We start from the raw sequence: 113,424 nt of genomic DNA, 5'->3' as shown, positions 1-113,424 counted from the left end.
CTGCTTCGCTTCGATATCAAAGCCGGTGAACCTCTTCCCCACTATCTGCTCTCCAGGCGCGCGGCACTTCAGGCGATCCATCTGCTTGCCATCGATCGCGATGGCGCGATCCGCCAGAACACCATTCCCGCCGCAGCCCTCCAAAGCTCGATGGCCGGCGGTTACTTCAAGGCGCCCCTGCCCGAGGTGACCAGCGAAACGCGGCAGGTGATCGCCGCGATCGACCTCCCAAGCCATCGGATGACGCTGGAGCGCGCCTATCTGGCGCCAACGGACGCCGCCGGCGGCATCGGCGACATGCGATTGATGCTTGTGCTGGCAGGCCTTGCCGGCATGCTCGTCATGCCCCTGATCTTCAATGCAGCCTTCTACCGGGCGCTGCGCGAACCCTTCGTCCTCTGGCACTCGGCGCTGACATTCTCGCTGCTGATGACCATTCTGGTAACGTCAGGCTTGGCAGTCATGCTCTTCGATCCGCCGGCCATGACCCTGAGCTGGATGACGACGGTGATCTTCGGCATGACCATCGCGTCGGGAGCGATGTTCACCTATAGCTTCGTCGAGCCCGGCCTGATGCATCCGCTGCTGCGCCGCGTACTCCCCTGTTGCGCGGCATGGGCGATAGCGCTGAGCATCCTTCACGCCGCCTTCCCCTTCGTCGCCCGCCCCATCCAGTCGAGCGCTTACACGGCCGCCTTCGCGCCGATCCTTGCCGTCTTCATCCTGTCGATGATCGATGCGCTGAGACGCGGAAGCCGCGCCGCGCGGTTTCAGGCGTTCGGTTACGCGCCGATGGTCGTTGTCGGCCTCACCCGCCTGGTGACCGGTATCGTGCCATGGCTGCACAGCACCGACGCCACGCTGCTCTTCTATATCGGCTGCATGTGCGAGGTCGTGTTCACGACACTCGGCGTGGCCGAACGCTTCGTCACCATGAAACGCGAGCGCGACGGCGCCCGCAACGAAGCCGAACTGCTCGAACGTCTGTCCGAAACGGACCCGCTGACGGGATTGCTGAACCGCCGGGCAATCGAGCTGCAATTCGAGCAGCTTCGAACAGAAGGATTCCTGGCCCTTGCCGTTATCGACATCGATCATTTCAAGGCGATCAACGATGTCAGCGGCCACAGCGTTGGTGACGAGGTGTTGAAGGCGGTGGCCAATGCGCTCCAGTCCGGCACGAGCGTCCGCGCCTATCGCCTCGGCGGCGAGGAATTCGTGCTTCTCCTGCGCGGCGACGACGCCGACACCCAGGCCGAGCTCCGCCGCCAGGCCATTCCCGCCATCGTCGCCCGCACGGTGCCCGGCCTCAAACGGCCGGTAACGGCAAGCATGGGCGTGACTGGCATCGTTGGCGATGAGGATTTCGCCACCCTCTACGAACGGGCCGACAAGCTGCTCTACGAAGCCAAGAGCGCCGGCCGCAATCGAACCCGGGGCGTGATCAACAAGATGCCGGCGCTGATATCCTGTCCCGATGACCGGGCGAAGATCGCCTAAGGCGGACCAAAATATCAGGTCACAAACGGCATGATGTCGACGCCGTCTCCGGGAAAGACGGTAATGTGGGGATGATCGAGGAAAAGCCGTGCCGCGGCCTCGGCATTCTCCGCCTCGACGACAAGATAGCCGCAGAGCGCATTGGAAGCCTCGGCGATACCATCCTTATTGACCCGCGTCGTCTTCCCCACCATGCCTCCGCGATCGACGATAGCAGCAGCATTCCGCTCCTCCCAGGCCATCCACTGCGGCACACCTTCGGCATCGATGGCGTCTTGCTCGGCTTTCGGAAGACGCCGGAAAGCGTCGAAGTCCTCGTGTTTCATGGTGTAGACGGCAAGAAATCGGGGCATGGGGCACCTCTGTGATGACGCGTCGTGTGCTGAAACATAGCACACGGCTGTGAGGTGCCTAAAGAGAGGTTTTGCCGTGGGATACCCCCCTCTGCCCTGCCGGGCATCTCCCCCACAAGTGGGGAGATTGGCTGGGAGCACCCGCTCGCTCCACTCTCATTGTTTGGCTGAGAGCAGGCTACGAGTCGATCTCCCCCCTTGTGGGGGAGATGTCCGGCAGGACAGAGGGGGGCGCCACACGGCACAGCGTCCAATCTCCTGCGCCCCACCCAAAGCAACCTAGCGCAACCGCTCCACCAACCGCCCGATCGACATCGCATCCGCATTGGCAAACGCCAACCGCAGATACCGCTCCTGCCCCACCCCGAAATAGCTCCCCGGCAGACAAACCACGCCAGCCTCCTTGGCCAGCCGCTCGGCAACCGCAGACGAACTCACATCCGCAAACGGATGCCGGATAAACGCGAAATACGCGCCAAGCGCACCGATCTCCCAGCCTGGCAGCTCAGCCATCACCTCTCGCAGCGCATCCGCCCGCCGGGCAATCTCCAGCCGGTTCGCAGCCCGCCAGTCAGCCAGAACGGGCATAGCCTCGGCAACCGCCACCTGCGCGGCGCGCGGCGCGCAGATCTGCATATTGTCCATCACCTTGACGATCTCGGAGATGACACCCTCACCGGCCGTGATCGCGCCCAGCCGGTGACCGGGAATGCAGAAGGATTTGGAGAAGCTGTAGAGTAGGATCAGCGTCTCCTCCCAGCCGGGGATAGCAAGCAGCGGATGCGGCGCGCCATACCCCTCCGGCAGGAAGTCGCGGTAGGTCTCGTCGACGATCAGCCACGCCCCATGGGTGCGGCAGAGGTCGAACAGCGCGCGCAAGAGCTCCGGCGGATAGATCGCGCCCGTCGGATTGTTTGGCGTCACGATCGCCAGCGCCTTGGCGCCCGAGGCGAGCGCCTTCTCGGCCGAAGCGATATCGGGCAGGAAGCCGTTATCGGCATCGCATTCGACCAGCACCCTGTTGATGCCAAGCATCGACAGCGTGGTTTCCTGGTTGAAATAGAAGGGATTGGTCAGCGCCACGCTGTCTCCGGCACCCGCGAGCGCGATGGCCGCCGCCATGAAAGCCTGGTTGCAGCCGGCGGTGATCTGGACGTTACGGGCAGCGACCGGCGCACGGTAGACGTCGGACATCTGCCGGGCATAGGCCTCGCGCAACACGCCCTCACCCTCGATCGGCCCGTAGCCTGTCGTGGCGGGCGATGATGCAGCCTCACCCAGCAGCCGCAGCATCTCGGGATGCGCCGGATAGCCCGGCACCGCCTGCGAGAGATCGACCAGCGGCCCCTTGGCTCCATTATATTCGCGTGCCCATGCGAGCACCGAGGGGATGGGTGGCGGAGACAGACGGGAAACGAGGCGATTGGCTTCAGCGGCGGGCATGGAGGCTCTCAAATCGATGATGGAAACCATCACTCCTGCACAGAACACCCCGCCTCGGCAACACGCATTCACAGGGCGCGCCGAAGCGCGCCATCAGGAGCCGCAGCAGGCCTTCAGCTTAGAGAGCTTGGCCACCTCGATATGCCGGTTGGCGACGATGGAAATGACGCCTTCGCTCTTCAGCTTCGACATTTGCCGCGACACCGTCTCGATCGTCAGCCCAAGAAAATCGGCGATGTCGGCGCGCGACAGCGGCAGGTCGAAACGGCGGTTCTCGCCGGTCGCCTCGGGATCCAGATGCGTCGCGATCAGAAACAGGAAGCTCGCCACCTTCTCCGCCGCCGTCTTGCGCCCCAGCGTCACCATCCAGTCGCGCGCCTCGTCGAGCTCGCGCATCGTCTGCTCCATCAACCTCTCGGCAACAGCCGGCGTGCTCTTCACCAGGCGCTCCATGGCGGCCTTCGGAACACGGCAAAGATGCACATCGGACGCGGCCTCGGCCGAGACACCATTTTCGTTGGCATGCAACCTGCCGAGGAAGTCGGGGGCGAACTGCAGGCCGACGATCTGCTGGCGTCCGTCCTCAAGAGTCTTCGTCAATTTCACCACACCGCTGATGACGGTGGCGTAGGATTCGACGGGCATCTTTTCACCGGCCAGCTCGTCACCGGCGTGATGCGTCACCAGCCGCGTATGAGCGGACAGAGACATAAGTTCGTCGCCCGTCAGCGCGCCGCACATACCCTTGTGGCGGACCTCGCAGCTTACGCAACGTATTGGAATATTAGAATTATGTATATCTTTTCGCATACAACCAGCTCCGCCGGAAGCATAGCCAAGGCTGTCGTCGGAGAACAGCGTTTTCTTGATCGAGATCAAGGCATTCATCGAAAACCCCCATTATTTCCGTCCTCGAAAGGACACGCTCATGAACGCCGATCTCATCGCCCGCTACTCTGCCCCCGTACCCCGCTACACCAGTTATCCGACCGCGCCGCACTTCCACGAGGGCGTCGGCGAGGCGGATTACCGGCAGTGGCTCGAAGCAAATTCACAAGGCGCACTATCGCTTTACGTGCATATTCCGTTCTGCGACCGGCTCTGTTTCTACTGCGGTTGCCATACCAAGCAGGTGCGCCGCTACGACCCCATCGCGACCTACCTGGAAGCCTTGAATAGCGAGATCGCGCTCGTTGCAAAATATCTCCCGCTACGACGAAAGGTCGCAGCCACCCATTTCGGCGGCGGTTCGCCGACGATCGTCAGCCCCGACGACCTCCGCCGTCTGCGCGTAACACTTGATGAAAACTTCGACATTGGTCCCGATTGCGAGATCAGCGTCGAAATCGACCCGACTCATGTCGATGCCGAGAAGCTGAGGGCGTGGCGCGATTTCGGCATGACGCGGGCAAGCGTCGGCGTGCAGGATTTCGAGCCGATCGTCCAGACCGCGATCAACCGACCGCAGAGCTTCGAGCAGACGGCCATGGTCGTGAAGACCTTGCGCGAACTCGGCATCGGTTCGATCAATCTCGACATCGTCTACGGCCTGCCGCATCAGGATCGCGACATGTTGCTGCGCACGATCGACCTGTCGCTGTCGATGCAGCCGGATCGCATCGCCATGTTCGGCTATGCCCACGTCCCTTGGGTCAAGAAGCACCAGTCGGTGATCGATACCGCAACCCTTGCCGGCCCCGCAGACCGTTTCGCAATGGCCGCAGCCGGCGCTAGCGCCATACTTGGCGCCGGATATGATGCCGTCGGCATCGACCACTTCGCGAAGCCCGATGACAGCATGGCCCGCCAGCTGCGCGACGGCGCACTGAGGCGCAACTTCCAGGGCTACACGACCGACGGCGCCGATACGCTGATCGGCCTCGGCGCCTCCTCGATCGGCAAGCTGCCTGAGGGCTATGTCCAGGCCATCGTCGCGACGGGACAATATTGCCGCGCGATCTCGGAAGGCCGCCTTCCCGTGGCCCGGGGTTTCGCGCTCTCGGATGCCGACCGCGCCAGCGCGCAGGCGATCGAGGAGCTGATGTGCCAGTACGCCTTCTCGGTCACCGAGTTGCGCGCCCGCTTCGGCAAGGCCGCCGACGACGCCTGCGACGACGCCCTGCATGCGAGCTTCAACGAGGATGGCTTCGTCTCTTTCGATGGCGACCGGTTCGCAATCACGGACGAAGGCCGCCCCTTCGTGCGCACCATTGCCGCCAAGTTCGATCGCTACCTCGCGCAGGGCAAGGCCAAACATTCCTCCGCCATTTGATCTGAATCAATAAACCCGGGCGAAAAGCTGACTATCGTCAAGTCCCGCGCCAATCACAGCAGCCCCGGCTTGCCGATTGTCAGCCACGCACTGCGCGCTGTGATTTCAGAAATTTCTGAAATCACAGTCATAACGGAAACCTGACCATGAACCTTGCGCCGCTCGTCCAATCCTTCGTCCTGCACTTCGGTGAGATGGGCTCGCGCTGGGGCATCAACCGGACGGTGAGCCAGATCTACGCGCTGCTCTACGTCTCCCCGCAGCCGCTCTGCGCCGAGGAGATCGCCGACGCGCTCGGCATCTCGCGCTCCAACGTCTCGATGAGCCTGCGCGAGCTGCAGACCTGGAACCTCGTGCTGCTTAGGCACCGGCCGGACGACCGCCGCGACTTCTTCACCACGCCCGACGATGTCTGGCTGATCCTGCGCACGCTGGCAGAAGAGCGCAAGAAGCGCGAGGTCGATCCGACGCTCTCCGTGCTGCGCGAAATCCTCATGCAGCGGCCGGCGAGCGAGGCCGAGCGCCATGCCCAGGAACGCATGAGCGAAATGCATGCGCTGATTGAACAGCTGACACATTGGTATGACGATGTGAAACAACTTGAAACAGAAAGGCTTGCAACGCTACTCTCGCTAGGCGCGAAAGTGACGAAGCTGCTCGAGGCCAAGGACCGGGTCATCTCGCTCGGCCGTGGCCGCCGTCCCAATCCTGCGAACAAGAGTTAGCGCCATGACCAGTGCCTTTCTCGATGCCAAGCAAGATAAGGCCCGCGACGGACGGCGCAAGCGCGCCCGCCAGCCGTCTGGCCTGCGCAACGCGGCACTGGTCCAGACACTCGCCGCCCTCCTCTGGATCCCGCAGGCCGGCCTGCTATCCGTCGAGGTCGGCCGCATCGCCAATGGCGGCGGGGTCGAGGCCGTCATCTGGCCGGCGATCGTCATCGCCTTGCTCGGCGTCTTAAAAAGCTGTCTCGAAGCGGCAGGAGGCCGCCTCGCCTTTCGCGCCGCCCGCGCCGAACTCACCCTGCGGCGCGCCCGCACCGTCGAGGCCCTTGCGCGCCGGTCGCCGGTCGACAGCACCCGCCACACCTCGGGAGAGGCCGCCAGCATCGTCGGCGAACAGGCCGAACTCATCGTCCCCTATCTCGCACGCTTCCAGCCGGCCCGCTTCAAGGCCAGCGCCGTGCCTCTGGTCATCCTCGCCTGCGTCTTCCCGATCTCCTGGATCGCCGCTCTCGTGTTGCTCTTCGCCATGCCCCTCATCCCAGTCTTCATGGCGCTGATCGGCTGGCGCGCGCAGGCCGCCAGCGAAAAACAGCTGGCAGCGACCGGCGGCCTCAACGGCTTCCTGCTCGATCGCCTGCGCGGCCTTGCCACCATCCGCGCGCTTGATGCCGTCGATGCCACGGCAACGCGCCTTCGCGCCGATGCCGAGGACCTGAAGACCCGCACCATGGCCGTACTGCGCATCGCCTTCCTCTCGTCGGCGGTTYTCGAACTCTTCGCTGCGCTCGGCGTCGCCATGGTCGCCGTCTATGTCGGCTTCTCGCTGCTCGGCGAGATCCGCTTCGGCGCCGGGACAAATGGCCTCGACCTCACATCGGGCCTCTTCGTGCTGCTGCTCGCACCCGCCTTTTTCGAGCCGCTGCGCGAACTCTCGGCCGTCTGGCACGACCGCGCCTCGGGCGAAGCGGCGATGAAAGCCCTCGATGCGCTCAGCGAAGACGGCATGCTGCTACCACAGGGAGAAGCCGCTCGAGGCCCCCTGGCCGCCGACATCCGCTTCGACGCCGTCGCCTTCCGCTATCCCGGCAGCGATACATCAGCCATCGAGCGCTTCGATCTCCATATCCGCGCCGGCGAACATGTCGCACTGCTGGGTCCAAGCGGCTCGGGCAAGTCGACCTTGCTGGCGCTCGCCGCCGGCCTTGCGCCCTGTGAAAGCGGCCGCGTCGTGATCGGCGGGCAACCGGCCGGTCAATCGTCGCGGACGCACATCGCCTGGATCGGCCAGAAGCCGCATATCTTCGCCGGCAGCATCACCCGCAACGTCACGCTCGGCCGCCCGCAAGTCTCCGCGCAACAGGCAGCCGCCGCACTCGACGCCGCCCAACTCGGAAGGCTCGCAAGCGCCTACCGCAAACGTCCGCTCGGCGACGGCGGAGCCGGCCTGTCGGGTGGCGAGGCGCTGCGGCTTGCCATCGCCCGCGCCGCTGTGGCCCCCGAGACGCTGATCGTCCTCGCCGACGAACCGACCGCCCACCTCGACAGCGCAACGGCCGACGACATCACCGAGAGCCTGCTTGCGCTGGCCAAGGGCAAGACCCTGCTCGTCGCCACCCATGACCCCCGCCTCGCCGCCCGCATGGGCAGGACGATCCATCTCGATCCGGAACCCGCACGGGAGGCCGCCGAATGAGCCCGTCGCTGACCGATCTGAAGCCTATCCTCAAGCTCTTCGCCAGGGAGAGGAAACGCGGCCTGCTGCTGGGCGCCGTCATGTCGGCCGCGACTGCTGGTGCCGGCATCGCGCTGCTCGGCCTCTCCGGCTGGTTCATCACGGCAACGGCGATCGCCGGCGCCTCGGCGGCAACCGCCATCACCTTCGATGTCTTCGCGCCTTCGGCAGGCATCCGCCTGCTGGCGATCAGCCGCACCGCCTCGCGCTATGGCGAGCGGCTGACGACACATGACGCAACGCTCGCCGTGCTCGCCGCGCTCCGCGAACGCCTGTTTCGCGGCTGGGCGCAGGCCGGCGCTGCCCGTGATCTCGCAAGACGACCGGCCCGCCTGCTGTTTCGCCTGACCGGCGACATCGATGCGCTCGATTCTCTCTATCTCCGCGTGCTGGTGCCCGCAGGCGTCGCGATCCTTGCCGCCATCGCCACAGGCATCGCGCTCGGCCTGATGCATCCCCTGTTGGGCCTAGCAGCGGCACTGCTCCTCATCGTCGCCGGCCTCGGCATCCCCTTTTGCGCCGGCCGCCTCGCCGCCGCCCATGCCCGGCGCCGCGCCTATGGCATCGAGGCGATGCGGGCCCGTACCATCGACCTCGTCGCCGGCCAGTCGGACCTACTGATGGCCGGCCGGATCGAGGCGCAGACGGCAGCCATAGCCGCCGCCGACCGCTATTCGGTATGCGCCGACGACAGGCTGAACCGCATCGAGAGCGCCGTGACCTTCGCCTTCGGCATCGCCTCGACGCTCCTTCTCAGCGGTGCGCTGCTGGCCGTCGCAGCCCTCGCCGGCGCCGACACCATCACCGCGCCGGTTGCCGCCCTCGGCATCCTGATCGCCTTCGCCGCCGTCGAACCCTTTGGCGCGCTGCGTCGCGGCGCGATGGAACTCGGACGTACGCTGCTGGCGGCAAAGCGCATCGGCCCTCGCCTGGCCAACGAGGCATCCGCACGCCAGCACCCGGCCCCCGCCGCAGGGCTGGCGCTTCAACTCACCGGTGTCAGCGCCGCTTACGATGCAGCCGCAATTTCAGTTCTGGCAGATATCAATCTCACACTGAAACCGGGCGAAAAGCTTGCGCTCATCGGCGCCAGCGGTGCTGGCAAGTCGACACTGCTGGCCCTGCTCGCCGGCGAGATCGAACCGCTCGAAGGCACGGTCGCCAACGACACGGCAACCCTTCTGACCCAGCGCACCGAGCTCTTCCAGGACACGGTCGCAGGCAATCTGCGTCTGGCCTGTCCTGATGCAACGGCAAGCGATCTCAAGGCAGCACTCACCGCCGCCGGCCTGCTCACGGATATCGCCGCCCTGCCCGAAGGCCTCGACACCCGTCTCGGCGAAGGCGGCATGGGTCTCTCGGGCGGCCAGTCGCGCCGCCTGGCGCTCGCCCGCCTCTTCCTGCGCGACACGCCGCTCTGGCTGCTCGACGAGCCGACGGAAGGCCTCGACCGCGCTACCGCGCTCGATGTCATGGCCCGCCTGTCCGAGAGGGCGAACGGACGCTCGCTCGTTATCGCCACCCATATCCGCCGCGAGGCGGAGATCGCTGATGTGATCGCCACGCTCGATGGCGGCCGCATTACCAGCATTTCGCGCCGCGGAGAGACGGCGTTCGAAGAAGCTCTGAATCGGCTAAGACCGGACTGAGCGCGTGCATGACCGCCAGGCAATCCGGCCCGGCGGAAAATCTTCGTACCCCCATGGGGCGTGGGAGAAAGACTATGGAACTGGACATTGTCGACTTATCGCGTTTTCAATTCGCGCTGACAGCGCTCTATCACTTCCTGTTCGTACCGCTGACACTCGGCCTCGCCGTGCTGCTCGCCATCATGGAGACCGTCTACGTCATGACCGGTCGCCAGATCTGGCGGCAGATGACGAAGTTCTGGGGCGTGCTCTTCGGCATCAACTTCGCCATCGGCGTCGCCACCGGCATCGTCATGGAATTCCAGTTCGGCATGAACTGGAGCTACTACAGCTACTACGTCGGCGACATTTTTGGCGCGCCCCTGGCGATCGAAGGGCTGATGGCTTTCTTCCTAGAGGCCACCTTTGTCGGCCTGTTCTTCTTCGGCTGGGACAAGCTCTCCAAGGTCGGTCACCTCGTGGCGACATGGTGCGTGGCACTCGGCTCGAATTTCTCCGCGCTCTGGATCCTCGTCGCCAACGGCTGGATGCAGAACCCTGTGGGATCGGCGCTCAACCCGCAGACCATGCGCATGGAAGTGACCAGCTTCTTCGACGTCGTCTTCAATCCGGTCGCCCAGGCGAAGTTCGTCCACACGGTATCGGCCGGCTACGTCTGTGCCTCCATCTTCGTGCTTGGCGTCTCGGCCTGGTATCTACTCAAGGGCCGGCATATCGAGATCGCCAAGCGCTCGATGACGGTCGCCGCCTCCTTCGGCCTGGCTTCCGCGCTTTCGGTCGTAGTGCTCGGTGACGAAAGCGGCTATCTCGCAACCGAAAACCAGAAGATGAAGCTCGCCGCCATCGAAGCCATGTGGGAAACGGAGCCGGCACCGGCCCCCTTCACCGCCATCGGCTTCCCTGATCAACAGGCGCGCGAAACCCACTTCGCCGTCCATATCCCCTGGGTCATGGGCCTGATCGGCACCCGCTCGCTGGATACCGTCATCCCCGGGATCAACGAGCTCGAGGAACACGCAAAGACCCGCATCCGCGAAGGCATCAAGGCCTATGACGCGCTGATGCAGATCCGCGCCGCCGGCTCGCCCGAAAAGATCACGGCGGAAACCAAGAGCGCCTTCGAGGATCTCGGCCACCAGCTCGGCTATGCTCTTCTCCTGAAGCGCTATGTCGATGATCCCCGCACCGCCACCGATCAGCAGATCGACCAGGCCGCCCGCGACACCATCCCGCATGTACCGACCCTATTCTGGTCGTTCCGCATCATGGTCGGGCTCGGCGTGTTCTTCATCCTGTTGACGGCGACCTTCTTCTGGCTCTCGGCCCGCCGCCGTCTCGACGCCCATCCCTGGCTGCTGCGCGTCGCCGTCCTGGCGATCCCACTGCCCTTCATCGCCATCGAGTTCGGCTGGGTGGTTGCCGAGGTCGGACGCCAGCCCTGGATCATCGAAGGCGTGCTGCCGACAGCCGCCGCCGTCTCCAGTCTCGGCGCCAGCACCGTGCTTCTGACGATCGTCGGCTTCGCGGCGCTCTACACGGTGCTCATCATCATCGAGATGACGCTGATGGTGAAGGCCATCAAGAAAGGCCCGGAACCGGACAACGAGCCGGAAGCCGAACTGATTTCCGAAACCCTCGTTCCTGCCGCGGAGTGATCGATCATGATCCTGCACGAACTCATAGACTATGAAACCCTGCGCCTCATTTGGTGGCTGCTTCTCGGCGTCCTCCTCATCGGCTTCGCCGTCACCGATGGCTTCGATCTCGGCGTCGGCATGCTGCTCCCCTTCGTCGCCAGGACGGATACGGAGCGCCGCGTCGCGATCAACACGATCGGCCCGGTCTGGGAAGGAAACCAGGTCTGGCTGATCCTCGGCGGCGGCGCCGTCTTCGCCGCCTGGCCGCCGCTCTATGCGGTATCCTTCTCCGGCTTCTATCTGGCGATGTTCGCCATCCTGCTGGCGCTCATCCTGCGGCCGGTCGCCTTCAAGTACCGCTCGAAGCGCGAGAGCGCCCGCTGGCGCGGCAATTGGGATCTCGCGCTCTTCATCGGCGGCTTCGTTCCGTCGCTGATCTTCGGCGTCGCCGTCGGCAACGTGCTGCAGGGCGTACCATTCCGCTTCGATCCGGCCGACATGCGCATCTTCTATGAAGGTTCGTTCATCGCCCTGCTCAACCCCTATGCCCTGCTCTGTGGTCTGCTCTCCGTCGCGATGCTCAGCATGCACGGCGCGTCGTGGCTGGTGCTGAAATCGAGCGGTCCCGTGGCGGAGCGCGCGCGTGGCTATGGCAGCATCGCAGCCATCCTCGTCATCGTGCTCTTCGCGCTCGGCGGCGTCTTCCTGGCGCTTGGCGTCAACGGCTACACGATCTCGAGCGCCATCGTCACCGACGGCCCCTCGAACCCGCTTCTGAAGACGGCGGCCCATGAGGGCTCATGGCTCGCCAATTACGGTACCTATCCCTGGATGATGATCGCCCCGGTAGCCGGCTTCGCCGGTGCCGTCGCCACCCTGATCGCCATCCGCGCTAGGCTGGAGATCGGCACGCTGCTCTTCAGCAAGCTGTCGATCTTCGGCATCATCTCGACCGTCGGCGTCTCGATGTTTCCCTTCATCCTGCCCTCCTCGCTCGATCCGAAGTCGAGCCTGACGGTCTGGGATGCATCGTCGAGCCATCTGACGTTGTTCATCATGCTCGTCGTCACCTCGATCTTCCTGCCGATCATCCTCGCCTACACGGCCTGGGTCTACAAAGTGCTCTGGGGCAAGGTCGACGAGAAGCAGATCACCGACAAAAGCGGTCACGCATACTGAAGGAGAAATAGGATGTGGTATTTCGCATGGATCCTTGGCCTGCCGCTCGCGGCCGCCTTCGCCGTCCTCAACGCCATGTGGTACGAACTGATCGACGATGAAGCCAAGAAGAAGAAGTCCTGAGTGACAGGATAAACAAAAGAGGCTGCGCTCTGTCCGGGCGCAGCCTCTTCTCGTTCACTGAATGGAATCGACGTCAGTAACTGGCCGAAACGAAAATCTCGGCCAACGCCTCGATCCCGGCCTGATCGTCCGCATCGAAGCGTGACGTGACAGGGCTGTCGAGATCGATGACGCCGAGGATCTCGCCATTGTGGCTGAGCGGCACGACAAGCTCCGAGCGCGAGGCCGCGTCGCAGGCGATATGGCCGGGAAAGGCGTGCACGTCCTCAACCAGGATCGACTGGCCCTTTTCGACCGCCGTCCCGCAGACCCCGCGCCCGACGGCGATCCGCACGCAGGCGGTGCGCCCCTGGAACGGCCCGAGCACCAGCTCGTCCTTCGACTTCAGGAAATAGAAACCCGCCCAGTTAAGCTCCGGCATCATCTCGAACATCAGCGCCGAGGTATTGGCCGCGTTGGCGATCACATCGCGCTCGCCATGCAGCAGCCCGGTCAGCTGCTGCGCGAGTTCGCGATAGAATTCCTTCTTGTCGGCCTGATCGATCTTCGCCGTTTGAAACATGTCGGTTCACCTTTCAGCAGTGCATGGCACTTGTCGGGCCCTGATATAGCGATCCGCCCGTCACTTGCCAATTCGCAGCCGTGCAGCCTTCGCCCGCAATCAATGAGCGAATTCACGGCGGCTCCTTTTAAATTCACAGCGGATTGAAGGAAGCGATCTTGTCCGGCGGCGATCGGGCCATATGTCCATAATATGTCGATCGGATATCTGACGCTGGCGGCCGCCGGCGTCATCAGGTCGACGAATGCAGACGCGAAAAGGCCGTGCTCTCGCACGTCTGCCTGCCATCGAACCCGAAAGGCGATGGCATCGCGCGACCGTCGGCGCAGTTTTTGGCCGGCAACGATAGAACCATCCATTTTCAGTTTCAGTTCGAGGTAAAGGCAATGACACCGGAAGACAGACAGGCAGTTTTCAGCCACCGCGAGATTGCCGCAGTCATAAAGGGAATAACGCTCGACGATGGTACCGATGCGCCGATCACGGGCAAGTCGCTGGGCGAGGCCATCCTCTTCGTATCGGAGGAAGCGTCGACCAATGCATCGAGCGCGCATGTGATCTACGGCGCCAACGAATCGCTGAGCTACACCGATTGCCTCAGCATCTACCGCGACTACGGGCCGGCGCTCAGACGCGGCACCAACTGATCACCTTAGGCCAACAATACGTGGTGGCGGATCGCCGCCACGCAACACGCAGCGTGGCACGGCTATCACACCCTTCGCTTTAAGATAGGCGGGGCCTTCTCCTCAATTGTGCAGGGCAGCATTCTGAACTATACCGCCTCGTCGGCAACGATGCTCCGGCGCCCGAAGCTCTCTTCAAATTGAAACTGCTCCCATGACTGCTCCCCATTCGCCTGCGCGCGGCGTTCTCATCGCGTTTGCCGCCTATGCCGTATTCGCGTTCAGCGACGCTTCGATCAAGATCCTCCACGGCAGCATCCCGTCCTACGAGATCGCCTTCATCGGCGCCCTGTTCGGCACCGCCGCCCTGCCCTTCATCAAGGCCAAGGACGACTCCTGGCTGGATGTCGTTCGCTCGACCAACCGCGCGCTCTGGCTCGTACGCTTCGTCTGCGGCGCGATCGGCGCGATCGCCTCGATCATCACCTTCACGCTGCTGCCCATGGCGGAAGCCTTCTGCCTGCTCTTCCTGCTGCCCTCCTTCGTGACGATCTTGTCCGTCATCTTCCTCAAGGAAGATGTGCGCTGGCAGCGCTGGGCCGCCGTCATCGTCGGCTTCCTCGGCGTTCTGGTGGTGCTGCGCCCCGGCTTCCGTGAACTCTCGGTCGGCCATCTCGCGGCCGCCATCGGCGGCCTGACGGCGGCGATCTCAATCGTTGTGCTGAGAAAGATGGGTCCGGCCGAAAAGCGCCTGTCGCTTTACGGCGCGGCCCTGCTCGGCACCATCATCGTCAGCGGCATCCTGATGGCCTCGCAATTCGTCATGCCGACACCCCGCCAGTGGCTGTTCATCGCAAGCTACGGCCTGCTCGGCGCCGCCGGCAACGTGCTCCTGATGACCGCAGCACGCATCGCGCCCGCCAACCTCGTGGCGCCACCGCAATACAGCCAGATGCTGTGGGCGATCGCCTTCGGCTACCTTATTTTCGACGACTCAGTCGATCTGCCGATGGCCGGCGGCATCTTGTTGATCATCTGCTCCGGCCTGCTGACGCTGGCGCGCGAACGCAAGCGCGGCACGCCGCTGCCGACATCCGTCGTCTCCTCCGACAGCCAGGCACCGCTTGCAACCTCCGCTGCCGGCGAAGGCGCAAGCGCGCACAAAGCCTGACCGCCGCCAAAGCATAACCCCAAAACGAAAACCACCCCTGTCCGCGTCTCCACGCAGGCAGGGGTGGTTTCACTTCAAACTATCGGAAACCTGCCTGTCAGCGCAGGACCGGGCAACCGCGAACGTTGCCGAAGGTGATCTCGTCGGGTCCACGACGCGTGAAGCCCTGCACGATGACCCGGCGCGGCGTGATATCGACCACGCGGGCACGGCGGAAGCCGTAATCCATCGCCTTGTCTTCAGCCAAACGCGGATCGCAACCACGCGGCCGGCCGCCATACGGGGGTGGCGGTGGGCGGCCATAAACCGGCGGCGGTGGCGGCCGGCCATAGCCTGGAGGCGGTGGTGGGCGTCCGTAGCCTGGAGGCGGTGGCGGACGACCGCCGTCTATATAGATGTCCACCTGAGCGGAGGCCGGAACCGTAGCGCCGGCAAGCGTGCCGGCGCCCAGTACCAGGGCAATCCCCGCCTTGGTCAGAAACTGCATCATCGAAATCTCCATATCACGCGGTTGCGACCGCGCTCCTTTTTCGATTCTCTCGGCCGGTCGGAAGAACGGCCCTCCCGGATAAACGCATTGTTATGCGATTCGCACAAAGCAGGCTGAAAATGGCGCGGCCAAGGCGATGCAGTCCCGAAACGCGGGTCGATCCGACTAGCGGCGGATCTCAGGGCAACCGCGAACATTCGCGAAGAACATCCGGTCCCAATGGCCGCGATAGCCACGGCCGGAAACGACGACGCGGCGCGGGGTGATATCGGTGACGCGCGCGTTGCGCAGACCGGCATAACGTGCCTTCTCGACAGCCCGGATCGGCGAGCATGCGCGCGGCGGAGCGGGGCGATGGTACTGAATCTCGACGACCGACGCACGCTCAGGGCTGGCGGCTGACGCAACCGAGAACGTCGCGGGAATGGACGCAATGGCAAGGATGGCGGCGAACGAAGCTTTGGCGATAAAATGGGTCATGTTCATGCTTTCATTTGTTATCGATGGTCTCCCTCGCGGGATTGGACAAACGATAAACGCCTGAAAATGAACGATGTTCGAACCGGCCGTTCACATTTGGTTCAGTTGCCAAGATGCAGCACGACCTCGCGCCGATGCGGAGTTTCGCGATGTTCGAACAGATAGATCCCCTGCCAGGTGCCGAGAACAAGCCGCCCGTCCATGACGGGGATCCCTATCGAAACCTGCGTCAACGCCGCCTTGATATGGGCAGGCATGTCATCCGGTCCTTCCATCGTGTGGACGATCCAGCGCATCGACGGATCGGACGATGGCGGCACGAGGCGGCGAAAGAAACCGTTGAGATCGGTGCGCACATCCGTATCCGCGTTCTCCTGGATGAGCAGCGAACAGGATGTGTGCCGTACGAAAACGGTAAGCAGTCCGGATTCGATATCGGCCGACCGCACGAAGGCAGCGATCTGATCGGTAAACTCATAAAGGCCCTGCCCGCGGGTCTGCAGGCTGAGGATCTTTTGTGGCATGGGGCACCTCCGGACAATGAAACTCCGTCCAGAGGTCGCGCGCACCCACCGTCATGTCAATGCCGGTGATCGGTTCGCGTCAAAGCCAAAGCAGCGGAACGAAACCGCCATAGATCATCCGCTTGCCATCGAAGATATCAAGGCATCCGGTGACCTGCAGTTCAGGATCCGCCATGACCTTCGCATTGATCTCATCACGCTGCTCGCGCGAATCGTAAGTGATCCACGAGAACACCACGACTTCGTCATCGGTTGCCTGAACCGCACGCGGAAACGACGTCAACTCGCCATAGGGCACGTCGTCCGCGACGCATTCGACATAATCTTTCGCGCCATGTGACTTCCAGACAGCGCCGGCCTTGGCTGAAAGCGCCTTGTATGCCTCGATATTCTTCTTCGGCACGGCAACGATAAAACCGTCGACATAGGACATGATTCTTCTCCCTTGAACGTTGGCATCGCTTCAAGGACGAACGAGGCGCACCCGAACCGACACCTCTTTCAAGATAGGCGCCATGTCTGCTGGACAAGATGAGAAGGACAGACCTACGCTGTACCCGCGCGATCACCCTCGGCGGCAACGTTGAACGTTCGGAAGCGTTCAACAAGGAAATCGACAAGCGTGCGCACCGCCGTCGGCAAACCGCGCGATGCCGTAAACACCAGATAGATGGTGGCCTGGGACATCTGATAGTCGGGCAGCAGGCGCACCAGCGTTCCGTGCCGCAGCCCTTCGGCGCAAACGATATCGGGAAGAAGCCCGACGCCCACGCCAGCATGGATGGCTTCCAGAACGGCAGGCACGCTGCGACAGCTCATGCGCGGTCGATGCTCGTGCCTGTGCAGCGCACCATCGGGGCCGGTGAAATCCCAGACGTCGACCTCGCGCCACTCGGCCATGCCGCTGGTGAACGAAACGGTCGGCACACCTTCAAGCGATTCTATGCCCTCCCCCTTTGGCAGCCGCGCCGCCATATCCTTGTTGGCGACAAGGATGAGGTCGACCTTGCTCAAGACGCGCATCGTCAGTTCGGCGTCGGTCTCTTCGGTCAATTGCGCCCGGATGGCGAGATCGAGTCGGTCGTTGATGATGTCGACCCGCTGGTCGGTGGCGAGAATCTGCAACTGGATCTTTGGATGAAGCAGCAGAAACTCGGGAAAGATGGCGCCGAGCGATCCCTCGAGCAGCCCCGTTGGAACGCTGAGCCTGATCGTCCCCTGCGGTTCACCGTTGACATCGGCAACAGCCTTGGTGGCGCGTTCCGCTTCACGGATCATGTTCTCGCAGTAAACATATAGTGATTGACCAATTTCGGTCACACGGAACCGGTGCACCGTTCTTTCGATCAAACGGACCCCAAGCCGATCTTCCAGCGCGTTGATGTGCCGGCTGAGTTTCGACTTCGGCAAACCCAGTACGCGCCCCGCCGCGGAGAAGCCGCCATAGCGCACAACCGCTGCAAAATAAGCAAAATCGTTCATATCCGGGAAGATGGTTTCGGTCGCCGGCATTAGGGATTCCTTTTACAAAGGGATGCTAAAGTGCGACCCTCAGCAAGTCGCATACGCCCCTTGTTCAAGGATGCCAACCGCCGCCTGAATAGTTTCGTTCCAAATTTGGAACATAGCGTTCCAGCGAACCCTCTTCAATTTGCTGCAGCGCCACATTATCTCGCCGACATTGACGCCAATGTGTCTGCTTGGCGACCGCATCGTGCTCCACGGCACCCGAAATGGCTTTGATATCATGTTGCTCCGCAACCGCCGGGGCACTGTGTCTATATGCCTAAGTATTTGATATTGTGGCAAATTCATCACAATTAAGACATAACAAGTTTCACAAACAACGATTTCCTCACCATCCGAATTGATAGATTTAATGAGTAATGAGAGAAGAGATTCAGCGGTTCGCTGATCCGCGTGCCGAAAGGCTGTTTACCGGAACGGTTGCCTATCACCTCCCAGTGTGTGGCGACGGTCTCTTCTAAAAGGAAATGGATTTCAAATGAACATTCGGATGGTTATGCTGACGTCCGCAGCAGCTCTCGCTGCCGCCGCGTCCCCCGTCTTCGCTGCCGACGCCATCGTCGCAGCTGAGCCTGAAGCAGTAGAATACGTTCGCGTCTGCGACGCTTACGGCACCGGCTACTTCTACATCCCAGGCACCGAAACCTGCCTCAAGGTCGGCGGTTACCTGCGTTTTGAAGTATACGGCGGCCCGAACCAGAAGGGTTCGTCTGACTGGAACGCTCGTACGCGCGCCCAGGTTCAGTTCACTGCCAAGAGCGACACCGAGTACGGCCCGCTCACCGGCGTTATCGTTCTCCGTAACAACGGCGACAACTCCTCGACGAGCTCCACGCTGGACTCTGCTTACATCGACATCGCTGGCCTGCGCGCTGGTCTGTTCTACAGCTGGTGGGATGACGATTTGAGCGGCGAGCCGGACGTTCTGTCCAGCTACCAGACCCTGCACAACTCCATTCGTTACCAGTACGAATCCGGCGACTTCTACGCTGGCATTTCGATCGACGAACTGGAAGACGGCGCTGAAAAGGGCTTTGCTGAACGTAGCGGCAGCAACAACTTCGGCGTAGCTGCTGCAATCGGCGGCAAGGCTGGCGTAGTATCCTACCAGCTCATCGGTTCCTACGACAAGGAAAACGAAGAAGGCGCCATCCGTGGCATGCTCTTCGCTGACATCGGACCTGGCACCCTCGGCCTGGCCGCTGTTTATGCAAGCGGCATCAACAGCTACTACGACGAGTCCGAGTGGACCGTTGCTGCTGAATACGCAGCAAAGGTTACCGACAAGTGGACCATCACCCCGATGGCTCAGTACTTCGGCAATTACGGCCACAACGCAACGAACACCGACTTCTCGTCTAACGACGCTTGGAAGGTCGGCGTAACCGTTGACTACCAGATCGTAGACAACCTCTACGCCAAGGCTACCGTCGACTACACCGACGTTGACCACGAAGACAGCGTAACCAAGGGCTTCTTCCGCCTGCAGCGCGCTTTCTAATCTGACTATCGGCGCCCCGGTTTAGGCCGGGGCACCTTTCACAAGTTTGCCTTTTCTGATCCGATTGACCTCCGATCAGTTACGGGGATTGGTCCGGTTTCCCTGCCGGACCGATCCTTGATTTTTCAGAGACAGGTTTGCAGCGACCGATCGCCGAACCCACGTCTCCCTAAGCCGTCGGCGTCTCGCCTCCCCTAGATCGTCAGTTCCTCGATGGAATCGACGCGATCAGGGTAGAAGGCGACATAGCCTTTGATCTCGCTGACGGCATCCGAGGGATCTTCATAGCTCCAGATCGCGTTTTCCGAGCGCTCGCCGTCCGACGCGATGCTGTAATAGGACGCCTCGCCCTTGTAGGGGCAAAAGCTCTTGTGCGTGCTGTGGGTCAGCAACGGCATATCCACGTCACTGCAAGGGATATAGAAGACGGCGGGGTAGCTCGCCTCTTTCAACGTAAATGCCTTGTGGCTATCGGCAATCACGCGGCCATTCCATTTGACCATCACACGCTTAGGATTGCGCGTAATCTTAATCGGATGATCCGGACCGGGAATCTTCATCGGCTGGGCGGACATTGGCGGCTCCTTGGATGTTCATGACATCGATATGGGGAGCACCGCGCTCATTTGCAGCAAAATCGGCGTAAACTTGCGGTGATCGAACCGCGCCGGCGCCTTCATCGGCCCTGAATCAACTCGTCAGAAGAACTCGTCAAGCATCTGATATCGAAGCAATTTATCAGCATCCAAAGACACGATGCCGTAGTTCTGGCAGAACAACTCGACGAACGCCTCGCCGAAATTCGCGGCGATGCTGCGGCAGGAAAGCGCAATGTCCTGATAGCGATCCGCAACGCCAAGACGGCCACAATCGATATAGCCGGCAAAGGCATCACCCGATGCCACGAAGTTCGGCAGGCAGGCGTCACCGTGGGTGACAACCAAATCCTCTTCGGAGGCAGGCATCTGGCAAAGCTCCGAATAGAGATCGGCGGCGCTGCGCCCAAGCCGCGCCTCGTCGAAATCCTCTTCGTCGACCAGACCGGCCCGCATACGCCGTTCGGCAGTGGCAAGCCGTTTCGACCAGCGGTGATCGAAGGGACATGAGGCGATGTCGAGGGAGTGCAGAGCGCGTAACGCGGAGGCCAGCATGACCACCCTCGCTTCGGCATCAACAGTCGAATCCGAAGCGAGATCACGGCCCGGCAAGGCGCTCATCAGCAGCCAATCATGGTCATCATCGGTGGTGAGAGCGATGATATCGGGACAAGGCATCCCCTGGCCGGAAAGCCACCGCAAGCGCGCAGCCTCATCCGCCAACTCGCTATAGGCGCTTCGTGCCTCGCACTTGAGATAGAGCGCAGGCGCACCTGCGCGTTCCAGGCGAAACACCTCGGATGGCGACCGACCCACGGGATCGCGATCCCAGGAATAGCCCGTGATAAAGCTGTCCAATGCAACGGGATGCGCCAAGCTAGGCCTCAAGCAGTTGCGCCCGCCTCGATCGAGGCGTCAACGATTAGTGTAATGTTTCGGGCTGCATTTCGCCGTGGAGGATGGAAAGCGCGTCTTCGAGCGCGGATACCAGCATGTCGGTCAACTCGTCGCCACGGCTTTCGATGATTGCCACCTTGGTGGCTTCGTCCTGTTGTTCGAAAAAGCGTTCGATTTCGTTCGACATGTCATTGTCCCCTCTTGTGCCGCTAACATCCGGCGATGGGACAAAGCTAGGCGGTCATGCTTGTGTCGGACTGGAGCGGAGAACGATTAACGATTCCGTTTCACTTCGACACAGCCAACTTAGCGCATTTCAAAAACGCTTCCAGACCGTTCAGCAAAACTTCTGTTATTTCCCTAACATCCTGCCTCATCACTTTGTGCAATCACCGACGTCATCCAAGTCGAAAACGCCTCCATCGCGGGCGTCACGGGGCGCGAATGCAGCCGCGTCAGCCAGTAGCTCCCCATCGACACAGTGATCGCGAATGGCTGCACCACCAGACCCGACGCCAGCTGGCGCTCGAACATCTTCGGCGGCGCAAGTCCGACGCCGATCCCCTGCTGGATCGCTTCCATCATCGCCAGCGAGGTGTCGAAGACGATGCTCTTCTGCATCGGCCCCGGATGTGAAACGCCGGCAGCCTCGAACCACCGCGTCCACTCGTCCGGCCGGTAGGAACGGAGGAGAACCTTGCCCGCGAGATCTTCCGGCCGTTTCAGCCCGTCCGCGAGATCGGGCCTGCAGAGCACCGACAAGGGCGCCTCGAAGAGCCGCGTCGCCTCCGTCGCGTGCCACGCCCCACCGCCGAAGCGGATGGCGAGATCGAGCCCTTCGGCGGCCAAGTCCACCCGGTTGTTATTGGTGGAAAGCCTGAGATCGACATAGGGATAGCGCTCCTGAAACGACGGCAAACGCGGCAGCAGCCAGCCGACGGCAAACGTCCCGACAGCGCCGACAGTCAGCACCTCGCGCACATGCCCGTCGCGAAGCCTCTCGACAGCATCAGCCATGCGATCGAAGCTGTCGCGCAGCACCGGCAGCAGACTGTCGCCCTCCGCCGTGATCATCAGCCCGCGCGGCAGCCGCCGAAACAGCGTCACCCCAAGCTGCGCTTCAAGAGCGATCACCTGATGGCTGACGGCCGCCTGCGTGACGTTGAGCTCGATCGCCGCCTTGGTGAAGCTCAGATGCCGCGCAGACGCTTCGAAAGCCCTGAAGGCGTTCAGCGGAAGATATGGCCGAACCATGATGAAGCCCCAATTTTTCTAATGGCTTCATCTAGTATTGGTCCTTTGTCGCGGGGTCAAACGACTGGTAGCTATCCCTAGAAAGCCACCAAGAAAGGGCCATTCCATGCATCTCCGCTCCACCCTGCTTGCCACCGCAGCGATCGCCGCAATGGGCACGACCGCGCAAGCCAAGACTATTTGTACTGTCGTGGCCGACGCCAAGACCGGCGGCACGATTGTCCAGGAGGGCGATTGCGAGGGCCGCGTCACTCCGGCCTCGACCTTCAAGGTGGCGCTCAGCGTCATCGGCTATGACAGCGGCTTCCTGAAGGACGAGCACACCCCGACCCTGAACTTCCGCAAGGGCGACCCCGACTGGGGCGGCGAGAACTGGAAGAAGCCGACGGATGCCGTCCGCTGGCTGAAATACTCCGTCGTCTGGTTCTCGCAGCGCATCACCCACGCGCTCGGCGAAAAGACGCTGCACGACTACGCGACGAAGCTGAATTACGGCAATGCCGATTTCTCCGGCGACAAGGGCAAGAACAACGGCCTCGACCGGGCATGGATCGCCTCGTCGCTGAAGATATCGCCGCTGGAACAGGTGGCCTTCCTGCGCAAGCTTGTGAACCGGCAGCTTCCTGTCAGCGCCCATGCGACGGATATGACGTTGAAGGTCGTCGAGAAGACCGAGCTGCCGGATGGCTGGTCGGTGCTGGGCAAGACAGGCATGGCCTATCCGAGACTACCCGATTACACATTCGACGAAGAGCACCCATGGGGCTGGTTCGTCGGCTGGGCGACTAAGGACGACCGGACCGTGGTCTTCGCCCGCCTGATTCAGGACGACAAGAAGACCGAGGGCACGGCAGGCGTTCGCGCCCGTGAAGCCCTCTTCGCCGAACTGCCGTCACTGATTGCGGGCAGCAGTAAGTAGCTCTCGATCAGGCCTGCGGGCGCTACAACGGCGCCCGCATCCGCCCATCAAAAATCGGGGAACCCGCGGCTGCGCCACTGCGACTTCGGGATAGCGGCGCCCACGTCATAGGCGAAATTTAGCACCTTGGTTCCGTCGGCATCGACCTCGCAGCGGAAGCTCATATCGTACCAGCGCGCACTGGCGCGAAACGCTCCGCGCTTGATCTCCAGCACATTGCCCTGCTGCAGGCGGTAGGACGGCAAGAGCTCCGGCCGGAACCCCTGCGGCGAGTGCCGGAGCTGCTCACGCAGTTCCGTCGTGCAGAGCTCGGCAACGCGCATACCGCGCGGCATGCCGTCGATCGCCGTCCGCGCCACGTCGCCGCCCGTATCGTTTTGCGAATAGAGCTTCTTCACCTTGGTCAACGGATCGGCCGCCGGAGCGGTACTGGCGGCGGGATCAGCCTTGGCGATCTCCTTCGGCTTGGCCTGCGTGATTTCGGTGGTCACCACGCCGGTTGCCTCGGCGGCCGGCCCGTTGTTTTCCTGATGCGCGTCGGCGACATCAACCTGTGGCAGGTTGATGTCATCAGGCATCGGCTTGGCCGGCGGCTTGTCGTCGGCATTGGGTTTTCCAGCCGATGCGGGATCATCCGTGGGCTTTTCCGCATCGGGCGCGCCGGCAGGTTTCCCCGTCTCGGTCGAAGCGTCGCCGTCCTCGGCCTTCCTCGGGCCGCTCGCCTTGTCGCCAAATTCGAAGACGGGGCGCAGCGGCTGGATCGGCTGTGGCTTGCCATCAGGTCCCTTCGGCTGCTGGTCCGCCTTTGCCTGTTCGGCCGGATCCGGCTTCGGTGGCTCCTCAGCCTTCTTCTCCTCGGGCGGCTTTTCTTCCGGAGGCTTTTCAGGCGGCGGCGGCTCAGGCGGCTTTTCTTCAGGTGGTTTGGGCGCTTCCGGCGGCTTCTCCTCCGGTGGCTTTGGCGGCGGCGGTGGCGGTTCGGCCTTGGCCTCTTCCTGCTTGGGCTCCGGTGGCTTTTGCTCGGCCTTCTTTTCTTCCGGCTTCTGTTCGTCGGCAGGCTTTTCGGCCGCAGCCGGCTGCTCGGGTTTCTTCTCCTCGGGCTTCGGCTCTTCCGGCACCTTCAGCGCAGCCTGCTCCTCCGGCTTTTTCTCTTCGGGCTTCTGCTCTTCCGGTGGCGGTACCATCTCGACATTGACCGTCTCCTCCTGGGGAGGCGGCGTCGGCTGTGGCAGCTTGATCAGAAAGCCGGCAACGACGACAATATGAAGCAGCACCGAGGCGATGACGCCCCAGCCGAACAACCCCAATTGCTTTTCCGTTGCCTTGGCCATACCCACGCAATGCTGAACGACAAGTTGTCGATGTGGCCTTTTAAGAAGGCATCATCAAGCCTTAAAGGCAAAAAACACGCACACCTGACAAGGGCGTGAACGCCAGGGTACATAATCCCCAGCTAGACACCGTCAGAAACGAGAAAAGCCGGACCAAGGGCCCGGCTTTTCCAATGACATATCTCCGCGACTTAGCTGTCGAGGAACGAGCGGAGCTTCCTGGAGCGGCTCGGGTGCTTCAGCTTGCGCAGCGCCTTCGCTTCGATCTGACGGATACGTTCGCGGGTAACCGAGAACTGCTGGCCGACTTCTTCGAGCGTATGGTCGGTGTTCATGCCGATGCCGAAACGCATGCGCAGCACGCGCTCTTCGCGCGGCGTGAGCGATGCGAGAACACGCGTCGTCGTCTCGCGCAGGTTCGCCTGGATGGCCGCATCGATCGGCAGAAGCGCGTTCTTGTCCTCGATGAAATCGCCGAGGTGCGAATCTTCTTCGTCACCGACAGGCGTTTCGAGCGAGATAGGCTCCTTGGCGATCTTCAGGACCTTGCGGACCTTTTCGAGCGGCATGGCGAGCTTCTCGGCCAGTTCTTCCGGCGTCGGTTCGCGGCCGATCTCGTGCAGCATCTGGCGCGAGGTACGAACGATCTTGTTGATCGTCTCGATCATATGCACAGGAATACGGATCGTACGAGCCTGGTCGGCGATCGAGCGGGTGATCGCCTGACGGATCCACCATGTCGCATAGGTCGAGAACTTGTAACCACGGCGGTATTCGAACTTGTCGACCGCCTTCATCAGGCCGATGTTGCCTTCCTGAATGAGGTCGAGGAACTGCAGGCCACGGTTCGTGTACTTCTTGGCGATGGAGATAACGAGACGAAGGTTCGCTTCGACCATTTCCTTCTTGGCGATACGCGCTTCGCGCTCGCCCTTCTGCACCATCGACACGATGCGGCGGAATTCGGCGATCGAGATGCCGGTTTCCGTTGCCAGGTTCTGAATCTCCTGGCGGATATCGCGGATCGTGGTGTTTTCGCCCTTGGCGAATTCCTTCCAGCCGCGTGCGGCCAGATTGGCGATCGACTTCATCCAGTTCGGATCGAGCTCGGCGCCCTGGTACTGTTCTAGGAACGAGTCGCGCTTGACTCCGTAGGATTCGGCCAGACGCAGCAGACGGCCTTCGTTCTGCATCAGTCGCTTGGAGATGTCGTAGAGCTGCTCGACGAGGGCGTCGACGCGGTTCTGGTTCAACGACAGAGACTTCACGGCCTTGATGAGCTCATCCTTGAGCTCCTTGTAGCGGCGCTCCTGAGCGGAAGACAGCGTGCCGGTCGCAGCCAGCCGCTGCTCGACCTGCTGGTCCTGCAGCTTGCGCAGCTTCTTGTAGGTCTCGGCGATGATGTCGAGCGTTTCCATGACCTGCGGGCGCAGTTCCGCTTCCATGGCGGCCAGCGACAGGTTGGATTCGTCCTCGTCTTCTTCTTCCTCTTCCGGAGGCAGGCCCTCGCCGCCGACATTGGTGATGTCGTCGTCGCCCGAACGGGTGCGGCGGGTCTTTTCCTTCTCTTCGGCAGCCTTGCGGTCGGCCTCGATCTTCTCGGGGCTCTGGAACTGCGGAGCAGCCTTGGCCTCGGGACCGGAATAGGTCGTTTCGAGATCGATGATCTCTCGCAGCAGTGTCGTGCCTTCGTTGAGTTCGTCGCGCCAGATGATGATCGCCTGGAAGGTCAGCGGGCTCTCACAGAGACCACCGATCATCGTTTCGCGGCCGGCCTCGATGCGCTTTGCAATCGCGATTTCGCCTTCGCGCGACAGAAGCTCCACCGAGCCCATTTCGCGCAGATACATGCGCACGGGGTCGTCGGTGCGGTCGGTCGGCTCTTTCTTCTTGGCGGTCGCAAGTGCGGTACCGCCGGAAGGAGCAAGCTCGCCGCCTTCGCTTTCGTCGTCGGAACCGGAATCGTCGTCGCCGCCGTCGTTGCCGCCGGCTTCTTCGGCTTCTTCATCTTCGATGACGTTGATGCCCATATCCGACAGCATCGACATCGTGTCTTCGATCTGTTCGGATGTCACTTCCTCGGACGGGAGAACGGCATTGAGCTCGTCCATCGTCACATAGCCGCGCTTCTTGGCGGCCTTGATCATTTTCTTGACCGCGTCATCGGAAAGATCGAGAAGAGGGCCGTCGGTACCGCCGTCGCGTTCGACTTCCGCTTCTTCGTTCTCTTTGACCTTCGTTGCCATGTATATCGTCGCCTTCCTGACGCTATTCAAACTCGCTGCGGTAAAACGGCCCTATCAAAGCCGGCGCGCCGCAAACGGCCGTCTCGAATCACCTGATCCCAAATAACGGGATGACATTTAATGCCTGATTAACCACGATTGCCGGCGCCGGACGACAGAGTTCATATGTCACCAAATGTCCGGCCATGGTTGTGCGATCTGCCCTTGACCCAGTTCACCGCTATTCAAGTCGAACGGTGATTCCCACAATTTTAGTTCTCGTCAAGCTTTTCCAGCAAAAAAGCGCGAGAAAACTTGGAAAAGGCCTTATCCACAGGCCACAAGCCGCCGAAGCGGTTGCCAAGCATAGATAGGATGTCACCACGGGAAGACAAGAGCGCGCCGCATTCTTCTGAAACGACCAGTTGTCGCACATATCTCGCACACCTCCCCGCCGCGACCTGCGGTCCACGCCGAGGCTCCAGCCAGTCGGCAGACTAATGCGACTTGCCGTCCCAAGGCTGAATCTCGATCGTCGCCAGATCGACGGCGGGCACGCAGCGCAGATTGATGCAGGCCATCTCCGTCCCATCGGGCATCTTGCCCTCGCTGAACGGGCCGACGCCGCAATTGCTGCAGAAGTGGTGCTGGATCACATGGGTGTTGAACGTATAGGTCGACAATGCCTCGCGCGGCGTCTTCAGGCTGAACTTGTCGCGCGGCACGAAAGCGAGCAACCCGCCGCGGCGCCGGCAGAGAGAACAGTTGCAGTCGATCGCCGATGTAAAATCACCCTCGACATTAAAGGCGATCTGGCCGCAGTGGCAGCTTCCTTCATAGTTCATGTCATTCTCCTCCCATTACCAGTCCATCACCACCTTGCCTGAGTTGCCAGACCGCATCGCCTCGAAGCCCTCGCGGAAATCGTCGATACCGATGCGGTGGGTAATCACAGGCGCAAGGTCCAGCCCGCCCTGCACGAAGGCAATCATCTTGTACCAGGTCTCGAACATCTCGCGCCCGTAGATGCCCTTCAGATTGAGCATCTTGAAGATCACCTTGTTCCAGTCGATCTCGAAACCGGCAGGCGCGATGCCGAGAATGGCGATCTTGCCGCCATTGTTCATCTTGTCGATCATGTCGCGAAAGGCAGGTGCGGCCCCCGACATCTCCAGCCCGACATCGAAGCCCTCGGTCATGCCGATAGAGGTCATCACGTCGGAGAGGTTCTCTTTCGACGCATCGACGACATAATCTATGCCGAGCTTGCGGGCGAGATCGAGCCGGTGCGGATTGATGTCGGTGATCACGACCTTGCGCGCCCCCGACCGCTTGGCGACCAGCGCCCCCATGATGCCGATCGGACCGGCGCCGGTCACCAGCACATCCTCGCCGACGAGATCGAACGACAGTGCCGTATGCACGGCGTTACCAAACGGATCGAAGATCGCCGCGATCTCATCGGGGATATCGTCGGGGATCGGCACGACATTGGCTTCCGGGATGCAGACGAACTCGCCGAAGGAGCCCGGACGATTGACGCCGACCCCTTGCGTATTGCGGCAGAGATGCCCGCGCCCGGCGCGACAGTTGCGGCATTTGCCGCAGACGATATGCCCCTCGCCCGAGACCCGCTCGCCGACATGATACTTGGTGACCGCCGAGCCCACCTCGGCGATCACGCCGCAGAACTCGTGCCCCACCACCATCGGCACCGGAATGGTCTTCTGCGCCCACTGGTCCCAGTTCCAGATATGCACGTCGGTGCCGCAGATCGCCGATTTCCTGACCTTGATCAGCACATCGTTCGGCCCGACCTCGGGCACCGGCACCTGCTCCATCCACAGCCCGACCTCGGCCTTCGATTTCACCAGCGCCTTCATCATGTTCGACATTCAATTCCTCCCAATTGCCAATGCGTGTGCGCGGGCTTCTCAGCTAAATGACACCCAACTCCCGCCCAGCCTCGGCGAACGCCTCAATCGCCCGCTCGACATCCTCGACCGAATGCGCCGCCGACATCTGCGTGCGGATGCGCGCCTGCCCCTTGGGAACCACGGGGAAGGAGAAGCCGATCACATAGACACCCTTCTTCAGCATCAGCGCCGCCATGTCCTGCGCCAGCTTCGCATCACCCAGCATGACGGGAATGATCGGATGCCCCTCGCCCGCAAGCGTGAAGCCGAGCTTCGTCATCTCCGAACGAAACAGATCCGCATTGGCCGACAACCGCGCCCGCAGTGCGTCACCATGATCGATCAGGTCGAAGACCTTCAGTGATGCCGCCGCGATGACAGGCGCCAGCGTATTGGAAAACAGATAGGGCCGCGACCGCTGCCGCAGCCATTCCACCACCTCGGCCTTTGCCGACGTATAGCCGCCCGAAGCCCCGCCCAGCGCCTTGCCGAGCGTGCCGGTGATGATATCGACCCGCCCCTCGACGCCGCAATGTTCGGCCGAACCGCGCCCATGCTTGCCGACGAACCCGACAGCGTGGCTGTCATCGACCATGACCATCGCGCCATACTTCTCCGCGAGATCGCAGACGCCGCCGAGATTGGCGATGATCCCGTCCATGGAAAACACGCCATCGGTAGCAATCAGCTTGAACCGGCTGCCTTCGGCCTTCTTCAACTCCTCCTCGAGCGCCGCCATGTCGTTATTCGCGTAGCGGAAACGCTTGGCCTTGGAGAGACGCACGCCATCGATGATCGAGGCATGGTTCAGCGCATCGGAGATGATCGCATCCTCTTCGCCAAGCAGCGTCTCGAACAAGCCGCCATTGGCATCGAAGCAGGAGGAATAAAGGATCGTGTCTTCCATCCCGAGGAACGACGAAATCCTGGCCTCGAGCTGCTTGTGCTCCTCTTGCGTCCCGCAGATGAAACGCACCGACGCCATGCCATAGCCATAGCGATCGAGCGCTTTCTTGCCGGCTTCGGCGAGTTCCGCGTTGTCGGCAAGGCCGAGATAATTGTTGGCGCAGAAATTCAGCACCCGCTCGCCGGATGAAATCGCGATCTCACCCGCCTGTTTCGAGGTGATGACACGCTCCGCCTTATAAAGCCCGGCCTCCTTGAGGCCGGCAAGCTCGGTGCGCAAATGGGAGAGGAACTGCGAGGTCATTGGTGGCCCTTCTTTGAGACTTCCCGATGCCATCGCACTAGCACATCGGCATCCGTTTGTCTTGGCGAGACCAAAGCCGATCCGTCACCGGATCACCCGTCAAACCCCAAAATCACCTCGAGAAACGCATCTCCATAGCGCTCGAGCTTCGACTGCCCGACACCGGAAATGCCGAGCAGTTCCTTGTGCGTGCGCGGTCGCTCCGTGGCGAAGGCGATGAGCGTCGTGTCGGGGAAGACGACGTAGGGTGGGACGCTGAGCGAGCGGGCGATGGCGGTGCGTTCGGCGCGCAGCGCCTCGAAAAGCGCATCGTCGGAGCCTGACAGAACCGAGCGACGCTCGGCTTGCGCCGCCCTCTTCGGCCGCCGTTCGGAGGCCGGGCGGTCCTTGCGGAAGAACACCTCGCGCTCGCGCTTGAACACAGCGCGCGCGCCCTCCTCGAGCTTCAGTGCGCCGAACGCCCCATGGTCGACGCGCACCAGGCCCATCGCCAGAAGCTGGCGGAACACGGATTGCCAGGTGCGCGCGGCGATATCCTTGCCTGCGCCGAAAACCGGCATTTCGGTGTGGCCGAAGCGCTCGGTCTTTTCGTTGACATTGCCGATGAGGACATCGACGACGTGCCCCGTGCCAAAACGCTCGCCCGTGCGATAGATCGCCGCCAGCGCCTTGATCGCGGCATCCGTGCCATCCCAGGTCTCGACCGGCTTCAGGCAGGTGTCGCAGCCGCCGCAGTTGCCGGCATGGCTTTCGCCGAAATGCGACAGGATCGCCTGCCGCCGGCACGACGCCGTCTCGCAGATCGCAAGCAGCGCGTTGAGCTTGGAGCGTTCCACGCGCTTGATCTCGTCGGCGGCGTTGCCCTCGTCGATCATCCGCCCGCGCTGGATCACGTCGGCCATGCCGTAGGCCATCCACACCTCGGATGGCAGACCGTCGCGCCCGGCCCGGCCGGTTTCCTGGTAGTAGGCCTCGACGGAACCCGGCAGATCGAGATGCGCGACATAGCGCACGTTCGGCTTGTCGATCCCCATGCCGAAGGCGACGGTCGCGACGAGGCAAAGATCCTCTTCCTTGAGGAAGGCATCCTGGTTGGCGTCGCGCACGGCGCGGTCCATGCCGGCGTGATAGGCAAGCGCGCGGATGCCCTGGCCGTTCAGCCACTCGGCCGTATCCTCGACCTTGGCGCGCGACAGGCAGTAGACGATGCCGCTATTGCCCTTGTGGCCGGCAAGAAACCGCAGAAGCTGCTGGCGCGGCTGGTCGCGCTCGACGATTTCGTAGCTGATGTTCGGCCGGTCGAAGCTGGTGGTGAAGATCTTCGCGCCATTGAGGCCCAGGCGCGCCGCGATATCGTCACGCGTATGCGGATCGGCCGTCGCTGTTAGCGCGATGCGGGGAACGCCCGGATAAAGCTCGCCGAGCTTGCCGAGTTCACGATATTCGGGCCGGAAATCGTGGCCCCATTGCGAAACGCAGTGCGCTTCATCGATGGCGAACAAGGCGATCCTGGCGTTGCCGATGATATCTCGGAAACCCTCCATCAGGATGCGTTCCGGCGTCACGTAGAGCAGATCGAGATTGCCCGACGAGATCGCCCGGCGCACCTCGACATATTCCTCGCGCGTCAGCGACGAGTTGAGCGCCGCTGCCCGGATACCGAGCTGCTTCATCGCCTCCACCTGGTCGCGCATCAGCGCGATCAGCGGCGAGACGACGATGCCGACGCCATCGCGGCAGAGCGCGGGGATCTGGAAGCAGAGCGACTTGCCGGCGCCCGTGGGAAACAACACCAGCGCATCGCCGCCATCGACCACATGCTCGACGACCGCCTGTTGCTTGCCGCGAAAGGCCGGATAGCCGTAGACGTGGTTGAGAATGCCGAGCGGCGTACGCTCCGCGCCAAACAGCGCGTCACCCGCTGAAAACCGTGTATCCGCCGCGTCCATCAATGGCTCGCAGCCCCTTTGACGCGGCCGGAGAGCACCCCGAAGCCATCGATGATCGCTTCTTGGTTCTCAAGCCGCAGTCCCTCGAAATGAACCTCCTGCAGCGCCCGCATCAGCTGGTCGATCACTTCCTCGTTGCCGCTTTCGGTGGCCTCGGCGATCTCTTTTTCCAGCTCGATCTTCTGCCAGCGCAGTGCCTTGGAGCGCTTGTGGAAGGCGAGCGCCTGGCGATAGCCCTCGCGCGCATCCTCCATCGCAGCCTGCTCGGTGGCGATCCAGAGCCGCGCATTGCGGATCTGCTGCTCCAGCGTCTGGATCAGCCCGCCGAAGCCCTGCTCTTCCAGGCGCTCGATCAGATAATCGCGCGTCAGATGCGGGCCGGCGACAGCCGCCGCGGCACCCAGCATACCCGACCAGAGCCGCTGCAGCTCGCGGCTGTCGTAATCGATCGAGGCGATCTCGTCATACTCGTCCTGCATCAGCGCCGGGTGATTGACGACGGTCAGCGCCAATACGCTCTCGCGCAGCGCCGGCGTCTCCTGATGGCCGCGCACCAGCCCGGAGCGAGCCAGCCGATCCGAAATACCGCCGCCGGAAACACGCGCACCGCGCGGGCCATCGTTTCCGCGTCCGCGCCCCTGCCCGCCGCCACGCTCGAAACCGCCGCGATCGAAATTGCGCCGCTCGCCGCCGTCGCGGTTCTGGAACTGCGGCCGGAAAAAGCCGTTCAGCCGGTCGCGCATGTCCTGCTGGTAGTGCCGGCGCACGTCCTCGTCGGCAATGACGGCCACCAGCTGCCTCAGCCGCGCCTCGAGCTCGGCCTTCGCCTCCGGCGTCTCGAACGAGCCGGTCTTCAACTCGCGGCCCCAGATCATCTCGGCCAGCGGCTTGGCCTGGCTCATCACCTTGTCGAACGGCGCCCGCCCCTCGTTGCGTACGAGATCGTCGGGGTCCTTGCCATCAGGCAGCAGCGCGAAACGCACGGTGCGGCCTGGCTTGATATGCGGCAGCGCCAGATCGGCCGCGCGGTTGGCGGCGCGAATGCCGGCGCCGTCGCCATCGAAGCAGAGCACCGGCTGCGGCGTCATCTTCCAGAGCAGCTCCAGCTGGTTTTCGGTGAGCGCCGTGCCGAGTGGAGCGACAGCGTTCTCGACACCCGCCTGATAGAGCGCGATCACGTCCATATAGCCTTCGACGGCAATGATCGTGCCTTCGCCATTGGCGCCCTGCGTCGAGCGTCGCGCACGGGCGAAATTGTAAAGCACGTTGCCCTTGTGGAAGAGCTCCGTCTCGTTGGAATTGAGATACTTGGCCGGCGCGTCCGGCGACATGGCGCGGCCGCCAAAGGCGATCACCTTCTCGCGCGACGACAGGATCGGAAACATGATGCGGTCGCGGAAGCGATCATAGGACACCGGGATCTCCGGCCCGTGCACGACCAGCCCGCAAGCCTCGATCTGCTCCTTGGACGCCCCCTTGCCCGCCAGATACTCCTTCAGCGCATTGCGGCTATCGGGCGCGAAGCCGAGACGGAAGGTCTCGATCGCCCGCCCCGTCAGCCCGCGGTCGCGCAGATAGGCGCGTGCCCGCGCGCCGTTCGCCGTCTGCAGCTGGTCTTGGAAGAACTGTGTCGCCATCTCCATCACGTCGAGAAGCGTGGTCCGCTCCTTCTCGCGCTTCTCCATGGCCGGATCGGCGACGGGCATCGCGACGCCGGCCATATCGGCGATCGTCTGCACCGCCTCGGGAAAGCTCAAGCCCTCGAGCTCGGTGAGGAAGCGGAAATGGTCACCGGTCACGCCGCAGCCGAAGCAATGATAGCGGCCCTTGCGGTCTTCGCAGTGGAAGCTCGGTGACTTCTCGCCGTGGAACGGGCAGCACGCCCAGTAATCGGCGCGCGAGACGTTGGTCTTGCGCTTGTCCCAGCTCACACGGCGGCCGATCACGTCCGAAATCAGGACGCGGTCGCGTATCTCGTCGAGAAAGGAGTTTGAAAAGCGCATTTCTACCTCTTGGCTATCCTCCATATAAGCAAGTTCCCGGGCGCATGCCACGAACTTTGGCCGATAGCCACGCTATACACAGGTTGCTTCGATGACCGGCGCCCGGCAAGACGGCCGCTTCCTACATTCAACAAAGCGTGACTGTCGGGGGCGCTCTTCCACCGGTCGCCACGGGGTTTGCAGGCAAGCCGACACAAACCGCGACGTGACGCCCCCGCTCACCACAAACAAAACAATATCTTACGGCCGAGACTCGAATCCGATTGCGAGCCGGATGACACAATTGGTGTTCGCTTTAAGGCGGCAATTCCCGCCAATTATTATTTTTTTGTAATTTGAATCCGATGCCGCATCGCAATAACGTCAGTCTCAACAAAGCGATCCCCTCGCAAGGCACCATCCCTACCCCCGGCGCCGCCTTGCAAGGGTGCCTTTGCAAATACCCGCTGATGAGGACCCAGGTCCTGCGTCGTCAGCCGGAGCAAAGAGCAAGAAGGCAGGAACGCCCCCAGTTCCTGCCTTCTTTAATTTCTACCTAACGTTTCATATTGTGGATTGTGGCTGCCTATCACAGGCAGATTCCACCAGCAATTGATTGACAGTCGTTGGTCGCAAGTCCAATGAAGGCGGCAACTTCGGATGGTTGCCAAGCATGCCACATAAGGTTGAAGATTTTTTAGAGAGTGACGCATTTTTCGCGTTGGTTCTGGAATTCGCGCGCGAGATGCTCGCGATCTACCGCGAAAGCCCGCGCATCGCGTCGATATTCGCCGCCCAGCAACGCTGGTTGATGGCGCAACTCGGATTCGCCCTCTATTTCGGCTATCCCGATGATCCCAAGGGTGGCCTCTACTCCGGCCGTTTCATTGCATTCGCCATCGAAAAGAAGATCGCGAGCCGCAACACGGCCGCCGCCTTCATGCAGGAAATGCTCGCCTATCGCTTCCTGCGCCCGGTCGAAAGCCCATCCGACAAGCGCACGCGCCTGCTGGAGCCGACCGAAACCGCGATGGAACATTTCCACAAATGGCTCGCCGCCCATCTGATGATCCTCGACAACCTCGATGGCGGCCACCGTCTCGAGGCGGCGATGAAGGATCCGATGGTCTTTGCCCGCATGCAGCCGTTGATCGCCAAGGGCATCATCGACAGCGACGCGGTGCGCGATCCCGGCACCACCTACAATCTCTTCAACTGGGCAAACTCCGGCGGCCTCGTGATGGACCTGCTGATGACGCGGATAACCTCTTTCGACAAGTCGATGGAGCGCGTCGCAATCGGAAGGCTGTCGCTGAAGGAGATCCGCGACCAGTTCATGATCTCCAACACACATCTGAAGCGACTGCTGTCGCAGGCAGCCGAGATGGGCAGCATCGGCTGGTCGGAGGCCTCGTTCAAGGGCGAGACCTGGATGTCTATGAAGTTCGTGCGGGAATATTGGGGCTATCAGGCTGCGAAATTCGCCGTCATCGACGCGGCAGCCGCAAGCGTGCTGGGGCCCGCGGTCCCGAAGACCGCGCGCCTCGCCTGAGGGGGAATGGCTTGATCGATCAGTTCAAGAGTTCCTTGACGGCGCCGGACGCCTTGGAGAAATCCATCTGGCCGGCATAGCGCTCTTTCAGCACCGCCATTACCTTGCCCATGTCCTTCGGACCGGCGGCACCCGTCTCGGCGATGATCGCCGCGATGTTGGCGCGCACATCCGAATCGGAGAGCTGCTTCGGCATGAAGTCCTGCACCACCTTGATTTCGGCGCGCTCCTTGGCGGCGAGCTCCGGGCGGGCGTTCTCGTCGTAGATCTTCGCCGATTCGTCGCGCTGCTTCACCATCTTGGCCAAGATCTGCAGGATTTCGTCGTCGCTGGCCTCTTCCTTGCCGGCACCGCGATTGGCGATATCACGGTCCTTGATCGCGGCCTGGATCAGGCGAACGGTCGAAAGACGCTCGGCATTCTTGGATTTCATCGCATCCTTGAGGGCGGCGGCGAGTTGATCGCGCAACATCATAAACACTCCTGTTTGAATGCCGCTTCATAAACCAGACGAATGCGTGGGATCAAATAAATTGCGAAACGCGCGACATAAAGCGGCAGAAAACCCTTAGAATCTGCGGTAAAAGATTGACCTCAGGAAATAGCGTGGCTATTTACCGCCACCTGCACCAAAATTCGTGATCAGGCCTGAGAGCGCGCGCCTTGCCGCGCGTACACGCTTGCGAACCAAAATGGCCGGCCAACGTTGCCCAAGGACGTGTGGCGGCCGGAAACGGGATGAAGATGACCGCGACAGCACCCTGGACAACCGAAAAGCCGACCGCCCTTCTCGTTCTGGCGGATGGCACAGTGATCGAAGGCAAGGGCATCGGCGCGACCGGCAAGGTCCAGGCCGAAGTGGTCTTCAACACCGCGCTGACGGGTTACGAAGAGATCATGACCGATCCCTCCTACCTCGGCCAGATCGTCACCTTCACCTTCCCGCATATCGGCAATATCGGCACCAATGAAGAAGACATCGAAGACCTGACGCCGGCAGCACGCCACGGCGCGGTCGGCGTCATCTTCAAGGCCGACATGACCGATCCCTCCAACTACCGCGCTGCCAAGCATCTCGACGCCTGGCTGAAGGCCCGCGGCGTCATCGGTCTTTGCGGCATCGATACCCGCGCGCTCACCGCCTGGATTCGCGAGAACGGCGCCCCGAACGCCGTCATCGCGCACGACCCGAACGGCGTCTTCGACGTCGACACGCTGAAGGCCGAAGCCAAGGCCTGGAGCGGCCTCGAAGGCCTCGACCTCGCCAAGATCGCCTCCTCCGGCCAGTCCTCGCAGTGGTCGCAGACCCCTTGGGTCTGGAACGAAGGCTACGGCGAACTGAAGGCCGAGGACGCCAAGTACCACGTCGTCTGCCTCGACTACGGCGTCAAGCGCAACATCCTGCGCCTGTTTGCCGGCCTCGATTGCAAGGTCACCGTCATGCCGGCAACGACGAGCGCCGAGGAAGTGCTCGCCATGCAGCCCGACGGCATCTTCCTGTCGAACGGCCCGGGCGACCCGGCCGCAACCGGCGAATATGCCGTTCCGGTCATCCAGTCGCTGATCAAGACGGATATCCCGCTCTTCGGCATCTGCCTCGGCCACCAGATGCTGGGCCTGGCACTCGGCGCCAAGACCGAGAAGATGCACCAGGGCCACCACGGCGCCAACCATCCGGTGAAGGACCACACGACGGGCAAGGTCGAGATCGTCTCGATGAACCACGGCTTCGCGGTCGACACGAAGTCGCTGCCCGAAGGTGTTGAGGAGACTCACGTTTCGCTCTTCGACGGCACGAACTGCGGCCTGCGTGTTTCAGGCAAGCAGATCTTCTCCGTCCAGCACCATCCGGAAGCCTCTCCCGGCCCGCAGGACAGCCACTACCTCTTCCGCCGCTTCATCAACATGGTGCGCGAGAAGAAGGGCGAAGCGGCACTGGCCGAACGCTGAGCGAATAGACAGAGATTGTAGAGAGAGCGGCGCCGAAAACCACGGCGCCGCTCTTTTCATATCAGGTCTTAGGCATGGTCTTGCGTCATTTGTTAACAGCAATTTAAGGCCGGCATTTCATGATCCGCACCTAGGCGCGCAACGCCGGCCGAAGGTGCCATCGATGCAGGAAAAGAAGCACATAGCCAGTCTCGACGGCTTGCGCGGCATGGCCGCCGCGGCGGTGGTCTTCTCGCACCTCGATCTGATCTTCCCCTCGCTCGCGCCCTACATGATCACAGGCGTCGGCGGCCGGGCGGTCGCCATCTTCTTCGCCCTCAGCGGCTTCCTGATGGCCTATCTCTACGGAGACCGGCCGATCAGCCGCAAGGCGGTAGCCGATTTCCTGGTCAGCCGCTTCTCGCGCATCTATCCGGTCTATCTGGTGGCGGTTCTTGTCGTCGCGGTGCTGTCGAGCATTCCGGGCTTCGATTTCATCAACCCGATCCACGGCGGCAAGGAAATCCTGCGCCATATCCTGCTGCTGGGCTCCACCGGCGTCCTGTGGTCGGTCCCACCGGAGATCCAGTTCTATTTGCTCTTTCCGGTGATCTGGCTCTTCTTCAGCGACACCAGGCGGTACCAGGCAATCGGCGTGGTCCTTGCAGGCCTTTTGGCGCTCGACGCGCTAGACGGCTTCCCCGGTCCCGGCATCCTGCTGGTCTCGAAGCTCGCTTTTTTCCTTCTCGGCGCCACTGTCGGCCGGCTCCAATCGCTACTGAACGACCGGTTGGATGGCATAACCACGGGCGTACTGGCGCTGACGCTGCCCTTCTTCATCCTGATATCGAACCACCTGTTTCCCAATGCTGACAACGCCTGGGGACTGGCGCCCGCCTTTGCCGGCGCGCTCGCGGTTCTATTGGTGGCGCAGGAGCATCGGATTTCAGCAGCCGTTTTCGCCGCCGCCCCGATGCGCTTTCTCGGCAAGATCAGCTTCTCGCTCTATCTCTTCCACGTGCCGGTGATGTTCCTGATGGGCAACGCCCTGTCGTCAACAATGCCGCTTTATGTAGTCGTCCCAATGGCCCTCGTCGCGGCCCTGCTGATCGCCTGGATCAGCTACGAATGCATCGAGACCCCGGCCCGCCGGGCGCTGGTATCGCTCTGGCATCAACGCGGGTCGAAGGTCTTCGCCAATCCGCAGCCGAATACCCGCAGCTGAGCGACGCCAGGTTTAAACCTCGCGCCGCATCAGGATGTAGAAGCGCGCGCAGAGCATCAGCGCGGCCGTGAACAATCCGATCAGGAAGCCGAGCCAGATGCCGATGCCGCCGAGCCCGAGCGGAAACGCCAGCGCCCATGCCAGGAAGAAGCCGATCGGCCAATAGGCGATCAGTGCCAGGATCATCGGCACGCGCGCATCCTTTAGCCCGCGCAGCAGACCATTGGCGATCGCCTGCAGACCATCGACCAGCTGGAACAACCCGGCGATCACGATCAGCGGTCCGGCATAGGCAAGCACCTGCGGCGCCTCGGCCGAGTGCGTGTCGAGGAACCAGCCGGCGAAGAAGCCGGGCATGATCGCAAACAGCAACCCGCCGACCGCCGAGATGACGCAGGCGAGTACCGACACCGACACGGCCGCGCGCACCAGCGCCACGCGATCCCCCTGCCCATGTGCGACGCCGACCCTGACGGTCGCCGCCTGCGACAGGCCGAGCGGGATCATGAAGGCGATCGATGCCCACTGCAGCGCGATACCATGCGCGGCAAGCTCGATGGTGCCGATCCGGCCCATCAACAGCGACGCCATGGTGAACAGGCTCACTTCTGCAAGGATGGTGACGCTGATCGGCAACCCCAAACGCACGACCTCGAAGAAGGCCCTCCAGTCCGGGCGCCAGAAGCGAACCAGGATCTCGTAGCGCCGTGTCTCCGGCCGGCTCTGGACGTAAGCCAGAATGAAGAAGAAGCCCGCCGTCTGCACCAGCACCGAGACGATCGCGGCACCGCGCAAGCCCATGGCCGGCAGGCCGAAATGGCCGAGCACGAGCACATAGGCAAAGACCGCGTTCAGCACCAGCATGGCGATGGTGACATTGAGGATCACCGCCGCCTTGCCGATGGCGCTCACCAGCGACCGCAGCACGTTATAGAGCAGCCCCGGCAGCACCGCGAACTGACCGATGACAATATAGCTGTGCGCCAGCGCCGCCACCTCGGGCTTCTGCCCGGCCGCAAGCAAAATGTGCTCGGAATTGAAGAAGGCCGGCAGCATCAGAACCCAATAGGCCATGACCACCCAAAGGCCCATGCGCAGCGACCGGCGCACGCTGACGACGTCGCCACGGCCATAGGCCTGCGCCACCATCGGGATAACGGCGATCGAAAAACCGGAGCCGAAGACGAGGACCGTGAACAGGAATTGGCCGGCCAGCACCATGGCCGCCAGATGCTCGGCGCCCAGCCGCCCGACGATCATAACGTCGGTCGTGTTGATACCGAGCTGAGCAAGCTGCGCACCGATCAGCGGCACGCCGAGCGCCAGCGTCGCGCGGATATGCGCGCTCCAACGGTTATCGGTTGTCGGCGCGAGCTTTCGCGCGTCGATCGGCGTATCCATGACGGTGTCCTGTGAGTTGATGCAAAATGGGCGCAAAGCGCGACAATATGACCAAGGCTCTAGCTGAAATCCCGAGGAAACGACACCCAAAAACATGCAGATGATGAAATATTCATCATCACATCATCGATTCTGATCGATCACTCGGCCGCCTGACCGAGCGCCTTGTCTGTCTTTGATATACGCACCCTCAGAAGAAACACCAGCGTGGCGATCAGGATGAAGAACGCCGCCATCAGGAACGGCGCACCCGCGAAGGTGATCGGCGCATCCGGCTTGGTGAAATAGCCGAACATCTGGGTGAAGATCAGCGGGCCGATGATCGTCGTGATACTGGAAAGGCTCGTCAGCGCCCCCTGCAGCTCACCCTGCGCCGAGGGCGGCACCTTGCCGGCGGCGATGCTGCGGAGCGGTGGGTCGGCGATGTTTTCCATCACGGTCAGCACGATGACCGCATAGACCACCCATCCCTCCCAGGCGAATGCATAGCCCGTGAGGCCCACCACTGAGAAACAGAGCCCGACCACCGCCGTCTTCCACTCGCCGAGAACGGGCACGATCCTGGGCAGCACCAGCGCCATGACGACGGCTGCTCCGATCCCGTAAATGCCGAGCGAAAGGCCAATCTGGCCTTCGCTCCAATTGTAGCGGTAGCTGGTGACGAATGACCAGACAGCCGGATAGACCGCATGCGCCAGCCAGAACAGGAACATGACGGCGGCGATCCAGCCGATCCCGGGATAGTTTCGCATCTGCTTCAACGCGCCGAGCGGATTGGCGCGCTTCCATTCGAAACGGCGCCGGTTTTTCGCATCGAGCGTCTCGGGCAGCAGGAAGCAAGCCGCGACGAAATTGAGGAACGACACCGCCGCCGCGCCATAAAACGGCACGCGCGGCCCGAACTCGCCGAGAAAACCGCCGATAACAGGGCCGACGGTAAAGCCGACGCCGAACGCAATGCCGATGAGGCCGAAATTCTTGGCGCGGTTCTCCTCATTGCTGATGTCGGCGATATAGGCCGAGCAAGTCGCGAAACTGCCGCCGCTCAAGCCCGCCAGCATGCGCCCGATGAACAGCATCCAGAAGCTGGTCGCCACCGCGCAGATCAGATTGTCGATGGCGAAGGTCAGAACCGAGAGCAACAGCACCGGCCTTCTCCCGAAGCGATCGCTGAGATTGCCGAGCAACGGCGCGAACAGAAACTGCATGCCGGCATAGACGACAAGCAGCCAGCCACCATCGAGCGCGGCATCGCTGACGGAACCACCGGTAAGCTGCTCAAGATAAACGGGCAGCACCGGCATGATGATCGCGATCCCGATCACGTCGAGAAACAGGATCATGAAGACGAGGAAAAGGCCGCGGCGGACGAATTTCGGATCGAGCATGCGAGGTCTCTACAGCTGTTTGTTTTCTGAAAAGACGATCTCATCGCCGCCCGTTCTACATACCGCAGGCAAAAGAGCGAAACAATACGTGAACATTTCAATTGTTTTGATAGGCTCACGACTTCCGTTGATGGCGAACCGGAACAAAGCGCGCACCTAACGCTGTTTTTGTGGTTCCGCCTTGATGAAGTCGACGAAGGCGCGTAGCGCCGCCGGCATATGGCGACGGCTGGCGTAATAGAGGAAAGGTCCGGAAAATTCGGTCACCCACTCCTCCAGAATGAGCTCCAGCCGCCCGGCCTCGACCTCGGGCATCACCACCTCCTCGAAGGTGCGCATGACGCCTAGGCCGGCGACGGCGGCTCCAACCTCGATCTCGATCGCATTGGCCGATACCTGCCCCGTCGGCGTGATCATCAGCGTCTCACCATCCCGGTCGAATTCCCACGGCGTCGCGCTCGTGCCGCTCAGGAACCGGTGGATGATACAATCGTGGTCGATGAGATCGCGCGGATGCTGCGGCACGCCGCGACGCTTCAGATAATCGGGCGACGCCGCCGTCACATAGCGCTGCCGGCGCGGGCCGATCGGCACGGCGATCATGTCGCGCTCCAGCCGCTCGTCATAGCGAATGCCCGCATCATAGCCGGCGCCGAGCACATCGATGAAACTATCCTCGCCGATCACCTCGATCCGCACCTTGGGATAGGCCTTCAGAAAGCGGTTGATGATATCGGACAGGAAGGAGCGCGCCGCGATGGTCGGTACGTTGAGCCTGAGCGTGCCCGATGGTCCCTCGCGAAAACTGTCGAGTTGCCCGAGCGCGGAAGCGACCTCCCCCAGCGCCGGCGCCAGCCTCTCGAGAAGCCGCTGCCCGGCCTCCGTCGGCGTCACGCTGCGCGTCGTCCGGTTGAGAAGCCGCACACCAAGCCGCTCCTCCAACCTTCTAAGGGAGTCGCTGAGCGACGACGCCGAAACGCCTCGCTTGCGCGCCGCCGCGCGAAAGCTGCGCTCCGTGGCAATTGCCGTGAAGGCATCGAGGTCGCTGAGTGGAAGATCATCCATTGTGCATTTTCCCGCACGATCGGCTCAAATTGAGCCGAACTATCGCACAGGGGCGCACGAGACGAAAGCCGGTGAACACAGTCCCGGAGCCAGAACCAGCAACCGTCAGACCGGGCCGGAGAAGGTATCGCAGGCCTGCATCTGGCCGGTGTCGAAGCCGCGCTTGAACCATTTCACACGCTGCGCGGAGGTGCCGTGATTGAAGCTCTCCGGCACGACATAACCCTGGCTGCGCTTCTGCAGCGTATCGTCGCCGATCTGCTGCGCTGCGTTCAGCGCCTCCTCGAGGTCGCCCGCTTCGAGAATACCCTTCTGCTGGGTGAACTTGCCCCAGATGCCAGCGAAACAATCGGCCTGCAGTTCGACCTTTACCGACATCTTGTTGGCATCGGCCTCGCTCATGCGCTGGCGCGCCTCGTTGAACTTCGGCAGGATGCCGAGCAGGTTCTGCACGTGATGGCCGACTTCGTGCGAGACGACATAGGCCTCGGCGAAATCGCCCGACGCGCCAAACTTGCGGCTAAGCTCGTTGAAGAAAGCCGTGTCGAGGTAGACCTTGCGGTCCTGCGGGCAATAGAACGGCCCCGTCGCGGCGGATGCGAAGCCACAACCCGACTGCGTCTGGCCTGAGAATAGCACCAGCTTTGGATCTTCGTATTCGCGTCCCATCGATTGGAAGATGCCCTGCCACGTATCCTCGGTCTCGGCGAGCACCGTGCGCACGAAGGCGGTCATCTCGTCGTTGGCAGGCGTCTGGCTGCCGCTGGACTGGCTCTGCTCGTAGCCCGGGCCACTCGACATGCCGCCATCCATCACCTGCAGGAGGTCGATGCCCATCGCCTTGAAGATCAGATAGAGCACGACGAGAAAGATGATGGTGCCGATGCTGAGCCCGCCACCGCGCCGGCCCATGCCGCCGCCGGAGGGGAAGCTGAAGCCGCCCCCTCGTCCCAAACCACCCATGGAAGGATCACCGCGACGATCCTCGATATTGTCGGACTGACGCCGGCCTTTCCATTCCATGATGATCTCCCCGCAGAGACTGCTTGCTCTCTCATCCCTTATATATCCGGGGGAATGGGAAATTCCAGCCGATTTCAACCACGGGCATGCGCCCTTCGCGGCCGCGACAGGTGCTTGACGCGCGCGCTGCTTTCGCCCCTTCTGCACGAGGGAGATATCGGAGGAGAACTGGCATGAAGGCAGTGCGGCTGGAAGCAATCGGGAAACTCTCTTTCAGCGAGGTGGAAAAGCCACGGCCCGGCGCCGGCGAGCTGCTGGTCCGCGTCGAGGCCTGCGGCATCTGCGGTACCGACAGGCACCTGCTTCATGGGGAGTTTCCATCCCGCCCGCCGATCACGCTTGGCCATGAATTTACCGGTATCGTCGAGGAAATCGGCCCCGCCGTCAGCGGTTTTCGCGAGGGCATGCGCATCACCGGCGACCCGAACATCTCCTGCGGTCAATGCGACCAGTGCCAGCGCGGCCGCGTCAATCTATGCCGCAACCTTCAGGCAATCGGCATCAGCCGCGACGGCGGCTTCGCGGAGTATGTGATCGTCCCGCAAAAACAGGCGTTTGCGCTACCCGATGACCTCGATCCCGTCCACGGCGCCTTCTGCGAACCACTCGCCTGCTGCCTGCACGGTGTCGATCTGGCCGAGATCCGGACCGGCTCATCTGTGGTCGTGTTGGGCGGCGGCGTCATCGGCCTGCTGGTCGTGCAACTCGCGCGCCTTGCCGGCGCCACCGACGTTGTGCTCGTCACCCGCAGCGCCGACAAGCGGCGGCTCGCCGAAAGCCTCGGCGCCACAGCCACCGCGGACCCTGGTGATGGCGAGATCATCAAACACATCACCGCGCTGGATGGTCTCCTGCCGGGTGGCGCCGATGTGGTCATCGAATGCGCCGGCGTCGCCGAGACCGTTGAGCAGGCGCCTGCCCTTACCCGTCATGGCGGCACCGTCGTGATTCTCGGCGTCATGCCGCAGGGCGCGAAAGTGTCGATCGAGCCCTTCGATCTGTTGTTTCGCGAAATCAGACTGATCGGCTCCTTCATCAACCCCTTCACCCACCGGCGCGCCGCCGACCTGATCGCATCTGGCACGATCAAGGTCGAAGCGCTGATATCGCGCCGTATCGGGTTTGCCGAAGCGGTGGAAGCGATCAGCAATCCGGCCCGTCCCGGCGAGATTCGCGCCCTCGTTTTGCCGGGCCTCGGCTAGCCCCTTCCGATTCCTGTCGATTCCGTAAATTATGGGGTTCCGTTCACGGACACATTTGCCTATAAGCCGCTTCTAGCCTGAAAAGACCATCATATGCGCGACCCGGCCGGTGCCTCCCACCCTGGCCGGCTTTCTGCGCAGCTAGGAAACGGAAAAAAGCCCATGCCGAAGCGCCAAGACATCAAATCGATCCTCATCATCGGCGCAGGACCGATCGTCATTGGCCAGGCATGCGAATTCGACTATTCCGGCACCCAGGCCTGCAAGGCGCTGAAGGAGGAAGGCTACCGCGTCATCCTCGTCAACTCCAACCCGGCCACGATCATGACCGACCCGGGCCTGGCTGACGCCACCTACGTCGAGCCGATCACCCCTGAAGTCGTCGCCAAGATCATCGCCAAGGAGCGCCCCGACGCGCTGCTCCCGACCATGGGCGGCCAGACCGCGCTCAACACCGCACTGTCCCTGAAGCGCATGGGCGTTCTCGACCGTTACAATGTCGAGATGATCGGCGCCAAGCCGGCCGCCATCGACATGGCCGAAGACCGCGCCCTCTTCCGCGAAGCCATGGACCGCATCGGCCTCGAAACCCCGCGCTCGATGCTCGCCAACGCCACCGACATCAAGGATGCCGACCGCAAGACGCATGAAGCCGAGCGCAACAAGCTGAAGGAAAGCCTTTCGGGTGCCGAACTCGACAAGGCGCTCGACGCGCTGGAAAACCAGTGGAACCTCGGCGAAACCGACCGCAAGCAGCGCTACATCAGCCACGCCATGGCGATTGCCGCCCAGGCGATCGACGTCGTCGGCCTGCCCGCCATCATCCGCCCCTCTTTCACCATGGGCGGCACCGGCGGCGGCATTGCCTATAACCGCTCGGAGTTCTTCGAAATCATCGGCGGCGGCCTCGACGCCTCGCCGACGACGGAAGTCCTGATCGAAGAATCGGTTCTCGGCTGGAAGGAATATGAAATGGAAGTCGTCCGCGACAAGGCGGACAACTGCATCATCATCTGCTCGATCGAAAACATCGACCCGATGGGCGTCCACACGGGCGACTCGATCACCGTCGCGCCGGCGCTCACGCTGACCGACAAGGAATACCAGATGATGCGCAACGCCTCGATCGCGGTTCTGCGCGAGATCGGCGTTGAAACCGGCGGCTCGAACGTCCAGTTCGCCGTTAACCCGAAGGACGGCCGCCTCGTCGTCATCGAGATGAACCCGCGCGTCTCGCGCTCCTCGGCTCTTGCATCCAAGGCCACCGGCTTCCCGATCGCCAAGGTCGCCGCCAAGCTCGCCATCGGCTACACGCTCGACGAACTCGACAACGACATCACCGGCGGCGCGACGCCTGCCTCGTTCGAACCGTCGATCGACTACGTCGTCACCAAGATCCCGCGCTTCGCATTCGAGAAGTTCCCGGGCGCCTCGCCGGTTCTCACCACCGCCATGAAGTCGGTTGGTGAAGTCATGGCCATCGGCCGCACCTTCGCCGAATCGCTGCAGAAGGCGCTGCGCGGCCTCGAAACCGGCCTCACCGGCCTGGACGAAATCGAAATCCCCGGCGTCGAGGAAGGCGAAGGCAGCCAGAACGCCATCCGCGCCGCCATCGGCACGCCGACGCCGGATCGCCTGCGCATGGTCGCCCAGGCACTGCGCATGGGCATGAGCCCCGAGGAAGTGCACGAAGGCTGCAAGATCGACCCGTGGTTCATCGCCCAGTTCAAGGCGATCATCGACATGGAAGCCCGTGTTCGCGAGCACGGCCTGCCCACCGACGCCGCAAACCTGCGCACGCTGAAGGCCATGGGCTTCTCCGACGCACGCCTGGCGACCCTCTCCGGCAAGCGCCCGAAGGAAGTGGCCGAACTGCGCAATTCGCTGAACGTCCGCCCGGTCTTCAAGCGCATAGACACCTGCGCCGCCGAATTCGCTTCGCCGACTGCCTACATGTATTCGAGCTACGAGACACCCTTCGTCGGCGCCGCCCGCTCGGAAGCCGAGATCTCCGACCGCAAGAAGGTCGTCATCCTCGGCGGCGGTCCGAACCGTATCGGCCAGGGCATTGAGTTCGATTACTGCTGCTGCCATGCCGCGTTCGCTCTGCGTGACGCCGGCTATGAAGCCATCATGATCAACTGCAACCCGGAAACGGTCTCGACCGACTACGACACCTCCGATCGCCTCTACTTCGAGCCGCTGACGGCCGAAGACGTGATCGAAATCCTGCGCGCTGAGCAGGAAAAGGGCGAAGTCGTCGGCGTCATCGTGCAGTTTGGCGGCCAGACCCCGCTGAAGCTCGCCGAAGCGCTGGAAAAGAACGGTATCCCGATCCTCGGCACCGCGCCCGACATGATCGACCTCGCCGAAGACCGCGACCGCTTCCAGAAGCTCCTGATCAAGCTCGACCTGACGCAGCCGAACAACGGCATCGCCTACTCGGTCGAACAGGCCCGCCTGGTCGCCACCGAAATCGGCTTCCCGCTGGTCGTTCGCCCGTCCTACGTTCTGGGTGGCCGCGCCATGCAGATCATCCACAATGAGAGCATGCTGCAGACCTACCTGCTCGACACCGTTCCGGAACTGGTGCCTGAGGACATCAAGCAGCGCTACCCGAACGACAAGACCGGCCAGATCAACACCCTGCTCGGCAAAAACCCGCTGCTCTTCGACAGCTACCTGTCGAACGCCATCGAAGTCGACGTCGACTGCCTCTCCGACGGCAAGGACGCCTTCATCGCCGGCATCATGGAGCACATCGAGGAAGCCGGCATTCACTCCGGCGACTCGGCCTGCTCGCTGCCCCCGCGCACGCTCTCGCCGGAGATGATCGACGAGCTCGAGCGCCAGGCGAAGTCGATGGCAAAGGCTCTCAACGTCGTCGGCCTGATGAACGTCCAGTTCGCCATCAAGGACGGCACCGTCTACGTGCTCGAAGTGAACCCGCGCGCGTCGCGTACCGTTCCCTTCGTCGCCAAGACCATCGGCGCCCCGATCGCCAAGATCGCCGCCCGCGCCATGGCCGGCGAAAAGCTCGATCCGCTGTTCACAGCCTATGGTGAGAAGCCGGATCCGCGCAACCTCAAGCACATTGCCGTCAAGGAAGCCGTCTTCCCGTTCGCCCGCTTCCCCGGCGTCGACACGCTGCTCGGCCCGGAAATGCGCTCGACCGGCGAAGTCATCGGCCTCGACACCGATTTCGCGCTGGCCTTTGCCAAGTCGCAGCTCGGCGCCAGCGTCGAATTGCCGCGTGACGGAACGGTCTTCGTATCGGTGCGCGACGACGACAAGCCGCGCGTCCTTCCCGCGATCCGCATGCTGGTCGAACAGGGCTTCAAGGTTCTGGCCACCGGCGGCACCGCCCGCTTCCTCGCCGAAAACGGCATCGAGGCCGTGAAGATCAACAAGGTGCTCGAGGGCCGTCCGCACATCGAGGACGCCATCCGCAACCGTCAGGTCCAGCTGGTCATCAACACGACCGATAGCAACAAGGCGATCTCCGACTCCAAGTCGCTGCGCCGCGCGACGCTGATGCAGAAGGTGCCTTACTACACCACCATGGCCGGCGCCGAGGCAGCCGCCCAGGCGATCAAGGCGCTGAAGGCCGGCAACCTCGAGGTTCGCCCGCTGCAAAGCTACTTCGCCTGAGATATCAAGGCCGGCCGTGACCCTTCACGGCCGGCTTTTCGCCGCACGACGGCCAACGCGGCGACACGCTGAAGTGTCGCAAAACGCGACAATCCACCTGAGATTTCAAACCCTTCGCGATCATGTTACGATATCCCCACACGTGAGGGGCATCGATGGGCAAGAATATCGTCATTCTGTTCGATGGCACGTCGAACGAAATCTCGGCCGACCGCACCAATATTCTGAGGCTGTTCGGCGTTCTCGACCGCAGCGACAAGCAGATCGTCTATTACGATCAAGGCGTCGGCACCTTCGGCRCTGCCAATGCATGGTCCAACGCCTACCGCAAGACGGTCGAGCTATGGGGCCTGGCAACCGGCTGGGGCCTCGACCAGAACGTCAAGGAGGCCTACCGCTTCCTCGTCGACAATTACGAGCCGGGCGAACCGGGGGACGATCAAGAGTATCGGGACCGCGACAACATCTACATCTTCGGCTTCAGCCGCGGTGCCTATACGGCACGGGTGCTGGCAGGCTTCGTCCATTCGCTCGGGCTGATGAGCAAGTACCACGTCAACCTGATCGACTACGCCTACAACACCTACAAGGGCATCTCCGAAAGCGAGCAGCAGCAGGGTGGAGCGGATGCCGCCGATGTCGATTGGAACGCGCCCTCGGCCTTCAAGACAATGCGCCTCTACGAGCGCACGCTGAAGACCGACCGCCCGCCGATCAAGCTGCTCGGCCTCTTCGACACGGTGTCCTCGGTCATCGTCTGGGGCAAATGGCGCCCGCAGCTCCTGACGCTTCCCTTCACCGATCGCAATCCGAGCGTCGAAGTGGTCCGTCATGCGCTCGCCATCGATGAGCGGCGGACCATGTTCAATCCGCTGCCATGGCGGCAAGGGCAGGACTACTGGGACGGCCCCTTCAAGCCCCCGGCCCCGCCCCCGCAGAACGTGAAGGAAGTCTGGTTCTCAGGCGTCCACGGCGATATCGGCGGCGGCTATCCGGAAGCGGAGAGTGCGGCGATCAAGATACCGCTCGCCTGGATGATTGCCGAGACCCGAAGCACCGGCCTCAACTACAATGAGGACGCCGTGAACGAACTCGTCCATGGCGACAACCCGACGAAGAGCTATGTCCGGCCGGCCCCAACGGCACCGCTGCACGACTCCATGAACTGGGCATGGAAGCTGCTCGAATATGTGCCGAGGCGTGTGCCGATCACCTCCTGGCGCAAGCGCGGCGACACGACGCGCATCTACCTGCCGCTGGCCGACCGCCGCTTCATCCCCGACGGCGCCTCGCTGCACCAATCCGTCATCGACCGATTGTCCTCGACGACAGCACCGCCCTACGCCCCGCCGAACCTTCCGCTGCGCTTCGAGACGGAGCCCTGAAGCAACGACGGCCCGCCACCGTCAGAAGATTCGGAGGTCGTTCCGATCACTCCGGCCGCTTGAAATAGGCCTCAAGCCGGTAGCCATCAGGATCGATGATGAAGGCCGCATAATAGAACTGGCTGTAATCCGGCCGCACGCCTGGCGCACCATTATCGATTCCGCCATTGGCAAGGCCTGCCGCATAAAACGCATCGACGGACTCTTCCGACGGCGCCACGAAACAGAAATGCAGCCCGGATTCCATATCGGGCACCACAGGCCGCGCCACCTCGCCGACCCAAAGCCCCACCCGATCAGCGCCATAGCCGCTGACATTGCCGAAGTTCGTCAGCCGCTCAAAGCCGAGCGGCGCCAGCGCGGCGTCATAGAACGCCTGCGACTTCTCAAGACTCTTCACACCAATCGACACATGATCGAACATAAACGGTCTCCAGATTGCTTTGCCGGCAACGCTACAACATTCGCGCCGAAGCGCCATGGCAATTCGCAAGGCGCGCAATCGTCAGGCCGCCATCCCGGCCATCAGCTCACGTACCCGCACCATATCCGCCCGAAACAGCGCCATCTCCTCCGCCTTCAGCCGCTCGTCGGGAATACGCAGCAAATAGGACGGGTGGACGGTGACGAACAGCGTCCGTTCCTTGCTCATCCTGATGGGCTGCCCCCTGATGTCGGACAGCTTGTGCTTCGTATCCGTCAGCGCCGTCAGCGCGGTGGCGCCCATGGCGACGATCAGCTTCGGCTTGACGAGCTCGATCTCCAGATTGAGCCACCAGCGGCAATGCGTGACCTCGCCCATGTTCGGCCGCTGGTGAATGCGACGCTTGCCGCGCGGCTCGTATTTGAAGTGCTTCACCGCATTGGTCACATAGACCGACCGCCGGTCGATCCCGGCGTCTACGACCACCTGATCGAACACCTTGCCCGCCGGCCCGACAAACGGCCGCCCCGCGAGATCCTCCTGATCTCCCGGCTGCTCGCCGACGAACATCACCTGCGCATCCTCAGGCCCCTCGCCGAACACCGTCTGCGTCGCCTTTTCATGCAGCGGACAGCGCGTGCAGACGGCCGCCTCCTCGCGCAGTGCCGCCAGCGTGCCCACCGGCGCCCTAGGTGCTGCGGGCACCCGCCGTGCGGCTTCCTGCAGCCGATCGTGAAACGGCAGCGGCTCGCTCGCCTGGCGCTTTGCCATCGCTAGAACCTTGCTTTCCGCGTCCGCGATCATGCCGGGAATGAGATCGGCTTCCGGCAGGTTCTTCCAGTATTTCTTCGGCATCTCCGCCTGCATCGCCTTCACCTTCAAGCGCGCCGGATTGAAGATGTTGGCGTAATAGGTCCGCCACAGCTGGTCGGCCGGATCGGTGAGATCGGGCTTCTCGCACGGATCGTGGCTGACCGTCAGCTTCTCGCCGTCCCAGGCAGCCGACCCCTTCGGCGTCGCAATCACCCAGTCCATGTCGTTGAACCGCTTCTGGAAAAACGGCGCCTTGCGGGCGACGATGTGATGATCAGGCTCGAACCAGGCGAGAAACTTCCGCCGCCCGTTGAGCGAGATCCCCGACCCCACCTCCTTGAACCGCACGAAGGCCGTCATCTTGTGAGCGTCACGGCGCACGCTCTTGTCCATCGCCCGCGCCCTCGCCACGTCCTCGTCCGAGGCGACGTCGAGCAAAGACCGATCGCTCTGCAGCCGCCAGAGCAGCCGATAGAGCAGATAGAAGCGCATCGGATCACTGTGGCAAATCACCGCCTCCGCAAGCCCGATAAAGGCAGGCGGCACCGTCAGCGGCTTGGAAGCATCGAGCGCCGGCAGCTTCGCAAACGCTTCAGGCGCAGCGAACAGATCGGTTTCGCGATACCGCTCCCGCCACTCGATCTCCTCGGGCGCGACACCCGAGGCAGCCAGTCGCCGCGCCGCGTCGCGCCACTCGGCCAATTCTCCCCGGCCCTCCAGCAACACGGTAATCATCACAGCAACGACAGTTGTTCCGGCTTCGGCTCGAACATCGCCCTAAGATCCGGCCGGTCGATCAGCCGGCGCGGCGACCAGCCCTCGGCCGAGATGAACGCCTGCACCTTCTTGATCGACACGCCGAGCCGCGTCAGATCCTCGATCCGGAGCTTTCGGAAACGGCGCGCCGAGAGGATGGACTTCACCGTCTTCGTCCCCAGCCCCGGAACGCGGAGCAAGGTCTCGCGCGGCGCCCTGTTGATGTCGACAGGGAAATCGTTGCGATTGCCGAGCGCCCAGGCAAGTTTCGGGTCGAGATTGAGGTCGAGCATGCCGCCCTCCTGCGAGGACGTGATCTCGTCGATCCCGAAGCCATAGAAACGATAGAGCCAATCCGCCTGATAAAGCCGGTGCTCACGCATCAAGGGCGGCTTGATCAGCGGCAGGTTTTTCGACGAGTCGGGAATGGGGCTGAAGGCCGAGTAGTAGACGCGCCTCAGCCCGTAGCTTCCGTAAAGCTGCGCACTAGTCCCGAGAATGGTGGCGTCATTGGCCCCATCGGCGCCAACGATCATCTGCGTGCTCTGCCCGCCCGGCACGAAGCGTTTGCGCCGCTTGGTCTGCAGCGTCGGCTCGGACGCGGCTTCGATCTTCAATCGGAGATCACCCATCGAGCGGCGAATGCTGGCCGGCTTCTTTTCCGGCGCCAGTTGCGCGATGCCGCGGTCGGTCGGCAGCTCGATGTTGAGCGACAGCCGGTCGGCATAAAGCCCGGCCTCCTCGATCAGATGCGCCGAGGCCTCGGGAATGGATTTCAGATGGATGTAGCCCCGGAAGTTATGCGTGGTGCGAAGCTCGCGCACGATTCGAACCATCTCCTCCATCGTGTGGTCGGAGGAGCGGATGATCCCCGACGACAGAAACAGCCCCTCGATATAATTGCGCCGATAGAACTCCAGCGTCAGCCAGACAACCTCTTCCGGCGTGAACCGCGCCCGCTCGACATTGCTGGACGAGCGATTGATGCAATAGGCGCAGTCGTAGATGCAGAAGTTGGTGAGCAGGATCTTCAACAGCGAAATGCATCGCCCATCCGGCGCATAGGCATGGCAGATGCCGGCACCTTCAGTCGAACCAAGCCCGCCGCTCTTGCCGGAATCGCGCTTGGTGGTTCCGCTGGAGGCGCAGGAGGCGTCATATTTGGCCGCGTCCGAGAGGATGGCCAACCGCTCTTCAAGTGACTTCTTCATGCCTATGTTCTCTATATGTTCCATCGCTAACAGTCAAGAAAAGCCGCCATGGATTGATGTTTTTCAAGTTTGACGCGAAAAGCCATGAGGGGTTGCAAGTCGCTTCATCGAATTCTCTGGAAATCGACGGAGGCAATCTGCTATAAACGAAGCAGATAGAGTTTTTGCATGGTTCCGAAGTTCCCCTTCGGGACCTGTTTTCTTTTGTGTCTCTGCCTAGCCGACACAAAGACTGAAGGACAAGAAAATGGTTGATAAGGTACCGATGACGCAGGGTGGTTTCGTCAAGCTGCAGGAAGAGCTGCGCTGGCGTCAGCAGGAAGAACGCCCGCGAATCATCGAGGCGATTGCCGAGGCCCGCGCACACGGCGACCTCTCGGAAAACGCCGAGTACCATGCCGCCAAGGAAGCGCAGAGCCACAACGAAGGCCGCATTGGCGAGCTCGAGGACCTGACGGCGCGCGCCGAGGTTATCGACCTCTCCAAGATGTCCGGCAGCACGATCAAGTTCGGCGCCAAGGTGAAGCTCGTCGACGAGGACACCGAGGAAGAAAAGACCTACCAGATCGTCGGTGACCAGGAAGCCGACGTGAAGGCCGGCCGCATCTCCATTTCCTCCCCGATCGCCCGCGCGCTGATCGGCAAGGAAGTTGGCGATTCCATCGAAGTCAACGCGCCCGGCGGCTCCAAGGCTTACGAAGTTCTGGCCATCACCTGGGGCTGAGGACCTTGGCGGATCGCGGCCGATCGCACATCGTCGATATCGCTGACGTCGAAATCATAGCGCCGAACTTCAAGAAGCGTCTGTCAGGCGTCACCTCGACGATCATCCAGCTTATCCCGGTCCAGCGGGCGCTCGGTCAGAAGATCGCGGCGCTCGGGCCGGGCCTGCCGGCATCGATCCCGCATATCCGCTTCCGCGACCTCTCGAAATTGTGGCGCGCGCCCTCGACCCGGCCCTTCCGCGTCTGGCATGCCCGCCGCAACATCGAGATGCTCCCTGCCCTCATCATGCGCGACCTCCTGCGCATGAAGCTGAAGATCGTCTTCACCTCCGCCTCGCAGCGCAAGCACAGCGGCTGGACGAAGTTCCTCGTCTCGAAGATGGACGCGGTGATCGCGACCTCGGGCAAGACGGCGAACTATCTGGAAGTCCCAAGCACCGTCATCTTGCACGGCATCGACACCGCCCGCTTCTCGCCGCCATCCGATAAGGCGCAGGCCAAGCGCGAATGCGGCCTCGACCCGGACAAGAAGATCGCCGGCTGCTTCGGCCGTGTCCGCCACCAGAAGGGCACCGACCTTTTCGTCGATACAATGCTGCGGCTTCTTCCCGATCATCCCGAGTGGAGCGCTATCATCGCCGGCCGCGCCACGGCCCAGCATGTCGAGTTCGAAAACGGCCTCAAGGCCAAGGTCGCCGCCGCCGGCCTCTCGGACCGCATCCTCTTCGTCGGCGAACACACCAACATCAACGACTGGTACCGCGCGCTTGATCTGTTCGTCGCGCCGCAGCGCTGGGAAGGTTTTGGCCTGACCCCGCTCGAAGCCATGGCCTCCGGCGTACCAGTCGTCGCAACCGATGTCGGAGCCTTTCCGGAGATCGTCACGACAGGCGATAACGGCGCGGGCCTGCTGATCGCCCGAGACGATCTCGATGCGATGGCAAAGGCCGTTTCGGAACTCATGGATGATGAAAACCGTCTGGTACGGCTCGCAGCCAACGCCCAGGCGCATGTCATGGAAAACTTCCGGATCGAAGGCGAAGCCACGAAGCTGAAGGCCGTCTACGACAGCCTCGGCTGAGACAAATCAGACTTCGGTCAATCCGAGCTTCTTGATCTGGCGGATCGTCAGCATGGTGCGCACCGTGTCGACATGCTCGTTGGCGGTCAGCACCTCGATAACGAAGTCCTGGAACCGCGTCAGGTTTTCGGCCACGCAATGCAGCAGGAAGTCGCTGTCGCCCGAGACCATCCAGGCCTGCCGCACCAGCGGCCACTGCGTCGTCGCCGCGGCGAACGCCTTGAGATTGGCTTCCGACTGATGCTTGAGCCCGACCATGCAGAAGGCGACGAGATCGAAGCCCAGCTTCGGGCTGTTCAGCATCGCGTGATAGCCTTCGATCACGCCGGATTCTTCCAGCTTGCGCACACGCCGAAGGCAGGGCGGCGCCGAGATGCCGACCCGGTCGGCGAGCTCGACGTTGGTCATGCGCCCATCCGCCTGCAGCTCACGCAAAATCTTGATATCGATGGCGTCCAGTTCAGCGCGAACCAAGCGAGTGCCTTTCTTTAAAATCGTGAATCCAGCTTCTATATAAAGCGGCACAATACGCAAGAATCTTTCCCTGAGATGACGGAATCTTGCACATCCACACCGAATGCCTTGTTGGTAACGCAAGGCTGCCCTTGAATAAAAGCATTGGTCGTTCATAAATAACGCATGGACGCGTGATGGCCGTATTCGCCTTATATCCAGCGCGTCCAGCCAGTTGAAAGGAAGTCTCATGTCCGCCCGCCACACCAAGGTGCTCATCATCGGTTCCGGCCCCGCCGGCTATACCGCTGCCGTCTATGCGGCGCGCGCGATGCTGAAGCCGGTCCTGATCGCAGGGATGGAGCAAGGCGGACAGTTGATGATCACCACCGACGTCGAGAACTATCCGGGCTTCGCCGATCCGATCCAGGGCCCCTGGCTGATGGACCAGATGCTGCAGCAGGCCAAGCACGTGGGCGCCGAGATCGTCAACGACATCGTCACCGAAGTCGAGATGAACCAGCGCCCCTTCGTGGCGCGCACCGATAGCGGCCAGGTCTGGACCGCCGACACGCTGATCATCGCCACCGGCGCCAAGGCAAAGTGGCTCGGCATCGAGAGCGAGCAGACCTTCCAAGGCTTCGGCGTCTCCGCCTGCGCCACCTGCGACGGCTTCTTCTATCGCAACAAGGACGTGATCGTGGTCGGCGGCGGCAACTCGGCCGTCGAGGAAGCGCTGTATCTTTCGAACATCGCCAAAACCGTGACGGTCGTGCACCGCCGCGACAGTTTCCGCTCGGAAAAGATCCTGCAGGAACGCATCTTCGCCAAGGAGAACGTCAAGATCCTCTGGAACACCGAGATCGCCGAAATCACCGGCGCGCCGGCCAAGCCGCCGATGCCGCCGTCCGTGTCAGGCGTTCGCCTGCGCGACACACGCACCGGCACTGTTGCCGACCACACGATCGACGGTGTCTTCGTGGCGATCGGCCATGCGCCGGCAACCGAGCTCTTCAAGGGCAAGCTGAAGCTGAAGGACAACGGCTACCTCTGGACCGCGCCGGATTCGACCGCGACTTCGGTCGAGGGCGTTTACGCGGCCGGCGATGTCACCGACGACACTTTCCGCCAGGCGATCACCGCCGCCGGCATGGGCTGCATGGCAGCGCTCGAGGCCGAACGTTATCTCACGGGCCTTGTGCCCGTCGCCGTAGCTGCGGAGTAATATCGGCATGAGGGGTGGTGGAATGCCGTTGGACTGGGACAAGCTGCGTATTTTCCACGCAGCTGCCGAAGCCGGTTCGTTCACGCACGCGGCCGACAAGCTGCATCTGTCCCAATCCGCGATCAGCCGTCAGGTGAGCGCGCTGGAGCAGGATGTCGGCACCAAGCTGTTCCACCGCCACGCACGCGGCCTCATCCTCACCGAACAGGGCGAACTGCTTTACCGCACCGCCCATGACGTGCTCTTGAAGCTCGAAACCGTGAAGATGCAGCTGACCGAGACGACGGAAACGCCGTCCGGCAAGCTGCGCGTCACGACCACGGTCGGTCTCGGCCAGGGCTGGCTCACGGACAAGATCCAGGAGTTCATGCAGCTCTATCCGGATGTCCAGATCCAGCTCATCCTCGACAACGAGGAAGTGGATGTGAACATGCGCTACGCCGACTGCGCGATCCGCCTGCGCCAGCCGCAGCAATCCGACCTCATCCAGCGCAAACTGTTCACCGTGCACATGCACGTCTACGCGGCCCCCTCCTATATCAACCGATATGGCGAGCCACAGGCGGTCGAGGATCTCGACAACCACCGAATCATCACCTTCGGCGAACCGGCGCCAAACTATCTGCTCGACGTGAACTGGCTTGAAATCGCCGGCCGCTCGTCCGACAACAAGCGCATTCCGCACCTGCAGATCAACAGCCAGACCTCGATCAAGCGCGCCTGCCTGCTCGGCATGGGCGTCGCCTGCCTGCCCGACTATATCGTCGGCCGCGACCCGGGCCTGATTCAGCTGCCGATCAATGCCGACGTGCCCTCCTTCGACACCTATTTCTGCTATCCCGACGAAATGAAGAACGCCGCCAAGCTCAAGGCTTTCCGCGACTTCATCGTCAGCAAGGCCAGAAACTGGAGCTTCTAACTGATTTTGCGGCGAAATTCGCAGCCGTGCAGCGCGCGCATGCCTGACATGCACAAAAATTGGTTGCCGGCTGCACATTAAAACACCATATCAACCTTAGCTGATGCACACGGTGGCTTTTCCTCCCAGTTCCACCGCATTAGCTGTTCCCCTCTGGAGGTTTAGACCTTCATACCTATAAAGGGCCCCGAGCATTCGGTGGCCCTCTTTTTTTGCCTTGATTTGCCCTAATTTTCCGCATCGCAGCAAAAAATGCTGCATTGCATAGCAGGCATGCGCAAACGGGCATTGAAATCTGCCCGCCAAAGCATCATATCGCACTCAGTTGATGCACATGGCGGTTCTCTCCCAGTGCCGCTGCATTAGCTGTTCCCCTCTGGAGGTTGAATAACCTTCACACCTTAAAGGGCCCCGTTCATTCGGTGGCCCTCTTTTTTTGCTTAAAATTTAACCACAGCAGCTTACCGGTGAATTGCTCTGCCATCGAAGAAGTAGAGCTGACATCTAGCGCAACGCTACGGAGTCATATTTATTATCCCAGAATCTACCTATGAGGGAAAGCATGGCTGGGGCATTTGGCGCCATTTTCATCATACCAATGTTTCTTCTGAACAGCTTGAGCGGCCTTATTGGCGGTGCTTGGCTAATCTGGCTTGGAGACTGGAAGTTAGTTCTTACAGGCGTTGCACTCGCAATCTGCGCGCCATTTTGGACGAGTATAGCTATTCTTCCTAGCTTGATATTTGCCCTGCCAAGTGTTGTTGCCATGGAGAAAGGGCAACGATTTCTCGCCCTAACTCTTGCGTCACTTTCCGCACTCTGGAGTTACGCTGTAGTGACAGCTTGGTGCATCGCGGTGTTTAAATATGTGCCAGAATTCTGGCATAGCGGTGAGCCAATCGCTCCATTCCTCCTATATGCTTATGCAATGGCTACGGGCCCTTGGGCTTTGGCGGCGCAGAAGGCGCAACGGAGTGGCGATAGTGACGCGGGCCAGTTTACGGCCTCCGCAGCATGCTTCGGTTGCGCTCTCATTTTAGGATATGTGTTTTTAGCGGACAGGCCTCAGTTTACGACAGCCGTTTGGCTGCTGATCGTACCCATGGTCGCCGCGTATTTGCTGTCAATCGTTATAGGTGTCATCGAAAGCCGCAGGCAAACAAGGTATGGTTTCTGACAACGCCGAGACATGCCGGCACGAACACCAATCCCAGCCACGTCGCTAAAAATTCGCGCATGTCTTGAACATCGAAAACCGTCGATCCATATATCGGTTAGAAACGATTTATGGTTCGGCTAACGACGATGGACAACGACGAAATCCTGAAAGCGATATCCCATCCCAAGCGGATGGAGATTCTGAATTGGCTGAAGAACCCCGAAGAGCATTTCTCTTCGCAGGAGCATCCGCTCGAGATGGGTGTCTGCGCCAGCCAGTTCGAACGCTGCGGCCTCTCCCAATCGACCGTCTCCGCTCACCTGGGCACGCTCAGCCGCGCCAATCTCGTGACCACGCGCCGCGTCGGTCAGTGGATCTTCTACAAGCGCAACGAAGAAACCATCGCGGCCTTCCTCAAGCAACTGGCACAGGATCTCTAAACATGCCTCTCGCCCTCCTCGTCCTGGCGCTCAGCGCTTTTGCGATCGGCACCACCGAATTCGTTATCATGGGCCTGCTGCCCGAAGTCGCCACCGACCTTGCGGTGACAATCCCGCAGGCCGGCTGGCTCGTCACCGGTTATGCACTCGCGGTCGCCGTCGGCGCCCCTGTCATGGCGGTCTCCACCGCGCATCTGAAGCGCCGCACGGCGCTGATCGCGCTCATGGCCTTCTTCATCGCCGGCAATCTGCTCTGCGCGCTGGCGCCGAGCTACTGGGTGCTGATGATCGCCCGTGTCGTCACCGCGCTCTGCCATGGCGCCTTCTTCGGCATCGGCTCCGTCGTCGCCGCCAGCCTTGTGGCGCCGGATCGCCGCGCCCGCGCCGTAGCGCTGATGTTCACTGGCCTAACGCTTGCTAACGTGCTCGGCGTGCCGCTCGGTACCGCCATCGGCCAGGCATTCGGCTGGCGCTCGACCTTCGCGATCGTCACCGTCCTCGGCGTCATCACCATCGCCGGCCTGATCGCTGTGCTCCCCAAGGACCGCCAGGAAGAACAGGGCAACATCTTCCGCGAGATCGCCGCCCTGAAGAACGGCCAACTCTGGCTGGCGCTGTCGACCACCGTCTTCTTCGCCGCCTCGATGTTCGCGCTCTTCACCTATATCGCGCCGCTGCTGCGGGATGTCACCGGCCTGTCGCCGCAGGGCGTCACCTGGACGCTGTTCCTGATCGGCCTCGGGCTTACCGTCGGCAATCTTCTCGGCGGCAAGCTCGCCGACTGGAAGCTTGGGCCGACGCTCGCCGGCGTCTTTGCAATGATCGCCGTGACCTCGGTCGCCTTCGGCTTCACCAGCCCCTATTTCATCGCCGCCGAAATCACCCTCTTCGTCTGGGCTGTGGCCACTTTCGCCGCCGTCCCCGCCCTGCAGGTCGGCGTCGTGCACTTCGGCAAGGATGCGCCCAATCTGGTCTCGACGATCAATATCGGCGCCTTCAACACCGGCAACGCGCTCGGCGCCTGGGCGGGCGGCATGGCCATCGAGCTCGGCTTCAACATGACCCGCGTGCCGCTCGTCGCCGCCTTCATGGCCCTGATCGGCCTTGTCGTCACGGCGCTTACCTATCTCTCCGCCAAGGGCAAGGCAGCCATGCCTGCCCCGGCTGAATGATCCTTCCAACGCCCCCAAACCACTAGCACCACCGAAAGGACTTCCCATGAGCAAGCTCTTCGAACCGACACAGGTTGGCGATATCGCCGTCAAGAACCGCATCGTCATGGCCCCGCTGACCCGCAACCGCTCGCCGGGCGCCGTGCCGAACGACCTCAACGTCGAATATTACACGCAGCGCGCCTCCGCCGGCCTGATCGTCACGGAAGCGACCGCGATCACCCACCAGGGCCAGGGCTATGCCGACGTCCCCGGCCTCTACAGCAAGGAAGCCCTGGATGGCTGGAAGCGCGTGACCGATGCCGTGCACGCCCATGGCGGCAAGATCGTCGTGCAGATGTGGCATGTCGGCCGTATCTCGCACACGACGCTGCAGCCGAACGGCGGCAAGCCGGTCTCCTCGAGCAACAAGACCGCCAAGTCGAAGACCTATCTCGTCAACGCAGACGGCACCGGCAGCTTCGCCGAAACCTCCGAGCCGCGCGCGCTTGAAACCGCCGAGATCGCCGGCATCGTCGAGGATTACCGCAAGGCCGCCCGCGCCGCGATCGACGCCGGCTTCGATGGCGTCGAGATCCATGCTGCCAACGGCTACCTGATCGACCAGTTCCTGCGCGCCGACATCAACGACCGCACCGACCAGTATGGCGGCTCGATCGAAAACCGCGCCCGCTTCCTGTTCGAAGTGGTCGATGCGATCACCAAGGAAATCGGCCCGCGCGTCACCGGCATCCGTATCTCGCCGGTCACCCCTGCCAACGACGCATCCGACGCTGCCCCTCAGCCGCTGTTCGACTACGTCGTCGAGGGTCTGGCTAAGTACGACCTCGCCTTCATCCACATCATCGAGGGTGCCACCGGCGGCGACCGCAACTTCCAGCAGGGCGACAAGCCCTTCGACTATGCGGGCCTGCGCGCCGCCTATGAAAAGGCCGGCGGCAAGGCAAGCTGGATGGTCAACAACGGCTATGATCGCCAGCTCGCCATCGACACCGCCGAAAGCGGCAAGGCCGACCTGATCGCGTTCGGCAAGCCGTTCATCGCCAACCCTGACCTCGTCGAGCGCCTCAAGGCCAACGCCCCGCTCAACGAAATCGACCAGGCCACCCTCTACGGCGGCGGCCCGAAGGGCTACATCGACTACCCGGCCCTCGAAAAGGTTGCTTAAACATCACCAAATGCCTCGAAATCCCGCCACCCGGCGGGATTTCTCTTTCTGGCCCATATCATTCTGGGTCGACGTCATTGCCCTTTCCGGCCGCGACCGGCTAGCATCCCCTCATGTTCAAGCCCTATCTCGACCGCTGGCACCTCACCCCTGACGGCGAGCCTGTCGTCACCCACTCCAGCCATCTCCTGCCCGTGCTGTGGCGCKACAAGCCGGCCATGCTGAAGCTGAGCGCCGACGAAGCCGAGCGATCGGGCGCCGCCGTGATGCACTGGTGGAACGGAAACGGTGCGGCCAAGGTCTATTGCCACGACGCCGATGCGATCGTGCTCGAGCGAGCCCAAGGTGGCCGCTCGCTCCTCACCATGGCCGCTGAAGGCGAGGACGACGAGGCAAGCCGCATCCTCTGCGACACAGTCGCCAGACTGCATGCGCCACGCCAGACACCGCAGCCGCCGCTCATTCCCCTTGCCCGATGGTTCCGTGACCTCGCACCAGCCGCCGGCAAATACGGCGGCGTGCTCACCGATTGCCACGACATCGCCACCGCCCTGCTCGCCGAACCCCGTGACGAAACCGTCCTGCACGGCGATATCCACCACGGCAACGTCCTCGATTTCGAAGAACACGGCTGGCTGGCGATCGATCCCAAGGGCCTGGTTGGCGAGCGCGGCTTCGACTACGCCAACATCTTCGCCAACCCGGAACTCTCGACGGTCACCGATCCCGATCGGCTACGGCGCCAACTCCCCATCATATCCGCTGCCGCCAACATCGAAGCAACGCGCCTGCTGCGCTGGATCGCCGCCTATTGCGGCCTCTCCGCCGCCTGGTTTCTCGACGACGGCATGCTGTCGGAAGCGCAAAGCCCGCTGACGGTCGCCCGCATCGCGCTCGCGGAACTAAGCCAAGGCTAACCGCGCGGCGCCAGCGCGCCCGCCACCTCACCGTCCATCGGACCTTCAAGGCAGCCGAGCGACAGCAAAGTCATCCTGATGGCATCATCAACAGGCGTCCGCGGCTCGAAACCGAGTTCCGCCACCAGCCTGTCATTGCTCATCCGGATCGGCTCGCGCCAGAGATAGCGCATCTCCTTCAGCTCGCGCATGAAGGTCACGAATGGTGCCGCCAAGGGCACGACAAACCAGGGAAAGCCCCGCACCTTCACCCGCCCGCCAACGGCGCGCCTGATCGCTTCGACCATCTGCTGCCCATCGTGATCCCAGAAGCCGTCCATATGATAGACGGCAAAATCAGGCAGACGCTCGCGGCGCTCGACCAATTGCACCATCGTTTCCGCCACGTCAGGCAGATAGGCCCACTGATGCCCCACACCGTTGCGTGCCGGGTTGTTCACGGTGGAAATGGGCTTGCCGGGCGTGATCATGCCCTGCGAGAACCAGCTGCTCGCCGCCCCCGGCCCGAAGAAATCGCCGGCGCGCACGATAACGACCGGCGCCCCATCACGCGATCCGGCCTCCAGCCGCTTTTCCATCTCGACGCGGATGGCACCCTTCTTCGTCACCGGATGCTGCGGGCTGTCCTCGCGCAGAACAGGAAACGCGTCCGGTCCGAAATTGTAGACCGTGCCTGGAAGCACGATCGTTGCGCCGACCGCCTTGGCGGCCGCGATCGTATTGTCGAGCATCGGCAGCACCAGCTTTTCCCAGTCGCGATAGCCGGGCGGATTGACCGCGTGCACGATCAGGCTCGCCCCTTCAGCGGCGGCCATTACATCGGCGGCACGCATCGCGTCGCCCTGCACCCAGTTCAAACAGGGCTCGGCGGCGCGCGCCTTTTCCACATTGCGGTTCAGCGCGCGGACATGCCAGCCGCGCGAAACAAGCTTGCGGGCAACCGCGCCGCCAATGCCACCGGTTGCTCCAAGTACAAGTGCGATCTGCTGTGTCATCATCGTCTCCATCTGTCGATGAAGAGATGATGCGCTCGCGTTGAGATAAACGAAATTGACGAAATTCGTATCTCATCTATACGTATTTGAATGACCTCAGAGCCAAGCTGGGATTTCTACCTCACCCTTCTCGCCGTGCTCCACCACGGCTCGCTATCGGCCGCCGCCCGCGAGCTCGGGCTGACGCAGCCGACCATCGGCCGCCATATCGACGCGCTGGAAGAGATCGTCGGCGCGCAGCTCTTCGTCCGCTCGCAGAGCGGCTTGATGCCGACCGAAGCCGCCCTCGAACTCAAGCCCTATGCCGAGACGCTGGCCTCGACTTCCGCCGCCCTCCTGCGCACCGCCTCCGGCCATCGCGACCGCATCGCCGGCCCGGTCCGCATCAGCGCCAGCGAGGTGATCGGCGTCGAAGTGCTACCGTCGATCCTGGCACCGCTGATGGAGCAGTACCCGGAACTCGAGATCGAGCTCTCCGCCTCCGATGCGGTCGAGGATCTGCTCAGCCGCGAAGCCGATATCGCCGTGCGGATGAGCGAGCCGACACAGGACGCGTTGGTCGTGCGCCGCATCGGCGACATTCCGCTCGGCTTCCACGCCCATCGCCGTTATCTCGACCATCGCGGCACGCCGGAGACCCTGGCCGATCTCGAGGGCCACCGCCTGATCGGCTTCGATCGGCACACCGGCTATGTCAGGACGATGCTGAAACGCTACCCTGTCTTCGCCGACCTCACCTTCGGCTTCAAGGCCGACAGCACGCTGGCGCAGATGGCGGCGATCCGCTCGGGATTGGGGATAGGGATGTGCCAGACAGGACTGGCGGCGTCGGATGAGGATCTTGTCCACGTGCTGCCGCAGGCGTTTCAAATCCCGCTCGCGACTTGGGTGGTGATGCACGAGGCGATCAGGACCTCACCGCGCTACCGCGTCACCTTCGATGCGCTGGTCGCGGGCCTGCTCGATTATATCAGGGAAGGAGCGCTCGGCCGCCGGGACTGACGGAACGCCTCATGAAGAGCGCGATCGGTCAGGCGCGCGGCGACGTTGCAGCCTGGTGGGTCTTCCAGTTGCCATCGACCACCTCGGTCTCCGGACGGTCGCCACCCTCGGCATATTCCTCGTGCCACTTGCCCTTGTCGTCCTGCCAGCTGATTTCGGCGGAATCGCCGCCGACCTGCTGCTCGGCCGCCACGATACGGGCCGCCTCAAGCGCTTCGGAATGTGTCGGGAAGGCCTCGGAATACACGTTTCCCAGCCGGTAGGCCCAGCCGCCATCGTGCTGGACGACTTCATAGACCACCTTGACCATGCACTTCACTCCTCTTTTGCTTGGTTCAACACACCGAACCGACAGGATCGAATCCTGTCGAGCGCGGTGCCACTTGGCAAAAAGACGAGAGGCGCCGCGATATGCTTCCGGCTGACCGATGAGGCAGTATTCCATTAAATGCCCAAGACTGCAAACCTGCCCCGCGCAATCGCCGACTTGATATGTGAAATCATCGCCTTAGACTTGATACATGAATCAAGATCGGAGCTCGACGTTGGGGATAGTGTCACGCCTGAAAACCGAACGGTACCTGCTGATCGCGATTGCGGTCGGCGTGGCGGCGTTTCTGTCGGAACACGCGATCATGGAGATGGGCCAGGGCGCGGCCCTCATCGCGGCCGCCGCCCTCGTCGTGACCATCGTGCTCGCCTCGATGCGTGTTGCCCATCACGCCGAGATCCTCGCCATCAAGGTCGGCGATCCCTATGGCACGATGATCCTGACGCTCTCGGCCGTCGCCGTCGAGGTCATCATCCTCGCCATCATGATGGCAGGCGAAAGCTCGCCGACGCTGGTGCGGGACACGATCTATTCGGCGCTGATGCTGGATATCAACGGCATCCTCGGCCTCGCTGCCCTGCTCGGCGGCCTGAAGCACGGCGAGCAACCCTATAACGACAACTCCGGCAAGACCTATGGCGTCATGATCCTGACGGCGATCGGCATCTCGATGATCGTCCCGGAATTCGTGCCCGATGAGAAGTGGCACTATTATTCCGCCTTCACCATCGTCGCGATGATCGCGCTCTACGCGCTTTTCCTGCGCATGCAGGTCGGCCAGCACAGCTATTTCTTCAGCTACAGCTACCCCCGCGCCGAGCGCAAGCAGGACGCATCGGAGGAGCATGGCGACGAAGGGTCGACGGCTGTCTCGATCGCCACGATCCTGGCTGGCGTCGTCATCATCGGCCTGCTGGCCGAATTCATGTCGGCCTTCATGACGACGGGCCTCAAGGGCACCGGCGCGCCGATCGGCCTCACCGCCCTCGTCGTCGCGACCATATCGGCCGCGCCCGAGATCCTGACCGCGCTCCGCGCCGCCCTGAAGAACCGAATGCAGGCAACCGTCAACATCGCCATGGGCGCCTCGCTCTCAACGGTCATCCTGACCGTCCCGGTCATGGAGGCGATCGCGCTCTACACCGGCCAGCCCTTCATCATGGCGATGACGCCGGTGCAGACGGTGATGGTCACGATCACTCTGATCGCCGCCGCCATCAACCTCAACGATGGCGAGACCAATGCCATCGAGGGGATGACGCACTTCATCCTGTTCGCGACGTTCCTGATGCTGGCAAGCCTGGGGCTATAGCGGCAGATAGAATCCGAAATCAACGCCTTACGGCGAAAACCTGAATCGGATTACAAACTGAGAAAAGCGATTACGCCGCGATCTTGTCGTAGAGAACGGCGCGATTACGCCCGCTATCCTTGGCGGCATAAAGCGCCGCGTCGGCCATCTTGAGCAGATCGCTCCAGGAGCGGCCCGCATCCGCGCTCGTTGCAACGCCGATGCTGACGGTGAGCGGCACGCGCTGCCCGTTGCTGTCCACTTCGAGCTTGCCGATCAGATCGACCAGACGCTCGGCCGCCTTCATGGCCTCCAAGGCGTTCGTCTTCGGCAGATAGGCCGCGAACTCCTCGCCGCCGAGACGCGCGAAGCTGCCGCTTGCATTGAGGTTGCGGCGGATCGCATCGGCGAAGCTGACGAGCACCTGATCGCCAGTATCATGGCCGAAACGATCGTTGACCTGCTTGAACAGGTCCAGATCCATCAACAGCAGCGCATCGTCCCCGCGCAAGACCTTCGGCATCCGCGAGGTGAACCAGCGGCGGTTGCCGACGCCCGTCAGCATGTCCGTATCGGCCACATGCCGCAGTGCCGCCTCGGCGCGCTCCTTCACGAGGATGATGACGAAGAGTGCGATCGCGAAATGGCAGATGATGCGGATGAAGAACGCCCAGCGCGGCGTCATCGGAGCGATCGCCGGCGTCAGCATGGCAACGACGATGAGCAAGGCCAGAAGCGACGACAACGCGATCACGCAAGACAGCACGACCCGCACCGGCAGCCGTTCCGGCCGCCGATCATGCAGCACGGTGGCGGCAGCCGCCGCAAGCGACAGGAAGGAGATGAAATTGCTGACCGCGCCGCGAGCCACATCGTCGAGATAGAACCGCGTCGCGAACGCAGTCACGATCAGCGCCGCTGGAATGATCAGCACGAGCCAATCGATCCGCCGCCGCCTGCCGCTGCTGAGCTGGCGCATGCCGACCCAGAAAACCGAATAGCCGATCAGGCCGAATACGAAGGTGCCGAACGTCCATATTTCATGGGAGAGCACCGAACGCTCGCCCAGCCCCGCCAAGGTCGACGACATCGCCAGCGACAAGAAGCCGATCGCCAACGTGCCCAACCCCTCGCCGCGCTTCGACTGCCAGCGCGTATAGAGAAAGCAGAGAGCGCCGACGAGAAACGAGCATTGGTGCAACAGGAGAACCGTTGCGAAGTCGAGCTGGAAGGATTGAAGCGTCATAATCCGAAGGCAATGAAATCTATAAAAACAGCGCACCAATAGACGCCAGTCATTAGCGATCTTTAAATGGGCGGCAGCAAAACACACCTGCAATAAAAAACCCGCCGTCGCCGGCGGGTTTCGAAGTTCAAAGCAACACTGCTTACTTGCAGGCGCCGCAGAAGCGCTGGATGCGCTTGCAGGCTTCTTCGAGCAGCTCTTCCGAGGTCGCGTAGGAGATACGGAAGTTCGGGCCGAGACCGAAGGCCGAGCCGTGAACCACGGCAACGCCTTCCGATTCCAGCAGCTCGGACACGAAGTCCTCATCCGTCTCGATGACCTTGCCCGTCGGTGCCGTCTTGCCGATCAGGCCGGCGCAGGACGGGTAGACGTAGAAGGCGCCTTCCGGGTTCGGGCACGAAATGCCCTTGGCCTGGTTCAGCATCGACACGACGAGGTCGCGGCGGCCTTCGAAGATCTTCTTGTTCTCAGGGATGAACGCCTGCGTGCCGTTGAGCGCTTCGACAGCAGCCCACTGCGCAATCGACGATGCGCCCGAGGTCTGCTGGCCCTGGATCATGTCCATGGCCTTGATCAGCTGGATCGGGCCGGCCGCGTAGCCGATACGCCAGCCGGTCATCGCGTAGGCCTTGGAGACGCCGTTCATGGTGAGCGTGCGGTCATAGAGCTTCGGCTCGACTTCGACGGGCGTGACGAATTTGAAGTCGCCATAGGTCAGGTGCTCGTACATGTCGTCGGTCAGGATCCAGACATGCGGATGCTTGAGCAGCACATCGGTCAGAGCCTTCAGCTCGTCATGCGTATAGGCGGCACCCGACGGGTTGGACGGCGAGTTGAAGATGAACCACTTCGTCTTCGGCGTGATCGCCTTGTCGAGATCGGCTGCCTGGAGCTTGAAGTTGTTTTCCTGCGTCGTCATGACGGTAACCGGCGTACCACCGCACAGTGCCACCATCTCCGGGTAGGATACCCAGTAAGGTGCCGGGATGACGACTTCATCGCCGGCATTCAGCGTTGCCATGAAGGCGTTGAAAAGAATCTGCTTTCCGCCGGTGCCGACGATCGTCTGCTCCCAGGAGTAATCCAGGCCGTTCTCGCGCTTGAACTTCGCGGCGATTGCCTTGCGCAGTTCAGGGATACCGGAAACCGGCGTGTACTTCGTCTCGCCGCGGTTGATCGCGTCGATCGCCGCCTGCTTGATATTGTCGGGCGTATCGAAGTCCGGCTCACCGGCGCCAAGACCGATCACGTCACGGCCTTTTGCTTTCAACTCGCGCGCTTTCTGGGAAACGGCGATGGTGGCGGAAGGCTTCACACGGGAAAGAGCATCGGCAAGAAAGGCCATGATATCGGTCCTATACGGTTGATTTTAGCAGACGGCCGGGGCCGGATTTCTGCGCTACGGTCTATGTCCAATGTAGGCAGGCTTTTCAAGGCCAAAGGGGTGATGAATCGGATGATTCTTCGTGATCATTCGCGCCATCGGCATCGTGATTCGCATAATCCGAAGCCGCCTGACCGACGCGATCCTGATTTACGCCCTGAAATCAAAAACTTCGCCAAATCGGCCCTTCGCCACGAATTGGCCGCAACAAATGCCGTGGCATGCCGCAATTCGGTCGCGAGCCCGCCGAGATCGAAGCCGCATTCTTGCATCTCCGAAATTGGTTACTGAGGGCATGCCATGTTTCTGGAAGATGAAGTCACCTTGAGGCGGCTGCGCGCCGCCCGCGTTTCCATATCCCTGTTGATCGCATTCGTGGCTTTCGCCGCCTCAGTCCTGGTTACATCAGGACTGGTGACGGCCGCCTATGCCGCTGATGAAAGCTGGCCCAAAGCCCGCGAGCTCGCCGGCTTGATCAAGCCGAACGACGTCAACAGCGGCTCGCTGCTGTTTCCCGCCAAGGAACCCGGCTTTTTCGTCGAGGCGCCGCGTCTAAAGACCGACGTCGAGATGGATGTCACCGGCCCCATCGCCCGCGTCAAGGTCACGCAGCGCTTCCAGAACCCGAGCAAGGGCTGGGTCGAGGGCACCTACGTCTTCCCGCTGCCTGAAAATTCCGCCGTTGACGTCCTGAAGATGCAGATCGGCGACCGCTTCATCGAAGGCCAGATCAAGCCGCGCCAGGAAGCCCGCGAAATCTACGAGCAGGCCAAGGCCGAGGGCAAGAAGACCGCCCTGCTGGAACAGCAACGCCCCAACATCTTCACCAACCAGGTCGCCAATATCGGCCCCGGCGAAACCATCGTCGTGCAGGTCGAATACCAGCAGACGGTACACCAGTCCGGCGGCGAGTTCTCGCTGCGCTTCCCGATGGTCGTGGCACCCCGCTACAATCCGGCGCCGATCGTCCAGACCGTCGAATTCAACAACGGCGCCGGCTTCGCCGTCCCGTCCGATCCGGTCGAGAACCGCGAGAAGATCACGGCACCGGTGCTCGACCCGCGCGAGAATGCCAAGATCAACCCCGTCGCGCTGACCGTAAAGCTGAAGGCCGGCTTCCCGCTCGGCGATGTCAAATCCTCCTTCCACGATGTCGATATCAAGACCGACGGCGACCAGAACCGCGTCATCGCGCTGAAGGGCGAAACCGTTCTCGCCGACAAGGATTTCGAGCTCACCTGGAAGGCCGCCCCCGGCAAGACGCCGAGCGCCGGCCTGTTCCGCGAGGTGCGCGACGGCAAGACCTACCTTCTCGCCTTCGTCACGCCGCCCGCGACGCCGGATGCGAATGCAGCCCCCGCCAAGCGCGAAGTCGTCTTCGTCATCGACAATTCCGGCTCCATGTCCGGCCCGTCGATCGAGCAGGCAAAGGAGAGCCTGGCGCTCGCCATCTCGAGGCTCAACGCCGACGACCGCTTCAACGTCATCCGCTTCGACGACACGATGACCGATTACTTCAACGGCCTCGTCGCAGCCTCCCCCGACAATCGCGAAAAGGCGATATCCTATGTCAGGAGCCTGAACGCCGATGGCGGCACCGAGATGCTGCCGGCGCTGCAGGATGCACTGCGCAACCAGGGCTCGGTCGCGGCGGGCGCGCTGCGCCAGGTCGTCTTCCTCACCGACGGCGCGATCGGCAACGAACAGCAACTCTTCACCGAGATCACCCAGAACCGCGGAGACGCCCGCGTCTTCACCGTCGGCATCGGCTCGGCGCCCAACTCCTACTTCATGACCAAGGCCGCCGAGATGGGCCGCGGCACCTTCACGCAGATCGGCTCCACCGACCAGATCGCCACGCGCATGGCCGAGCTTTTCCAGAAGCTGCAAAACCCCGCGATGACCGATATCGCGGCGACCTTCGAGGGTGCCAAGGCAGAAGACATCACCCCCAACCCGATGCCCGACCTCTATACCGGCGAGCCCGTGGTGCTGACCGCCGAGCTGCCGGACATCAAGCAGACGGGCAAGCTGCAGATCACGGGCAAGACGGGCACCCAGCCCTGGCGCGTCGAGATGGATATCGCCAATGCCGCCGACGGCCAGGGCATCTCCAAACTCTGGGCACGCCGCAAGATCGACGATCTCGAAGCCCGCTCCTATGAGCGCCAGGACCCGACAGCGCTCGACAAGGATGTCGAGGCCGTGGCGCTTGCCCATCACCTCGTCTCGCGCATGACCAGCCTCGTCGCCGTCGACGTCACCCCGTCGCGGCCACAGGATAAGCCGCTGGACTCCGCCAAGCTTCCGCTCAACCTCCCTGATGGTTGGGACTTCGAGAAAGTCTACGGCGAGACCGCCCCTGCCCCGCAGGCCCCGTCAGGCAACGGACCCGACCACGCCATGGCCGCACCGCTGCAGCAGGTGGCCGAGCTTGCGGCAACCCGCATGGCGGCCGCCCCGACACCCAAGGCCGCCAATCTGATCGCCCAGCGCTCGGCCTCCGTCCAGCTGCCGCAGACCGCCACCCGCGCCGACGAGCAGATCGCCCGTGGCGTGACCATGATGGTACTGGCACTGGTGGCCGCAAGCGGTCTGATGGCGTGGAGACGCCGCAACGCCATGGCGGGAGGAACCCGCGGTGGCCATTAGAACACGCAGAACCAGCGGAGCCGGGCCGGCCGATGACTTCGGCCCGCTTCCCACCTATCTGGAACTCGCCATGGCGACGGCAGCGGCAACCGCATTCGACGCACCCGACAACAAACAGGCGTCGCCGCTGTGGCCGCGCTTCTCCGTGGTCGAGAAGGTGATCGCTGCAGGCATCGCCATCCTGGCGCTCTACGGGATGATCCTGATCAGCGACGGCATCTATATCAAAGCGAAGGCGCAGCTGTCGCAATTCCTGCTGGCACGCGCCTTCGCGGCCGAACTGCGCGGCGAAGACGCCAAGCCCTGGCCCTGGGCCGATTTTACCACCGAGGCGAAAGTCAGCGCCCCGCGCCTCGGCAAGCAGGCGATCGTTCTCTCCGGCGCCTCCGGCGAAGCCCTTGCCTTCGGTCCCGCCTGGCTGACCAATACCCCGCAGCCGGGAGAAGAAGGCACCTCCGTCATCGCCGCCCATCGCGACACCCACTTCCGCTGGCTCAAGGACGTCAAGCCGGGCGATGAGATCGAGGTAACGCGCCGCGACGGTGAACGCCTGATCTTCAAGGCCGGCGAAGGCCGCGTCGTCGCCTGGGACAACAGCGGCATCGACCCGACGGCACATGGCCATAACCTCGTGCTGGCCACCTGCTGGCCCTTCGGCGCCACCGAACGCGGGCCGCTGCGCTATATCGTCAATGCCGAGCTTGTGGACGCGAAAACGACCGGTTCCATTCAGGGCCAAAACACAATGCCGTTATCCCCCACCCCCTGAGGGTTGAACCGAAGCCGTCCCTCCTCCAAGTCTCATGCGAATTGACATTTGTAAGTTGGCATTAGGGGATGGGGAATGAGATCAGTTTCGACACTTCGGCTCGGTAAAGCGCCAGGGATTGGCTTGTTGCTGACGGCGATCCTTGCCCAATCCGCCCCCGTCATGGCGGCCGACACGGTCGAGACCAAGAAGGTCCAGGTTCAGGTCGAAACGATCGCCTCGGGGCTGGAGCATCCATGGGCGGTGGCGGTCCTTCCCGATGGCGGCTATCTCGTGACCGAACGCCCCGGCCGTTTGCGGATCGTCCGCGACGGCAAACTCCTGGCACCGATATCCGGCGTGCCCAAGGTCTACGCCAGAAGCAAGGGCGGCCTGATGGATGTGGAACTGGCACCCGATTTTGCCACCTCGCGGACACTCTATCTGACGGCCGCGACCCCGGGTGACGGCGGCTCCGGCACCGAAGCCTTCAGCGCCACGCTTTCAGCCGACGGAACCGCGCTTGAGAACGTCAAGTCGATCTTCAAGATGCGCAAGTTCACCAGCGGCGGCATCCAGTATGGCTCGCGCATCGCCATCGCCAAGGATGGCTCGCTGTTCATCAGCGTTGGCGACCGAGGCGATCGCGACCGCTCGCAGGATTGGCAGGACGATGCCGGCTCGATCGTCCATATCAATGCCGATGGCAGCATCCCCGACGACAATCCCTTCAAGGACGGCGCCAAGGCGCTGCCGGAAATCTGGTCGAAGGGCCACCGGAACCCGCAGGGCATCACCTTCGACGCCGCCGACGGCAAGCTCTATACCGTCGAGCACGGCGCGCGCGGCGGCGACGAGATCAACGGCATCGAGCCGGGCAAGAACTACGGCTGGCCGATCATCACCTACGGCCGCGACTATTCCGGCGCGGAGATCGGCGAAGGCACTGCCAAGAAGGGGCTGGAGCAGCCGCTCTGTTACTGGGACCCCTCGATCGCGCCGGGCGCCGTCGCCATCTATCGCGGCAAGATGTTTCCGGAATGGAATGGCGACTTCCTGGTCGCAGCCCTGAAATTCCAGCTCCTGTCGCGCATGCAGCGCGATGACAGCGGCGCTTTCGTCGCCGAGGAGCGTATCTTCGACGGCGCCTATGGCCGCATGCGCGATATCGTGGTGGCGCCCGACGGCGCGCTTCTGATCGTCACCGACGACGACGATGGTGCGCTGCTGCGCGTCTCCCGGGCACCTGCGAACAACGGCTGATCTAGGCCGCCAACGTCGCCTTGCTGCGGTCGAACGAAACTGGTAACGGTCGCCCATCTCGACCACTCCCTTTTCGGCCGCAAAGCGCTAACCCGTCTGGCCGACCTCCCCGAGGCTGACCCGATTGAGGCTGACATGACGCGCATACAGGCGAACCTTGTTCTATTGCTGGCTGGCGCCATCTGGGGCGGCGGCTTTGTCGCGCAGTCGACGGCAATGGAAACGATCGGTCCTCTCTGGTTCGTCGGCCTGCGCTTCGCCATCGCTACCGTCGCCGTACTCCCCTTCGCTCTGATCGAGGCGCGCAAAAGCAAGACCAAGACCAGCGGGCGCCACGCGATGCTCTATCTGCTGATCGGCCTGACCCTCTTCGGCGTCATGATCACCCAGCAAATCGGCCTCCAGACGACGACGGTGACCAACTCAAGCTTCCTCACCGGGCTCTACGTCGTCATCGTTCCGATCATCGCCGTGGTTTTCCTGCGCCGGGCGCCGCACTGGATCGTCTGGCCGGGCGCCTTGATGGCATTGACCGGCATCTATCTGCTGTCGGGTGGCGACATGTCGGCCCTGTCGCGCGGCGATGTCCTGACCATCTTCTGCGCCGTCTTCTCCGCCGGACAGATCACGCTCGCCGGCATCATCGTCTCGGAGACCGGTCGAGCCCTGACGCTGTCGGTGGCGCAGTTCGCCGTCACCGCCGTCCTGGCGCTGGCAGCCGCCGTCATTGTCGAACCCATCAGCCTGGCGGCGATCTGGGACGCGGCGCCGGAGATCCTCTATGTCGGCATCTTCTCGTCGGGCGTCGCCTTCTCGCTGCAGATCATCGGCCAGCGCTACACCACCTCCTCGCAGGCAGCCATCTTCCTGTCGTCCGAAGCGCTGTTCGGCGCCGCACTTGGCGCTCTGGTGCTGGGCGAGAAGATATCCCCTCTCGGCTATGTCGGCTGCGCGCTGATGTTCGCGGCAATGCTTCTAGTTGAAATCGTCCCCGAGATAGCGCGCCGACGTCGCCAAAACGGCCTGCTTATCGGCCAAAATCCGGGCTGAAGCCGAAAATATGAAAAAAAGTTTAACGTTCGCGAGGTCGCGCGCACGTTGTACTTTTGGCAAAATCTGCTCCTAAAATATATTGCTCACGATACAAAACGTTATTCAGCGGCGGCTGATGAGTGCTTTTTTTCGTCGGAGCGCAAAACCCACCCGGAATTGGCGCGCGAGGCCGCGTTGCGTCGGAAAACTTTTGCTTGCCAAAAGTGAATAATCGCAGCAATCTCGTGGCGTTCGGGCATTTTGCGAGCATGGGAAGTCCTTAAGATTGTGCGCGCCGGAGACGCTAATACTCCGGTCGGTTGGTTCTAAACAAGCAGGCGGAAGTTCTGCGGAGAACTATACTGATTTAGAGGGGACCTTTTTCTCACAATTCAATAATTGCCTGTTAGCGTCTCCGTGAGGAGGCAATATCAGTATGCTGCCCGTGTGGATGGCGGGCAGAGATCAAAGGACCTGACGCATGGCCGAGACTGGGACTGTAAAATTCTTCAACACCGACAAGGGCTTTGGCTTTATCAAGCCTGACAAGGGCGGCGCGGACATCTTCGTTCACATTTCCGCCGTGCAGGCTTCCGGATTGGCCGGACTGACGGAAAACCAGAAGGTTAGCTTCGACACCGAACCGGATCGTCGCGGCAAGGGCCCGAAGGCCGTCAACCTGCAGATCGACGGCTGATAGAGCCTACCTTTGCAATCGAGTTGAAGCCCGGCGGGCCGCCGGGTTTTATCGTTCAGCCTGCATTCAGCCGCCAGCCGTTAACTTGCCATCATCAAGGTGCAAAACCGGCCAAGAGTTTGAACAGGACAGAACACATGAATAGCCTTGCCAAGACCCTTCTTCTGACGGCAACCGCGGCTGCCATCACATTCTCGTCGATCGGTGTCGCATCGGCTGACGACTGGCGCTATCGCCACCACCATAACAATGATGCATGGGTCGGCGGCGCTGTCGGTCTGGCAACAGGCTTGATCGTCGGCTCGGCGATCGCCAATGCGCCGCGCTACGATGAACCGCGCTACATCGACCCGCCCTACGCTTATGACGATGGTCCGGTCTACGCAGCACCTCCCCGCTATTATCGCCCGGCGCCCGTGCGCTACTACCAGCCGGCTCCGGTTCGCGTCGGTGTCGAGCCGTGGACCCCGCAGTGGGAACGCTACTGCTCTTACCGTTACCGTTCGTTCGATCCGCGCAGCGGCACCTTCATCGGCAATGACGGCCGCAGCCACTTCTGCGTCGCCAACTGATCGAATACAGATCGTTCATGCACGAAGCGCCGCTTTTCAGCGGCGCTTTTGTTTTGTGCGGACTTTGCCCGCTCTGATCCCCTGCCCGGCTCAAAGCCCCTGCAGATAAGGATTGCCGCGCCGCTCGTCGCCGATCCGGCTACCCGGCCCGTGGCCGCAGATAAAGCCGACCTCGTCGCCCAGCGGCAGCACCTTGTCGCGGATGGAATCGAGCAACTGCTGGTGGTTTCCGCCGGGAAGATCGGTGCGGCCGATCGAGCCGTTGAACAGAACGTCGCCGAGATGCGCGAACTTCTGCGCCCGGTTGAAATAGATGACATGCCCCGGCGCGTGGCCCGGCGTGTGATAGACCTCGAACACATGCTCGCCGAAGGACACGGTATCGCCATCCTTCAGCCAGCGATCCGGCTCGACATTCTGCATCTGGCCCGCCGGCAGCCCGTATTTTTCGGCCTGCGTCTCGATCCGCTGCAACAGCGGTAGATCGTCCTCGTGCGGGCCGACGATATCGACGCCGAGCGCTTCCTTGAGCTCCTTGGCCCCGCCGGCATGGTCGAGATGGCCGTGGGTCAGCCAGATCGCCTTGATCTTCAGCCCATTCTGCTCGATCCCCTGCAGGATATTGGCGACATCTCCGCCCGGATCGATCACCACGCCTTCCTTCGTCGCCTCATCGAAAAAGATCGTGCAGTTCTGCTGGAACGCTGTCACCGGAATGATCCCGGCCTGGAGCATGCTCATGGGTGCCTCGCTTTATGTCTTGCGTAGTTCGTCCGTCTCGATGTCGATATAGTCGCAAACGCCGGCACATGCAGCCTCGATTTAGCCGAGCCCTCCGTCACGCCGCAACGACAAGTGTAATCTCCTGTGATCGCCCTTGGCGGAACCTCCCCTTATTCCGGGCGTTACCAACCCGTCTATAAAAGGAGACCCACGATGACCATGAAGCGAAATCTTTTCCTGGCAGGCGCAATGGTTCTGGCGACCGCCGGCCTCGCCCGCGCGGAAATGGCCGCAACGGCCATCAACGATCTGACCATTCACGCCGGCCCCGGCGAGCAGTATCCCGCTGTCGGCGTTGCGACCCGCGGCTCCGAAACCATCCTCGACGGCTGCGTCGCCGGCAGCCAGTGGTGCCGTGTCGATGTCAACGGCATGCGCGGCTGGGTCTATGCCCAGTACCTGCAGATGGATCAGGACGGCAATCAGGTGATCGTCCAGCAGCACCAATCTGATCTCGATATCCCCGTTGTGACCTATGAAACCACGGCAGCGACCGGCCCCGCCGAACCCGCTCCGGGCGACGAACTGCTCGGCCCGGTTGGCTCGGTCGAGACGATCGAACCGCCGCAGACGGTCACCACCTATATCGAGAGCAACCCTGGCCGCACGGTCGATATCGGCGGTGACGTGGTGGTCGGCGCACAGGTGCCCGGCACCGTGACCTTCCAGGAAATTCCTGACTACCAGTACCGCTACGCTCGCATCAACGACCGTCCTGTACTGGTCGATCCGGGTACGCGCCGTATCGTCTACGTCTACAACTAAGACCTGAAATCATGGACAGCAAAGGCGGCCACCCGGCCGCCTTTTTCATGCGCGCTCGCCAGACGGCTGTGAACTGGCCGCCGCGCTCGCGTCATGCCTGTTGATTGTTGCCGCAAATATGCCTCTTAATCCAATCACGCAGGGGAATTGCGTATCGCATGGGGAGTTTTGCGCGGAGGCATCTCGGTTCTAACGACAACACCGATCTTCTTTGCACGCGCGAAAGCCGAAAACCGACAGACACTGGAACATATGTCATCATTGCTGACCTATGGTCCCGCGTGCTCCGGCCAAACGGCGCAGACTAGGAAAGGAAATGCCAAATTGGCACGACAGAGCAGCCCGAGAGCCGGCAGGCAGGAGCCCAAGCCGGAGCCTTTGACCAAGCCGTTGGAAAACACCGAAACCATCGACTTCGATATCATCGAGCTCCTGTTTTTCTCCTATCGGGACTTCGTCTCCGATCCTGACGCCATCCTGGCAAAGAGCGGCTTTGGACGTGCGCACCACCGCGTGGTGCATTTCGTTAACCGAAACCCCGGCATGACCGTTGCCGATCTCCTGGATACGTTGAAGATAACCAAACAGAGTCTCGCAAGGGTACTCAAACAGCTTATCGATTCGGGGTATATTCAACAAAAAGCGGGGCCTGAGGACCGACGTCAGCGCAAGCTCTATCCCACCGCCACAGGCAGGGATCTGGCGCTTGCGCTCGCCGAGCCGCAATCGCGCCGTATTGAGAGAGCATTCGACGGAGCCTCCCCGGAGGTCAGGGCGGGTGTGAAAGCCTTCCTGAGTGGCATGCAGAACAGACAAAACTCGAAAGCGGACTGAATGGCGGCGAAGATAGTGATTTCGGACGATGCGGCACACTTGCTCGTTGTGGATGACGACACGCGTATTCGCGCGCTGCTCAACCGCTATCTGAGCGAGAACGGCTTCCGTGTGACGGTTGCGGCCGACGGCGCCGAAGCACGTCGCAAGCTTGGCGGCCTGGATTTCGATCTGATCATCATGGACGTGATGATGCCCGGCGAATCCGGCATCGACGTCACCAAGGATCTGCGCATCATCAAGAACGTGCCGATCATCATGCTGACGGCGCTCGCCGAATCCGACAGCCGCATCGCCGGACTCGAGGCCGGCGCCGACGACTATCTGCCCAAGCCCTTCGACCCGCGCGAACTCGTGCTGCGCATCAACAACATCCTGCGCCGCAACGTTTCCGGCGATGCGCCCAAGATCGAACAGGTCATGTTCGGTCCCTACACATTCTCGCTGACCCGCCGCGAGCTCAAGAAGGCTGCCGAGATCGTTCGCCTGACGGATCGCGAGCAGGAAATCATGCTGCTCTTCGCCAAGCGCGCCGGCGACACCATTCCCCGCCACGAACTGATCGGCAACGATGTCGATGTCGGCGAGCGCACGATCGACGTGCAGATCAACCGCCTGCGCCGCAAAATCGAGGACGACCCATCAAATCCGGTCTGGCTCCAGACGGTTCGTGGTATAGGATACCGCCTGAGCATCGATTGATGATCCGGGACCCGGAAAGGCTCTAGATGGTAACATTCGATTCCCTGCGACGCGAGGACCGCTCGCCGGTTTCCGGCTGGCGTTGGTTCACGCGCCTGCTCCGCCGCCAGCTGCCCAAGGGCCTTTACGTCCGTTCGCTGATCATCATCATCATGCCGATGGTGCTCCTGCAGTCCGTCGTCGCCGCCGTCTTCATGGAGCGGCACTGGCAGATGGTCACCCAGCGCCTGTCGATGGCCGTGACCGCCGATATTGCCGCGATCATCCAGATGATCGAGACCTACCCGCAGGATACGGACTACAGCGAGGCCACCCGCATCGCCCGCGACCAGCTCGGCCTGCAGATCTCGATCGAGCCCGATGGCGAACTCCCCCCGCCCCGCATCAAGCCCTTCTTCTCCATTCTCGACGGCATTCTGAGCGACGAAATCCGCGACCAGATCAAGCGTCCCTTCTGGATCGATACGGTCGGCGATTCCAATCTCGTCGAGGTCAGGGTGAAGCTGGACGGCAAGATCCTGCGCGTGCTCGCCAAGCGCAACCAGACCTACGCCTCCAACACTCATATCTTCATCGTCTGGATGGTGGGCGCATCGCTGGTGCTGATCACCATTTCCATCCTGTTCCTCAGAGGCCAGATCCGCCCGATCCAGAAACTCGCGGCCGCCGCTGAAAGCTTCGGCAAGGGCCAGAAGGCCGAAAACTTCTACCCGCGCGGCGCCGACGAAGTCCGCCGCGCCGGCCTCGCCTTCATCCTCATGCGCGAGCGCATCGAGCGCCAGATGGAACAGCGAACGGCGATGCTGACAGGCGTCAGCCACGATCTGCGCACCATCCTCACGCGCTTCAAGTTGCAGCTGGCGCTCGCCGGCGACAATCCCGACCTGCAGGGCATGAGCGACGACGTCAACGACATGCAGTCGATGCTGGAAGCCTACATGGCCTTTGCCCGCAGCGAGGTCGAGGAAGATGTCGGCGAGCTGAAGCTCAGCGAGTTGCTGTTGAAGCTCGAGCCAGACTTCGCCCTGCACGACAAGACGCTCACCTACTCGATCGACGGCGACGACGACATCGAGGTAAGGCCGAACGCCTTCACGCGCCTCGTCACCAACCTCGCCTCCAACGCCCGCCGCTATGCCAAGACCCTCAACATCGAGGCCAAGCACGGCGCCAAGTGGCTGACGATCGTGTTTGACGACGACGGCCCCGGCATTCCGGAACAGAACCGCGAGGACGTCTTCAAGCCCTTCTTCCGTCTCGATGAGGCACGCAATCTCGATGCGTCGGGAACGGGCCTCGGCCTAGCGATCGCCCGCGATATCGCCCGCAGCCATGGCGGCAACGTCACGCTTGGCGACAGCCCCCTCGGCGGCCTGCGCGCCGTCATCCGCATCCCGGCCTGAGCTCACGATGGCGATTGATTTGACGGACATGACCTGGCTCAACCCGCCGCCCTTCGCCGAGCAGCGCGACGACGGCCTGCACGTGCGCTCCGGCGACAAGACCGATTTTTGGCAGGGAACCTATTACGGCTTCCACCGCGACGACGGCCATTTCCTCCATCGGTCACGCCACGGCGACTTCACCGCTGAGCTGACCTTTTCGGCGGATTACCAGGCGCTCTATGATCAGGCGGGCATCATGCTGCGCGCCGACGCGACGCACTGGGTGAAATGCGGGATCGAATATACCGACGGCGCCCGCCACTTCAGCGTCGTCGTCACCAACGGCAATTCCGACTGGTCGGCATTTCGCATCGACCATGATTTTGCGACGTTGTCGGTGCGGGTCACGCGCAATGGCGATGCGCTGTTCATCCAGTACAGGACCGACATGATGGCGGATTGGCGCATGGCGCGCCTCGCCTGGTTCGACCCGAAATTTGCGGAATTGATGGTCGGCCCGGTCTTCTGCTCACCACAACGCGCCGGCTTCGAAGCCACGTTTCACGACTTCAGCCTCTCGGACCCGCTCTCGCGCGACATTCACTAGACCGTCGGCATTGAAACGCCGGGCACAAGGCCACGGCGCTCCAGCAATCACATAATCTTCTTGCCGTTTGGCACCGGCTTGTCCGGCGCCGCGAGCACGATGGCGCCGGCCTCGTCCTCGAAGCCGAGCGTCAGAACCTCGGACCGGAACGGGCCGATCTGCCTTGGCGGGAAATTGACCACGCACAGCACCTGCCGGCCGACGAGATTTTCGAGCGTATAGTGCACCGTGATCTGCGCCGAGGACTTCTTGACGCCGATCTCGGGTCCGAAGTCGATCAAGAGCTTGAAGGCCGGCTTGCGCGCCTCCGGAAACGGATTGGCCTCGATCACGATGCCGACACGAATGTCGACCCGCTCGAAATCGCCATAGGTAATTTCTTCGGTCATGAAAATCAGCCTTATCTAGAGCATGTCGCGCAAAAGTGTGTGCGGTTTTGCGATAACGACATGCGGCAAAACAAAGACCTAAAGCGCAATTGGCGATCTGAAAGATCGCGACGCGCTTTAACCCGCCAGCTCCTCGGCGCGCTTGCGAGCGGCCGAAAGCGCCTTGTCGAACAGCGGCTGCATCGCATCGTCAGCCATCAGCACCGAGAGCGCCGCCGCCGTCGTGCCGCCTGGCGACGTCACGTTCTGACGAAGCTTCGATGCGTCGTCGGGGGACTGGTGCAAGAGTTCACCAGCCCCCGCGACAGTTTCCCGTGCAAGCCGCATGGCAAGGTCCGCCTGCAGGCCAAGTTTCCGGCCTGCTTCTGCCATGCACTCCACGAGATAGAACACATACGCAGGACCACTGCCCGAAAGGGCTGTAACGGCATCGATATCGGATTCTGAAGGTACCCACTCCACGGGTCCGGAGACCCTCAGCAGCGCATGCACCTGATCACGCTGGTTCTGGCCGACGCGGGCATTGGCGAAAGCGCCAGTAACACCGCGGCCGACCATGGCCGGCGTGTTCGGCATGGCGCGAACCATCGCCGCTTCGCCAAGATGGGATTCGAGGAAACCGAGCGTCTTGCCCGCCGCGACCGAAACCACGACCGTATCGTCGCCGACGGCGCTCTTCACGGATGGGAGCACGGCGTCCATCACCTGCGGCTTCACCGCCAGAAACAGCACGCCCGCCTTCAGTTCGGCCGGCAGCGCCGTCACATGCCTGGCGCCCGCCTCGTTGATCGTTGCCATCATCTGGGCCGAGGGGCCGGGATCGACGACGACGACGGAAGCACCGGGCACACCATTCTTCAGCCAGCCGGAGAGCATCGCGCCCCCCATGTTGCCGGCGCCGACAAGAACGATTGGACCCGAGGACGACAGACCGGACATGTTACGCTTCACCTACGGTTTCGAACAATACGGCTTCCATGGCGCGGTTGGCGTCCATGCCGGACCAGATCACGAACTGGAACGCCTGATAATAGGTCTCGCAGGTATCGAGCGCGCTGGCGAGCAGCACTTCCACCTGGCGGTTCGTAGGCTCAGCGCCGCCGGCAAGCAGCAGCGACTGGCGGAAGATGACCACGTCCTCCTGGCGCCAGACGTCGAAGTGCCCCATCAGCACCTGACCGTTGATACCGGCCAGAAGCTTCGTCACTTCATTCATGCGCTGTTCGGGGATCTTGATATCGAAGGCGCAACCGAGATGCAGCGCCTCGAATTCCTCCATCCAGGAAAAGGAGACGTGATAATCCGTCCACTTGCCCTCGACCGTCATCGCGATTTCGTCGTCACCCGACCGCTCGAAAGCCCAGTCGTTGTGGGCGGCGACGTACTCGATCATATCGACCGGGTTCGATTGACGCTCGACTTCCAATTCCATGAGGCTCATGCAGCACCTTCTTGACCGGAGTGAATGCGTAACGACTTCGTCCAACGAGACACAAGCGAACACACGCAACTAACCCGGAAACCACCAACCCAGATGACCGTTGAACCGCTACCAGACTTACGCAGTGAACCTGCCCGGAGCTTACCAACTGCTTCGAATCATCATTTAAAATCAGTGTATAACGCACCCGGTGGTGTGCCAGCCCCCTGAGGGCCGTTTTAGGGAACGCCACTGTGGAAAGGTGTTGGGAATTGGATTCAGAAGGAGGGTATAAACGACTCTGCCCATTGGCTTTTTTGGCAGTGTCCACAGGTGGATAAACACACCCGCTTTTTTAGCCGAAGCAGCGGTGTGTCTCTCAAAGGCCACACCGCGCCCTGTCCCCAAACGGGATTTACTTGCCCTTGGCGGCAGGCTTGGATTCGAGCTTCGCCTCGAGTGCCGCGATGCGCGCGAGAAGCGCATCGTTTTCGTCGCGCGCCTTGATCGCCATCTCGCGGACGACCTCGAACTCTTCCCGCTTGACCACGTCCATGCTGTTCAGCCAGCGTTCGGCCTGCGCGTTGAACATCGTCTCGACTTCCTTGCGCACGCCCTGGGCGGCACCTGCGGCATCTGTCATCAGCTTTGCGAACTCGTCCATGATGCGGTTTGCGCCTGTCGTCATGGCGGTTTACTCCCTTTGAAATAATGGCTTCCGGCCGCTCTCGGCCCTAAGGAATGAGGTAGGGCTTCGCCGTTAAGGATGCAAGCGCTTTGCACTGGATAAGCGGTCGCACTTATCTCGCATCACTAACAATCAACTTGACCCGCTGTTATGGCAAGGCCATCTTCCGCCCACATCAACGGATGGGATTACCTTGCAGACAGCTGCCGACCTTATGGCCATCATGCCGTTCCCCAATATCGACCCGATCGCCTTTGCAATCGGGCCCGTGGCCATTCACTGGTACGGCCTGGCCTATGTCGCCGGCATCATGATCGGCTGGTACTACGCGCGCCTCATCGCCGCGAACGACAGCCTTTGGCCCGGCAATGTCTCGCCGATCACCAAGGCGCAGCTCGACGATTTCGTCGTCTGGGTGGCGCTCGGCGTCGTCCTCGGCGGCCGCATCGGTTATATCCTTTTCTACGACATGCCTGCGATCATCGAGAGCCCGATCCGCGCCATCCAGATCTGGAACGGCGGCATGTCCTTCCATGGCGGCTTGACCGGCACGACGATCGCCATGATCATCTTCGCCAAGCGCAACAAGATCCCGCTCTGGAACCTCTTCGACATCGTCGCCGCCGTCGTTCCCGTTGGCCTCTTCTTCGGCCGCATCGCCAACTTCATCAATGGCGAACTCTGGGGCCGGTTGACGGACGTGCCGTGGGCCGTGGTCTTCCCGACCGGCGGCCCTTTCGCACGCCATCCGAGCCAGCTTTATGAAGCAGGCCTCGAAGGCATCGTGCTGGTTCTCGTGCTCGCCGCCCTCATCTACGGCATGAAGGCGCTGAAGACCCCCGGCTTCGTCGCCGGCGTCTTCGTCTGCGGCTATGCGCTGTCGCGCATCTTCGTCGAGTTCTTCCGTGAACCTGACGCACAACTCGGCTACCTTCTCGGCACCAACTGGCTGACGATGGGCATGGTCCTGTCCTCGCCGATGATCCTGCTGGGCCTCTGGGCCATGATCCGTGCCCGCCGTCAGGCTGCCCTGCAGTCCTGATCGCGGCACCGGAGGAGGAGAACATGACCACCGCACTCGGTGAGAAGATCAAGGCGATCATTCAGGCGAACGGTCCGATCAGCGTCACCGATTACTTTTCGCTGTGCCTCGCCGATCCCGAATACGGATACTACAAGACCAAGGAACCCTTCGGCAGCTCCGGCGACTTCGTCACCGCGCCCGAGGTCAGCCAGCTCTTCGGCGAGATGATCGGCGTCTTCATCGTCCACGCATGGCAGCGCCACGGCACGCCTTTAGATGTGAAGCTGGTCGAGATCGGCCCCGGGCGCGGCACGATGATGTCGGACATGTTGCGTGTCATCGAGCGCCTCGCGCCGCCGCTCTTCGAAACGATGAGCGTCCATCTCGTCGAGACCAGCCCGCGCCTACGCGAGGTGCAGGCAGAGACGCTCGCCGCCCATCAGGGCAGGATCAGCTGGCACGACGGCTTCGATGAGATCCCGCCCGGCCTCACCCTGATCGCCGCCAACGAACTCTTCGACGCCATCCCCATTCGCCAGTTCGTGAAGACCGCGACCGGATTTCGCGAACGCATGGTTGGCCTCGACGTCGATGACGAACTGTCCTTCGGAACCGGCGTCGCCGGCATCGACCCGCAACTGCTCCCCGAGCAGGCAGCAACCGTGCCGCTCGGCACCCTCTTCGAGATCTCCCCTGCCCGTGAATCCGTCATGGTCGCCATCGCCGATCGGCTGAAGGCCTTTGGCGGCACGGCGCTGGCGCTCGACTACGGCCACCTGATCACCGGCTTCGGCGATACGCTGCAGGCCGTGCGCATGCACGAATTCGACCCGCCGCTCGCCCACCCAGGCGAAGCCGATCTCACCAGCCACGTCGATTTCCAAGCACTTGGCGAGACTGCCGTGGCGGCCGGGCTCCACGTCAACGGCCAGCTGCATCAGGGCGACTTCCTGGTGGGCCTCGGCATCCTCGAACGCGCCGCAGCCCTCGGCCGTGACCGCGAACCCCGCACCCAGCAGATCATCCAGGCCGCCGTCGACCGCCTGGCCGGCGAAGGCGAGGGAAAGATGGGGGAACTCTTCAAGGTGATGGCCGTTTCCCATCCCGCCATCGATCTGATGCCGTTCCGCTCCGTGGATTGACAGGGCGCGCGCGGCGGGGTCAACATCGCCGCAATCGACAGCGCTTCGTCCGACACACCGTCTGGGCGTCGCTAAAACAAATCTTGGGCCGAAACAAATCTTGGAACGACCGATGACACATGCGCCCTCCCCGGAACCGATCCAAAGCGCGCTGCTGAACGAAGCGACGGGCGACACAATCCAGCACGGCTATTTCACCCGCCAAGGCGGCGTCTCTGACGGCATCTATCGCGGCCTCAATGTCGGCCTCGGCTCCAACGACGAGCGCGCCAAGGTCGAGGAAAACCGCAGGCGCGTCGCCGGCTGGTTCGATCTGCCGGTCGAGCGGCTGGCAACCGTGCATCAGGTGCATTCGCCCGACGTCGTGGTGGTGGACGCCTCCTATGACGGCACCCGCCAACCGGCCGACGCGCTGGTGACCGCAACGCCCGGCATCGCGCTCGGCGTGCTCGCCGCCGATTGCGGTCCGATCCTCTTCGCCGATCCGGAAAACAGAGTTGTCGGCGCGGCCCATGCCGGCTGGAAGGGCGCCTTCACCGGCGTGCTCGAAAACACCATCGACGCCATGATCAAGCTCGGGGCCAAGCGCGAGGCAATCGTCGCCTGCCTGGGCCCATCGATCAGCAAGGCGAGCTACGAGGTCGGCCCCGAATTCGTCGAGCGCTTCGTCAGCGAAAACGGCGACTACCAGCGCTACTTCACCCCGTCGGAAAAGCCCGGCCATTCGATGTTCGACCTCCCGTCCTTCACCATCGATCGGTTGCGTGCCGCCGGCGTCAAGGCCGAAAGCCTCGGCGTCTGCACCTATCCCGACAGCGAACGCTTCTTTTCCTACCGACGAACGACACACAGCCAGGAACCGGACTACGGCCGACAGATTTCGGCAATTGCCATAAGGGAGATGTGACCGGTATGGGCCTACACTTCGAAACCTCCGAATTCGCCGATCGCCTCGCGCGGCTGACACAGCAGATGCAGGAGGAGAAGCTCGATGCCCTCCTCCTCTTCGCACAGGAAAGCATGTACTGGCTGACGGGTTACGACACCTTCGGCTACTGCTTCTTCCAGACGCTGGTCGTCAAGGCCGACGGCACCATGGCGCTTCTCACCCGCTCGGCCGATCTGCGCCAGGCGCGGCAGACGTCGATCATCGAAAACATTCACATCTGGGTCGACCGCGTCAACGCCGACCCGACGGTCGATCTCAAGAACCTGCTGGTCGAGATGGATCTGCTCGGCGCGCGCATCGGCGTCGAATACGACACACATGGCATGACCGGCCGTATCGCAAGGCTTCTCGACACCCAGCTGATGGCCTTTGGCCAGATTTCCGACGCCTCCTACCTCGTCAGCCGCCTGCGCCTCATCAAGAGCCCGACGGAGATCGCCTATGTCGAGCGCGCGGCAGCCCTTGCCGACGACGCGCTGGACGCAGCCCTTTCGCTGACGAAGGCAGGCGCCGACGAGGCCGCGATCCTTGCCGCCATGCAGGGTGCGGTCTTTGCCGGCGGCGGCGATTATCCCGCCAACGAATTCATCATCGGCTCCGGCGTCGACGCCCTGCTCTGCCGCTACAAGGCCGGCCGCCGCAGGCTCGACGCCAACGACCAGCTGACGCTGGAATGGGCCGGCGCCTACGCGCACTACCACGCCGCTATGATGCGCACGATCGTCATCGGCGAGCCGAGCTATCGCCACCGCGAGCTCTACAATGCCTGCCTTGAAAACATCCAGGCCATCGAAACCGTGCTGAAGCCGGGACATACATTCGGCGATGTCTTCGACGTCCATTCGAAGATCATGGAGGAGCGCGGCCTCTCGCGTCACCGATTGAACGCCTGCGGCTACTCGCTCGGCGCCCGCTTCTCGCCTTCCTGGATGGAGCACCAGATGTTCCATGTCGGCAATCCGCAGCCGATCGAACCCGGCATGTCGCTGTTCGTCCACATGATCATCATGGATTCCGACAGCGGCACGGCCATGAGCCTTGGTCAGACTTATCTTACGACAGCCGAAGAACCGAAGGCGCTGTCACGACACCCGCTCGACTTCATCAACCTCTGAGTGACCAACCTTTAGAATCCGTAATTGACATCGACATGCCCCGACCGTCATAAAGTTGGCCGGGGCATATGCCGCGTGGCGACACGCGCACGGAAAGAAGGATGACACGAGGGATGACGCGACTTGCGACAGCGCCCACGCTCATCGCCTGCCTTGCCCTGCTTTCCGCCTGCAACACCACGGATGCCCTGACGCCCCTCGTCGACATCGGCGACACCTCGGGCAGCATCCGATCGACGCCGGTCACCCAGGGCGAGGTCGAGCGCATGGCCGGCACGCCGCGCCGCGCCCAGGCTTTTGCGTCTTCGCCGCGCGAGGGCGGCTACCACCCCGCCTATGTCGAGCAGGACACCACATCAGGCCCCATATCCGGTCGCGGCGCCCCGCCGACGACGATGCAGGCCCAGGCCTATGCGCTCGACGGCCAGACCGAACAATCGCCAAGAGCGTCTGCCGCCATCCGCAGCCAGCCTCTTTCCGAGCCGGTCTCCGACACCGTTTCGGAGCCTGTTTCGAACGCGCAGGCCGAAGAGCAGGACATCGCCGACGCGGAAGCCAAGGAAAAGGCAGCCGAACCCAAGCGTACGGCGATGCTCACGCCATCGGGCGCATCGACAGTCCGCTTCCTGCCAATCATCGGCGCGCCGGTTCAGGCCGTGACGCCCCTGTCGCGGCAGCTCGGCGCCGAGGCCCGCTCGCACGGCCTCTCGATCAAGAGCTCCAACGACAACAGCACCGCCTTCATCCTCAAGGGCTACCTCTCGGCCTTTTCCGACAGCGGCAAGGTCACGGTGGTCTATGTCTGGGATGTGCTCGATAACAGCGGCGCCCGACTGCACCGCATCCAGGGACAGGAGAGCGTTCCCTCGCAGGCGCAGGATCCCTGGGCCGTGGTTCCGGCCTCCGTCATGCAGCAGATTGCGTCCAAGACGATCACCGAGTTTTCCTCGTGGCGGGACGCCCGTGGCGGTTAAGCCACAAGCTTTTTGGAAATATAAAGGCGCAAGTCGCCTTTACCCTTGCATTCGGGAACAAGCTGGCTAAAAAGCGCGGCTATCAGCAGGCAACAGGCGGACCAAGATGAAGGTTTTCGCAGGCAATTCGAACCGGCACCTCGCCGAAGAGATCTGCAACTATCTGAAAGTGCCCTTGGGCAGAGCAACGGTCCGAAGATTTGCCGACCAGGAAATCTTCGTGGAGGTCCAGGAAAACGTACGCGGCGAGGATGTCTTCCTCGTCCAGTCTACGTCCTTCCCGACGAACGACCACCTGATGGAATTGCTCATCATGATCGATGCGATGCGCCGCTCGTCGGCCCGCCGCATCACCGCGGTCCTCCCCTACTTCGGCTATGCACGCCAGGACCGCCGCGCTTCGGGCCGCACGCCGATCTCGGCCAAGCTCGTCGCCAACCTGATTACCGAAGCCGGTGCCGATCGCGTCCTGACGCTCGATCTCCACGCCGGTCAGATCCAGGGCTTCTTCGATATCCCGACAGACAACCTTTACGCCGTGCCGATCCTGACGCGCGACATCAAGGCCAATTACGACATCTCCAACGTCATGGTCGTTTCGCCTGACGTCGGCGGCGTCGTGCGTGCCCGCGCGCTCGCCAAGCGGCTCGACTGTCTGCTGTCGATCGTGGACAAGCGCCGCGATCGCCCGGGTGAATCCGAAGTCATGAACATCATCGGCGACGTCACCGGCAAGGACTGCCTGCTCATCGACGATATCGTCGATTCCGGCGGCACGCTCTGCAACGCGGCCGACGCGCTGCTCGCCAAGGGCGCGGCAAGCGTTACCGCCTACATCACCCACGGCGTTCTGTCGGGTGGTGCTGTGACCCGCATCACCAATTCGAAGCTGCGCGAACTGGTCATCACCGACTCCATCCAGCCGACGACGGCAGTCCAGTCGGCGCACAATATCCGCGTGCTGACCACCGCAACGCTGATCGGCGAAGCCATCAACCGCACCAGCCAGGAAGAATCCGTCTCCAGCCTCTTCGACTGAGCCGGACAGGACTTTCTCTGCGCCCTTCCTCCCCCGCGCCAATTCGGCTAGGATTATCAACGATATCCAGCCGACGGGAGGAAGAGGCATGGCGACAATACTGAAATCTCCGATCAGACTGGCGATGCTGGTCATCCTGCCGGCACTCYCCGCCTGCACGGCGGACATAGGCCCCGGCTATGGACCAGGCCCCGGTTACGGACCCGGACCGGGGCCGGTCCGCCCGGCACCACCGCCTCGCCCTCGCCCACCGCAGCCACAAATGTGCACCATGGAATACGCGCCTGTCTGTGGCGAACGTGGCGGACGCACGCAGACCTTCGGCAATGCCTGCCAGGCCAACAACAGCGGCTTCCGGATCGTCGGTCGTGGTGAATGCCGCGCCGGGCCGCCGATGACACCGGGACCCGGCCCTCGCCCGCCCCGCCCGCGCCCTCCCCATGAAGAACCGATGCCACCGCAGCGGCCAGGTGGCATCTGCACGCGCGAATATCGCCCCGTTTGCGGCGAGCGCGGCAGAGAGATCAGGACATTTTCGAATTCATGCGAGGCAGGCAATGCGGGCTTCCGCATCGTCGGTCAGGGCGAATGCCGCCGCTGATTGCGCTACTCCAGCAAGCAATTCCAGCAACAGTGCAGCGCGGTTTTGCGTCCGGAATTGCGTAATAACAAATAGATAGAGCATTTCTGCGTTTCGAAGAAAGGCGGAGATGCTCTAACCCGCAGCAGGTTTCCGGCCCACGAACGGGGCCGGAAACGACTTGGGCTCAGTTCGCGCCCTTGATCACCTGGCCATTGACCGTGATCGAACCATCGCGTGCGACGTTGACGTCCCAGCGCTGACGACCATCCGGATCGGTCTTGCCGAAGCCCTTGACCATCATCAGGCCGAAGGAAACCTGGTTGAGGTCGGGATTGCTCTTGGCCAGTTCCTGGATGGCGGTGATCGTCTTGTCGAAGTCGCGCGCGACGATCGATGCATTCAACGAATAGGCCGTGGTGGACTCCGGAATGCCGCGGACTTCACCCGAAATCTCCGCATCATAGACGCTGGAGCGCGCCGAAATCTTCGGGAAGGCAACGACGAACTCGCCATTGGTCAGGAGCTTCTCGAAAGCCTTGTCGCTCTCCGCCTTGCTCTTCTTGTCGTCTGTGAAATCGACCTTCATCAGCTCGTCGCCAACAGCCGCGATGTTGAGTTCCGGAAAGGCGAACTGCATGTCCACCTCTTCGGGAACGAAGGGCGCGTACATCTCGGGAAGCAATGCGCTGTTGAAGCTGATCTGTTTCGCCGCCATGCCGACATCGAACCGCATTGCATCGCTCGGACCGCTCATGCCGATCGTGTAGTCGACGCTGTCGGCGCCACCGCTGCCGGCCACGCTCGACACGTTGACCTTGTTAAGGGTCACCGTCTCGTTGAGGCTCGACATCAACGGGAACGACTTGCGCAGCAGCTCCTTGAGCTTTTCGCTCTCGGCGCGCTTGAGCTTCTTCTCATCGGCATGTTCGAGGACGAAGGCGAGAATCTCGCGGAAATCGTTGACGGAAACGCCGTTCACGGCCGCCGCGAAATCCACCGTGTCGGCGCGGATTTCAACCGGCGGCACGTCCTTGCCGCTGATCTTCTCGACAAAGCCGTGCATCGTGCCGCTGCCGGCGAAATTGGTGCGCCCCTGCATCTCGCCGTCCGACGAGGTCATCTTGTAGGTCGACGATCCGGTCTCGACGCTCACCTCTTCCTTCTCTGTCTTCGACGAGAAGCGGAGCGCCTTGCTGGAGAAGTCGCCAGACTTCAGATAGCTGATCGCCGGGTCGAAGACACCGTTCGAAATCAGCGAATCGATGACGTAGGTGAATTCGGTGTTCGGCTGGCCGGGTGCCTTGAAGGTACCCGTGACGTCGAGCGAATTGTTGCCCTCGATCGTCCACAGGCCGCTCTCTTCGGGCGTTGCGAAGATCGACCACGGGTTCAGGCCCTTGACGGAGAAATTCTTCGGGTCGGCCTTCTTCAGCAGCGCCGCGAAGTCATAAATGATCTCGTAGCGTGTGCCGGCCGGGTTGACGGTCACGAAGCCCTTGGCGGCGTCCTTCGGCAGGAGCTTGGAAAGGTTCGCCTCGATTTCCTTTGCGCCCTTCTGGTTGATATCGACAGCCTGAGACGTCGAAACCAAACCGAGAAGAACGACAGCCGTCGCCGTTAGGGTCTTGAGTTGCATGCTGAATTTCTCCCTTACGATTTGAGGTCGCATGTGACGGCTTGGCCCCCGCCCTGTCAACCCGGCAGTTGCATGCGCGGTCTCAGGCAGCGATCTTGCGCGGACGCATCGGCATCGGCCGGCCGAGCAGATAGCCTTGCGCCTCGTCGCAGCCTTCGTTGAGCAATATCCCGAGCTGAACATCCGTCTCGACACCCTCCGCGAGCACCGGGATATTGAGGCTTTGCCCGAGCGCCAGGATAGCGCGGATGATCGCCTTGGCCTGTTCGCTGGTCTCTACCTCGTTCATGAAGCTGCGGTCGAGCTTGATCTTGTCGAACGGAAACGCGCGCAGCGTTTCCAGCGACGAATACCCCGTACCGAAATCGTCGATGGCGATCGATACGCCGAGATTCTTGACCTGACGCAGCGTCAGCAGCGCGCGGTCCTTGTCGACGATGATCGACGACTCGGTGATCTCGAGCTCCAGGCGCCATGGCTCGAGGCCGGTCTCGAACAGGACCGCGTGCACGAGATGCGCGATATCCTGGTGACCGATCTGGACGGGCGACAGATTGACGGCGATCTTGTGCTTGTCGGCCCAGCCGGCAGCCTCCTTGCAGGCTTCGCGCAGCACCCATTCGCCGATCGGAACGATCGCGCCGCATTCCTCGGCAACCGAGATGAACTCGCCCGGCGGTACGTTGCCCCGCGTCGGGTGGTTCCAGCGCAGCAGCACCTCGTAGCCGGTGATGTCGCCACTCGATACCGATTTCTGCACCTGGTAGTGCAGGTGCAACTCGTTCCTTTCGATGGCCAGCCACAGGTCGCTCGCCATCTTGCGGCGGTCGCGGGCTGCCTCGTCCATTGCCACTTCATAGAAGCAGATGCGCTCGGAAAGAGTCGCCTTTGCGCGGTACATGGCAAGATCGGCATTGGCGAGCAGCATTTCGCCGGTCGAGCCGTCTTGCGGATAGATGGCGACGCCGATGCTGGCGTCGGGGTTGATATCGAAGCCGTCGACCTTGAATTCGGTCGTCAGGCTTACCTCCAGCCGCTCCACGAAATCATGCAGATCGGCGATATCGGAAAACTGCTTCAAAGCCGCGAATTCGTCGCCGCCGAACCGGCCGACGAATTCGTCTTCACCGAGAAGCGCGCTCATGCGGTCGGACAAGGTGACCAGCACCTGGTCGCCGGCGTGATGGCCGCGCTGATCGTTGATCTCTTTGAACTTGTCGAGATCGATGCCGATGACGGCAACCTTCGTCCCGGCACGCTTGGCGACCGCCAGATCCTGCAACAGGCGCTCGGAAAATTCGGAGCGGTTGGGCAATCCAGTCAACGCGTCGTGACGCGCCATGAAAGCGATCTTCTCTTCCGAGAGCAGTCGTTCCGTGATGTCTTCATAGGTGGCGACCCAGCCGCCATCGAGAAGCATGTTCAGGTTCAGCTGGATCGACCGGCCCTCAGCCGCCTTGTGCACGATCGAACGCTCGCCCGATCTCAGCGCACGCATCAGCTTGTCGTAGTGCTCGGACGCGCGCTTGGTCACAACCTCGGGATCCGAGAAATGGATCTCGTAGCCGATCGTGATGATCTCCTTGTAGGTCATGCCGGGGCGGATCGCACCCCGCTCGAATTCGAAGATGTCGCTGTAGCGGCAGTTGGCAAGCACGAGGCGTTCCTCGGCATCGAACAGGCAGATGCCCTGCGAGACGTTCTCGAGCGCGAGATCGAGATTGCGCGAGACCTCCTTGAGGCGGTCGCGGTCGGCCTTCTGCTCGGTCACGTCCTTGGTAATCTTCGCGTAACCGGCGATTTCGCCGTCTGCACCCCAGATGGGATCGATCACGACATGCGCCCAGAATGACGTTCCATCCTTGCGGAACCGCCTGCCCTCTTGCTCGAATTTCCCTTCGGTGCGTGCCCTCAAAAGCGCGCGCTGCGGCAAGCCGGCCGCGCGTTCCTCTTCGGAGTAGAACCGCGCGAAGTCCTCGCCGATGATTTCGTCGGCTGTGTATCCCTTGGCTCGCTCCGCACCCGCATTCCAGTTGGCGACCCGGCCATCCTTGTCGAGCATGTAGATCGCGTAGTCGGTCACGCCCTGCACGAGCATCTCGAAACGCGCCTCGCTCTCCTTCGTCGAGGTCTCCGCCCGCATCGCGAACAGGGCCGCGGCGAAGCCGGACGCAATCATCGACAGCGAGACCGACAGCAGTGTGACGACCATGAAGCCGGTGGACATCGTCTCGCTTGGATCGATCGCCGGTCCCGGACCTGGCACGATCGTCAGTGCCGCCATGGCGATGAAGTGCATTGCCACGATCGCGGCGCAGACGATCGCGGCCGGCACAAGCAGCTTGCGCGCGTCAGCCTTGATATCGGGAAGCAGATAGAAGCCGATGGCCGAGATGACCACCGCGCAACCCATAGAGGCAAGCACCAGCGACTGGTCCCAGAGCATGCTGCCCGGAAACTGCACGGCCATCATGCCGAGGAAATGCATGGATGTAACGCCGACGCCAAACAACACGCCCGCGAAACCCCGCCGCACCCTGCTCTCCGCGCCAGCCGCAAACGCCACCGCCGCAAGCGTCGCGACAACGACGAGCACCAGCGACGTCAATGTCTCCGACGTGTCGTAACCGACGACCACGCCGCTGTCATAAGCCAGCATCGCCACGAAATGCGTTGCCCATATGCCGAAGCCGCCGGCGGCACCGCCCATCAGAAGCCAGATCAGGCGCGCGACCTTGACGGTACTCCGCGCTCTTTGCAGCAGCGTCAGCGCGGCGAGGCTCGATAGGAAGCACAGGCATCCGGCCAAAACGACCAGCCTGAGATCGTGCATGTAGGCAATGCAGTTAAAAACGGTAAACATGAGATATCCGGACCAATTTGCCGTTTCGCTTTCATATGCGGCCGCTTAAGAAACCAATAATTCCGGCACCCCAAGAATTCTTGACGATTGCTAATCGCAACTGTCATTAATGCTCCGTCAACGGCGGCTGATCTTGGGTTTTGATTGGCGCGCGGCGCGGATGCTTAAGTTGCATCAGCCTATGCTAAAGAACAGATGCGCGGCATCGCTGCATCTGCATTCCTCTTGCGCGCCGCAACTCTTGCCATTCCGCCGCAACTAGACTATAGCGCACGCGTCCGCACAGACACCCTTGGAGGCAATGCGGATGAGGATGGGGAAACCCGCCTCCAGTTCAGCGACAGGCGATGCCTGCGCCGAGCTCTCCAAATAACCTCGGAAGGAAAAGTCATGAGCCACGAAAGCTACGAGCTCAAGGCCGAGGCGCGCGAACGGGTTGGTAAGGGGTCCGCCCGTGAACTTCGCCGCAATGGTCTCATCCCGGCTGTCATCTATGGTGACAAGCAGGCCCCAATTTCTATCACGCTGAACACCAATGAGGTGACCAAGCGCATCCACGCTGGCGGTTTCATGACCACCATCGCTACGATCGACGTCGACGGCAAGAAGTACAAGGTTCTGCCGAAGGACTACCAGCTCGATCCGGTCCGCGACTTCACCATGCACGTGGACTTCCTGCGCGTATCCGGCAACACCGCCGTTACCGTTGCGATCCCGGTTCACTTCATCAACGAAGAAAAGTCCCAGGGCCTCAAGGTCGGCGGCGTTCTGAACATCGTTCGTCACGACGTCGAAGTTCATTGCCCGGCTGATGCCATCCCGGAATTCTTCAACGTTGACCTCAGCGGCAAGAAGATCGGCGACAGCATCCACATCTCCGAAGTCACCCTGCCGAAGGGCGTGACCACGGTTATCGACCGCGACTTCACCATCGCTACGATCGTTGCTCCGGCAGCTGGCGTATCGGAAGAAGAAGAAGCTGGCGAAGCTGAAGCTTGATCCTTTGATCGCTTGAACGCTTTGTAAAGTATAAGACCCGCTTTCTCCGGAAAGCGGGTCTTTTCATTTCTACAGAGATAAGCGCTTCAACTTCGATTAAGACATTTCGTGGAAGCATGCCCCATCGTTCCAGAGCAGGTCTTGTTCTGAACGAAGAAATTTCGCGGCAAGGGGCAGACGCAGGAAAATGCATAATTCCGTTCAGAACAGATTTCTAGGAATCGTGTTCGCCGCATTGGTTCTGCTCGTAGCCCCGCTTTTTGTTCTGTTCCTTTTCCTGTCCTCCGGACGTGCCGAAAAGGAAATCCGCGACCACATCTCCGTTCTTCTCGTCGCGAACTCGCAGGCGCTGGCAAAGCCGCTCTGGGATCTGGACGAGGACAGCGTCGCGCAGATCAGCGCCGCCGTCGTCTCTCAGGGCACCATAGTCAAGGTTCAGGTCCGCGACGCATCCGGCCAGCTTGACGTCACCCAGTCGACGATCCCCGCCTCCTACGACGGCGAATTGGTCGAAGTCTCGCACGCCATCACCTACACCACGCTCGACGGCCCGAAGAAGCTGGGCACGATCTCGGTCTTCTATCCCGCGCCGGGCCTGTTTTCCGGCTTGAAGAATGAAGAGATCATCTTCCTGTCGATCTTCGTCTTCGCCGTCCTCATCGTCTTCTGCGCCGCCCTCATCGGCAACCGCATCGTCCTCATTCGCCCGCTGACGCGCCTGATCGCGGCCATCGAGGCCACCGGCCAGCTCGGCTCGCGCCATCATGTCGACTGGCGCTCCAACGACGAGATGGGCCGACTTGCCAAGAGCTTCAACACCATGCAGTCCAAGCTGGAGAGCGAGGAACAGGAGCTGAAGCTCGCGCACCGCCGCGCAATCGACATCTACAATCTGACGCCCGCCATGCTCTTCTCGCTCGACGAGAACGACCATATCACCGCCGTCAGCGACTACTGGCTCGCCGCCACCGGCTACGAGCGCGACGATATCATCGGCAACCGCTTCATCGATCTCGTCACCCCGGACACCCGCAGCGCCTTCCTCGGCCGCAAGGGTGAGCTGAATGGCGGCGCGACTGTCGATGTCACCGTCAAGTTCCTCTGCGCCGACGGCCGCGTCATGGACGTGCTGATCCTGGAATCGAAGGCTGCAACCGGCGGCCAGGGCGGCCTGTCGCTGTCCGTCATGACCGACGTCACCGCCCTGAAGGCCTCGGAAGCGAAGAACCACAAGCAGGCGATCACCGACCATCTTACCGGCCTTCTCAATCGCCAGGGCTTCGAGACCGTGCTCGACGGCAAGATCCGCGAGGCTGATGCCGCCAACCAGGAGCTCGCCTGCCTCTTCGTCGATCTCGACCGCTTCAAGTGGATCAACGACAATCTCGGCCACGCCGAGGGCGACAAGGCGTTGCGCGAGTTCGTCGGCCGCCTGAAGAGCAAGCTTGCGCCCACGGATGTGGCCGCCCGCCTCGGCGGTGACGAGTTCGCGATCCTGCTGCCCGCGGGCAACGCCGCCGAGCGCGCCGACCTGATGGCCGAGATGCTCGCTTCCATCTTCAACGAGCCCTTCGGCACCGACATGCATCTGAGCGCCAGCGTTGGCATCGCCATCTATCCGCGCCACGCCGACAATGCCGCCGAACTGCTGCAGAAATCCGACATGGCGATGTACGCCAAGAAGCGCGACGGCAAGAACGGCGCCCAGCACTTCGACAACGGCATGGTCGATCACGCCCGCGCCCGCGCCGAGATCGAAAGCTGCATCGAGATCGGCCTGATCGAGGATTGGTTTGCAGCCTATCTCCAGCCGATCGTCAATCTCAATGGCCGCGGCGTCGCCGGCTTCGAAGCGCTGATGCGCCTCAATCACCCGGTGAAGGGCCTGATGGCACCGGCCGCAATCATCAACGTCGCCGAAGAGACCGGCAAGATCATCCGAGTCGGCAACGTCATCATGGAGAAGGCGATCGAACATCTGGCGACGCTCTCGGCGCTGCCCGGCCTCGAGAGCAGCTACCTCGCCATCAACTTCTCGCCGCTGCAGTTCGAGCCGTCGCTGCCCGCACGTCTGGCCTCGCTGCTGATGCGCCACAACATTCGCCCCGAGCGGATCGTGGTCGAGATCACCGAGGCGGTGCTGATGCACAACAACCCCGAAATCCGCAAGATCGTCAGCGACATGCGCCAGTTCGGCTGCCGCATCGCGCTCGATGACTTCGGCACCGGCTACTCCTCGCTCAGCTATCTCAACCGCTTCCCCGTCGACATCATCAAGATCGACCAGTCGTTCACCCGCTCGATCAACGATGCCAACGAGGATATCCGCCAGAAGAGCCGCACGCTCGTCGAAAGCATCACCACCCTCTCGCACAAGATGGGCTGCACGGTGATTGCCGAGGGCATCGAGACCGAGCAGGAATGCCACACGCTCTGCGAGATGGGTCTCGACTACGGCCAGGGCTACCTCTTCCACCGTCCGCAGACCGTCGATCAGCTGGCGAGCCGACTGGCAGACGCGCACACGCTCGCCCGCGCCTCCTGAACGCTGAGAGAGAAGCCGAGATGATCAAACCACTGCTGCTTCTCGCTCTCCTGAGCCTGTCCCTCGCCGGTCCGGCACGTGCCGCCAGCGTCAATTTCGTCACCGAAGAATACCCGCCCTTCAGCTACCGCGAAGGCGACACCCTGAAAGGCGCCTCGGTCGAGCAGGTGCAGATGCTGATGCAGAAGGCAGGCATCGATATGCATATCGAGATCATGCCCTGGACCCGCGCCTATGCCGCAGCCCAGGCGACCCCGATGACCTGCCTCTTCACCACGGCCCATAGCCCCGAGCGCGACAAGCTGTTCAAATGGGTCGAGCCGCTGCTGGTGGACGCCAACATTCTCGTGGCCACCGCTTCCTCGGGCATTCGCGAAACCGATCTGGACGATACCCGGCGCTACGTCATCGGAACGCATCGCGGCGACTACACCGAGAAACTGCTGAAGGAAAAAGGCTACGCCAAGGTCGATATCGCCAGCGACTTCCCTTCGACGCTGCGCAAGCTGATGAACGGCCGCATCGACCTCATGCCGATCTCGGAGATCTACTTCGAGAAGCTCAAGGTCGATCAACCCCTCGTGCGTGTCGCCACGCTCTCCTCCCAATCGCTGGGCATCGCCTGCGAAAAGAGCTTTCCCGAGGTTCTCAGGGCCAGGATGCAGCAGGCGCTTGACGCACTGATCGCTGACGGCGCGCAGCGCGCGATCTTCGCCAAATATGGCCTGCATCTCCAAAACTGATTTTACCCACGATAGACACGCTTGCGCTTGACTTCCGCGCCGTTTCGCGGTGGTGAACGTGCTTGAGAACTTGAAACGTCCAGGAATGAACGCGCCATGCTTGTTATCGCCGGCCTCGGCAATCCCGGCAGACAATATGCCGGCAACCGCCACAATATCGGCTTCATGGCCGTGGACGCCATCCACCGCCGCCACTCGTTTTCGCCCTGGTCGAAGAAGTTCAAGGCCGAAATCTCCGAAGGCGAGATCGCGGGCGAGAAGGTGCTGCTGATCAAGCCGCAGACCTATATGAACCTGTCCGGCGAATCCGTCGGCGAGGCGATGCGCTTCTACAAGCTGCAGCCATCCGACATCGTCGCCATCTACGATGAACTCGACCTCGCGCCCGCCAAGGCCCGCATCAAGGTCGGCGGCGGCCATGGCGGCCACAACGGCGTGAAGTCGCTCGACGCCCATTGCGGCAGGGACTACCGGCGCCTGCGCCTCGGCATCGGCCATCCCGGCAACAAGGATCTGGTGCACAACTACGTGCTCGGCGATTTCGCCAAGGTCGACCAGCAGTGGCTGGAACCGATGCTCGATGCGCTCGCCGACAATCTCGAGATGCTGGTCAAGCGCGAGGATTCGCAGCTGATGAACAAGCTGGCGCTCGCCGTCGGCGGCAAGGAAGACGAGGACAAGCCGAAGCCCGCCAATGCGAACGCAGCTGCTCAGAAACCTGCCGGCAAATCGCACATTCATCAGGCCCGCAACAACGCCCAGCCGAAAAAGCTGCCGACGACGGGACCGATGGCCGAGATGCTGAAGAAGATGTTCGGCAACAAGGAAGACTGACCATGTCCCCCTCGCCTCTCGCGATCCGCACCGCCGAAGCGGGAGACCTCACAGCGCTTCTCGCGCTCTACCGCGACATGAACCCAGGCGACCCCGCCATCGATCCGGCGGTTGCGCGGGAGCGCTTCGCGTCCATGCAGGCCTATCCCGGCATGCGCGTTCTGGTGGGCGTGGCCGACAATGCGTTGGCGGCTTCCGTGACGCTGATCACCATGCCCAACCTCACCCGCGGCGGCGCGCCCTATGCGCTGATCGAAAACGTCGCCACTGCAACGCCCCATCGCCGGCGCGGCTATGCCAGCGCGCTGATCGCGCATGCGATCGAGCTCGCGTGGCAGGCAGGTTGCTACAAGGTGATGCTGCTCACCGGCCGCACCGATGCCGGCATCCATCGCTTCTACGAAAGCTGCGGCTTCGTGCAGAACAAGACAGGCTTCCAGATCAGAAGAAGTGTCTGAACCTATTCCTCGGGCTCTGTCGTAAACATCAGCGGGAACCCCGCTTCCTTGCCGAAATCCATGGCTTCCTTGGCCTTGGTCTCGGCGATATCCTTGGCGCAGACGACGACCACGGCGGTGCCGAGTTTGTGCGCGGTCATCATCACCCGGTATCCGGCTTCCTCGCTCATTCTGAAGACGATCTTCAAGACAGCCGTCACGAATTCGCGCGGCGTGAAATCGTCATTGACGAGGATCACCTTGTAGAGCTTCGGCCGATCGAGCTTCGGCTTCGACTTCACTTTCGGTTTCAGGGCGACATCGTTGTCACTCATCGGGCAGTCCATCCGTTGATGACAGGAAAGAGGGCGAGGCTATGCTCAGCCCACATATTATATTGCACTGCAAGCACCGCTTTCAAGCCAAAGCCGCTTTGATCACGCAAGATGTGCTCGAAAAGCTTGACCCGGAGGCGGCTTTTACCCCATACGCACGGCCAAGGAATTCAAGAACAGCAGGTTTCAGCCATGGGCTTCAAATGCGGTATCGTCGGTCTGCCGAATGTCGGCAAGTCGACCCTCTTCAACGCACTCACCAAGACGGCGGCAGCGCAGGCGGCGAACTATCCCTTCTGCACGATCGAGCCGAACACCGGCGAAGTCGCCGTTCCCGATCCGCGCATGCAGAAGCTGGCGGGCATCGCCGGCTCCAAGGAAATCATCCCGACGCGCATCTCCTTCGTCGACATTGCCGGCCTCGTGCGTGGCGCGTCCAAGGGTGAAGGCCTCGGCAACAAGTTCCTCGCCAACATCCGCGAAGTCGATGCCGTGGTCCACGTGCTGCGCTGCTTCGAAGATGACGACATCACCCACGTCGAGGGTCGCATCAATCCTGTCGGCGACGCCGACACGATCGAGACCGAGCTGATGCTCGCCGACCTCGAAAGCCTGGAGCGCCGCGTCGAGCAGACCCGCAAGCGCGCCGCCTCGAAGGACAAGGAATCGCTGGCCCAGCTTCCCGTCATGGAAGCGGTCATCAAGCTCCTCAACGAAGGCAAGCCCGCCCGTCTTCTCCTGAAGACGCTGGCGCCTGAGGAAATCGAGATCCTGAAGGGCCTCAACCTCCTCACCTCGCACCCGGTCCTCTACGTCTGCAACGTCGCCGAAGGCGATGCCGTCGACGGCAACGAGCACACCAAGGCGGTTGCCGAAATGGCCGAGAAGCAGGGCGCGGAATGCGTCATCATCTCGGCTGCGATTGAAGCCGAAGTGGCGCAGCTGCCGGAAGAAGAAGCAACCGAGTTCCTCTCGGCGCTCGGCCTCACGGAAGCCGGTCTCGACCGTCTGATCCGCGCCGGCTACCACCTGCTCGACCTGATCACCTACTTCACCGTCGGCCCCAAGGAAACCCGCGCCTGGACCATCCGCCGCGGCACCAAGGCCCCGCAGGCGGCCGGCGTCATCCACACCGATTTCGAACGCGGCTTCATCCGTGCCTTCACGATCGGCTACGACGACTACATCAACTTCAAGGGTGAAGTCGGCGCCAAGGAAGCCGGCAAGGGCCGCGACGAAGGCAAGGAATACGTCGTCCAGGACGGCGACGTCATCCACTTCCGCTTCAACACCTGATTTCGAACGATACGACTGCCGCCTAAGCGGGCGGCAGTCTCTTCTGCATGCCATCAGGCAGACGGCGCACGACAGCGCGCCGAAGCGGCATCCAGCCGGTGCCGATAACAAGAACGATCACGCCCACCGCCAGCAGCGTGACGAAGATGTAGGTATCCACCTGCGCATTGCCCTGCCGGAAGATCCCGTAGAGCGCGGCCCCCAGCGATACCAGTCCCGACGTCACGAAGGCGCGTCGGTCGATGATCAGCCCCACCAGCATCAGCGCCATGACTGTGATCACCACGACAGGCGTGCGCATCGACACCGTGTCGAGCCCGCTGAGCGCCCCCGGCCCGCCGCCGGAGAGCCACAGGATGCTGTAAAGCAGCGCCGGTGCGGCGCCGAGATGCAGCCAGAAGGCAATGTCGGAATTGACGGTCCGGCGCAGCGGATCCTTGAGATCGAAGCGCATGGCGAGCGCAAACAGCCCGACCGCGCAGGCAACCGCCAGCACCGACAACACGCCGCCATGGGTAACCGCATAGAGCGGATCGCCGCTCACCCAGCCAAGCAGGCGCAGCACGAGCTGCAGCACCACGACCACCGCCCCCATGATCGCCAGCGCGAAGGCGAGCGGTATCCGGTAGAACAGATAGAAGAGCCCGAGCACGACGGGAAAGGCCAGCGTGTATTGCAGCCCCTCATTATTGTCGCCGATCCCGATGATCTGAGGCGAGCCCTGCAGCAGCATCGCCGACACCGCGCCTGTCCAGAGCGCCAGCGCAATCGTCAGCGCCACCGCAGGCAGCGCCAGCCGCTGGCGACGCACCAGGATTTCGGCAAGCACGATGATGGCGGGAAACACCGCATAGATGGAGCCGATGCCCCAGAGCCCGGCAAGCGCGACCACGATACCGATGGTGATCAGCACGTCATGGAACCCGCGCACGAAGCTCGGTGTCTCCGTGTCGGAAAACGCGGCACCACCCGCTGCTTCGTCCCGCGCGGCCGACACCGCGGCATCCGCCCTGACGCCGCGCGCCACGAGAAACGACAACAGCCGCTCGGAAGCCTGCGATGGAATGATCCCTTCTCGTTCAGCCTCGTCAAGGATCGACTTCAGTTCGGACATGCGGAATTCTCGCTGGAATCGTTGAGTGACGCCGCATGCTATTGTAATCGTGTTGAAACGCCTATGACGTGGAGACGAATTTGTCCGATCAGACACTCGCCTACGAGGACTTTCATCCCGGCCGCCGCTTTGCGCTCGGACCTGTTACGGTCTCGGCGGAGGAAATCATCGAATTCGCCAGTGAGTTCGACCCCCAGCCGATGCACACGGACGAAGCGGCCGGACGCGCGAGCATTCTCGGCGGGCTCGCGGCATCGGGCTGGCACACGTCGGCGATGCTCATGCGGATGATGATCGACAGCTATTTGCTGAACTCGCTCTCCGAGGGCGCACCCGGCATCGACATCATGGAATGGCGCCGGCCCGTCATCGCGGGCGACACGCTCTCCGGCCACTCGACCGTGCTCGAGGCGCGCGCCCTGCGCTCCCGCCCGGGTATCGGCATCGTCAAGTTCCGCCACGAACTCGAAAACCAACGCGGCGAAACGGTCTGCGTATCGGAAAATCCTATCATGTTCCGCATGGTCACCGCGACCGAAGCGCAAACGGGAGCAAGCGCATGAGAATGCTGGATCGCTATACGCTCGGCGAAAAGACCGAGACGGGAAGCTATGCCTTCACCGAGGAAAACATCACCCGCTTCGCCACGCGCTATGATCCGCAGCGCTTCCATGTGGACAAGCAAGCTGCGCGCGAAAGCCTGTTCGGCGACCTCTGCGCCTCCGGCTGGCACACATGCGCCGGCTGGATGACGACGTTCGTCGCCTACTGGATCGCCGAGAGCAGGAAGATCGCCCGCGAGGGCCATACGCCGCCCAAGCTCGGCCCGGCCGCAGGTTTCAAGGACCTGCAGTGGATCCGCCCGGTCTTCGCCGGCGAAACCGTCGATTACGCCGTCACCCTGCTGTCGAGCCGCCCGATGGCCTCACGCCCGGGCCGTATCCTCAACACCATCCTCTGCGAAGGCTATGTCGCGGGCGACCCGGTTGTCAGGTTCGAAAGCAGCGTGCTCGAATTCGAGTAAAGCGTCGGCTGCGTAACCGGCCTCAGTGGCCCGAAAACTCGACCAGCGTGCGCACGTCGACGCCAAGCGCTTCCAGCTTCGCACGTCCACCGAGATCCGGCAGGTCGATCACGAAGCAAGCCGACACGACCTCGGCGCCCATCTGGCGCAGAAGCTGGGTCGCGCCGACAGCCGTGCCGCCCGTCGCGATCAGATCGTCGACAAGGATCACCTTCTCGCCCGGCTTCACCGCATCGATATGCATTTCCATCTCGTCGACGCCGTATTCCAGGCTGTAGGCGATGCGCACGGTATCATGCGGCAGCTTGCCCTTCTTGCGGATCGGCACGAAGCCGGCTGAAAGCTGATGCGCCACGGCGCCGCCAAGAATGAAGCCCCGCGCCTCCATGCCGGCGATCTTGTCGATCTTCATCCCCGCATAAGGCTGCACCAGCTCATCCACCGCCCGCCTGAACGCACGGGCGTCGCCGAGCAGCGTGGTGATATCGCGGAAGATGATGCCGGGCTTTGGGTAATCCCGGATGGAGCGGATGGCGGCTGCAAGCTCCGAGGTCGTATCAGTCATTGGGTGTCCAGTTTGAAGGCATGAAATCGGCTGCACCCTATCAATTGCGCCAGCAGGAACCAACAAAAAAGGCGCCCCGAAGAGCGCCTTTCCGATCAAGCCTTTGATACCGTCAGTGATCCTTGCGGGCGTAGACCGACCGCTTGGTGAGGTAGATCAGCACGGTGAAGATCAAAAGGAAGATCATCACCATGAAGCCGGTATGCTTGCGCTCGACCAGATGCGGCTCTGCGGCCCACATCAGGAACGAGGCAACGTCCTTGGCGTACTGGTCAACCGTGCCTGATGTGCCATCGTCGTAGGTCACCTGGCCATCCGACAGCGGCGGCGGCATGGCGAGGACGGAGGCGGCGTGGAAGTACGGGTTGTAGTGCTGGCCCTGCGACACGGTCGTGCCTTCAGGCGGGTTCTCGTAGCCGGTCAGCAGCGAGTAGATGTAATCCGGCCCGCCTTCCTGGTACTGCGTGAAGATATCGAAGATGAAGCGCGGGAAGCCGCGCTCGACTTCGCGGGCCTTCGCGATCAGCGAGAAGTCCGGCGGCGCCGCACCGTTGTTGGAGGCTGCCGCCGCTTCGGCGTTGGCAAACGGCGACGGGAAGTAGTCCGACGGCACGGCCTTGCGGCTATACATGTCGCCGGCGGCGTTCGGGCCGTCTTGCACTTCGTAGTTGGCGGCAAACGCCTTGACCTGCGCGTCCGAGTAGCCGAGATCGCCCAGCATGCGGAACGGCACGAGTTTCATCGAGTGGCAGGCGGCGCAGACTTCGGTGTAGACTTTCAGGCCGCGCTGTAGCTGGCCCTTGTCGTAGTGGCCGAAGGGACCGGCGAAGGTCCAGTCGACTTCCCTTGGCTCCTTCAGCGGATAGTGCGGGGTCGCCGCCTCGTGATGTTCGGCGGGCTTTGCCTCCTGCGCGACAGCCGCGCTCCCGAGACAGCCGACGACTGCGAGTGACAGGATGCTTGCAACAAGCTTTTTCATGGTGTGTGTTCCCTCTCGCCGCCCGCTCATGCCTTGGCCGCTTCCGCAGCGACCGACTTGTTGCGCTTCTCCAGCACCGCCTCGGTGATCGAGTTCGGCACCCGGCGTGGCGTCTCGACGAGACCCAGGACCGGCATGACAACAAGGAAGAAGGCGAAGTAGAGCAGCGTGCAAATCTGCGAGATCGTGGTGTAGAGGCCTTCCGCCGGCTGCGAACCGAGCCAGCCGAGGATGATCGCGTTGATCACGAACAGCCAGTAGGCCATCTTGTACCACGGGCGATAGACCGCGGAGCGAACCTTGGAGGTGTCGAGCCACGGCAGGAAGAACAGGACGATGATGGCGCCGAACATGACGAGAACGCCAGCCAGCTTGGAATCGATCGGCCCGATGTTGAAGGTGATCGAGCGCAGCATCGCGTAGAACGGCAGAAAGTACCATTCCGGAACGATATGCGCCGGCGTCTTTAACGGGTCGGCCGGAATGTAGTTGTCGGCGTGGCCGAGGAAGTTCGGCAGGTAGAAGACGAAGTAGGCGTAAACCAGCAGGAATACCGAAACGCCGAGCGCATCCTTGAGCGTCGCGTAGGGCGTGAACCGCACCGTGTCCGTCTTGGTCTTGACCTCGACGCCGGTCGGGTTGGTCTGGCCGGTGACGTGCAGCGCCCAGATGTGCAGGACGACGACGCCGGCAATGACGAACGGCAGCAGGTAGTGCAGCGAGAAGAAGCGGTTCAGCGTCGGATTGTCGACCGCAAAGCCGCCGAGCAGGAACTGCTGCACCCATTCGCCGACCAGCGGGAATGCCGAGAAGAAGCCGGTAATAACCGTGGCGCCCCAGAAGGACATCTGGCCCCAGGGCAGCACGTAGCCCATGAAGCCGGTCGCCATCATCAGGAGATAGATGAGAACCCCGAGGATCCAGAGGATTTCGCGCGGCGCCTTGTACGAGCCGTAATAGAGGCCGCGGGCGATGTGCAGATAGACCGCGACGAAGAAGAACGACGCGCCGTTGGCGTGCATGTAGCGCAGCAGCCAACCGTGGTTGACGTCACGCATGATCTTTTCGACGGAATTGAAGGCAACGGATGTTTCCGCCGCATAATGCATGGCGAGCACGATGCCGGTCAGCATCTGCACGATCAGCATCACCGACAGCATGGCGCCGAAGGTGTAGGCGTAGTTCAGGTTGCGCGGAACCGGATAGGCGACGAAGCTGTCATAGACGAGACGAGGCAGCGGCAGGCGTGCATCGATCCACTTCTCAAGGCCGGTTGATGGCTCGTAGCTGGAATGGCCACTCATAAATCAGTCCCCCTCAACCGATTTTGATAACTTTGTCGGAAACGAACGAATAGGTCGGAATCGCGAGATTCTGCGGTGCCGGGCCTTTCCGTATGCGGCCGGCCGTATCGTAGACCGAGCCATGACAGGGACAGAACCACCCGTTGTATTCGCCGGCCTGGCCGAGCGGAACGCAGCCAAGATGGGTGCAGGACCCGATCATGACGATCCAGTTTTCCTTGTCCTTGCCGGCCGAACGGTCGACACCCGTCGCCTGCGCATCGGCGGCGAGGTTGGCGTTGCGCGCGATCGGATCCTTGAGCTCCGCCATGGGAACGTCATCTGCAGCCTTCACTTCCTCAGGTGTACGGTTGCGGATGAAGATCGGCTTGCCGCGCCACTTGGCGGTCAGCGACATGCCGGGCTCGAGGCTCGACACGTCGACTTCGATGGAAGCCAGAGCCAGCGTCGAAGCGTCGGGACGCATCTGGTCGATAAACGGCCATGCGACAGAGACGGCGCCGACGGCGCCTGCCATACCCGTGGTTAAATAAAGGAAATCACGGCGTGTGGGCTCGCTAGAGACCCCGCCTGTCGTTTCGTGTTCGCTCAAGGCTTAACATCCTCTGCCCAAATTTCACGGAATTTTCCGTGCCATCCCTCCAAGGCGACGAATCTGTCATACAGATATTCGAACTTAGATTCCCCACCCACTAAGGCGCGTTCTATTATCGATCATCAATTATGTCCAGCCTCGGCAGGGCAAGTGGGCACAATGTCGCGCCCCTTGAGAGTTGATTCTTTAGGACAATCGCGCGGCTGCAACAGTGTTGCGTTGCAACATATCCGGCTGCGTGTTACGTCGCACAACTATTACTCGCTCACGCCCGGTGCCATCCTATGAGACACACTTTATTCTGCGTGGGCAGTGTTCTCGTCTCGCTGCTGCTTGCCGCCGTTTCTTTGCGTTATCTCACGCACACTTGGTTGCTCGCCTTCGTCTACAGCTTCCAGGTCCATTTCGCACTCGCAGCACTCGCCGCAAGCCTCGTCCTGATCCTCATCAGGCGCCATTGGTATGCCTATCTGCTGGTCACCGTTTCGGTGCTGCTTGCCGGCCACGGCGTGCTGATGCTGAAAGAGTTCGAGGCCGCGCCACCCACGACTGCGTCGCGCCCGCTCCTTCGCCTGATGTCCTTCAACATCGAAAACGACAATTTCGAAAACAGCCGCCGTATCGCTGAAGACGTGATCGCCTCCGGCGCCGATGTCGTCAACATCCTCGAAGCCGCGCCGCTTGTGTCGGAGCTCCCGCTGCTGTCAGCGACCTATCCTTATCGCATCGGCTGCGGCGTCGGCACGCCGGGATGCGATACGCTGGTGCTCTCCAAACGGCCTTTCATCGGCCAGGCGATCAAAACCCTCGGCGATCTGTGGCCCAACCGTCTCGTCCAGGTGACGATCGATGTCGACGGAACGCCTGTTCACCTTGCCTCCGTCCACCTCGCAAAGCCCTATTTCGACGATTTCCAGGTCGACGAACTCTGGGATCTGCGTGGGATCGTCAAGAGAACGGATGGACCGCTCATCGTGGCCGGCGATTTCAACTCGGCCATCATCGATCCGCATATCCAGGATTTCGTCCGCGCCACCGGCCTCAACACCGTTTTCCCCGAGCCAGCGACATGGCCGACCCGAGCCGGCAAGCTCGGCATCGCCATCGACCACGTACTCACCCGCCCGCCGCTGCGGCTGGTCTCGGTGAAACAGATCGAGGACAATGCCGGCTCCAACCACTATGGGCTGATGGCCGAGATCGCCATCGATCGCTGATAGCGGCCGCCTGATCGCCTAGACCTCTTCCAGATCCGCCGCCAGGAAGCCGCCCGATTGCCGCGCCCACAGCTCCGCATAGAGCCCGCCATCGCGCAGCAGCGCCTCGTGCGTGCCCTCCTGGATGATGCGGCCCTTATCGACCACGATCAGCCTGTCGAGCGCTGCGATCGTCGACAGCCGGTGCGCAATCGCCAGAACCGTCTTGCCGTCCATGATCCGGTTGAGGTTCGTCTGGATCGCCTCTTCAACTTCTGAATCCAGCGCCGACGTCGCCTCGTCGAGAACCAGGATCGGCGCGTCCTTGAGCATCACCCGAGCGATCGCGATCCGCTGCCGCTGGCCGCCGGAGAGCTTGACGCCGCGTTCGCCGACATGCGCGTCGAACCCCTTGCGCCCCTGCTGATCCTCCAGCCGCTGGATGAAGCCCATCGCCTCCGCGCGCCGCGCCGCCTCGATCAATCCGGCCTCGTCGGCATCCGGGCGGCCGAAGAGGATGTTGTCGCGCACCGAGCGGTGCAGCAGCGACGTATCCTGGCTGACGACGCCGATCTGCATCCTGAGCGACTCTTGCCTGACGCCGGCGATATCCTGTCCATCGATCAGGATGCGCCCGCCTTCGAGATCATAGAGCCGCAGCAGAAGGTTCACGAGCGTCGATTTGCCGGCACCGGAGCGCCCGACAATGCCGACCTTCTCGCCGGGAGCGATCGTCAACGAGAAATGGTCAATCACGCCGCTGCCCTTGCCGTAGTGGAAGGACACGTCGTCGAAACGGATGCCGGGCTCGGCGATGACGAGATCCGGCGCATCCGGCTTGTCGACGAGACCGAGCGGCTTGGAGATCAGCTCCGCCGAGTTCTGGATCGTACCGAGATTGCGCATGATGCCGTTGAACTGCGTCATCAGGCGTCCGAGCAGGAAGTTCAGCCTGAGCACCAGCGCCAGCGAAAACGCGACGGCGCCCGAGCTGATCAGCCCCTGCAGCCACAAATGCACGCTGAGGCCGGCCATTGTGACGATCATGATGCCCGAAAGCAGCGCCATGGAGGCGCGCACGCCAGTGATGAAGCGGGTGAAGAGCAGCACGGTCGCCTGGAACGTATCGAATCCCTGCCGCATGTAGCGATCGGTCTCTTCGTCGCGGGCAAAGAGCTTCAGCGTCTGGATGTTGCTATAGGCATCCACCATACGGCCGTTGAGCATCGAGGCGGATTCCGCCGTATCGCGCGAATGCCGGCGGATGCGCGGCACGAAGTAGCGCGCGAGAACCCCGAAGGCCACCAGCCAGCACAGCACCACCACCGCCAACGACAGATCGAGACGCGCGACGAGCACCAGCGTCGTCGCTGCGTAGATACCGACGAACCAGACGCTCTCCATCAACGATGTCACCAGATCGCCCGTCGCCTGCCCCGCCGACCACACCTTGGTGACGATCCGCCCGGAGAAATCGCTCTGGAAGAACGACAGCGATTGCCGCGATACATGCAGGTAGGATTGCCAGCGCGCCAGATTGTAGAATCCCGGCGTGATCACCTGCTGATCGACCAGCGCGATTATGAGCTGCACGATGAAGCGCACGAGGCCGATGAGGAAGAGCATGCCGAACAGCTCGAAGCCATGCGCTGCAAGCAGGCCATGCCAGCCGACGTCAGGCTTGATGCTGGCGAGAATATCGACCACGCGCCCGACGAACCAGAACAGCGCCGCCTCGATGGCGGCCGACATGCCGCCGAGAACCAGCATGGCGATGAAAGGGAGTTTGGCCTGGCCGATGTAGAACCAGATAAAGCCCGTCGTCGACCGCGGCGGCTGAATATTGTCGCGCGGTTGGAAGGGATCAATCCAGGTTTCAAAGGCACGAAAGAGTCGATTTAGGAGCATATTTGCGATATAGGCTTATCCGCCGGATGGGGAAAGCAATCCGTTCGCCGGACCAGCCTAATATTTTCGTAATGATTGGTAACATCGACGGCATCGTCGTTGAATGAGACATGTCCTGCCACAATGTGGGAATAGCATGAGATTTCACGGGAGACGGCCACAATGCAAAAGAGGACACTCGTGTCGAGCATACCGTTGCCTTTGGCGGAAAGACTCGATGCGGTTATAGAGCAGCTCGGCGTACCGCACGACCAGGTCGTGGCGGAAGCAGTTGCCGCTTGGATCGATAGTGAAGAGCAGCGTCGGTTGATGGCGTTGCGTACCCTCGCCTTTGCCAGCAGCATGGCGGTCGAAGGCCATCGCGTCATCGACTGGGCGGATAGCCTGAGTGCCGACAGGCACTGAACAGACACATCCAAGCGACTGATTACAAGATAAAAACGCCCTCCCGATATCCCAGGGAGGGCGTTTTCAATTGTGCTTTATATCCAGTGGTCAGCCGTAGGCGCGGGCAACACGGGCACCGAGCGCGCGGGCCGGCGATTGGACGGGCTGGTCGCTCGCCTCCGAAGCGACACGCATCGCGGCAGCCTGGCTTTCGCTCAGCCTGAACTGCGAGAGAAGCTCGATCAGCGCTGCCGCTTCGCGCGCCAGGCTGTGAGTAGCGGCCGTCGTCTGCTCGACCATCGCCGCATTCTTCTGGATGCCCTGATCCATGTGGTTGACGGCGACATTGATCTCGCTGAGGCCGGTCGACTGTTCGCGTGAGCTGCCGACGATGGCCGACACATTGCCGTTGATCGCCTGAACCTCCGACACGATCACGGCAAGCTGCCGGCCGGTCTCGCCGACAAGCTCCACGCCCTGGCGCACCTGATCGCCCGATTTGGTAATGAGCGCCTTGATCTCCTTGGCGGCATTGGCCGAGCGCTGGGCGAGCTCGCGCACTTCCTGCGCAACAACCGCGAAGCCCTTGCCGGCGTCACCGGCGCGTGCTGCCTCGACACCGGCATTCAGCGCGAGCAGGTTGGTCTGGAAGGCGATATCGTCGATGACGCCGATGATGTTGGAGATCGCGTTGGAAGAGCTTTCGATGGCCTCCATCGCCGCAACCGCCTGCTCGACGATCACGCCGGAGCGCTCGGCGCCGCTGCGGGTCGTCTCGACCAGTTCGCCCGCCTGCCCGGCGCGCTGAGCCGTATCGCGGACCGCCGTCGTTACCTGCTCGAGCGACGACGCCGTCTCCTCGACCGAAGCAGCCTGCTGCTCGGTGCGCTTCGACAGATCGTCGGACGCTGCACGGATCTCGTTGGCGCCGGCGTCGATCTTGCGGGCATTTTCGCCCACCACCCGCAACACGCGCTCCAGACCGTGAACCGATTCGTTGAAGTTGGTGCGCAGCTGGTCGAGCTGACCGGCAAAGCTCTGCTCGATACGGAAAGTCAGGTCGCCGTCGGACAGGCTCTTCAGGCCGCGGGCCAGATTGTCGACGGCAAACGACACTTCGGCCGCCTCGCGCGCCTTCTGTTCCTCGCGCGCAATCCGCTCGCTTTCGCTCATCGAGCGATTGGCTTCCGTCTCCCGCTCAAGGCGTTCGCGCTCCAGCGCGTTGTCGCGGAATACGGCAACGGCAGCGGCCATCTCGCCGATCTCGTCGTGTCGGCCGGCATAGGGAATGGCCGCCTGGTTGTCGCCGGCTGCCAGCGCATTCATCGACTGCGTGATCACCCCGATCGGCCGCGTGACGCGAACGAGGCTGAGCACGGCAGCGCCGATTGCGAGAAGCACGGCGATCGCAACACCTGCTATCGTCGCAATCGTCACCAGCTGCGTCGCGTCGGCCGCGGCCTTCTTGTCGTTGCCGGCCGCGGCGCGATTGTCTGAGATCATGCCCAGCAGGATTTCACCGGCGCTGTTGCCCATTGGCGTCATCTTTTCGATGACGGCCTTGGCATCGCTGGTTCTTGCACTGGCGAGCAGGCTGAAGAACTGGTCTCCAAGCTTGTCGTAGTCAGCGATAATGCCCTTGAGCTGCTCGAACCGCGGCCGAGGACCGGCCGACTGCGCGTCTTCAAACGTCTTGATCGCATTTTCGCGGGCCGCAGTGGCGGTCTTGATCTGAGCCAGAAGCGTCTTCTGCTCTTCATCGCTGACGGCAGCGAGCACCGCGAGATAGAGGCGACGGACATCGGACACGCGACGCTCCATCTCCGCGATCATCAGCGACTTGTCCATCCGCAGACTGATGCTTTCGGCCTGGCTGTTGAGCTGCCACACCGACCGCATGCCGGCAGCGCCCTGGGCGATCAGGATGATGACGATGAAGGCAAAGAGAACGGGCAGAAGAATCTTGATCTTGAGAGAGCTCATGGCTGGCACCTGAAAATTTCAAACAATGCTAAATTGATGAAACCCTTGTGCCAGTCTCCGCTAAACAAAAACTTACCACCGGCGCGTGCTTTTATGTCGCAATCAATGACACACCACACGCCCGCCGTGCTATTTTTGACATTCGTCAAATTCCCCCGCTCCACATGCATGGCGGAGCGGGGAGGCTCGCGTTATTCTGCCGCAGCTTCTTTCTGGACGCCATCCTCATCCGAGTGATCGGCAAGGAAGCCGCCCGACTGGCGGTTCCAGAGATCGGCATAGACGCCGCCCTCACCCACCAGTTCGACATGCGAGCCGGCCTCGATGATCTTGCCCTTGTCGAGCACGACCAGCCGGTCCATCTCCGTCAGCGTCGACAGACGGTGGGCGATGGCGATGACCGTCTTGCCCTCCATCAGCGCGAACAGGTTCTCCTGGATCGCGGCCTCGACCTCGGAATCGAGCGCCGAGGTCGCCTCGTCGAGAACCAGGATCGGCGCGTCCTTGAGGAAGACGCGGGCGATCGCGATACGCTGGCGCTGACCGCCCGACAGCTTCACGCCGCGCTCGCCAACCTGCGCATCGAGCGCCTTGCGCCCCTGCATGTCGACAAGGCCCTCGACGAAGTCCCAGGCGTTGGCACGCTTGGCCGCCTCGATGATCTCCGCGTCGGTCGCATCCGGACGGCCATAGGCGATGTTGTCGCGGATCGAGCGGTGCAGCAGCGACGTATCCTGCGTAACGACGCCGATCAGCTCGCGCAGGCTTTCCTGCGAGACATGCGAGATGTCCTGACCATCGATCGTGATACGGCCGCCTTCGAGGTCGTAGAAGCGCAGCAAGAGGTTCATCAGCGTCGTCTTGCCGGCGCCGGAGCGGCCGACCAGACCAACCTTCTCGCCCGCCTTGATGTCGAGCGACAGGTTTTCGATGATGCCCTTGCCCTTGCCGTAGTGGAAGCCGATCCGGTCGTAATGGATCGCGCCCTTCTTGGCCGTCAGCGACGAAGCGCCAG

The 113,424-nt window shown here is 62.1% G+C and carries 106 protein-coding genes and 1 pseudogene (2 of these 107 running past the window's edge); 57 read left to right on the top strand and 50 right to left on the bottom strand.

Translation table 11 applies throughout. The features are described 5' to 3' along the window. On the top strand, positions 1-1,500 hold the 3' portion of the coding sequence (locus AC1DOG_RS01385) for a sensor domain-containing diguanylate cyclase (protein WP_477926537.1). It extends 222 nt beyond the left edge of the window; 1,500 of the gene's 1,722 nt are visible here — the last part of the coding sequence; its start codon lies beyond the left edge, outside the window; it ends in the stop codon at positions 1,498-1,500. A 14-nt stretch (positions 1,501-1,514) separates the two neighbouring features. Here the strand turns inward: AC1DOG_RS01385 and AC1DOG_RS01380 are convergent, their stop codons facing one another. The 3 genes from AC1DOG_RS01380 to AC1DOG_RS01370 all read right to left on the bottom strand — a co-directional run bounded on the left by AC1DOG_RS01380 (position 1,515) and on the right by AC1DOG_RS01370 (position 4,037). After that, entirely contained in the window at positions 1,515-1,853 is a 339-nt protein-coding gene (locus AC1DOG_RS01380) for a hypothetical protein (protein WP_477926536.1), read from the bottom strand. Between the two features lie 279 nt (positions 1,854-2,132). Then, positions 2,133-3,296 carry an aminotransferase gene (locus AC1DOG_RS01375; RefSeq protein WP_477926535.1) on the bottom strand — a complete coding sequence of 388 codons (1,164 nt, stop codon included), beginning with the start codon at positions 3,294-3,296 and terminating at the stop codon, positions 2,133-2,135. 93 nt (positions 3,297-3,389) lie between these two features. Beyond that, complete coding sequence (locus AC1DOG_RS01370) at positions 3,390-4,037, bottom strand: Crp/Fnr family transcriptional regulator (RefSeq protein ID WP_477926534.1); 648 nt, start codon at positions 4,035-4,037, stop codon at positions 3,390-3,392. Between the two features lie 187 nt (positions 4,038-4,224). On the opposite strand from AC1DOG_RS01370, the gene hemN reads away from it, so the two are divergent. The 7 genes from hemN (at position 4,225) to cydX (ending at position 12,613) form a co-directional block, all read left to right on the top strand. Further along, a complete protein-coding gene (gene hemN, locus AC1DOG_RS01365) occupies positions 4,225-5,568 on the top strand; it encodes an oxygen-independent coproporphyrinogen III oxidase (protein ID WP_477926533.1) in 1,344 nt (447 codons plus the stop codon). Positions 5,569-5,714: 146 nt separating this feature from the next. Further along, positions 5,715-6,293: a GbsR/MarR family transcriptional regulator gene (locus AC1DOG_RS01360; protein ID WP_047506429.1), complete on the top strand. Its 579-nt coding sequence runs from the start codon at positions 5,715-5,717 to the stop codon at positions 6,291-6,293. A 4-nt stretch (positions 6,294-6,297) separates the two neighbouring features. Then, positions 6,298-7,986 (top strand): thiol reductant ABC exporter subunit CydD, encoded by a 1,689-nt coding sequence (cydD, locus tag AC1DOG_RS01355; RefSeq protein ID WP_477926532.1) that lies wholly within the window; start codon positions 6,298-6,300, stop codon positions 7,984-7,986. Beyond that, positions 7,983-9,674, top strand: a complete 1,692-nt coding sequence (gene cydC / locus AC1DOG_RS01350; protein ID WP_477926531.1) for a thiol reductant ABC exporter subunit CydC — start codon at positions 7,983-7,985, stop codon at positions 9,672-9,674. The genes cydD and cydC overlap by 4 nt, the downstream gene beginning before the upstream one ends. Before the next feature lie 74 nt (positions 9,675-9,748). After that, complete coding sequence (locus AC1DOG_RS01345; protein WP_477926530.1) at positions 9,749-11,329, top strand: cytochrome ubiquinol oxidase subunit I; 1,581 nt, start codon at positions 9,749-9,751, stop codon at positions 11,327-11,329. Positions 11,330-11,335: 6 nt separating this feature from the next. Continuing rightward, on the top strand, positions 11,336-12,490 hold the full coding sequence (gene cydB, locus AC1DOG_RS01340; protein WP_477926529.1) for a cytochrome d ubiquinol oxidase subunit II: 1,155 nt from the start codon (positions 11,336-11,338) through the stop codon (positions 12,488-12,490). Positions 12,491-12,502: 12 nt separating this feature from the next. Beyond that, positions 12,503-12,613: a cytochrome bd-I oxidase subunit CydX gene (gene cydX, locus AC1DOG_RS01335; protein ID WP_018897469.1), complete on the top strand. Its 111-nt coding sequence runs from the start codon at positions 12,503-12,505 to the stop codon at positions 12,611-12,613. A gap of 73 nt (positions 12,614-12,686) precedes the next feature. On the opposite strand, the gene AC1DOG_RS01330 is transcribed toward cydX, so the two are convergent. Continuing rightward, positions 12,687-13,175, bottom strand: a complete 489-nt coding sequence (locus AC1DOG_RS01330) for a GAF domain-containing protein (RefSeq protein ID WP_477926528.1) — start codon at positions 13,173-13,175, stop codon at positions 12,687-12,689. A gap of 386 nt (positions 13,176-13,561) precedes the next feature. Between AC1DOG_RS01330 and AC1DOG_RS01325 the strand changes: the two genes are divergently transcribed. Continuing rightward, on the top strand, positions 13,562-13,822 hold the full coding sequence (locus AC1DOG_RS01325; RefSeq protein WP_026282812.1) for a hypothetical protein: 261 nt from the start codon (positions 13,562-13,564) through the stop codon (positions 13,820-13,822). A gap of 193 nt (positions 13,823-14,015) precedes the next feature. Then, the gene (locus tag AC1DOG_RS01320; RefSeq protein WP_477926527.1) at positions 14,016-14,972 is read left to right on the top strand and encodes a DMT family transporter; all 957 of its coding nucleotides are present in this window, start codon (positions 14,016-14,018) and stop codon (positions 14,970-14,972) included. A gap of 97 nt (positions 14,973-15,069) precedes the next feature. Here AC1DOG_RS01320 and AC1DOG_RS01315 read toward each other — a convergent pair whose 3' ends face one another. The 5 genes from AC1DOG_RS01315 to AC1DOG_RS01295 all read right to left on the bottom strand — a co-directional run bounded on the left by AC1DOG_RS01315 (position 15,070) and on the right by AC1DOG_RS01295 (position 17,978). Beyond that, on the bottom strand, positions 15,070-15,462 hold the full coding sequence (locus tag AC1DOG_RS01315; RefSeq protein ID WP_477926526.1) for a hypothetical protein: 393 nt from the start codon (positions 15,460-15,462) through the stop codon (positions 15,070-15,072). Positions 15,463-15,627: 165 nt separating this feature from the next. Next, on the bottom strand, positions 15,628-15,942 hold the full coding sequence (locus AC1DOG_RS01310; RefSeq protein WP_026282810.1) for a hypothetical protein: 315 nt from the start codon (positions 15,940-15,942) through the stop codon (positions 15,628-15,630). A 101-nt stretch (positions 15,943-16,043) separates the two neighbouring features. Beyond that, positions 16,044-16,466: a secondary thiamine-phosphate synthase enzyme YjbQ gene (locus AC1DOG_RS01305; RefSeq protein ID WP_477926525.1), complete on the bottom strand. Its 423-nt coding sequence runs from the start codon at positions 16,464-16,466 to the stop codon at positions 16,044-16,046. 79 nt (positions 16,467-16,545) lie between these two features. Beyond that, positions 16,546-16,899 (bottom strand): DUF1428 domain-containing protein, encoded by a 354-nt coding sequence (locus AC1DOG_RS01300; RefSeq protein ID WP_289726867.1) that lies wholly within the window; start codon positions 16,897-16,899, stop codon positions 16,546-16,548. A gap of 113 nt (positions 16,900-17,012) precedes the next feature. Continuing rightward, a complete protein-coding gene (locus tag AC1DOG_RS01295) occupies positions 17,013-17,978 on the bottom strand; it encodes a LysR substrate-binding domain-containing protein (RefSeq protein WP_112944368.1) in 966 nt (321 codons plus the stop codon). Between the two features lie 493 nt (positions 17,979-18,471). Here AC1DOG_RS01295 and AC1DOG_RS01290 point away from each other — a divergent pair, with 493 nt between their 5' ends. Beyond that, positions 18,472-19,494 (top strand): porin, encoded by a 1,023-nt coding sequence (locus AC1DOG_RS01290; protein WP_477926524.1) that lies wholly within the window; start codon positions 18,472-18,474, stop codon positions 19,492-19,494. Between the two features lie 194 nt (positions 19,495-19,688). Here the strand turns inward: AC1DOG_RS01290 and AC1DOG_RS01285 are convergent, their stop codons facing one another. The 4 genes from AC1DOG_RS01285 to AC1DOG_RS01270 all read right to left on the bottom strand — a co-directional run bounded on the left by AC1DOG_RS01285 (position 19,689) and on the right by AC1DOG_RS01270 (position 22,241). Beyond that, on the bottom strand, positions 19,689-20,069 hold the full coding sequence (locus AC1DOG_RS01285; RefSeq protein WP_477926523.1) for a DUF427 domain-containing protein: 381 nt from the start codon (positions 20,067-20,069) through the stop codon (positions 19,689-19,691). Positions 20,070-20,192: 123 nt separating this feature from the next. Then, the gene (locus tag AC1DOG_RS01280; protein ID WP_477926522.1) at positions 20,193-20,966 is read right to left on the bottom strand and encodes an APH(3') family aminoglycoside O-phosphotransferase; all 774 of its coding nucleotides are present in this window, start codon (positions 20,964-20,966) and stop codon (positions 20,193-20,195) included. 46 nt (positions 20,967-21,012) lie between these two features. Beyond that, on the bottom strand, positions 21,013-21,174 hold the full coding sequence (locus tag AC1DOG_RS01275) for a hypothetical protein (protein ID WP_018897457.1): 162 nt from the start codon (positions 21,172-21,174) through the stop codon (positions 21,013-21,015). A 173-nt stretch (positions 21,175-21,347) separates the two neighbouring features. Then, positions 21,348-22,241 carry a LysR family transcriptional regulator gene (locus tag AC1DOG_RS01270; RefSeq protein WP_477926521.1) on the bottom strand — a complete coding sequence of 298 codons (894 nt, stop codon included), beginning with the start codon at positions 22,239-22,241 and terminating at the stop codon, positions 21,348-21,350. A 106-nt stretch (positions 22,242-22,347) separates the two neighbouring features. Between AC1DOG_RS01270 and blaOXA the strand changes: the two genes are divergently transcribed. Then, positions 22,348-23,160, top strand: a complete 813-nt coding sequence (gene blaOXA, locus AC1DOG_RS01265) for a class D beta-lactamase (RefSeq protein WP_477926520.1) — start codon at positions 22,348-22,350, stop codon at positions 23,158-23,160. Positions 23,161-23,207: 47 nt separating this feature from the next. On the opposite strand, the gene AC1DOG_RS01260 is transcribed toward blaOXA, so the two are convergent. The 7 genes from AC1DOG_RS01260 to dnaG all read right to left on the bottom strand — a co-directional run bounded on the left by AC1DOG_RS01260 (position 23,208) and on the right by dnaG (position 33,791). After that, positions 23,208-24,488 (bottom strand): DUF930 domain-containing protein, encoded by a 1,281-nt coding sequence (locus tag AC1DOG_RS01260; RefSeq protein WP_477926519.1) that lies wholly within the window; start codon positions 24,486-24,488, stop codon positions 23,208-23,210. A 191-nt stretch (positions 24,489-24,679) separates the two neighbouring features. Then, entirely contained in the window at positions 24,680-26,734 is a 2,055-nt protein-coding gene (gene rpoD, locus AC1DOG_RS01255; protein ID WP_047505977.1) for an RNA polymerase sigma factor RpoD, read from the bottom strand. 476 nt (positions 26,735-27,210) lie between these two features. Then, a complete protein-coding gene (locus tag AC1DOG_RS01250; RefSeq protein ID WP_112944375.1) occupies positions 27,211-27,558 on the bottom strand; it encodes a GFA family protein in 348 nt (115 codons plus the stop codon). A gap of 15 nt (positions 27,559-27,573) precedes the next feature. Further along, a complete protein-coding gene (tdh, locus tag AC1DOG_RS01245) occupies positions 27,574-28,608 on the bottom strand; it encodes an L-threonine 3-dehydrogenase (protein ID WP_477926518.1) in 1,035 nt (344 codons plus the stop codon). Positions 28,609-28,651: 43 nt separating this feature from the next. Beyond that, a complete protein-coding gene (locus AC1DOG_RS01240; protein WP_477926517.1) occupies positions 28,652-29,839 on the bottom strand; it encodes a glycine C-acetyltransferase in 1,188 nt (395 codons plus the stop codon). A gap of 92 nt (positions 29,840-29,931) precedes the next feature. Beyond that, a complete protein-coding gene (recQ, locus tag AC1DOG_RS01235; RefSeq protein WP_477926516.1) occupies positions 29,932-31,788 on the bottom strand; it encodes a DNA helicase RecQ in 1,857 nt (618 codons plus the stop codon). Continuing rightward, on the bottom strand, positions 31,788-33,791 hold the full coding sequence (gene dnaG, locus AC1DOG_RS01230; protein ID WP_477926515.1) for a DNA primase: 2,004 nt from the start codon (positions 33,789-33,791) through the stop codon (positions 31,788-31,790). The genes recQ and dnaG overlap by 1 nt, the downstream gene beginning before the upstream one ends. A 652-nt stretch (positions 33,792-34,443) precedes the next feature. Here dnaG and AC1DOG_RS01225 point away from each other — a divergent pair. Further along, entirely contained in the window at positions 34,444-35,322 is an 879-nt protein-coding gene (locus AC1DOG_RS01225; RefSeq protein WP_477926514.1) for a hypothetical protein, read from the top strand. A gap of 19 nt (positions 35,323-35,341) precedes the next feature. On the opposite strand, the gene AC1DOG_RS01220 is transcribed toward AC1DOG_RS01225, so the two are convergent. Next, a complete protein-coding gene (locus tag AC1DOG_RS01220) occupies positions 35,342-35,794 on the bottom strand; it encodes a GatB/YqeY domain-containing protein (protein WP_026282805.1) in 453 nt (150 codons plus the stop codon). A gap of 272 nt (positions 35,795-36,066) precedes the next feature. Between AC1DOG_RS01220 and carA the strand changes: the two genes are divergently transcribed. Both carA and AC1DOG_RS01210 read left to right on the top strand, forming a co-directional pair. Next, positions 36,067-37,272 (top strand): glutamine-hydrolyzing carbamoyl-phosphate synthase small subunit, encoded by a 1,206-nt coding sequence (carA, locus tag AC1DOG_RS01215; protein WP_113236407.1) that lies wholly within the window; start codon positions 36,067-36,069, stop codon positions 37,270-37,272. 163 nt (positions 37,273-37,435) lie between these two features. Beyond that, a complete protein-coding gene (locus AC1DOG_RS01210) occupies positions 37,436-38,476 on the top strand; it encodes an acyltransferase family protein (protein ID WP_477926513.1) in 1,041 nt (346 codons plus the stop codon). Positions 38,477-38,488: 12 nt separating this feature from the next. Here the strand turns inward: AC1DOG_RS01210 and AC1DOG_RS01205 are convergent, their stop codons facing one another. From AC1DOG_RS01205 to ypfJ, 4 genes are all read right to left on the bottom strand, one after another. Next, positions 38,489-39,877, bottom strand: coding sequence for an MATE family efflux transporter (locus AC1DOG_RS01205; RefSeq protein WP_477926512.1), 1,389 nt, complete (start codon positions 39,875-39,877; stop codon positions 38,489-38,491). 140 nt (positions 39,878-40,017) lie between these two features. Then, on the bottom strand, positions 40,018-41,265 hold the full coding sequence (locus tag AC1DOG_RS01200) for a TCR/Tet family MFS transporter (protein ID WP_477926511.1): 1,248 nt from the start codon (positions 41,263-41,265) through the stop codon (positions 40,018-40,020). 156 nt (positions 41,266-41,421) lie between these two features. After that, the gene (locus AC1DOG_RS01195; protein ID WP_477926510.1) at positions 41,422-42,330 is read right to left on the bottom strand and encodes a LysR family transcriptional regulator; all 909 of its coding nucleotides are present in this window, start codon (positions 42,328-42,330) and stop codon (positions 41,422-41,424) included. Between the two features lie 105 nt (positions 42,331-42,435). Then, complete coding sequence (gene ypfJ, locus AC1DOG_RS01190) at positions 42,436-43,353, bottom strand: KPN_02809 family neutral zinc metallopeptidase (protein WP_477926509.1); 918 nt, start codon at positions 43,351-43,353, stop codon at positions 42,436-42,438. A 173-nt stretch (positions 43,354-43,526) separates the two neighbouring features. On the opposite strand from ypfJ, the gene AC1DOG_RS01185 reads away from it, so the two are divergent. The 3 genes from AC1DOG_RS01185 to AC1DOG_RS01175 all read left to right on the top strand — a co-directional run bounded on the left by AC1DOG_RS01185 (position 43,527) and on the right by AC1DOG_RS01175 (position 49,591). Continuing rightward, positions 43,527-44,555 (top strand): zinc-dependent alcohol dehydrogenase family protein, encoded by a 1,029-nt coding sequence (locus AC1DOG_RS01185; RefSeq protein WP_477926508.1) that lies wholly within the window; start codon positions 43,527-43,529, stop codon positions 44,553-44,555. 162 nt (positions 44,556-44,717) lie between these two features. Continuing rightward, positions 44,718-48,206 (top strand): carbamoyl-phosphate synthase large subunit, encoded by a 3,489-nt coding sequence (gene carB / locus AC1DOG_RS01180; protein ID WP_477926507.1) that lies wholly within the window; start codon positions 44,718-44,720, stop codon positions 48,204-48,206. A gap of 155 nt (positions 48,207-48,361) precedes the next feature. Continuing rightward, positions 48,362-49,591, top strand: a complete 1,230-nt coding sequence (locus tag AC1DOG_RS01175) for a T6SS phospholipase effector Tle1-like catalytic domain-containing protein (RefSeq protein ID WP_477926506.1) — start codon at positions 48,362-48,364, stop codon at positions 49,589-49,591. Between the two features lie 46 nt (positions 49,592-49,637). On the opposite strand, the gene AC1DOG_RS01170 is transcribed toward AC1DOG_RS01175, so the two are convergent. The 3 genes from AC1DOG_RS01170 to AC1DOG_RS01160 form a co-directional block, all read right to left on the bottom strand. Beyond that, entirely contained in the window at positions 49,638-50,015 is a 378-nt protein-coding gene (locus AC1DOG_RS01170; RefSeq protein ID WP_477926505.1) for a VOC family protein, read from the bottom strand. A gap of 81 nt (positions 50,016-50,096) precedes the next feature. Next, positions 50,097-51,563 carry a UdgX family uracil-DNA binding protein gene (locus AC1DOG_RS01165; RefSeq protein ID WP_477926504.1) on the bottom strand — a complete coding sequence of 489 codons (1,467 nt, stop codon included), beginning with the start codon at positions 51,561-51,563 and terminating at the stop codon, positions 50,097-50,099. Continuing rightward, the gene (locus AC1DOG_RS01160; RefSeq protein WP_477926503.1) at positions 51,563-52,795 is read right to left on the bottom strand and encodes a putative DNA modification/repair radical SAM protein; all 1,233 of its coding nucleotides are present in this window, start codon (positions 52,793-52,795) and stop codon (positions 51,563-51,565) included. Before AC1DOG_RS01160 ends, AC1DOG_RS01165 begins: the two co-directional genes overlap by 1 nt. A gap of 247 nt (positions 52,796-53,042) precedes the next feature. Between AC1DOG_RS01160 and greA the strand changes: the two genes are divergently transcribed. Then, positions 53,043-53,519, top strand: a complete 477-nt coding sequence (gene greA / locus AC1DOG_RS01155; protein WP_018897430.1) for a transcription elongation factor GreA — start codon at positions 53,043-53,045, stop codon at positions 53,517-53,519. A gap of 29 nt (positions 53,520-53,548) precedes the next feature. Beyond that, complete coding sequence (locus AC1DOG_RS01150; protein ID WP_477926878.1) at positions 53,549-54,601, top strand: glycosyltransferase family 4 protein; 1,053 nt, start codon at positions 53,549-53,551, stop codon at positions 54,599-54,601. Between the two features lie 6 nt (positions 54,602-54,607). Here the strand turns inward: AC1DOG_RS01150 and AC1DOG_RS01145 are convergent, their stop codons facing one another. Then, positions 54,608-55,075: an Lrp/AsnC family transcriptional regulator gene (locus tag AC1DOG_RS01145; protein ID WP_018897428.1), complete on the bottom strand. Its 468-nt coding sequence runs from the start codon at positions 55,073-55,075 to the stop codon at positions 54,608-54,610. A gap of 229 nt (positions 55,076-55,304) precedes the next feature. On the opposite strand from AC1DOG_RS01145, the gene trxB reads away from it, so the two are divergent. The 7 genes from trxB (at position 55,305) to AC1DOG_RS01110 (ending at position 62,054) form a co-directional block, all read left to right on the top strand. Beyond that, positions 55,305-56,279: a thioredoxin-disulfide reductase gene (trxB, locus tag AC1DOG_RS01140; protein ID WP_047506017.1), complete on the top strand. Its 975-nt coding sequence runs from the start codon at positions 55,305-55,307 to the stop codon at positions 56,277-56,279. Between the two features lie 22 nt (positions 56,280-56,301). Then, positions 56,302-57,198 carry a LysR family transcriptional regulator VtlR gene (locus AC1DOG_RS01135; RefSeq protein ID WP_018897426.1) on the top strand — a complete coding sequence of 299 codons (897 nt, stop codon included), beginning with the start codon at positions 56,302-56,304 and terminating at the stop codon, positions 57,196-57,198. Positions 57,199-57,760: 562 nt separating this feature from the next. Continuing rightward, the gene (locus tag AC1DOG_RS01130; RefSeq protein WP_477926502.1) at positions 57,761-58,375 is read left to right on the top strand and encodes a hypothetical protein; all 615 of its coding nucleotides are present in this window, start codon (positions 57,761-57,763) and stop codon (positions 58,373-58,375) included. A gap of 128 nt (positions 58,376-58,503) precedes the next feature. Beyond that, positions 58,504-58,797 (top strand): ArsR/SmtB family transcription factor, encoded by a 294-nt coding sequence (locus AC1DOG_RS01125; protein WP_047506019.1) that lies wholly within the window; start codon positions 58,504-58,506, stop codon positions 58,795-58,797. Between the two features lie 2 nt (positions 58,798-58,799). Beyond that, entirely contained in the window at positions 58,800-59,969 is a 1,170-nt protein-coding gene (locus tag AC1DOG_RS01120; protein WP_477926501.1) for an MFS transporter, read from the top strand. A gap of 46 nt (positions 59,970-60,015) precedes the next feature. Next, entirely contained in the window at positions 60,016-61,137 is a 1,122-nt protein-coding gene (locus AC1DOG_RS01115) for an alkene reductase (protein WP_477926500.1), read from the top strand. Positions 61,138-61,250: 113 nt separating this feature from the next. Further along, a complete protein-coding gene (locus AC1DOG_RS01110; RefSeq protein WP_477926499.1) occupies positions 61,251-62,054 on the top strand; it encodes an aminoglycoside phosphotransferase family protein in 804 nt (267 codons plus the stop codon). Here the strand turns inward: AC1DOG_RS01110 and AC1DOG_RS01105 are convergent. Next, complete coding sequence (locus AC1DOG_RS01105; RefSeq protein WP_477926498.1) at positions 62,051-63,049, bottom strand: SDR family NAD(P)-dependent oxidoreductase; 999 nt, start codon at positions 63,047-63,049, stop codon at positions 62,051-62,053. The two genes, AC1DOG_RS01110 and AC1DOG_RS01105, sit on opposite strands and share 4 nt — an antisense overlap. Before the next feature lie 90 nt (positions 63,050-63,139). On the opposite strand from AC1DOG_RS01105, the gene AC1DOG_RS01100 reads away from it, so the two are divergent. After that, positions 63,140-64,051, top strand: a complete 912-nt coding sequence (locus tag AC1DOG_RS01100) for a LysR family transcriptional regulator (RefSeq protein ID WP_477926497.1) — start codon at positions 63,140-63,142, stop codon at positions 64,049-64,051. Between the two features lie 28 nt (positions 64,052-64,079). Here the strand turns inward: AC1DOG_RS01100 and AC1DOG_RS01095 are convergent, their stop codons facing one another. Beyond that, positions 64,080-64,361 carry a DUF2188 domain-containing protein gene (locus AC1DOG_RS01095; RefSeq protein ID WP_018897419.1) on the bottom strand — a complete coding sequence of 94 codons (282 nt, stop codon included), beginning with the start codon at positions 64,359-64,361 and terminating at the stop codon, positions 64,080-64,082. 235 nt (positions 64,362-64,596) lie between these two features. On the opposite strand from AC1DOG_RS01095, the gene AC1DOG_RS01090 reads away from it, so the two are divergent. Beyond that, positions 64,597-65,694, top strand: coding sequence for a calcium:cation antiporter (locus tag AC1DOG_RS01090; RefSeq protein ID WP_477926496.1), 1,098 nt, complete (start codon positions 64,597-64,599; stop codon positions 65,692-65,694). A gap of 70 nt (positions 65,695-65,764) precedes the next feature. On the opposite strand, the gene AC1DOG_RS01085 is transcribed toward AC1DOG_RS01090, so the two are convergent. Both AC1DOG_RS01085 and AC1DOG_RS01080 read right to left on the bottom strand, forming a co-directional pair. Continuing rightward, complete coding sequence (locus AC1DOG_RS01085) at positions 65,765-66,919, bottom strand: GGDEF domain-containing protein (RefSeq protein ID WP_477926495.1); 1,155 nt, start codon at positions 66,917-66,919, stop codon at positions 65,765-65,767. Positions 66,920-67,061: 142 nt separating this feature from the next. Then, entirely contained in the window at positions 67,062-68,264 is a 1,203-nt protein-coding gene (locus AC1DOG_RS01080; protein ID WP_477926494.1) for a pyridoxal phosphate-dependent aminotransferase, read from the bottom strand. 339 nt (positions 68,265-68,603) lie between these two features. Here AC1DOG_RS01080 and AC1DOG_RS01075 point away from each other — a divergent pair, with 339 nt between their 5' ends. The 6 genes from AC1DOG_RS01075 (at position 68,604) to AC1DOG_RS01050 (ending at position 75,267) form a co-directional block, all read left to right on the top strand. Further along, the gene (locus AC1DOG_RS01075) at positions 68,604-70,955 is read left to right on the top strand and encodes a marine proteobacterial sortase target protein (protein WP_477926493.1); all 2,352 of its coding nucleotides are present in this window, start codon (positions 68,604-68,606) and stop codon (positions 70,953-70,955) included. Next, positions 70,945-71,724: a class GN sortase gene (locus tag AC1DOG_RS01070; RefSeq protein WP_477926492.1), complete on the top strand. Its 780-nt coding sequence runs from the start codon at positions 70,945-70,947 to the stop codon at positions 71,722-71,724. Before AC1DOG_RS01075 ends, AC1DOG_RS01070 begins: the two co-directional genes overlap by 11 nt. Before the next feature lie 162 nt (positions 71,725-71,886). Next, positions 71,887-72,966 carry a PQQ-dependent sugar dehydrogenase gene (locus AC1DOG_RS01065; protein WP_477926877.1) on the top strand — a complete coding sequence of 360 codons (1,080 nt, stop codon included), beginning with the start codon at positions 71,887-71,889 and terminating at the stop codon, positions 72,964-72,966. 135 nt (positions 72,967-73,101) lie between these two features. After that, complete coding sequence (locus AC1DOG_RS01060; RefSeq protein ID WP_477926491.1) at positions 73,102-74,016, top strand: DMT family transporter; 915 nt, start codon at positions 73,102-73,104, stop codon at positions 74,014-74,016. Between the two features lie 463 nt (positions 74,017-74,479). Then, complete coding sequence (locus AC1DOG_RS01055) at positions 74,480-74,695, top strand: cold-shock protein (RefSeq protein WP_018897410.1); 216 nt, start codon at positions 74,480-74,482, stop codon at positions 74,693-74,695. Between the two features lie 137 nt (positions 74,696-74,832). After that, positions 74,833-75,267: a BA14K family protein gene (locus AC1DOG_RS01050; RefSeq protein WP_018897409.1), complete on the top strand. Its 435-nt coding sequence runs from the start codon at positions 74,833-74,835 to the stop codon at positions 75,265-75,267. Positions 75,268-75,357: 90 nt separating this feature from the next. Here the strand turns inward: AC1DOG_RS01050 and AC1DOG_RS01045 are convergent, their stop codons facing one another. After that, on the bottom strand, positions 75,358-76,008 hold the full coding sequence (locus AC1DOG_RS01045; protein WP_477926490.1) for an MBL fold metallo-hydrolase: 651 nt from the start codon (positions 76,006-76,008) through the stop codon (positions 75,358-75,360). A gap of 195 nt (positions 76,009-76,203) precedes the next feature. Here AC1DOG_RS01045 and AC1DOG_RS01040 point away from each other — a divergent pair, with 195 nt between their 5' ends. The 5 genes from AC1DOG_RS01040 (at position 76,204) to AC1DOG_RS01020 (ending at position 80,343) form a co-directional block, all read left to right on the top strand. After that, complete coding sequence (locus AC1DOG_RS01040; RefSeq protein ID WP_047506054.1) at positions 76,204-76,815, top strand: DUF1236 domain-containing protein; 612 nt, start codon at positions 76,204-76,206, stop codon at positions 76,813-76,815. Between the two features lie 324 nt (positions 76,816-77,139). After that, complete coding sequence (locus AC1DOG_RS01035; protein ID WP_047506055.1) at positions 77,140-77,649, top strand: MarR family winged helix-turn-helix transcriptional regulator; 510 nt, start codon at positions 77,140-77,142, stop codon at positions 77,647-77,649. Next, a complete protein-coding gene (locus tag AC1DOG_RS01030) occupies positions 77,650-78,351 on the top strand; it encodes a response regulator (RefSeq protein WP_018897404.1) in 702 nt (233 codons plus the stop codon). Positions 78,352-78,377: 26 nt separating this feature from the next. After that, positions 78,378-79,754 (top strand): ATP-binding protein, encoded by a 1,377-nt coding sequence (locus tag AC1DOG_RS01025; RefSeq protein ID WP_111562853.1) that lies wholly within the window; start codon positions 78,378-78,380, stop codon positions 79,752-79,754. A gap of 7 nt (positions 79,755-79,761) precedes the next feature. Further along, positions 79,762-80,343 (top strand): DUF1349 domain-containing protein, encoded by a 582-nt coding sequence (locus tag AC1DOG_RS01020; protein ID WP_477926489.1) that lies wholly within the window; start codon positions 79,762-79,764, stop codon positions 80,341-80,343. 47 nt (positions 80,344-80,390) lie between these two features. Here AC1DOG_RS01020 and AC1DOG_RS01015 read toward each other — a convergent pair whose 3' ends face one another. The 4 genes from AC1DOG_RS01015 to AC1DOG_RS01000 all read right to left on the bottom strand — a co-directional run bounded on the left by AC1DOG_RS01015 (position 80,391) and on the right by AC1DOG_RS01000 (position 82,840). Next, complete coding sequence (locus AC1DOG_RS01015) at positions 80,391-80,732, bottom strand: tRNA-binding protein (RefSeq protein WP_477926488.1); 342 nt, start codon at positions 80,730-80,732, stop codon at positions 80,391-80,393. Between the two features lie 117 nt (positions 80,733-80,849). Continuing rightward, positions 80,850-81,671, bottom strand: a complete 822-nt coding sequence (gene proC / locus AC1DOG_RS01010) for a pyrroline-5-carboxylate reductase (RefSeq protein WP_112945552.1) — start codon at positions 81,669-81,671, stop codon at positions 80,850-80,852. A 1-nt stretch (position 81,672) separates the two neighbouring features. Further along, on the bottom strand, positions 81,673-82,173 hold the full coding sequence (locus AC1DOG_RS01005) for a type III secretion system chaperone family protein (protein WP_113010456.1): 501 nt from the start codon (positions 82,171-82,173) through the stop codon (positions 81,673-81,675). 394 nt (positions 82,174-82,567) lie between these two features. Continuing rightward, positions 82,568-82,840, bottom strand: a complete 273-nt coding sequence (locus AC1DOG_RS01000) for an accessory factor UbiK family protein (protein ID WP_047506065.1) — start codon at positions 82,838-82,840, stop codon at positions 82,568-82,570. Between the two features lie 193 nt (positions 82,841-83,033). On the opposite strand from AC1DOG_RS01000, the gene lgt reads away from it, so the two are divergent. From lgt to AC1DOG_RS00965, 7 genes and pseudogenes are all read left to right on the top strand, one after another. Further along, positions 83,034-83,882, top strand: a complete 849-nt coding sequence (gene lgt, locus AC1DOG_RS00995) for a prolipoprotein diacylglyceryl transferase (protein WP_181459272.1) — start codon at positions 83,034-83,036, stop codon at positions 83,880-83,882. A 23-nt stretch (positions 83,883-83,905) separates the two neighbouring features. Next, positions 83,906-85,006 (top strand): class I SAM-dependent methyltransferase, encoded by a 1,101-nt coding sequence (locus AC1DOG_RS00990; protein ID WP_477926487.1) that lies wholly within the window; start codon positions 83,906-83,908, stop codon positions 85,004-85,006. A gap of 112 nt (positions 85,007-85,118) precedes the next feature. After that, a complete protein-coding gene (gene pgeF / locus AC1DOG_RS00985; protein WP_112980137.1) occupies positions 85,119-85,913 on the top strand; it encodes a peptidoglycan editing factor PgeF in 795 nt (264 codons plus the stop codon). A 5-nt stretch (positions 85,914-85,918) separates the two neighbouring features. Further along, complete coding sequence (locus AC1DOG_RS00980) at positions 85,919-87,070, top strand: M24 family metallopeptidase (RefSeq protein WP_477926486.1); 1,152 nt, start codon at positions 85,919-85,921, stop codon at positions 87,068-87,070. Between the two features lie 113 nt (positions 87,071-87,183). Further along, on the top strand, positions 87,184-88,044 hold the full coding sequence (locus AC1DOG_RS00975) for a hypothetical protein (protein WP_018897393.1): 861 nt from the start codon (positions 87,184-87,186) through the stop codon (positions 88,042-88,044). Positions 88,045-88,150: 106 nt separating this feature from the next. Beyond that, complete coding sequence (locus tag AC1DOG_RS00970) at positions 88,151-89,083, top strand: ribose-phosphate pyrophosphokinase (protein WP_018897392.1); 933 nt, start codon at positions 88,151-88,153, stop codon at positions 89,081-89,083. A gap of 88 nt (positions 89,084-89,171) precedes the next feature. Further along, positions 89,172-89,681 (top strand): annotated as a pseudogene (locus tag AC1DOG_RS00965) (Kazal-type serine protease inhibitor family protein); the annotation flags it as partial. Here the strand turns inward: AC1DOG_RS00965 and AC1DOG_RS00960 are convergent. From AC1DOG_RS00960 to AC1DOG_RS00950, 3 genes are all read right to left on the bottom strand, one after another. After that, entirely contained in the window at positions 89,625-89,768 is a 144-nt protein-coding gene (locus AC1DOG_RS00960) for a hypothetical protein (protein ID WP_477926892.1), read from the bottom strand. The pseudogene AC1DOG_RS00965 and the gene AC1DOG_RS00960 overlap by 57 nt on opposite strands. A gap of 82 nt (positions 89,769-89,850) precedes the next feature. Next, positions 89,851-91,302 (bottom strand): hypothetical protein, encoded by a 1,452-nt coding sequence (locus AC1DOG_RS00955; RefSeq protein WP_477926485.1) that lies wholly within the window; start codon positions 91,300-91,302, stop codon positions 89,851-89,853. Between the two features lie 82 nt (positions 91,303-91,384). Beyond that, positions 91,385-94,165 carry a bifunctional diguanylate cyclase/phosphodiesterase gene (locus AC1DOG_RS00950; protein ID WP_477926484.1) on the bottom strand — a complete coding sequence of 927 codons (2,781 nt, stop codon included), beginning with the start codon at positions 94,163-94,165 and terminating at the stop codon, positions 91,385-91,387. A 390-nt stretch (positions 94,166-94,555) separates the two neighbouring features. On the opposite strand from AC1DOG_RS00950, the gene AC1DOG_RS00945 reads away from it, so the two are divergent. The 5 genes from AC1DOG_RS00945 to AC1DOG_RS00925 all read left to right on the top strand — a co-directional run bounded on the left by AC1DOG_RS00945 (position 94,556) and on the right by AC1DOG_RS00925 (position 99,744). Then, on the top strand, positions 94,556-95,164 hold the full coding sequence (locus AC1DOG_RS00945; RefSeq protein ID WP_113196778.1) for a 50S ribosomal protein L25/general stress protein Ctc: 609 nt from the start codon (positions 94,556-94,558) through the stop codon (positions 95,162-95,164). A 187-nt stretch (positions 95,165-95,351) separates the two neighbouring features. After that, positions 95,352-97,709, top strand: coding sequence for an EAL domain-containing protein (locus AC1DOG_RS00940; protein WP_477926483.1), 2,358 nt, complete (start codon positions 95,352-95,354; stop codon positions 97,707-97,709). 23 nt (positions 97,710-97,732) lie between these two features. Beyond that, entirely contained in the window at positions 97,733-98,452 is a 720-nt protein-coding gene (locus AC1DOG_RS00935; protein WP_477926876.1) for a substrate-binding periplasmic protein, read from the top strand. A 96-nt stretch (positions 98,453-98,548) separates the two neighbouring features. Next, positions 98,549-99,286, top strand: a complete 738-nt coding sequence (pth, locus tag AC1DOG_RS00930; RefSeq protein WP_477926482.1) for an aminoacyl-tRNA hydrolase — start codon at positions 98,549-98,551, stop codon at positions 99,284-99,286. Between the two features lie 2 nt (positions 99,287-99,288). After that, positions 99,289-99,744, top strand: coding sequence for a GNAT family N-acetyltransferase (locus tag AC1DOG_RS00925; RefSeq protein WP_477926481.1), 456 nt, complete (start codon positions 99,289-99,291; stop codon positions 99,742-99,744). A 2-nt stretch (positions 99,745-99,746) separates the two neighbouring features. Here AC1DOG_RS00925 and clpS read toward each other — a convergent pair whose 3' ends face one another. Further along, positions 99,747-100,058 (bottom strand): ATP-dependent Clp protease adapter ClpS, encoded by a 312-nt coding sequence (gene clpS, locus AC1DOG_RS00920; protein WP_018897383.1) that lies wholly within the window; start codon positions 100,056-100,058, stop codon positions 99,747-99,749. A gap of 192 nt (positions 100,059-100,250) precedes the next feature. Here clpS and ychF point away from each other — a divergent pair, with 192 nt between their 5' ends. Next, on the top strand, positions 100,251-101,354 hold the full coding sequence (gene ychF, locus AC1DOG_RS00915) for a redox-regulated ATPase YchF (RefSeq protein WP_037184348.1): 1,104 nt from the start codon (positions 100,251-100,253) through the stop codon (positions 101,352-101,354). A 22-nt stretch (positions 101,355-101,376) separates the two neighbouring features. Here ychF and AC1DOG_RS00910 read toward each other — a convergent pair whose 3' ends face one another. Next, entirely contained in the window at positions 101,377-102,468 is a 1,092-nt protein-coding gene (locus tag AC1DOG_RS00910) for a hypothetical protein (RefSeq protein WP_477926480.1), read from the bottom strand. Positions 102,469-102,548: 80 nt separating this feature from the next. Between AC1DOG_RS00910 and AC1DOG_RS00905 the strand changes: the two genes are divergently transcribed. Both AC1DOG_RS00905 and AC1DOG_RS00900 read left to right on the top strand, forming a co-directional pair. Beyond that, entirely contained in the window at positions 102,549-103,031 is a 483-nt protein-coding gene (locus AC1DOG_RS00905; RefSeq protein ID WP_477926479.1) for a MaoC family dehydratase, read from the top strand. Further along, positions 103,028-103,492, top strand: a complete 465-nt coding sequence (locus AC1DOG_RS00900) for a MaoC/PaaZ C-terminal domain-containing protein (protein WP_477926478.1) — start codon at positions 103,028-103,030, stop codon at positions 103,490-103,492. Before AC1DOG_RS00905 ends, AC1DOG_RS00900 begins: the two co-directional genes overlap by 4 nt. Positions 103,493-103,514: 22 nt before the next feature. Here AC1DOG_RS00900 and AC1DOG_RS00895 read toward each other — a convergent pair whose 3' ends face one another. The 4 genes from AC1DOG_RS00895 to petA form a co-directional block, all read right to left on the bottom strand. Next, the gene (locus AC1DOG_RS00895; RefSeq protein ID WP_209191181.1) at positions 103,515-104,057 is read right to left on the bottom strand and encodes an adenine phosphoribosyltransferase; all 543 of its coding nucleotides are present in this window, start codon (positions 104,055-104,057) and stop codon (positions 103,515-103,517) included. A gap of 112 nt (positions 104,058-104,169) precedes the next feature. Continuing rightward, positions 104,170-105,036, bottom strand: coding sequence for a cytochrome c1 (locus tag AC1DOG_RS00890; RefSeq protein WP_477926477.1), 867 nt, complete (start codon positions 105,034-105,036; stop codon positions 104,170-104,172). A 26-nt stretch (positions 105,037-105,062) separates the two neighbouring features. Further along, positions 105,063-106,340, bottom strand: a complete 1,278-nt coding sequence (locus tag AC1DOG_RS00885; protein ID WP_047506107.1) for a cytochrome b — start codon at positions 106,338-106,340, stop codon at positions 105,063-105,065. A 13-nt stretch (positions 106,341-106,353) separates the two neighbouring features. Then, a complete protein-coding gene (gene petA, locus AC1DOG_RS00880) occupies positions 106,354-106,932 on the bottom strand; it encodes a ubiquinol-cytochrome c reductase iron-sulfur subunit (RefSeq protein WP_026282791.1) in 579 nt (192 codons plus the stop codon). A 287-nt stretch (positions 106,933-107,219) separates the two neighbouring features. Between petA and AC1DOG_RS00875 the strand changes: the two genes are divergently transcribed. Further along, on the top strand, positions 107,220-108,152 hold the full coding sequence (locus tag AC1DOG_RS00875) for an endonuclease/exonuclease/phosphatase family protein (RefSeq protein WP_477926476.1): 933 nt from the start codon (positions 107,220-107,222) through the stop codon (positions 108,150-108,152). Between the two features lie 18 nt (positions 108,153-108,170). Here the strand turns inward: AC1DOG_RS00875 and AC1DOG_RS00870 are convergent, their stop codons facing one another. After that, positions 108,171-110,039 (bottom strand): ABC transporter ATP-binding protein, encoded by a 1,869-nt coding sequence (locus AC1DOG_RS00870; RefSeq protein ID WP_477926475.1) that lies wholly within the window; start codon positions 110,037-110,039, stop codon positions 108,171-108,173. Positions 110,040-110,201: 162 nt separating this feature from the next. On the opposite strand from AC1DOG_RS00870, the gene AC1DOG_RS00865 reads away from it, so the two are divergent. After that, the gene (locus AC1DOG_RS00865; protein ID WP_209191186.1) at positions 110,202-110,444 is read left to right on the top strand and encodes a hypothetical protein; all 243 of its coding nucleotides are present in this window, start codon (positions 110,202-110,204) and stop codon (positions 110,442-110,444) included. 90 nt (positions 110,445-110,534) lie between these two features. Here AC1DOG_RS00865 and AC1DOG_RS00860 read toward each other — a convergent pair whose 3' ends face one another. Both AC1DOG_RS00860 and AC1DOG_RS00855 read right to left on the bottom strand, forming a co-directional pair. After that, positions 110,535-112,409 (bottom strand): HAMP domain-containing methyl-accepting chemotaxis protein, encoded by a 1,875-nt coding sequence (locus AC1DOG_RS00860; protein ID WP_477926474.1) that lies wholly within the window; start codon positions 112,407-112,409, stop codon positions 110,535-110,537. 191 nt (positions 112,410-112,600) lie between these two features. Next, positions 112,601-113,424, bottom strand: the end of a protein-coding gene (locus AC1DOG_RS00855) for an ABC transporter ATP-binding protein (protein WP_477926473.1). The gene runs 1,045 nt beyond the window's last position; the window shows 824 of its 1,869 coding nt (coding positions 1,046-1,869); the start codon falls outside the window, past its right edge; its stop codon occupies positions 112,601-112,603.

The organism is Rhizobium sp. 01N48, assembly GCF_056399145.1.
Note: the sequence above shows the minus strand (reverse complement) of the source record. Positions and strands in the feature narration are given on the sequence as shown.

Bases quoted from the DNA above. Each gene is read 5' to 3' on its own strand.
- AC1DOG_RS01115 (WP_477926500.1), top strand. From the start codon at position 60,016: ATGAGCAAGCTCTTCGAACCGACACAGGTTGGCGATATCGCCGTCAAG.
- greA (WP_018897430.1), top strand. From the start codon at position 53,043: ATGGTTGATAAGGTACCGATGACGCAGGGTGGTTTCGTCAAGCTGCAG.
- AC1DOG_RS01290 (WP_477926524.1), top strand. From the start codon at position 18,472: ATGAACATTCGGATGGTTATGCTGACGTCCGCAGCAGCTCTCGCTGCC.
- ychF (WP_037184348.1), top strand. From the start codon at position 100,251: ATGGGCTTCAAATGCGGTATCGTCGGTCTGCCGAATGTCGGCAAGTCG.
- AC1DOG_RS01300 (WP_289726867.1), bottom strand. From the start codon at position 16,899: ATGTCCTATGTCGACGGTTTTATCGTTGCCGTGCCGAAGAAGAATATC.
- dnaG (WP_477926515.1), bottom strand. From the start codon at position 33,791: ATGCGCTTTTCAAACTCCTTTCTCGACGAGATACGCGACCGCGTCCTG.
- cydB (WP_477926529.1), top strand. From the start codon at position 11,336: ATGATCCTGCACGAACTCATAGACTATGAAACCCTGCGCCTCATTTGG.
- AC1DOG_RS00910 (WP_477926480.1), bottom strand. From the start codon at position 102,468: ATGTCCGAACTGAAGTCGATCCTTGACGAGGCTGAACGAGAAGGGATC.
- AC1DOG_RS01305 (WP_477926525.1), bottom strand. From the start codon at position 16,466: ATGCCACAAAAGATCCTCAGCCTGCAGACCCGCGGGCAGGGCCTTTAT.
- AC1DOG_RS01285 (WP_477926523.1), bottom strand. From the start codon at position 20,069: ATGTCCGCCCAGCCGATGAAGATTCCCGGTCCGGATCATCCGATTAAG.
- pgeF (WP_112980137.1), top strand. From the start codon at position 85,119: ATGACACATGCGCCCTCCCCGGAACCGATCCAAAGCGCGCTGCTGAAC.
- AC1DOG_RS01005 (WP_113010456.1), bottom strand. From the start codon at position 82,173: ATGAGCCTCATGGAATTGGAAGTCGAGCGTCAATCGAACCCGGTCGAT.
- AC1DOG_RS01075 (WP_477926493.1), top strand. From the start codon at position 68,604: ATGTTTCTGGAAGATGAAGTCACCTTGAGGCGGCTGCGCGCCGCCCGC.
- pth (WP_477926482.1), top strand. From the start codon at position 98,549: ATGCTTGTTATCGCCGGCCTCGGCAATCCCGGCAGACAATATGCCGGC.
- AC1DOG_RS01195 (WP_477926510.1), bottom strand. From the start codon at position 42,330: ATGGATGATCTTCCACTCAGCGACCTCGATGCCTTCACGGCAATTGCC.
- AC1DOG_RS01095 (WP_018897419.1), bottom strand. From the start codon at position 64,361: ATGGTCAAGGTGGTCTATGAAGTCGTCCAGCACGATGGCGGCTGGGCC.
- AC1DOG_RS01170 (WP_477926505.1), bottom strand. From the start codon at position 50,015: ATGTTCGATCATGTGTCGATTGGTGTGAAGAGTCTTGAGAAGTCGCAG.
- AC1DOG_RS00970 (WP_018897392.1), top strand. From the start codon at position 88,151: ATGAAGGTTTTCGCAGGCAATTCGAACCGGCACCTCGCCGAAGAGATC.
- cydC (WP_477926531.1), top strand. From the start codon at position 7,983: ATGAGCCCGTCGCTGACCGATCTGAAGCCTATCCTCAAGCTCTTCGCC.
- AC1DOG_RS01205 (WP_477926512.1), bottom strand. From the start codon at position 39,877: ATGGATACGCCGATCGACGCGCGAAAGCTCGCGCCGACAACCGATAAC.
- AC1DOG_RS00860 (WP_477926474.1), bottom strand. From the start codon at position 112,409: ATGAGCTCTCTCAAGATCAAGATTCTTCTGCCCGTTCTCTTTGCCTTC.
- AC1DOG_RS00865 (WP_209191186.1), top strand. From the start codon at position 110,202: ATGCAAAAGAGGACACTCGTGTCGAGCATACCGTTGCCTTTGGCGGAA.
- recQ (WP_477926516.1), bottom strand. From the start codon at position 31,788: ATGGACGCGGCGGATACACGGTTTTCAGCGGGTGACGCGCTGTTTGGC.
- clpS (WP_018897383.1), bottom strand. From the start codon at position 100,058: ATGAGTGACAACGATGTCGCCCTGAAACCGAAAGTGAAGTCGAAGCCG.
- AC1DOG_RS01050 (WP_018897409.1), top strand. From the start codon at position 74,833: ATGAATAGCCTTGCCAAGACCCTTCTTCTGACGGCAACCGCGGCTGCC.
- AC1DOG_RS01315 (WP_477926526.1), bottom strand. From the start codon at position 15,462: ATGATGCAGTTTCTGACCAAGGCGGGGATTGCCCTGGTACTGGGCGCC.
- AC1DOG_RS01375 (WP_477926535.1), bottom strand. From the start codon at position 3,296: ATGCCCGCCGCTGAAGCCAATCGCCTCGTTTCCCGTCTGTCTCCGCCA.
- AC1DOG_RS01100 (WP_477926497.1), top strand. From the start codon at position 63,140: ATGACCTCAGAGCCAAGCTGGGATTTCTACCTCACCCTTCTCGCCGTG.
- AC1DOG_RS01295 (WP_112944368.1), bottom strand. From the start codon at position 17,978: ATGCCGGCGACCGAAACCATCTTCCCGGATATGAACGATTTTGCTTAT.
- AC1DOG_RS00895 (WP_209191181.1), bottom strand. From the start codon at position 104,057: ATGACTGATACGACCTCGGAGCTTGCAGCCGCCATCCGCTCCATCCGG.
- AC1DOG_RS01260 (WP_477926519.1), bottom strand. From the start codon at position 24,488: ATGGCCAAGGCAACGGAAAAGCAATTGGGGTTGTTCGGCTGGGGCGTC.
- carB (WP_477926507.1), top strand. From the start codon at position 44,718: ATGCCGAAGCGCCAAGACATCAAATCGATCCTCATCATCGGCGCAGGA.
- AC1DOG_RS01080 (WP_477926494.1), bottom strand. From the start codon at position 68,264: ATGGCCTTTCTTGCCGATGCTCTTTCCCGTGTGAAGCCTTCCGCCACC.
- AC1DOG_RS00945 (WP_113196778.1), top strand. From the start codon at position 94,556: ATGAGCCACGAAAGCTACGAGCTCAAGGCCGAGGCGCGCGAACGGGTT.
- AC1DOG_RS01055 (WP_018897410.1), top strand. From the start codon at position 74,480: ATGGCCGAGACTGGGACTGTAAAATTCTTCAACACCGACAAGGGCTTT.
- AC1DOG_RS01015 (WP_477926488.1), bottom strand. From the start codon at position 80,732: ATGACCGAAGAAATTACCTATGGCGATTTCGAGCGGGTCGACATTCGT.
- AC1DOG_RS01345 (WP_477926530.1), top strand. From the start codon at position 9,749: ATGGAACTGGACATTGTCGACTTATCGCGTTTTCAATTCGCGCTGACA.
- AC1DOG_RS01135 (WP_018897426.1), top strand. From the start codon at position 56,302: ATGCCGTTGGACTGGGACAAGCTGCGTATTTTCCACGCAGCTGCCGAA.
- AC1DOG_RS00980 (WP_477926486.1), top strand. From the start codon at position 85,919: ATGGGCCTACACTTCGAAACCTCCGAATTCGCCGATCGCCTCGCGCGG.
- proC (WP_112945552.1), bottom strand. From the start codon at position 81,671: ATGTCCGGTCTGTCGTCCTCGGGTCCAATCGTTCTTGTCGGCGCCGGC.
- AC1DOG_RS01085 (WP_477926495.1), bottom strand. From the start codon at position 66,919: ATGACGCTTCAATCCTTCCAGCTCGACTTCGCAACGGTTCTCCTGTTG.
- AC1DOG_RS01130 (WP_477926502.1), top strand. From the start codon at position 57,761: ATGGCTGGGGCATTTGGCGCCATTTTCATCATACCAATGTTTCTTCTG.
- AC1DOG_RS01060 (WP_477926491.1), top strand. From the start codon at position 73,102: ATGACGCGCATACAGGCGAACCTTGTTCTATTGCTGGCTGGCGCCATC.
- AC1DOG_RS01020 (WP_477926489.1), top strand. From the start codon at position 79,762: ATGGCGATTGATTTGACGGACATGACCTGGCTCAACCCGCCGCCCTTC.
- AC1DOG_RS01025 (WP_111562853.1), top strand. From the start codon at position 78,378: ATGGTAACATTCGATTCCCTGCGACGCGAGGACCGCTCGCCGGTTTCC.
- rpoD (WP_047505977.1), bottom strand. From the start codon at position 26,734: ATGGCAACGAAGGTCAAAGAGAACGAAGAAGCGGAAGTCGAACGCGAC.
- AC1DOG_RS01065 (WP_477926877.1), top strand. From the start codon at position 71,887: ATGGCGGCCGACACGGTCGAGACCAAGAAGGTCCAGGTTCAGGTCGAA.
- AC1DOG_RS00940 (WP_477926483.1), top strand. From the start codon at position 95,352: ATGCATAATTCCGTTCAGAACAGATTTCTAGGAATCGTGTTCGCCGCA.
- trxB (WP_047506017.1), top strand. From the start codon at position 55,305: ATGTCCGCCCGCCACACCAAGGTGCTCATCATCGGTTCCGGCCCCGCC.
- AC1DOG_RS01120 (WP_477926501.1), top strand. From the start codon at position 58,800: ATGCCTCTCGCCCTCCTCGTCCTGGCGCTCAGCGCTTTTGCGATCGGC.
- AC1DOG_RS01200 (WP_477926511.1), bottom strand. From the start codon at position 41,265: ATGCTCGATCCGAAATTCGTCCGCCGCGGCCTTTTCCTCGTCTTCATG.
- AC1DOG_RS00925 (WP_477926481.1), top strand. From the start codon at position 99,289: ATGTCCCCCTCGCCTCTCGCGATCCGCACCGCCGAAGCGGGAGACCTC.
- AC1DOG_RS01330 (WP_477926528.1), bottom strand. From the start codon at position 13,175: ATGTTTCAAACGGCGAAGATCGATCAGGCCGACAAGAAGGAATTCTAT.
- AC1DOG_RS01165 (WP_477926504.1), bottom strand. From the start codon at position 51,563: ATGATTACCGTGTTGCTGGAGGGCCGGGGAGAATTGGCCGAGTGGCGC.
- blaOXA (WP_477926520.1), top strand. From the start codon at position 22,348: ATGCATCTCCGCTCCACCCTGCTTGCCACCGCAGCGATCGCCGCAATG.
- AC1DOG_RS01270 (WP_477926521.1), bottom strand. From the start codon at position 22,241: ATGGTTCGGCCATATCTTCCGCTGAACGCCTTCAGGGCTTTCGAAGCG.
- AC1DOG_RS01210 (WP_477926513.1), top strand. From the start codon at position 37,436: ATGCAGGAAAAGAAGCACATAGCCAGTCTCGACGGCTTGCGCGGCATG.
- carA (WP_113236407.1), top strand. From the start codon at position 36,067: ATGACCGCGACAGCACCCTGGACAACCGAAAAGCCGACCGCCCTTCTC.
- AC1DOG_RS01040 (WP_047506054.1), top strand. From the start codon at position 76,204: ATGACCATGAAGCGAAATCTTTTCCTGGCAGGCGCAATGGTTCTGGCG.
- AC1DOG_RS01325 (WP_026282812.1), top strand. From the start codon at position 13,562: ATGACACCGGAAGACAGACAGGCAGTTTTCAGCCACCGCGAGATTGCC.
- AC1DOG_RS01220 (WP_026282805.1), bottom strand. From the start codon at position 35,794: ATGTTGCGCGATCAACTCGCCGCCGCCCTCAAGGATGCGATGAAATCC.
- AC1DOG_RS00975 (WP_018897393.1), top strand. From the start codon at position 87,184: ATGACGCGACTTGCGACAGCGCCCACGCTCATCGCCTGCCTTGCCCTG.
- AC1DOG_RS01310 (WP_026282810.1), bottom strand. From the start codon at position 15,942: ATGACCCATTTTATCGCCAAAGCTTCGTTCGCCGCCATCCTTGCCATT.
- AC1DOG_RS00990 (WP_477926487.1), top strand. From the start codon at position 83,906: ATGACCACCGCACTCGGTGAGAAGATCAAGGCGATCATTCAGGCGAAC.
- AC1DOG_RS00875 (WP_477926476.1), top strand. From the start codon at position 107,220: ATGAGACACACTTTATTCTGCGTGGGCAGTGTTCTCGTCTCGCTGCTG.
- AC1DOG_RS01275 (WP_018897457.1), bottom strand. From the start codon at position 21,174: ATGTCGAACGAAATCGAACGCTTTTTCGAACAACAGGACGAAGCCACC.
- AC1DOG_RS01105 (WP_477926498.1), bottom strand. From the start codon at position 63,049: ATGACACAGCAGATCGCACTTGTACTTGGAGCAACCGGTGGCATTGGC.
- AC1DOG_RS01160 (WP_477926503.1), bottom strand. From the start codon at position 52,795: ATGAAGAAGTCACTTGAAGAGCGGTTGGCCATCCTCTCGGACGCGGCC.
- AC1DOG_RS01030 (WP_018897404.1), top strand. From the start codon at position 77,650: ATGGCGGCGAAGATAGTGATTTCGGACGATGCGGCACACTTGCTCGTT.
- AC1DOG_RS01225 (WP_477926514.1), top strand. From the start codon at position 34,444: ATGCCACATAAGGTTGAAGATTTTTTAGAGAGTGACGCATTTTTCGCG.
- AC1DOG_RS01240 (WP_477926517.1), bottom strand. From the start codon at position 29,839: ATGACCTCGCAGTTCCTCTCCCATTTGCGCACCGAGCTTGCCGGCCTC.
- AC1DOG_RS01185 (WP_477926508.1), top strand. From the start codon at position 43,527: ATGAAGGCAGTGCGGCTGGAAGCAATCGGGAAACTCTCTTTCAGCGAG.
- AC1DOG_RS00955 (WP_477926485.1), bottom strand. From the start codon at position 91,302: ATGCAACTCAAGACCCTAACGGCGACGGCTGTCGTTCTTCTCGGTTTG.
- AC1DOG_RS00950 (WP_477926484.1), bottom strand. From the start codon at position 94,165: ATGTTTACCGTTTTTAACTGCATTGCCTACATGCACGATCTCAGGCTG.
- AC1DOG_RS00870 (WP_477926475.1), bottom strand. From the start codon at position 110,039: ATGCTCCTAAATCGACTCTTTCGTGCCTTTGAAACCTGGATTGATCCC.
- AC1DOG_RS01370 (WP_477926534.1), bottom strand. From the start codon at position 4,037: ATGTGCGGCGCGCTGACGGGCGACGAACTTATGTCTCTGTCCGCTCAT.
- tdh (WP_477926518.1), bottom strand. From the start codon at position 28,608: ATGTCGAACATGATGAAGGCGCTGGTGAAATCGAAGGCCGAGGTCGGG.
- AC1DOG_RS01000 (WP_047506065.1), bottom strand. From the start codon at position 82,840: ATGACGACAGGCGCAAACCGCATCATGGACGAGTTCGCAAAGCTGATG.
- AC1DOG_RS00890 (WP_477926477.1), bottom strand. From the start codon at position 105,036: ATGAAAAAGCTTGTTGCAAGCATCCTGTCACTCGCAGTCGTCGGCTGT.
- AC1DOG_RS01380 (WP_477926536.1), bottom strand. From the start codon at position 1,853: ATGCCCCGATTTCTTGCCGTCTACACCATGAAACACGAGGACTTCGAC.
- hemN (WP_477926533.1), top strand. From the start codon at position 4,225: ATGAACGCCGATCTCATCGCCCGCTACTCTGCCCCCGTACCCCGCTAC.
- ypfJ (WP_477926509.1), bottom strand. From the start codon at position 43,353: ATGGAATGGAAAGGCCGGCGTCAGTCCGACAATATCGAGGATCGTCGC.
- AC1DOG_RS01125 (WP_047506019.1), top strand. From the start codon at position 58,504: ATGGACAACGACGAAATCCTGAAAGCGATATCCCATCCCAAGCGGATG.
- AC1DOG_RS00900 (WP_477926478.1), top strand. From the start codon at position 103,028: ATGAGAATGCTGGATCGCTATACGCTCGGCGAAAAGACCGAGACGGGA.
- AC1DOG_RS01250 (WP_112944375.1), bottom strand. From the start codon at position 27,558: ATGAACTATGAAGGAAGCTGCCACTGCGGCCAGATCGCCTTTAATGTC.
- cydX (WP_018897469.1), top strand. From the start codon at position 12,503: ATGTGGTATTTCGCATGGATCCTTGGCCTGCCGCTCGCGGCCGCCTTC.
- AC1DOG_RS00885 (WP_047506107.1), bottom strand. From the start codon at position 106,340: ATGAGTGGCCATTCCAGCTACGAGCCATCAACCGGCCTTGAGAAGTGG.
- AC1DOG_RS01360 (WP_047506429.1), top strand. From the start codon at position 5,715: ATGAACCTTGCGCCGCTCGTCCAATCCTTCGTCCTGCACTTCGGTGAG.
- AC1DOG_RS00960 (WP_477926892.1), bottom strand. From the start codon at position 89,768: ATGCTCTATCTATTTGTTATTACGCAATTCCGGACGCAAAACCGCGCT.
- AC1DOG_RS01320 (WP_477926527.1), top strand. From the start codon at position 14,016: ATGACTGCTCCCCATTCGCCTGCGCGCGGCGTTCTCATCGCGTTTGCC.
- AC1DOG_RS01045 (WP_477926490.1), bottom strand. From the start codon at position 76,008: ATGAGCATGCTCCAGGCCGGGATCATTCCGGTGACAGCGTTCCAGCAG.